This is a genomic window from Streptomyces coacervatus, assembly GCF_029223485.1.
Taxonomy (GTDB): Bacteria; Actinomycetota; Actinomycetes; order Streptomycetales; family Streptomycetaceae; genus Streptomyces; species Streptomyces coacervatus.
Genome location: NZ_JARHTP010000010.1, coordinates 114,921 through 228,586 on the forward strand (window position 1 = coordinate 114,921; position 113,666 = coordinate 228,586).

Below are 113,666 nucleotides of genomic sequence, written 5' to 3' on the forward strand. Positions count from 1 at the left end.
TCTCCTACACCCTGCACAACACCGGCAACGTCACGTTGACGGCGAGCGCGACGGGCACGCGGGAGTCGGCGAGCGCGTCCTTCTTCGCCCTGCCGTGGGTGGTGACGCTGATGCTGCTGGCGGCGGTGGTCGTGGGAGTGGTCCTGGGCGTCAGAGCGCGTCGGGGCCGCGCTCTCCCGTCCGTACCCGTACGACCGTCTCGACCGGCAGCGCCCACACCTTCCCGTCCCCGATCTTCCCCGTCTGCGCGGCCTTGACGATCGCGTCGATCACGGCGTCCGAGTCCGCGTCCTCGACGACGACCTCTATACGGACCTTGGGGACGAGGTCGACCTGGTACTCGGCGCCGCGGTACACCTCCGTGTGGCCGCGCTGCCGGCCGTACCCGCTGGCCTCGGTCACGGTCAGGCCGTGCACGCCGAGCTCCTGGAGGGCGGTCTTCACCTCGTCGAGGCGGTAGGGCTTGACGATGGCGGTGATGAGCTTCATGCCTGGCTCTTGACCTTCTGGGCGGAGGGGACGACGGACGAGCTGACCGGGGCGCCATGGCCCAGGACGCCGTGATCGTATGCGGTCTCGGCGTGCACCGTAAGGTCCAGGCCGGTGTGCTCCTGTTCCTCACTCGCACGGAAGCCCATCGCCCTGTCGATCAGTTTGCCGATGCCGTACGTGACGAGGAAGGCATACGCGGCCACGGCGATCACGGCCACCAGCTGTTTGCCGAGCTGGGCGAGCCCGCCGCCGTAGAGGAGGCCCTCGGGGCCGTCCGTCATCTCCTGTACGGCGAAGACGCCGATGAGGAGGGTGCCGATGATGCCGCCGACCAGGTGGACGCCGACGACGTCGAGCGAGTCGTCGTAGTCGAGCTTGAATTTCCAGCTCACGGCGTACGAGCAGACGACACCGGCGGCGAGGCCGACGACGAGGGCGCCGAGCAGGGAGACGGATCCGCAGGAGGGCGTGATCGCGACCAGACCCGCGACCGCGCCGGAGGCCGCGCCCAGGGTCGTCGGGTGGCCGTCGCGCTTCTGCTCGACGAAGAGCCAGCCGAGCAGGCCGGTGCAGCCGGCGGCGAGGGTGTTGAGGAAGGCGGCCGCGGCCAGCCCGTTGGCGCCCAGCGCCGAGCCCGCGTTGAACCCGAACCAGCCGAACCACAGCAGCCCCGCGCCCAGCATGACCATGGGCAGGTTGTGCGGACGCATCGCGTCCTTCTTGAAGCCGAGCCGCGGGCCGAGGACCAGGCACAGGGCCAGGCCCGAGGCGCCGGAGGTGATCTCCACCGGGAGCCCGCCCGCGAAGTCGAGGGCGCCGAGGCGGTTCGCGATCCAGCCGCCGGGGCCCCACACCCAGTGCGTGACGGGAACGTATACGAGCAGCGCCCAGACGGGCACGAAGACCAGCCAGGCCCCGAACTTCACGCGGTCCGCGATCGCGCCGCTGATCAGGGCCGCCGTGATGATCGCGAAGGTGAGCTGGAAGGTGGCGAAGAGGAGGGTGGGGACGGTGCCGTGGACGCTGTCCGGGCCGAGGCCCGCCATTCCGGCGTGGTCGAGGTCGCCGATCAGGCCCCCGCCGAGGTCGTCGCCGAAGGCCAGCGAGTACCCGGCGGCCAGCCACACCACCGTGACCAGGGCGATCGACACGAAGCTCATCATCAGCATGTTGAGGACGCTCTTCGTGCGGACCATGCCGCCGTAGAAGAGGGCGAGGCCCGGGGTCATCAGCAGGACGAGGGCGGTGGCGGCGAGCAGCCAGGCGGTGTCACCCGCGTTGATCTGCGCTGCGGCGAGGGTCACGGTCGTCTCCATCGGAATGTGGGCTCGTCAGAGGCTCACCGCCGTGCGTTTCCGGATGCGTACGGGTGTGTTTCCGTGAGGTTTCATTGCGTGTGGGTTACCGGAATCTCACGGCGTGGCCGGCGCTCGGGCGCTTGTACGGCAGGGGTCTGTGGATCAGGGAGAATGGGCGCCATGAGCGTTCGCAGTCAGTCATCCGAGCCGTCGGCGTCGTCCGCGGCACCCCACCGCGCCGGCTTCGCCTGCTTCGTGGGCCGTCCCAACGCGGGCAAGTCCACTCTTACGAACGCTCTGGTCGGCCAGAAGGTGGCGATCACCGCGGACCAGCCGCAGACGACGCGGCACACGGTGCGGGGGATCGTGCACCGGGAGGACGCCCAGCTGATCCTGGTCGACACCCCTGGGCTGCACAAGCCGCGCACGCTGCTGGGGGAGCGGCTCAACGACGTCGTACGGACGACGTGGGCCGAGGTCGACGTGATCGGGTTCTGTCTGCCGGCGAACGAGAAGCTCGGTCCCGGTGACCGGTTCATCGCGAAGGAACTGGCGTCGATCAAGAAGACGCCGAAGATCGCGATCGTCACGAAGACCGACCTGGTGGACAGCAAGACGCTCGCCGAGCAGCTCATCGCGATCGACCAGCTCGGCAAGGAGCTGGGCTTCGAGTGGGCGGAGATCGTGCCGGTGTCGGCGGTCGGCGACAAACAGGTGGACCTGCTGGCCGACCTGATCGTCCCGCTCCTGCCGGAGGGGCCCGCCCTCTACCCCGAGGGTGATCTCACCGACGAGCCCGAGCAGGTCATGATCGCGGAGCTCATCCGGGAGGCGGCGCTGGAGGGTGTGCGTGACGAGTTGCCGCACTCCATCGCGGTTGTGGTGGAGGAGATGCTTCCGCGGGAGGACCGGCCTGCCGACAAGCCGCTCCTCGACATCCATGCCTTCGTGTACATCGAGCGGCCGAGCCAGAAGGGCATCATCATCGGCCCGAAGGGTGCGCGACTGAAGCAGGTCGGGATCAAGTCGCGGAAGCAGATCGAGGCGCTGTTGGGTACGCCGGTGTTCCTGGACCTTCACGTCAAGGTCGCCAAGGACTGGCAGCGGGATCCTCGGCAGCTGCGGAAGCTGGGGTTCTGAGCTTTTCCTCGTCCTCAAACGCCGGACGGGCTGAAAGATCAAGCCCCGGCCGGCGAAATTCAGCCCCTCCGGCGTTTGAGGAGCGGGGGTCCGGGGGCTGGCCCCCGGGACGGGACGGGTAGGGGCGGCGGGGGCGAAAACCCCGTCAGGCGTCGCGGTCCGCCGCGGTCGGGGACATGTCCTGCAGGCCCACCACCCGCAGCAACTGCAGCCGCTCATGGGACTCCGTGCCCGGACGGGCCGTGTGGATGACGAGCTGGTGGTGGTCGTCCTCGTTCAGGAGGATCTCGCAGTCCAGCTCCAGGAGACCCACCAGAGGGTGCCGGAAGCGTTTCGTCGTCGCGCGGCGGACCGACACCTCGTGTTCGGCCCACAGTCGCGCGAACTCCTCGCTCCCCGCCCGTAGTTCGGCCACGAGCGCAGCCGGCTCCAGGTCGTCGGGACGCGCCGCCGCCACCGCCCGCAGGTTGGCCACATGGGAGCGGGCATGCTCCGCCACATCCTCCGGCGGGAACAGCTCCCGTGTCGCCGGGTCCAGGAAGAAGCGCCGGATCAGATTGCGCTCGCGCGGCGGGCGGGCGAACGCGTCGCCGCTGAGCGCCCTCGACATCGCGTTCTGGGCCAGCGCCTCGCCACAGTCGCTGACCACCATCGCCGGTGTGTCGTGCAGCCGGTCCAGGACCAGCAGCAGGCCTGGCCGTACATGCGCGGACGCCGTCCCGCGGCGCGGCGGCTCCTCGCCCGTCAGGTGGAACAGGTGGTCCCGTTCGTCGTCCGTCAGGCGCAGGGCGCGGGCCAGTGCCGTCAGCATCTGGCGGGACGGGTGCGGGCCCCGGGACTGTTCCAGCCGCGTGTAGTAGTCCACGGACATGCCGGCCAGCTGGGCCACCTCCTCGCGGCGCAGGCCGGGCGTACGGCGGCGCGCGCCGGGCGCGAGGCCCACGTCGGACGGGTCCAGGCGGGCGCGGCCGCGGCGCAGGAAGTCGGCGAGTTCGGCTCGGTTCACCTCTCCAGCCTGCGGGACGCCGTCCGGCTTATCCAGGGACTGTCGATCCCCTGATCGGGAGGTCTCTCCCGGATGCGAGAACCCCGTTGAAAGCTGGGCCGGGACGAGAGGAGCAGAACATGCTGACATTGGTGACCGGTACGACAGGACAGGTCGGAAGGCGTTTCGTGCCGAGGCTGATCGCCCAGAGCCGGGCCGGCGAGCGGGTGCGGGTTCTGGTGCGTGACGAGGCCCGCGGGGAGCCGTTCGCCGAGCTGGGCGCCGAGGTCGTCGTCGGCGACCTGCGGGACTCCGAGGCGCTCGGCAAGGCAGTGGCCGGCGTCGACGCGGTCGTGAACGTCGCCGCGTCCTTCCGCGGGGTGCCGGACGAGGAGGCCCGGGCCGTCAACCGGGACGCGGCAGTCGAGCTGGGCCGGGCCGCGCTCGCCTCCGGCGTACAGCGCTTTGTGCAGGTCAGCACGGGCCTGGTGTACGGCGTCGGGCGCGGCCGCCCGGTGACCGAGGAGGACGAGAGCCGGCCCGGCGGCGCGATGTGGGGCGCCTACCCCGAGTCGAAGGCCGCGGCAGAGCGGGAACTGCTCGCGTTGGACGGCATGGATGTGCGCGTCGCCCGCCTCCCCTTCGTCTACGGCGAGGGCGACCCGCATCTCGCCCAGTCCCTGATGTGGGCCGGGAACTGGGCGGCGACCCAGCGGCTGCACATGGGCCACCACGCGGACGTCGCCCAGGGCCTGCTGCGCATCCTGCACGCACCGGGAATCGCCGGCCGGATCTACAACATCGCCGACGACGCCCCCGTCACGGCGGTCGAGCTGCACCAGCTCAACGGCGTCGAGATCCCCGAGGAGCTCTACACCCGCACCGACCCCGACCCGTGGTTGGTGATCGTGTCCACCGACCGCATCCGCCGGGAACTCGGCTACCGCCCCCTGTACCCCAGCGTCTACGCGGCCCGGGCCGCCGGCGCCCTGTAGGCCCTCACCAGGCCGTCACTGCACGCCCCGGATCCGCTGCACCAGTACCGCCCCCGCCAACCCGATCACGGCCGACACCAGATACAGCACCCGGTATCCGCCGAGATACGTCACGATCGGTGCGGCGAGGGCGGGGGCGGCCACCTGGGGCAGGGCGTTGGCCACATTGATGACCCCCAGGTCCTTGCCGCGGTCCAGCGCCTTCGGCAGCACGTCCGTCATCAGCGCGAAGTCGACCGACGTGAACACGCCGAAGCCGACCCCGAGGACCGCCGCCGCCACGATCGCGCCCGGCCAGGTCTGCCAGCCCGCGAGCGCCGCCGTCGCCACCGCCATCAGCACACCCGACCAGATCACGAACGGCTTGCGGCGCCCCAGCCGGTCCGACCAGACGCCTCCGACCACGACCGTGGCGAGCAATGTCAGCCCGTTCACCGCCGTCAGGATCAGCACGCCCTGGTCGGGGTCGCCGTAGTGCAGGCGGTCCCGGAGGTAGTAGAGGAGGTACAGCAGCACCAGCGCGTTGCTGAGGTTGATCAGGAAGCGGGTCAGCCAGGCCCAGCCCAGGTCCGGATAGCGGCGCGGACTCAGCCAGAACCCGGCGGCGAAGGACCGCCACGACCACGCCGGCCGGTCCGCCGCCCCCAGCCGCAGGTCCTCGTACCGCAGGACGTACGGCAGCACGCCCACCACCGTGAACACCGCGCACGCCGCATACCCGGCCCCGACGCCCCCGGTCACCGTCGCAAGCCCCGTCCCGCCGACCACACCGAGGATCTGCGCGGCCCCCAACCAGCCGCCCACCGAGCCCCGTTGGAGCCGCGGCACCCGGTCCGGCACCGCCGCCGTCACCGCCGCGAACGCCGCGTTCAGCGTCAGCTGGACCAGGCACCAGCCCGCCGCCATCGTCCACACCCCGCCCGCGCCCGCGAGCAGCAGCAACGACAGTCCGCCGCCCGCCGCCCCGGCCACGATCCACGGCGTACGGCGGCCCCGACGCGAGGTCGTGCGGTCCGACAGCGCGCCGAACAACGGGTTGGCGAGCAGCGAGACCGCCGCACCGGCCCCCGTCACCCACGCCAGCATGGTCTCCTTGGACATGCCGGAACCCGGCGCGAAGTCCTTCGCCTGCGAGGCCAGCAGAATCTGCAGGGGGCCGTACCAGCCCACCCAGATCGCCCCGTTGGCGAGGGACAGGGCAGCCGTCCAGCCGCGGCCGACCCGTTCGACCGGCTCGGCGAGCGCCTGCGACGGCCGGGTGGCCGTCATCTCTGGGCCCGCAGCAGCTCCCGGTACCAGCCGTACGAGTCCTTGGGCGTCCGCTTCTGCGTGCGGAAGTCCACGTGCACCAGCCCGAACCGCTGCGCGTACCCCTCGGCCCACTCGAAGTTGTCCATCAGCGACCACACGAAGTACCCGCGTACGTCCACGCCCGCCTCGACCGCGTGGTGCAGCGCACGGATGTGACCGTCCAGGTAGGCGATCCTGGCCCGGTCGTGGATGCCTTCGTAGGAGCAGCCGTTCTCGGTGATGACGACGGGCGGGAGCCGGTCGCCGTAGCGCTCCCGGAAACCGGTGAGCAGCTCGGTCAGCGCCTCGGGGACCACCGGCCAGCCGAACCCCGTCACCGGGACGTCCTCGATCTCCCTTACGGAGAAGGGGAGTTCGGCCGGGATCGTGAGCCCGCCGAACTCGATGTCGGCGCCCAGGGGTGCGCCCACCCGGGTCGGGGCGTAGAAGTTGATGCCGTAGAAGTCCAGCGGCTCCCCGATGACCTTGAGATCCGCCGCGACGTCCCCGGGCATCAACTCGCCGATTCCCTCGGGGTATTCGCCCCGCAGGACGGGGTCGGCGAACAGCCGGTTCAGCAGCAGGTCGTAGAAGTCCGCCGCCTCCACGTCCGCCTGCTCCTGGGAGGCCGGCCAGGTCGGGCCGTGCGAGTTGGCGATCCCGATGTCGCCGGCGCCGGACGCGCGCAGGGCCTGGACGGCCAGACCGTGGGCGAGGAGCTGGTGGTGGGCGGCCGGCAGCGCGTCGAAGAGCAGCTGCTTGCCGGGCGCGTGCGCACCCAGCGCATGCCCCAACAACGTATGTTCCGCGGGCTCGTTGATGGTGATCCACTTCTGCACGCGGTCGCCGAGACGGTCCGCGACGACCGACACGTACTCGGCGAAGCGGGCAGCGGTGTCCCGCTCCAGCCAGTCCATTCCCAGGGGCAGATCCCAGTGGAAGAGGGTCGGCACCGGTCGTACGCCCGCCGCGCACAGCTCGTCGACGAGGCGGTCGTAGAAGTCGAGGCCGCCCGTGGAGCGCACCCTCGGCCAGGAGATGGAGAAGCGGTACGCGTCCACGCCGAGGCCGGCCAGCAGGGCCACGTCCTCGCGGTAGCGGTGGTAGTGGTCGCAGGCCACCGCCGCGGTCGAGCCGTCCTTCACCCGCCCCGGCCCGTCCGTGAAGGCGTCCCACACGGACGGCTCGCGCTCCTCGACCGCGCCCTCGATCTGGTGGGCCGAGGTCGACACGCCCCACAGGAAGCCGGCCGGGAAGCGGGGTATCGGGTTGCCTGCATCAGTCGCCATGGGCGGGATCATCCTTACCGGCGGTAACGGAAGTCAACGCCCAGGCGTGAACTGCCAGTTACGCCCCTTCCTTCAGCACCCTGGAGATCAGCTTCCGCTGCTCCTCCGTGAGCCGGGGATCGGCCGCGTACACCGTCTTCCCGTCCACCGTGATCTCGTAGTTGAACCCGTCCGGAACCCCGATCGACGGCCTGCCCCGGCCGGCGGTCACCGCCTGCTCGGCCAGGGCATGCCACTCGCCCGCGTCGGGCCGCCCCGAGGTGTCCACCTCGGCCTGCCGCTCGATGCCCGCGAATCCACCCGTGCGCCGTACTCGAATACGCATGGGTCCTGTCTAGTACGAAACCGCCGGTCCTACGAGCTGGTCGGCACCCCGACCTGCTCCCAGGCCTTCAGGACGGCCTGCAGTTCCTCGCCCTCGTTGAAGCGGGCCTTGGCCGCCGTGACCGTGAGCGCCGCGAAGTCCGCGAACAGGGCGTCCTTCTTGAGGGCGCCGCCGGTCAGGACGTCGTACCAGATCTGGCCGGCCTTCTCCCAGGCGTTGCCGCCGAGCGCGCTCGCGACCAGGTAGAAGGCATGGTTGGGGATGCCGGAGTTGATGTGCACACCGCCGTTGTCGCGGCCGGTGCGGACGAAGCCGTCCATGGTGGCCGGCTGCGGGTCCTTGCCCAGGACGTCGTCGTCGTACGCCGTGCCCGGCTCCTTCATGGAGCGCAGCGCCTTGCCGGTGACGCGCGGGGCGAGCAGCCCGGCGCCGATCAGCCAGTCGGCCTCGACGGCGGTCTGGCCGAGCGTGTACTGCTTGATCAGCGAGCCGAAGACGTCGGACAGGGACTCGTTGAGGGCGCCCGGCTGGCCGAAGTACGTGAGGTTGGCCGTGTACTGGGTGACGCCGTGGGTGAGTTCGTGGCCGATGACGTCGATCGGGATGGTGAAGTCGAGGAAGATCTCGCCGTCACCGTCGCCGAACACCATCTGCTCGCCGTTCCAGAAGGCGTTGTTGTAGTCCTTGTCGTAGTGGACGCTCGCGTTGAGCGGGAGGCCGTTGCCGTCGATCGAGTGGCGCTCGTAGGCCTTCAGATACAGCTCGAAGGTGGCGCCGAGGCCGGCGTAGGCGCGGTTGACGGTGGCGTCCTTGCCGGGGTCCGAGCCCTCGGCGCGGACCTTCTTTCCGGGCAGGTCCGTGTGGTGGCGGGCGTCGTAGATGGTCCGGTGCGGCTTGTCGGCGGCCGCCCCGGCGGGCGGGGCGACGGTCGGGGCGCCGATGACCGTGGTCAGCCGGCGGTGGGTGCGCTCGTAGGCGTCGCGCTCCAGGGTCTTGCGCGCCGGGTTGGCGAGTGCCGGGTCCTCGTGCTGGGCCAGCTTGTCGAGGATGTGCGGCGGGACGACGGTGCAGAAGACGGGCTCGAAGCCCCCGTTGGTCTTCGTCATGCCCGGAACCCTTGCACTGGGTTATTCCCTTGTCACTACCCGCAACCATGATTGGTGAAATATGGGGACAGGGAACTCCACGCTCCGTGACGAAGTGGTATGGCGCACGTTTTGTCCCGTATATCCCGCGGGTCCCGCATACTGATACGGCGCCCCGCATCCGAAGGGGCTCGGCTAGCATGCTTCGCATCATGCGTTTCGGGCTGCTTCTTCTTAGCTGCCGCGGCGAGGGCCTGTAGTCCAGGTCGACTCCCTCCCCGCGGAGCTTGGCGTTGCGTCGTCGGCCGTCCTTCCGGACATCCTGAGGAGCCCGAGTCATCATGGCAAACCGCCAGCAGCCCAGCACCATGCCGATCCACAAGTACGGCCAGTACGAGCAGGTCGGCATCCCCGACCGCAGCTGGCCCGAGCAGCGGATCACCACCGCTCCCCGGTGGCTCTCCACCGACCTGCGTGACGGCAACCAGGCCCTGATCGACCCGATGTCGCCCGAGCGCAAGCGCCGGATGTTCGACCAGCTGGTCAAGATGGGCTACAAGGAGATCGAGGTCGGCTTCCCGGCGTCGGGACAGACGGACTTCGACTTCGTGCGGTCGATCATCGAGGAGCCGGGGGCCATCCCCGACGACGTCACCATCTCCGTACTGACCCAGGCCCGCGAGGACCTGATCGAGCGGACCGTGGAGTCGCTGAAGGGTGCCAAGCGGGCCACCGTCCACCTGTACAACGCCACCGCTCCCGTGTTCCGCCGGGTCGTCTTCCGCGGTTCCAAGGACCAGATCAAGCAGATCGCCGTCGACGGCACGCGCCTGGTCATGGAGTACGCCGAGAAGCTGCTGGGCCCGGAGACGGAGTTCGGCTACCAGTACAGCCCCGAGATCTTCACCGACACCGAGCTGGACTTCGCGCTGGAGGTCTGCGAGGCGGTCATGGACGTCTGGCAGCCCGGCCCGGGCCGCGAGATCATCCTCAACCTGCCTGCCACGGTGGAGCGTTCGACCCCCTCGACCCACGCCGACCGCTTCGAGTGGATGGGCCGCAACCTGACCCGCCGCGAGCACGTCGTCCTGTCGATCCACCCGCACAACGACCGCGGCACCGCCGTCGCCGCCGCCGAGCTGGCGCTGATGGCCGGCGCCGACCGCGTCGAGGGCTGTCTGTTCGGACAGGGCGAGCGCACCGGCAACGTCGACCTGGTCACCCTGGGCATGAACCTGTTCTCCCAGGGCGTCGACCCGCAGATCGACTTCTCCGACATCGACGAGATCCGTCGTACGTGGGAGTACTGCAACCAGATGGAGGTCCACCCGCGCCACCCGTACGTGGGCGACCTGGTCTACACGTCCTTCTCCGGCTCCCACCAGGACGCCATCAAGAAGGGCTTCGACGCGATGGAGGCCGACGCGGCGGCCAAGGGCGTCACCGTCGACGACATCGAGTGGGCGGTCCCGTACCTGCCGATCGACCCGAAGGACGTCGGCCGCTCCTACGAGGCCGTCATCCGCGTCAACTCGCAGTCCGGCAAGGGCGGTATCGCCTACGTCCTGAAGAACGACCACAAGCTGGACCTGCCCCGCCGGATGCAGATCGAGTTCTCGAAGCTCATCCAGGCGAAGACGGACGCCGAGGGCGGCGAGGTCACCGGCGGCGACATCTGGGCGGTCTTCCAGGACGAGTACCTGCCGAACCCCGAGAACCCGTGGGGCCGTATTCAGGTCAAGAACGGCCAGTCGACGACCGACACCGACGGCGTGGACACGCTGCGGGTCGAGGCGACGGTCGACGGCGCGGACACCGTCCTGACCGGCACGGGCAACGGTCCGATCTCGGCCTTCTTCGACGCCCTGGCCGCCGTCGGCGTGGACGCCCGGCTGCTGGACTACCAGGAGCACACGATGAGCGAGGGCGCCTCCGCGCAGGCCGCCTCCTACATCGAATGCGCGATCGACGACAAGGTTCTCTGGGGAATCGGCATCGATGCGAACACGACTCGTGCGTCGCTGAAGGCGGTCGTCTCCGCGGTGAACCGGGCCACCCGCTAGACCAGGTCTTCAGGCCTCTGACCAGGCTCTGACCGGGTATTTCGGGGCCCGGACCGTCGTATACGACGGTCCGGGCCCCGTCATTTATCGGCCATCTGTTCATGGAGGTCACGGAAAGGTCTCGTCCAGGGTGCTGACTACGCCTCGCTGATGTGGCTAACATCACGGACACCGCGACGATGTTGCCGCGGTGTTAAGGAGGTGCGACGTGCTGCCAGTACGGGGACGAAACGGCCGAGCCGCCAGGCCTGCGCGCCTCCTGGGCACCCGCACCGCGTGGACGCCCGTCGGAGACGGCGAGTTCTTCTGCCCGGGCTGCGGGGGCGACCGCAACTACCAGCGCCTGACCGGCCACCGCCGATTCATCTTCCTCGGTCTGCCCGTGCTGCCGCGCGGCGAGACCGCGCCGGTCGTGGAGTGCGCCGCCTGCCGCCGGCACTTCGGCACCGACGTCCTCGACCACCCCACCACCACCCGCTTCTCCGCGATGCTCCGCGACGCCGTCCACACGGTGGCGCTGGCGGTGCTGGCCGCGGGCGGCACCTGTTCCCGTACGGCCCTGGAGGCCGCCACCGGCACGGTCCGCGCGGCCGGCTTCGACGACTGCACCGAGGAACAGCTCAGCGCCCTCGTCGAGGCGCTGGCCGCGGACACCGGCCGGGTCTACGGCCAGTCCTGCGGCGCCGGACTCGCCATAGAACTCCACGAGGCCCTCGACCCGCTGGCCCCGCACCTCGCCCCCGTCGGCCGCGAATCGATCCTGCTCCAGGGCGCCCGCATCGCCCTCGCCGACGGCCCGTACACCCCCGCCGAGCGCGATGTCCTGTCCACCGTCGGCGCGGCACTGACCATCTGCTCGGACGACGTGAGCCGGCTGCTGGCGGCGGCGCGTACGCCGTCATAGACCCGGACTTCTGCTGACACGGACGCATCGGCCCGGGCGCCGCGGTCTTCGTCGAACTGCGCGCCGCTCACGGCGACAAGCAGTACGGCGATGCCGATCAGCACCTGCAGGCAGGTACTGACGATGGCGCGGAGCCGGTACAGCAGCGCGGCGGTCAGCAGAATGACGCCGCCGGCGATGCCCACGTACAGCCAGTTGGGCGTGAGCGCGATGTCGGAGTTGTCCGCGCCGGGATCGAACGGCTTCCAGCCGCTGTAGTCGATGCCGATCAGGAAGGCCACGACCGCCCCGACGGCATCGAGGACGAGCAGCCCGACGGCCAGGGCGATGTCCCCGGCGACGGGCAGCCACCGGCGTCGGGCCCGCGGGGGCGGCACATTGTCACCGCGGAACTGCGGGAGGCCGAAGGGCCCGGAGGCGGGGTCGGTCATGGGGGCAAGCCTCCTTCGAAGGCATGGCCGGGTCCTGAGTACAGGTACTCAGGACCCGGCGTCGTGCGTACGTCAGCCGTGCACCAGCGGCGCACCCTGGAGGTCCTTGGTGGCCGCGCCCCTGCCGTCGCCTTCGATGTCGTAGACGATCGTCGAGTCCGTCGACCACCACAGCTCACCGTCGTAGACCGTGGGCGGCGCGACGCAGGTGTTCACGGGCTCCACCTGGAACCAGGTGTAGTTGTCGTTGACCAGCTTGGTCAGGTCGCACGTCTTCGAGGTGACGACGTGGTCCTCGGCGGTCTTGGTCAGGCGCTCCTCGATCCGTGTCGTGATCTTGAAGCTGGTGAACCGCTTGGAGTTGTCGACGACCTGGTCATCGAGGATCTGCCAGTTCACGACCGACTTGCCGGTCATGTTGCCGGACAGGGTCGCGGTGTTCTGGACGCTGTAAAGGGTCTGCGGCTTGTTGCCGGGGAAGACCACCTCGAACTGCGCGTCGGCGGTGGCGGCCGCGGCCGGCGCCGCGGCCAGGGCGACGAGTGCGAGGGCGGCGGCGCAGCCCGCGACGGTGGTGGACAGAAGCTTGCTCATCACGGTGTTCCTCTCGGTCGGGTGGGGCCCCGCCCGACGCGGGGCCCCAGCACGGCAGGGGGCTACAGGCCCATGCCGGTGAAGGTGCGCTCCAGGGAGTCGGCGTAGAGGCGGGCGCCGCCGATCTTCGGGTGGAACGACTGGGCGGACAGGCCGTAGTTGCTGAGAATCGGGTAGTCCAGGGCCGGCTGGTCCGAGTCCACGAGCGTCTTGACGATGCCGTGCACGGACTCGGGGTCGCCGCAGACGGCCTTGCCCGCGAAGTTCTGCTTCGGGTTGGAGAACCAGGCCTTGATGCCCTTGGCCTTGGCGTCGTCCGCGGCCCCCTGCATCGCGGTCGCCAGCGTGTCGGCCACGCTGCCCAGCCAGTCCGAGGACGACGCGGACAGACCGATCTGGCCGACGCCCGGGACCGTGATGCTCAGGCACTCGCCCCTGTTCTCGATCAGCGGCGGGTACCCCATCAGAACGATCTTGGCGTTGGGGGCGTTCTCGGCGATCTCCGCCAGGACCTTGGTGATGTCGGGCCGGACGATCTCGTTGATGATGCCGACCGCGGCCTTCTCCAGCGGCTGCCCGATGAACTTGCGGTCACGGCCGCCGACGGACTGGTCGACGTCGCCCTCTTCGAAGGTCTTGTCCTTGCAGTTGCCGCCGTTGACCGCGACCAGGCACTTCTGGATGACGTCGGCGAAGCGTGCGTCGTTGCCGCCGATGGAGAGGGTGAACCTGCGGAATTGAGCGTTCCCATTGCAAATGGAACGCACGGCGCAGTCAGCGAAGGAGAGGGCGATGGTCGCGCGGGCCGAGTGGGCGCGTGGTCACCGGCCGACCTGGTCAGGGCGCGGCTGTGCCGGGCACAAATGTGCAGCGGGCAGCAAGGTGACACGCAAGGCGTCGCGAGACATAGCGCAGCATTCCCCCGTGAAAAGCGCGCACTTGGAACCGATGTTCGGTTCGGGTGGTCACTCGGAACGTATCAGCCCGCCACGACGCGTGTCACTTACAATTTTCACAACGAACTCACACGTGACACACAACACGTCAGTTACGTCCGGTCGAAGGTCCACCGGTGGGTATGGTTTCACCGACCACTCAACCGCCACTGTGCAACTGCACATGTTCTGGCGGGACTTCAAGGCATTACTGGGGGAACCACCATGTCTCGTGCGCTCGTACGCAGCCTGGCCGCCGGCGCGGCGCTGCTCACCTCCGTGTTCGTGACTCCTGCAGCCACCGCTGCCACGCCCACCGCCGATGAACTGCGCCTGCCGGGGACCGCCGTGCAGTTCACGCCGACCGCGTCCGCGCAGACCAAGGCCCTTGCCGCGCAGCACAAGGCCGTCGTCAGGGCGGCGGCCACCGAGTGCGGCTCCGGCTACAAGCTGAACTTCGCCGAGCGCCTTCCCGACTCCCGCCGCTACGGCACCCTGTTCACCTACACCAAGACCAACAGCCAGGGCTTCTCGGGCGCTTGCGCCATCTTCGACAACAACATGCCCGGCGGCATGAAGATGAAGCTCAAGCTGTGTACGAACAGGGTCAACCCCACCTGCAAGGTCGACGAGGGCCTCTTCACCCAGTACGCGGGCCCGGTCAAGATCGAGGGCAGCCACTCCGACGTGTTCTGCTCGAAGGTGACGGCCATCATGTGGGACGGCATCGCAGGCCCGGCCATCATCGACGCCGTCCGCAGCGCCACCCCCTGCGACTGACCTTCGCCGACGCACGACGATGACGGTTGCTGCCGAGGAGACCCTCGGCAGCAACCGGTGCCTGCGCTTCGCGGCCGCGCCCGGAATACTCCCCGGGGAGTAACCGGCGCACTCCGCCACCCCCGGCAGTACGCCCCAACTCGCCCTCACGCCCGACGAAGCGGCCTTTTCCCGCCGGGAGTCTGGAACCGACCCAGACATCCCGACCGGAGGGAGGCCCGTTCATGGGGGCCGCAAGGACAGGAACTCGGGCACGGCGTGCCGTGCCCTGGGTGGTGCTCGGGCTGTGGCTGGCCGCGCTGGTGCTCGTCGGACCGTTCGCCGGGAAGTTCGGCGACATCCAGCAGAACCGGTCCGTCGACTATCTGCCCGACAGCGCCGACTCCACCCAAGTGGCCCGTATCCAGGACGAGTTGCCCGGCGGCCAGGCCACCGACCTGGTGCTCGTCTACCACCGTGACGGCGGGCTCACCGCGGCCGACAGGCAGCAGGCCGGAGCGCAGGTCGCCGAGATCGGGACCGAGTACAAGCTGACGTCCGAGCCCAGGGCGGTCGTGTCCCGCGACGGCACCACGCTCATGTACCCGGTCTCCAGCACCATGCCCGGCCAGGACGACAAGGCACGCGACGCGTTCGTCGACGGAGTGCGCGACCTCGCGAACGGCGGCGCGGGGCTCGGCGTCGAGGTCGGCGGACCCGGCGCCCTGAACACCGACATGAGCAAGGTGTTCGGCTCCATCGACGGCACCCTGCTCTACGCCACCCTCGGCGTCGTCACCGCGCTCCTCGTCCTCATCTACCGCAGCCCCTTCCTGTGGCTGGTGCCGCTCGCCACCGCCGGGGTCGCCGCGGGCATGGCGATGGCCGCCGCATACGGACTGCACGAGGCCTTCGGCGTCACCGTCACCGGCCAGAGCGGCGGTGTGATGACGGTTCTGGTGCTGGGCGCGGGCACCGACTACGCGCTGCTGCTCATCTCCCGCTACCGCGAGGAGCTACGACGTCACGAGCGGCCGTACGACGCCATGCGCGCGGCCCTGCGCGGCTGCGGACCGGCGATCCTCGCCTCCTCCGGCACCGTGGCCGCCGGTCTGCTCTGTCTGCTCGCCGCCGACCTCAACAGCAGCAGCGGCATGGGCCCGGTCGGCATGGTGGGCGTGCTGGCGGCGCTGGTCGCCATGACGACACTGCTGCCCGCGCTGCTCGTCCTGCTCGGCCGCCGGATCTTCTGGCCGCTGATCCCCGCCTTCGGCAGCGCACCCAAGGCGCGGCGGTCGCTGTTCTCGGCGATGGGCAGCTCGGCCACGCGCCGTCCCGTCACGGTCCTCGTCGGCGGAGCGGTCCTGCTCGGCGCGCTCGCCCTGGGCGCACTCGACCTCCCCGGCACCCTCAAGCAGGAGGACTCCTTCACCATGAAGCCCGAGTCGATCTCCGCCGGTCAGACCCTCGCCCGCGCCTTCCCCGGGCAGAGCAGCCAGCCCATCACGGTCATCGCACCCGCCGCGAAGGCCGATGCCGTCCTCGCCAGGGCCCGTACGACGAACGGGGTCGCCCGGGCGACGACCGGCCGCAGCGGCTCCGGCTGGACGGAGATCTCCGTCTACTCCACCGCCGCCCCCGAGACACCGGGGGAGACGAGGACCATCGGGGCCCTGCGCGCCGGACTCGACGACACCTACGGGACGTACGTCGGCGGCCCCAGTGCCCAGCAGCTCGACCTGGCCGACAGTCAGGCCCGGGACCGTGAGGTCGTCGTGCCGCTCGTCCTGGCCGCCGTGTTCGTGATCCTCGTAGGACTGCTGCGGAGCCTGGTCGCGCCGTTGATGCTGCTCGTCGCCGTGGTCGCGGTGTGGGGTGCGGCGCTCGGGATCGGCGGGCTGGTGTTCGGGCCGGTGCTGGGCTTCCAGGGCACGGACTCCGGGCTGGGGTTGCTGTCCTTCGTCTTCCTGGTGGCCCTCGGGGTCGACTACGGGATCTTCCTCATGCACCGCATGCGCGAGGAGTCCGTGGCCGGAGCCGACCCCGAGACCGCGGCGCTCACCGCGCTGCGCACCACCGGCGGGGTCATCGCCTCCGCGGGTGTCGTGCTCGCCGCGACCTTCGCCGTGCTGACCACGCTGCCGCTGGTGGGGCTGGTCGAGCTCGGGTTCGTGATCGCGGTGGGCGTGCTGCTGGACACCTTCCTCGTACGGACGTATCTGGTGACGACGGCGAGTGTGCTGCTGAAGCGGCGGGTGTGGTGGCCGGGGCGGTTGTCGAGGGCGCCGGAACCGGTACGGACCGAGCGGCAGCGGGAGCCCGTGTGAAGTGCGGAGAATGAACCCCGTGCAGCAGACGACGACAGTGGTGCGACCGCGGATCGGCGAGCGGGTCATGGCGGTGGTCAACCGCGACCCGCGCACTGCCCCGCACGGCACCCGCAACGACGCGATCCTCGCCGTGGTCCTCGCCGCGGCGGGCGCGGGCCTGGCCCTGACCGACCGGACCGGCCGCCCGGACGCACTCGGCTGGACACTGCTGCTGGCGGCTTACGTGCCGATCGTCTGGCGGCGCCGCCACCCGGTGCTGGTGCTGGCCGCGGTGGTGGCGCTCGTCGCGCCGTACCACGCGATGGACAACAACCACGCCGCGCCGGTCCCCGCCACCTGCGTCGCGCTGTACACGGTCGCCGTCACCGGCCGCCCGCTGCGGACCATCCTGACCGCCGTGGCCGTCCTCGGGGTCACCGTGGTCGCGATGCTCGCCGTCGACTACCACCAGGGCCTCGAACTCCTGCGGGTCTCGGGGTGGGTGATCGCCACGCTCTTCTGCGGCGTCGACGTCCGGTACTACCGCCAGTACGTCGCCGCGATCGTGGAACGGGCAGTGCGCGCCGAACGCACCCGCGAGGAGGAGGCCCGCCGCCGGGTCGCCGAGGAACGCCTGCGCATCGCCCGCGACCTGCACGACCTGCTCGCCCACAGCATCACCCTCATCGGCGTCCAGACCTCGGTCGCCGCACACGTCCTGGCCGCCGACCCCGAGCGGCTGGACAGGGAGGCGGTGGCGAAGTCGCTGGACGACATCGCGGAGACCTGCCGGACAGCGCGCGGAGAGCTGCGTACGACACTGGAGGTGCTGCGCGAGAACGACTCCGCACCGGGCCGCGGCCCGCTCCCCGGCCTCGGCGGCGTGCCCGACCTGGTGGAGGCCGCGCGCCTGGCCGGCGCCCGCGTGGAGCAGACCGTACGGGTGGGACAGGCCGCGCCCGCCGTGGGCGCCGCCGCCTACCGCATCGTCCAGGAGGCGCTGACCAACGCGGTACGGCACGCGGGCCCCGAACCGGCCGTACAGGTCGAGTTGTACGAGGAGGAGGGCGCCCTGCGCCTGTCCGTCACCGACGACGGCACCGGCCCCACTCCTGGCGGAACGCCCGGCTTCGGGCTCGTCGGGATGCGGGAGAGGGCGCGCAGCGTGGGTGGCACACTCGACGCCGGGCCGCGGACGGGAGGCGGCTTCGGGGTGACGGCCGTACTGCCGCTGACGACCACGGGGGAAGGGCACGCATGACCATCCGCGTACTGCTCGCCGACGACCAGACGCTCGTACGGGCGGCGTTCGCCATGCTCGTCGAGTCGGCACGGGACATGGAGGTCGTCGGGCAGGCGGGCACCGGCCGGGAGGCGGTGGAGCTGACCCGTGGGGAGCGGCCCGACCTCGTGGTGATGGACATCCGTATGCCGGACCTGGACGGCATCGAGGCCACCCGCCTGATCGCCGCCGACGAGGACCTGGCGGGGGTGCGGGTCCTGGTCCTCACCACCTACGACACCGACGAGAACATCGTCGAGGCGCTGCGGGCAGGCGCCTCCGGGTTCCTTGTCAAGGACACCCGTCCGGCTGAACTCCTCGACGCGATCCGCACGGTGGCCGCGGGGGAGGCGCTGCTCTCGCCGGGCCCCACCGCGCGGCTGATCGAGCGGTTCCTGCGCAGCCCGTCGGCGCCCGCGACGGGCGGGCCGGAATGCCTCTCCGACCGGGAGCGGGAGGTGCTGAGCCTGCTGGCACGCGGGCTCAACAACACCGAGATCGGCGAGGCGTTGGGGCTGAGTCCGCTGACCGCGAAGACCCATGTCAGCCGGATCATGGGGAAGCTGGGGGCGCGGGACCGGGCGCAGTTGGTCATAGTGGCCTACGAGTCGGGACTGGTGACTCCGGGAACCATCTGACGGTGACTTTCCTGAGCCGCACCCTCCTCGCAGCCACCGTGCTCCTCACCCCGCTCACGGCCATCGCACCGGCCCATGCGGCCACCGGCTGCACGTCCTCCGTCCCGTACGTCTCGGGCGAGGGCGGCTACGACACCTACCGCATCCCGGCCACGGTCACGACCGTCCGGGGCACCGTCCTCGCCTTCGCGGAGGGCCGCCTGGGCGGTGCCGGGGACACCGGGCACATCGACGTCGTCCTCAGACGCTCCGGCGACGGGGGCTGCACATGGGGGCCGCTGCGGGTCGTCGCCGCCGGGGACGGGAACACCCGGGGCAACCCGGCCCCCGTGGTCGACCCGCGCACCGGCGCGATCGTCCTCGTCACCTCCTACAACAGCGGGGCCGTCACCGAGACGCAGATAATGCGGGGCGAGGTCACACCGGAGCAGGGGCGCCGGGTGTTCGTGCAGCGCAGCTGGGACGACGGGCGGCACTTCACACGGCCGCGGGACATCACGGACGAGGTGAAGCCGACGGGCTGGCGCTGGTACGCCACGGGCCCTGGCCATGCGGTGGCGCTGACGCACGGTCCGCACGCGGGACGCCTGGTCGTCCCGGCCAACCACTCCGCGGCCCCGCCGGCCGGTTCTCCGGACACCGGCCAGGAGGCCAAGTACTACGGCGCCCACGCCATCTACAGCGACGACGGCGGACGAAGCTGGCGGCTGGGCTTCGTGGACGACTCCTACGACGGCGTCGACAACGCCAACGAGTCCACGGCCGCCCAACTCCCCGACGGCAGGCTGTACTTCAGCGCCCGCGACCAGAACGGAACGAGTGTCGGCAACCGGCTCGACACGTACTCCGGGGACGGGGGTGAGTCGCTCGACCGCCCGTACGCCGTGCAGCCCACCCTGAACGACGTCCCCGTGGTCCAGGGCAGCGTCCTCCAACTCGCCGGCCGCAAGGCGCCGTTGCTGTTCTCGGGTCCGTCCGTGCCCACTGGCCGCCGGGCGATGGCGATCTGGCGGAGTGATGACGGCGGGGAGAGCTTCGCGAAGGTGCTGACGGTCTCGGCGCGACCGGCCGCGTACTCCGACCTGGGGCAGGTCGATCGGGACACGGTGGGGCTGCTGTACGAGACGGGGGTGTCGGGGCCGTACGAGACGATCGAGTTCTGCCGGATGCAGGTGTCCGACCTGGGGTAGCGGTCAGCTGAAGGATGCTGACCGGTGGCCAGGAGCAACCGCTACAGCAACCCGGCCGCCGCGAGAAACTTCCCCACCCGCTCCACCTCCCCCGCCGACAACGGCACCTGAGGCTCCGCCGTCACCGCACAGTCGATCACCCCCCGCAGTTGCAGCGCCGCCTTGAACGCCCCCAACGCCGACGAACCGCCCCCCATCCGCGCCGGATCCCCGACCCGCACCATGCCGAACAGCGCGCACAACCGTTCCTGTTCGGCCCGAGCCCGCTCCCAGTCCCCGGCCCGGCAGAGCCGATCGAGGCGGACGTACCCGTGCGGGTCGACGTTGGCGAGACCCGGCACCGCCCCGTCCGCCCCCATTCCGAGCGCCGCATCGATGATCAGCTCCGACCCGGTCAGGACGCTGAAGCCGGTGATGTCGGACCGGTTGCGCGCCCCGGCGACGACCTCGCGGAAACCGGCCAGGTCACCGCTGGAGTCCTTCAGCCCGGCGATGACCCCCTCGCCCGCCAACTCCAGCACCACATCCGCCGGCAGCTTCGTGTGCACGGCCATCGGGATGTCGTACGCGATGACCGGCACCGCACTCCCCGCCGCGACCAGCCGGAAGTGGCGGGCGATCTCGGCGGGGTGGGTGCGCGTATAGAAGGGCGCGGTCACCACGACCGCCTGCGCGCCCGCCGACGTCACCGACTCGACGTGGTCCAGGACGCGGGCCGTGGCCATGTCGATCGCGCCCGCCAGGACGGGGAGCTGACCGCCGACATGGCCCACCACCGACTCCACCACCAGCCTCCGCTGCCGGTCCGTCAGGAAGGCCACCTCCGACGTCGAACCCAGCACGAACAGCGCGTCCACCCCGCCGCCGACCAGGTGGTCGACCAGCCTGAGCAGTGAGGGGACGTCCACCTCGCGGTCCGGTGTCAGGGGCGTGCAGACGGGCGGGACGACACCGGTCAGCGGGGCGGGAAAGGTCATCAAGGCTCCCTGGGATGACTCTGGTGGTTCTGTCGTACGAGGTCGCGGGTCGAGGCGTCCTCTTCAACAGGATGGTGGCAGCGGAAGCGGTGCCCCGGGGGCGACGCGGCCGAGAAGTCCGGCATCCGGTCCGCGCACACCCCGTCCGCCTTCCAGCACCGCGTACGGAACGGGCACCCGCTCGGCGGCCGCGTCGCCGACGGCACCGGGCCGGTCAGCGGAATCGGGTCGATGGGGTCGAGCAGGCCGGGCGTCGCCGAGAACAGGGCCCGGGTGTACGGGTGCCGGGCGCGGTCCGTGACGTCCGCCGCCGGGGACTCCTCGACGATCCGGCCCAGGTACATGGTGATCACACGGTCGCTCATCCGCCGTACCGTCTGGATGTCGTGCGAGACGAAGACGAGGGCCAGCCCCAGACGTTCCTTCAGGTCCAGGAGGAGATTGAGGATCTGGGCGCGGACCGACACGTCCAGCGCGCTGGTCGGTTCGTCCGCCACCACCAGGCCCGGGTCCAGGGCCAACGCCCTTGCGATGGCGACCCGTTGGCGCTGGCCGCCCGACAGCTGGCCCGGCAGGGCGTCGGCCAGCGCACGCGGAAGACCCACCAGCGACATCAACTCCCGTACTCGCTCCTCCCGTTGAGGCTTGGTCCCCCGGCCGTGCACGTCCAGCGGATCCCGCAGGATCTGCCGTACCGTCAGCCGGCGGTTCAATGCAGTCGACGGGTCCTGGAAGATCATGCCGGTGCTGCCGCCGACGGCCGCCCTGCGCTCCGCGGGCGGCATTGACCACAGGTCGCGGCCCTGGAAGGACACCGTGCCGGAGGTCGGCCGCACCACGCCCACCAGTACCTTCGCCAGCGTCGACTTGCCGCATCCGGACTCGCCGACCACGCCGACCGTCTCGCCGGGTGCGACGGTGAGATCGGCGCCGGTCAGGGCGTACACCCTGTCCCGCGTGAACAGGCCGCCGCTGCGGGCCTTGTGGACGACATGGGCGCCGGACAGTTCGACGATCGCGTTCACTGGACGGCCTCCGGCTCCGACGTCACGAGCTCGACCGCCGGGTGGTGGCAGGCCGCCGTGTGGGTCGGTGTGCCCAGCAGGTCGGGTGGGGTCGTACGGCAGATGTCGGTCGCGAGGGGGCAGCGGTCGGCGAAGCGGCAGCCAGCCGGGAAGTCCGCGGGGGAGGGGACGACGCCCCTGATCTGCGTCATCCGCTCCGCCGCCGACTCCAGGGACAGCACGCTGCCCAGCAGACCGCGCGTGTAGTGGTGGGCGGGTGCCTCCACCAGGTCGGCGGTCGAACCCGTCTCCACGATCTGCCCGCCGTACATCACCACCACCCGGTCGGTGACGTCCGCGATCAGCGCCAGGTCGTGCGAGACGAGGATCAGCGCGAAGCCCAACTCCTCGCGCAGCCGCAGCAGCAGCTGTATCACCTGCGCCTGCACCGTGACGTCGAGCGCCGTCGTCGGCTCGTCGGCGACGATCAGCTTCGGGTCGCGGGACAGCGCCATGGCGATCAGAACGCGCTGGCGCTGGCCGCCGGAGAGCTCGTGCGGATAACTGCGCAGCGTGCGGTCCGGGTCGAGGCCGACCATCGTCAGCAGCTCGGCGGGGCTACGACGGCCTCCACGCCGTACGACCTGCTTCAGCTGGGCGCGGATCGTCATCGCCGGGTTGAGGGACGACAGCGCGTCCTGGTAGATCATCGCCATTTCGTGGCCGAGGAGGCGACGCCGTACCTTCATCGGCTCGGCAAGCAACTCCCGCTGATTGAACCGCACTTGACCACGGATCCGGGCGCCCTTCGGCTCCAGCCCCATGATCGCCAGCGCCGTCAGCGACTTGCCGCACCCCGACTCACCGACCAGCCCCAGCACTTCACCGCCCCGCACCTCAAAGCTGATCCCGTCGACGATATCCACCCCGCCATGCCGCCCCTCGAACCCAATGGCAAGGTTCTCAACTGCTAGAACCGCCGGTCCGGCAGCGTCTTTTAGGGGCGCGGGGAACTGCGCGACCAGCCCCGATGGCGCGGTAGTCGCCCGACGACCTGTAGTGGCAACTGCTTCGGCGCGCCGACCCCGCAACCGCGCAGCAGCCGCCGCCAGCCCAGGCAACTGCACCACCTCCCCGCCACCGGGCTGCACAGCCTCCAGCCGATCGTCGCCCCCGCGTACATCGACCTCCCGCCCGGCCGGCGAGGCCCACGCATCCGACACCCCCTCGGAGAGAACGTTCAGCGACAGCACAGTCACCAGCATCAGCAGCCCCGGGAAGACAGTGGCCCACCACCCCCCGGTCAGCACCATGTCCTTCCCGTCGGCGATGACACTGCCCCAGGACGGGTCCGGAGGACGCACCCCCGCTCCGATGAAGGACAGCGACGCCTCGAAGACGATGGCCTCGGCGACCTGCACCGTGCAGAACACCAGCACCGGAGCGGCGCAGTTGATCGCCACGTGGCGCAGCACGATGTGCGGGGTCCGGGCGCCGATCACCCGTTCCGCCGTCACATAGTCCTCGCCGTACTGGTCGAGGACGTTCGCCCGTACGACCCTTGCCACCGGCGGCATGAACAGGAACGCGATCGCGCAGATGAGGACCGTGATCCCGCCGCCGAACACGGCCACCAGAACCGCCGCGAGCGCGATGCCGGGGAACGCCATCACCACGTCCAGGCAGCGCATCAGCGTCTCGTCGACCCCCTTGCGGGAGGTGGCCGCGACCGCGCCGATCAGCGCCCCCACCACCAGCGCCAGCCCCGTCGCGCCGAGGCCGATCGCGAGCGACCAGCGGGCGCCGTACATCAGCCGGCTGAGGATGTCCCGGCCGAGGCTGTCCTGGCCCATCCAGTGCCCGGCGGACGGGTGCCCGGTGCCGTCGACGGGTGCCTGCTGGTCGAGCGGGTCGTGCGGCGCGAGCAGGGGCGCGAACAGCGCCACCAGGACCACCACCGCCAGGAAGCAGACGGCGACCTTCGACAGCAGCGGCAGTCGGCGCCAGCCGCGCAGGCGGACGCCGGGCCGGGACAGCGCCTCGGTGAGGCCCTTGCGGGTGAACTGCGTGATCATGCGGTCGCATCCCTCAGTCGCGGGTTGACCAGCAGGTACAGGACGTCGATGACGAGGTTGACGACGACGAAGCCGGTCGCCGTCGTCAGGACGACGCCCTGGACGACGGCCGGGTCGCCGTTCTTCACGGCGTCGATCATCAGCTTGCCCATGCCGGGGAGGGAGAAGATCGTCTCGATGACGACCGCGCCGCCGAGCAGATAACCGACGCGCAAACCAAGGACGGTCAGTGGATTGATCAACGCGTTCCTGAGCACGTTCCGGCCCACCACCACCCGGGGCGGCAGACCGCTGCCGATCGCCGTACGGACGTAGTCCTTGTCCAGCTCCTCCACCACGGATGTCCGCACGATGCGGGTGAGCTGGGCCGCCACCGGGAGGGACAGCGCCAGCGCCGGGAGGGTCATCGTCTTCAGCCAGCCGGTGAAGGAGTCGGCCGGGTTGATGTAGCCGCCGGTCGGGAACCAGCCCAGGTCGACCGCCAGGTACTGGATCATCAGCAGCGCCAGCCAGAAGCCGGGGGCGGCCACACCGGTCAGGGAGACCACCCGGATGATCTGGTCCGGCAGCCGGTCCCGGTAGATGGCCGCCGTCACCCCGCCGGCCAGCGACAGCACCACCGCGATGCCCAGACCCAGGAAGGTGAGCTGGAGGGTCAGCGGCAGCGCGGTGGTGACCTGGTCGACGACGGGGGCGCGGGTCAGGGCGCTGGTGCCCATGTCACCGTGGAGCAGGTCGCCGATGAAGTGGAAGTAGCGCACGGGCAGCGGGTCGAGCAGGCCGTTCTGCTCCCGGAAGTCGTGCAGTTGCTGCGGGGTGGGGTTCGCGCCCTGGAAGAACGCGGACGCCGGGTCGACGTCCGAGAAGCGCATCACCAGGAACACGAACAGCACGATGCCCAGCATCAGCGGCACGAGCAGGGCGATACGGCGGAGCAGGATCCGGACGACGGCGATCACTGGGCGAACTCCCTTGCCGTTAGACCCACTTGGCCTGCAGCAGGTTGATCCCGGGATACGGCTGTGCCCTTATCCCCGTCAGCTTCTTCGGGTCCCAGGCGGTCATCAGCTCGTTGTGGACGACCGGGTAGAGGACCGCCTGTTCGGCGACGACGTCGATGTAGTCCTGGATGATCGCCTTCTTCTTGGCCGCGTCGGGCTCCTGGGTGGCCCGGTCCATGTCCTTGAAGAGCTGTTTGGCGATCGCGTTGTCCGCCCAACGCGCGTATCCCATCCACAGGTTGGTGGGCCCGTAGTTGTAGTGCATGATCAGGTCGGCGTCGAGGCCGAACTGGTTGGGGTTCGAGGCCGCGGCGACGACCTGGTAGTCCTGCTTCTGGTCCATCTTGGTGAAGACGGCGGTGGTCTCCTGCGGGGAGAGGGTCGTGCGGACCCCGATCGCGTCCCAGGAGGACTTGATGGTCGGCAGGCAGTCGACGATCCAACTCACGTTCACCGCAAGGATGTTGATGCTCAGGTCCTTGACCCCGGCCGCCTTCAGCAGTGCCTTCGCCTTCTCGGGGTCGTAGTCGTAGACGGTCTTCGCCCGCCGGTAGCTGGGGTTGCCCTCGTTGAGGAACGAGGACGACGGCTTCCCGTGCCCCTTCAGCGCCACCTCCACCATCTTCCCGGTGTCGATGGCGTAGTGCAGCGCCTGCCGCACGCGTACGTCGTCGAAGGGCTTGTGCTTGGTGTTGAACATCAGGAACAGGTTGTTCATCCCGGCCCCGCCCGCGACCGTCAGACCGCTGCTGCGGAGCTGCTGGATGTTGGCGTACGGGATGTTGTCGGAGATCTGCGCGCCCGCGCTGGAGCCGGAGATCCTGGCGACGCGCGGGGCGGCGTCCACGATCGTCAGCCAGTTCATCTTCTTGAAGGCCGCCGGGCGGGGGCCGTTGTAGTCGGCGAAGGCCTCGAAGGTGGTGTTCGACTTCGGGTGGTGCGCGGTCTGCTTGTACGGCCCCGAGCCGATCGCGAGACCCGTGATGGCCTTGTCCCAGGCGCCCGGCTTCGAGAAGACGTGCTTCGGCATGATCTTCGCGAGAGTGAGCCGCGCGAGCCCGTCCGGGAAGGGGAATTTGAGCACCAGCTCGACGTTCTGCGCGTCGATCTTCCGGACCTCCTTCAGCCAGCTGGCGAAGAAGCCCTTGGCGAGGGTCTGCGTCTTCGGATCGAGGATGCGGTCGAAGACGAAGACGACATCGTCGGCGGTGACCGGCTTTCCGTCGTGGAACTTGGCGCCCGCCCGCAGCGTGAACTTCCAGGACGTTGCGTTGAGGTCCTTCGGCACCTGCGTCGCGAGCGCGGGGTACGGCTTGCGGGAGATCGGGTCGGTGTCCAGCAGACCCTCGTAGATGTGGTTGTTGGCCGCCATGCAGAAGGCCGACGCGGTCTGTGTGGGATCCCAGGTGCCGTCGTTGCCGTAGCCGATGACCGCCGTCAGCGCGCGGTCCTTGCCGCCCCCGCTGCCGGTGTCGTTGGTGGACTGGGGCCCGGACGAACAGGCCGACAGCGACGCGGAGACGGCGCCGGCCGCACCCAGCGCGCCGGTGTACTTCAGGAAGGTCCGGCGATGCACGGTTCCTCCAACGAGTGAGGAGATACGACGTCCTACGTCCTGTCGTCAGGCGCGACCATAGGAGGGGCGCAGGGGGCGGTCAAGGGATCGCACACGAATGGCGTAGCTGCCAGAGGTCGAGCCAATGGCGGTATGAAATGGCGGGAGTTGACGCACGTCGGGGCGGGACATAGGACGTGGGACGTCCGGTGGGCGTACGATGCGGCGCATGTCCGCGGAGCCGAGGAACAGGGAGCCCGGGAACAGCCGGATACGGCGCGAGGTCGTGCAGCTCATCCTCGACCGCAGACTCGGGCCGGGCTCCCCGCTGCCCACCGAGGCCGAGCTGATGGAGGACCTCGGTGTCAGCCGCAACTCCGTGCGCGAGGCCCTCAAGGCGCTCCAGGCGCTGGACATCGTGGAGATCAGACACGGCTACGGCACATATGTCGGCCAGGCGTCACTGACGCCCCTCGTCGACGGCCTCACCTTCCGCACCCTCGCCCGCCACGACGACGACACCGGCGCCCTCGCCGAGATCCTCCAGGTGCGGGAGGTGCTGGAGGAGGGGCTGGTCAGGCGGATCGCGGAGACGGTCACCGAAGCGGAGCTGGACGCCCTGGAAGCGGTCGTGGCCCGGATGGAGGCGGCGGTCGGGGCCGAGCGTCCGTTCCCCGAACTCGACCGCGAGTTCCACGAGTTGCTCTACGCCTCCCTGGGCAACGCGCTCGTGCCCCAGCTGCTGGGCGCCTTCTGGACCGTCTTCCGCAGGGTCGCGGGCGCCCGCGGCTGGACGGACGACCCGGCCCCGGAACTGACGGTCCACCGCCACCGCGACATCGTCACGGCCCTGCGAGCGAGGGACGCCGAGGCCGCCCAGCAAGCGATGGCCCACCATTTCCGGGGCATCGAGGCACGTACGTTGACCCGGTGAAGCCCGCTACGGTTCGGCAGCGCCCTGAAGGGGCGCGGGGCTGTGTTCAATTCTGCGGCTCCGCCGCGTGGGCGCGACCAGCCACGACGACGCCGCAGACGAAAAACGGCCCAGCCCGCGGAGCGCCTAGCCGAGAACCTCCGCCAGCAGCGCCGCCGTATCGACGATGAGCGCGTGGTCCCACGCAGCGTCCCGCTCAGGCTTCGTCACCTGCACCGCCAGCACGATCGGCGTGCCGTCCGGGGTCCAGGCGATCCCCACGTTGTTGTTCGCGCCGTAGGAGCCCGCGCCGGTCTTGTCGGCGACCGTCCAGGTCGGGGGCAGGCCGGCGCGCAGGCGGTTGCCGCTGGTGGTGTTGGACAGCAGCCAGTGGGTGAGGAGTCCGCGGTCCGGGCGGTCGAGGACGTCGCCGAGGACCAGACGGGCGTACGAGCGTCCGATGGCGCGCGGGGTCGTCGTGTCCGTGACGCGCCAGGGCTCGGCCGAGTTGAGATCGGTCTCCCAGCGGTCGAGGCGGGTCACCGGGTCGCCGATCGAGCGGGCGAAACGGGTGATCGCGGTGGGGCCGCCCAGCTCGCGGAGCAGCAGGTTGCCGGCGGTGTTGTCGCTGTAGCGGATGGCCACGTCGGCGAGCTCGGCGACGGTCATGCCGTCCGTCAGGTGCTCCCTGGTCTTGTCGGAGCCGTCGACGAGGTCGGCCTCCGTGTAGTGGATGCGACGGGCGAGGACCTCGCCGTGCCGGTCCAGGTCGCGCAGGACGGCCGCGGTGGCGAGGGTCTTGAAGAGCGAGCAGATGGGGAAGAGTTCGTCGGCGCGGTGCTCGACGGTCTGCTTCGTACGGACGTTGTGTGCGAACACGCCCAGGCGGGCGCCGTGTTGCTGTTCCAGCTCGCGCAGGCGGTCGGCGACCGTCCCCCCGGCGGCGTGGGCGGGTGCGCCGGTGAGGAGCGCGGCGGCGGTGGCGGTGCCTGCGGTGAGCAGGGTGCGTCGGCCTAAGATCTCGGTCTCCTTCGTTCGGTCTCTTTCGGTACGGGGTGAGGATCTCCGGTCGTCCTCTGGTCGTCCCCCGGTCGTCTCTCCAATGATCGACGCCGTACGTCATCCCTTGGTTGCCGGGCCGTAGACCTTCGGCGGACGGCGGCGCGGGCCCGTCGTCGCCACAGTGAGGGGCATGGACAAGACGAAGGGGATCAGCAGGGCACAGTTCCTCGCGGGGGCGGCGGCCGTCGGGGTCGCCGTGGATGCCCGCCCGGCGGCGGCCACCGGACGCCACGGTCTGCGCCACCGCGGCGTCGTCTACACCGTCGGTGAGGGCGAGACCCCGGGGACCGCATGGAGCGCCGCCCGGATGCGCCGGGACATCCTCGCCATCCGCGACGAACTGCACGCCGACACCGTCGACGTCACCGGCGACGGCGTCGAACGCCTCACCGCCACCGCCGCCGAGGCCGCCGAGCGCGGACTGCACGTATGGCTCCAGCCGACCCTCGCGGACGCCTCGCAGCGGGACACGCTGGAGCACCTGGCGCAGTGCGGCCGCTTTGCGGAGCGGCTGCGGCGGCAGGGCGCGAGCGTCGACTTCAGCGTGGGCTGCGAGTTCTGGCTGTTCGTGCCCGGGATCGTGCCGGGGGAGACGGTCCTGGAGCGGGTGCAGAACATGCTGGACGGCAATTTCGACCCGGTGAGGATGCAGCGCCGCCTCGACCGCTTCACGGCGAAGGCGGCGGCGGTCGGCCGGTGCGTCTTCCACGGCAACCTCAGTTACGCCGCCGCCCAGGACGACAGGGTCGACTGGCGGCTCTTCGACATCGTCGGCGTCGACTACTACTCGTACTACCGCCAACACTCGGACTACATACGGGAGTTGAGGAAGTACCTGCGCTGGGGCAAGCCCCTCGCCATCACCGAGTTCGGAACGTGCACATACGTCGGCGCCCCCGAGGCGGGCGGCATGGGCTGGGACGTAGTCGACCACGACAAGGACCCGCAGGAGATCAAGGGCCACCTCGTGCGCAGCGAACACACCCAAGCCGCCTACCTGGTCGACCTGTTGGACGTCTTCGAGTCCATGGGCCTCTATGCGGCGATGGCCTTCGAGTTCGTCACCCCGGACGCCCCGCACCGCACCGACAACCCCCGCTACGACCTGGACATGGCGAGTTACAGCATCACGAAGACCATCAAGGACCGCCCCGACGACCCCCGTTCAGGCTGGCACTGGGAGCCGAAGGAGGCGTTCCACGCGCTGGCGCGCCGGTACGGCGGCTGCGCTCACCCGCGGTAGATCACTTGCAGTAGACGTCCCGCCCGGGCCGCTCACCCGTCGCCAGGAACCGGGAGACCGTCTCGTCGCCGCACGCGTTGCCGTTCTCCAGATAGGCCTCGTGCCCGGTGGAGTTCACGGTCACCATGACGGCACGGCGGCCGAGGGCCGCGCGGAGCTTCAGGGCGCCGCTCAGGGGCGTGGCCACGTCCCGCTCGTTCTGGATGAGCAGGACATTGGACGGGCCCCGGTCGGTGATCCGCACCGGAGTCTCCTTCGGCTGCCACGGCCAGGCGGCGCACACCATCGCGCTCCTCGGCAGGCCCGCGGTCAGCGGGTACTTGGCGCGGCTGGCGTCGACGCCCTTCTGGTACGTGGCGGCATCGCGCGGCCATGCGGCGTCGTTGCAGACGGTGGCGGCGCTGACCGCGACGACATTCTGCATGGCCGCGTCCGGCGGGGTGGCCGGCGCGGGCGGGACGGTGCCCTTCCTGGCAGCGGCGATCAGCCTGGCCAGGTCGGGGAAGTCTTCGGGGTCGTAGAAGCTGTCCAGCATGGTCTGGCGCAGTACGTTCCCGTTCAGCTCCTCCGGGTTGGCCCCGGGCCAGGGGATCGGCTCACGGTCCAGACGGGCGGCGAGGCGCAGGAAGAGCGGGCGGACCTCGGCGGGCGTGTCGGCCAGGCGGTACGGATTGCCGGGTGCGGAAGCCCACTTGGCGAAGTCGGGGAAGGTGTCCTCGACGCCCGCCTCGTACGCGGCGAGCCAGGCCCGCTCCGCCTTGACGGGGTCGGGGTTGTCGTTGCTGTCCAGCACGATGCGGTCGGTGTGCTGCGGGAACATCTCGTTGTAGGCGGCGCCGACATACGTGCCGTACGAGACGCCCCACGCAGACAGCTTGCGCTCGCCGAGCGCGGCGCGGATGCGGTCGATGTCCCGGGCGTTGTTCTTGGTGGTGAGGTGTCGCATCAGCTCGCCGCCGTTGCGGGCGCAGTCGCCGGACAGCCGCCGGGCGTTGCTCATGTTCTCGGTGACGGACCCGTCGGGGGCGGGCCAGGGGCGCAGCTTCGACGGGGCCAGATCAGCGTGGTCGAGCCCGCAACCGACCGCGGTGGAGGGCGCGTTGCCGCGCGGAGCCAAGCCGATCAGGTCGTAGGTGTCCCGTACGTCCTGCGGCAGCTTCCGGCCCTTGCCCGAAGGGTCGTCGAGGCTGGATCCGCCCGGCCCGCCCGGGATCAGCAGCAGGGCGCCCCGGCGGGCGGACGGCTTCTCGGCGGGGATGCGGGAGACGGCCAGGTCGATCTTCGGCCCGCCGGGGCGGGCGTAGTCCATGGGCACTTCGAGGGTGGCGCACTGCTGGCGGGGGTCGAGGCCGCTGCCCGCGCACTTCGTCCACTTCAGCGGCGCCTCGGCGGCGGACGCGGTCAGCGGCGTGACGGCACCGAAGACGATGCCGGAGGCGGCGGCGATCAGGGCTGCACTCTTCGTGATCTCCTTCATGGCTACGAGCCTCCCGGAACCGGCCCGCGCCTCACATCCGGTCAACTGCCTTGTTGCGACGGGGGTTTACCCCAGCCCGGCCCGCGGGTTTCTCATACGTCCCGCCGGTCCACGGCCACCACCGCCACGACGGCCGCCACCCCAGCCCACACCGCGAACACGACCCACCCGCCCGCGACGGTCGTCGGATATTTCTCGACCAGGGTGAAGGGCTCGTGCCCGTAGCCCACGTCCACGAGCCGCACCCAGGCGTTGAACGGAAGGGCGTTCCTGACGCACGCCGTCCAGTGGTAGCGCTCGGTGACGAACGACGGCAGGAGCAGCAGAACGCCCGTCGTCAGGACCATCGTCGTCGCGCTGTGCCGGATCAGCGCCCCCATGCCCATGCCGACCAGCGCACACACCGGGGCGAGCAGCGCCGACGCCGCGACCACGCGCCAGGCGCCGGGGTGGCTGATCGGTACGCCCAGGCCCCGGCCGTCGAGAATGGCCTGCGACACGGCGTAGGACGCACCGGCGACGATTGCGCCGAACGCCGTCATCACCGCCGTCAGTACGACCACCTTCGCCGCCATCAGGGCACGCCGGTCCGGCACGGCGGTGAACGTCGTACGGACCAGGCCCGTCGCGTACTCGCCGACGATCGTGATCGCGCCGATGCCCGCGCACGTCAGCACGAGGATCATGGCGGCGCCTTCGGTGAAGGCGTCCCGCAGCGCCCAGTACAGGAAGCTTTCGCGGATCGGCCCGCCGTAGTGCGGGAAGTTGACGTAGTCGGCGCGGGCCGCGTTGGCGTTGAAGCCGACGACGGCCAGGGCGCCGCAGCCGAAGGCCCAGTAAGTGGAGCGCAGGGAACGGAGTTTGATCCACTCGGCGGCGAGCAGATCGGTGAAGCGGGCGGCCGGGACGGCGAGGGTGGTCATCGGGGCTCTCCTGCGACGTACTCGACACTGTCGGCGGTCAGTTCCATGAACGCGGTCTCCAGCGAGGCCGTCCGCGTGGCCAACTCCCAGAGCGGAACCCGGTGTTGGTGCGCCAGCTCACCGACCCGGACGGCATCCAGCCCGTCGACCTTCAGGGCCACCTCGTCGTACGGCGTCACCACCGCACCCTCCGCTGCCAGTACGACGGCCAGCGCGCCCGCGTCCGGCGACCGCACCGTCACGGTCGGCGCCGTCCCGCGCGCGGCGAACTGGACAAGACTCTCGGCGGCGATGAGCTCCCCGCGCCCGATGACGATCAGCTCGTCGGCGGTGTTCTCCATCTCGGACATCAGATGGCTGGAGACGAAGACGGTACGGCCTTCGTAGGCGAGCCTCCGGAACAGTCCCCGCACCCACAACACCCCTTCCGGATCCAGCCCGTTGAGCGGCTCGTCGAACATCAGCACCGGCGGATCGCCGAGCAGCGCGACCGCGATGCCGAGCCGCTGCTTCATGCCGAGGGAGAAGGTGCGGACCCGCCGCCGGGCCGCGCTGCCGGTGAGCCCGACCTCGGCGAGCACCTCGTCCACCCGCCCCTTCGGGATGCGGTTGCTGCGGGCCAGCGCCTGCAGATGCGCCCGCGCACTGAGCCCGCCGTGCACGTCATGGGCGTCGAGGAGGGCGCCGACGTGCCGCAGGCCGCGCGGGTGGCGGCGGAAGGAGCGACCGCTGACCATGGCGGTGCCGCCGCTCGGTTCGACGAGCCCGAGCAGCATCCGCAGGGTCGTGGTCTTGCCCGCGCCGTTCGGGCCGAGGAAGCCCGTGACATGGCCGGGGCGGACGGTGAAGGACAGGTCGCGTACGGCGGTCGTGGACCCGTACCGCTTGGTGAGCTGCTCGACTTCGATCATGCGGACCACGGTCGCGCGGGCGGCGGGTGCCGGGCATCGGGCTGCGGCTGACACTCGTACGCGACGGCTGTCGACCTGGGTTGTACGTCCACGGGCCGATGACCGGGCCCGGCGCCCGGCCTACGATCGCGGCATGCCCGCCACTTCGCCTCCGCCGCCCCTGGTCAAACGCGTGTCGCCGGCCGGGTGGACGGCGATCGTGTGGTGCGCGAGCGTGCTGTTCACCCTGCTGACGACCTTCCGGCTGCCGGGCGAGATGATGCCGGCGCAGTGGCCGGCGGCCCAGTTGTACCGCTGGGACGGCCTCGTGTTCCTCCTTCTGTCGACCGCGATGGCGATCCAGGGCGGCAGGCTGCTGCACCGCAGACCGCTGCTCGCGACCGCGCTGACGATTCTCGCCGCGGTCTTCGAGACGATCACCCTCGGCGTCGCGGGGCTGCCGATGGCGCAGTACCTCGCGACCATGGTGGCCCTGTACTTCGTCGCGGCCACCCACCCGCGGCGCACGGCGCTCATCGCGCTGGCCATGGCGGTCGGCACCCTGATCGCGTACATAGCCATACGCATGCTGCACAACTGGATCGTCAGCACCTCCGCCGAACTGGCCGTCGCCCTGGTGACGGTGATCGTCTGGCTGCTCGGCAGCTCCGCGCACCAGTCCCGCGTACACGCCGAGCGCCTCAGCGCCGAGCACGCGGACCGGGCGGTCACCGCCGAACGCCTGCGCATAGCCCGCGAGATGCACGACACGGTCGCCCACAGCATCGGCATCATCGCCCTCCAGGCCGGCGCGGCCTCCCGGGTGGCGACCGCGCATCCCGAGGCGGCGATGACGGCGATGCGGGCGGTGGAGAACGAAGGCCGCCAGACCCTGGCCGGCCTGCGCCGCATGCTGGTCGCCCTGCGCGCGGCGGACGCTGGCCAGGACCCGGAGCTCGCCCCCGCGGGGCTGGCGGACGTCGACCGGATGGCGGCCACGACGACCGCTGCGGGCGTCCGGGTGGAGGTACGGCGGCTCGGCGAGGCGCGCCGACTCCCGCCCGACATCGACCTGTCGGCGTTCCGGATCATCCAGGAATCCGTCACCAACGTCGTACGGCACGCGGGTACGCGCGCGTGCCGGGTCACCCTGGACTACCGCGACGACGAGCTCGCTCTGGAGATCACGGACGACGGTCTGGGGCGCGGCAGTTCGAGCGACACCGGGTTCGGCCTGGCCGGGATGCGCGAGCGAGTGGCCCTCCTGCACGGTGAGTTCACGGCGGCCCCGCGCCCCGAGGGCGGCTTCCGCGTGACGGCCCGCCTGCCGCTCCCGGTGGCCGTCCGATGACCGAGGCCCCGACGGTCCGGGTCCTCCTCGTCGACGACCAGGAACTCATCCGCACCGCACTGAGCATGGTCATGGCCGACATCGAGGACGTGGAGGTCGTCGGCGAGGCGGCGACGGGGAAGGACGCGGTACGGCTGGCCGGTGCACTCGCCCCCGACGTGGTGGTGATGGACATCCGCATGCCGGGGATGGACGGCATCGAGGCGACGCGACGGATCACGGAGACGCAGACCGACGTGCGGGTGGTCGTGCTGACCACCTTCGACGACGACGCATACGTGTACGGGGCGCTGCGCGCGGGCGCGTCCGGTTTCCTGGTCAAGGACATGGCGCTGGACGACATCATCTCGGCGGTGCGGGTGGTGGCGGCGGGCGACGCGCTGATCGCCCCGAGCGTGACCCGCCGCCTGATCCACGACTTCGCCGCGCGGCCCCAACAGAAGGTCAGGGCCCGCGAGTTGAAGGCCATCACCGACCGCGAACGCGAGGTCCTCACCCTGGTGGGCAGCGGACTGTCCAACTCCGAGATCGCGGCCGAGCTGTGTATCAGCGTGGCGACGGCGAAGACATATCTGACCCGGCTGCTGACCAAGCTGGACGCGAGGGACCGGGTCCAGCTGGTGATCATGGCGTACGAGGCGGGGCTGGTGTCGCCCTGACCCCTGACCGACTCACAGCCCCAGCGTCATGATGAAACGATCCTCCCCGGGTCCGAAGTAGTCCTTGCGCACCCCTCCCTCGAACGAGAAGCCCAGTGACCGGTACAGCGTGATCGCGGCCGCGTTCGTCGGTTCCACCGTCAGGCGGACCTGGTGGACGTCCTCGGTGCGCAGCCGGCGCAGCACCTCCAGCATCAGCCGGCGGCCCAGCCCGCGTCCGTGCAGTTCGGGGGTGACGGCGAGGCTCTTGATCCAGTTCACGTAGCCGTCCGAGGTGGTGACGAACAGGACGTAGCCGTGCAGGCTCTCGCCGTCGTCGAGGACCAGGATGCGGTCGCCGTGGATGTCGAAGCTCTGGCGCAGCTCGAAGTAGTGGAACGGCTCCTCGGGGAAGGCCTCCCGGTCGACGCGCAGCAGTTCGGGCAGATCGGCCTCGACGACGCCCCTCATGGTCAGTCGGCTCGTCAGTCGGCGGTCGATGCGGTCGATGCGGTCGGCCGTGGAAGGAAAACGTTTCTCTGGAAGAGCCGTCATACCGCCCCCTGCGGGTTGGGAGTCAAGGGCACGTTGACACCCGTACGGGTGGTACGGGTGAGACGCCTGGTGTCTGCCTTTCTGGTGTGTTCGGCAGAGTTCCGACCATCTTGAGCGGGACAATCCGGCCGTTCAAGGCCGGATCAGGTCGCACGAATGCATTCGCGACGGTGCGCCCCCAGTGCGCCCCGTCCCCTCGCGGGGACATGACGTAATTCTCGGGACATTGACCTCAGGGGGATCCGGAGGGCCCCCGGTGTTGGTACCGTAGGTAAATGACCTTGAGATCGTCGGGGGACGCCCAGGTGAGGAATGCGGACGCACCCTGGAGCTCATTCGACCCGATCGCCTACGTTGATCACAACTACCGCGTCTTACAGGCAGAGGACGCGGAGATCCTGCATATCATCGGGGATCATTTCGGCGGTCATTTCCGGAAGCAGGGCGTCGGGCCGGTTTACGGCATCGACGTGGGCGCCGGGGCGAATCTCTATCCCGCACTCTCCATGATGCCGTGGTGCGACGAGATCACCCTCTTCGAGCACTCGTCCGCGAACGTGGAGTACCTCGAGGGTCAGGTCGGCTCCTACGGCGGCAATTGGGATCAGTTCTGGAACGCCCTGTGTGAGCACGAGGCGTACGGCTCCCTTGAGTTGGACCCCCGCGAGCGGTTCCGCGAGGTCGTCAAGGTCGAGCAGGGCAACATCTTCGGGCTGGAGCGCTTCGGCGGGCGCTGGTCCGTGGGGACCATGTTCTTCGTCGCCGAGTCGATGACCACCTCTCACCAGGAGTTTCGGCTGGGCGTCAAGCGCTTCATGCGCGCCCTGGCCCCCGGTGCCCCCTTCGCCGCCGCCTTCATGGAACATTCGAAGGGCTATCACGCCGGGGAACAGTTCTTCCCGGCCTGTGACGTGGAAGAATTCGAGGTCCGTACGAGTCTCGAACCATTCGCGGGCAACTTCGAGGTGCAGCGGCTCAAGTCCGCGGCAGGTGTGCGCGACGGGTATTCGGGAATGATCCTGGCCTACGGCTGGCGGCGGAATACGGACGCGGGCATTCCGGCCGTCTGACCAGTCGTTGTCCGATCAGTGGTTCTCCATCGCGAAAAATCTTCACAACAGAAGAGGGGCATTCCTCAAATGACGGCAGTGCGGCCTGTGTAGAGGGGCATGGGATGCAGATCAAGCCACGCCAGCATTTGCTGGACATCTGGCAGGCCATCGCCCGCCACTCCTTCGCTCGGGAGCAGTGGGACTGGGGCGAGTGGGGCGGGCAGAGCAGCGTCGCCGACGCCGAGCGGCTGCTCTGCCTGCTGTACCCGGCCACGGAGATCCCCGCGTTCCGGCTGGACGACCCGGACACCACGCAGGAGGACGTCCAGCAGGCCCTGAGGAAGGCCGGCGGGCGGCTCGACCTCCCGGCCAACCTCGTCAAGGCCGCTTCCGACTTCATGCGCACCCACACCGGCGAGGACAAGAGGCCCACCTTCGCGGGGGGTTACTACTTCGGATCCGGCGACAAGGTCCAGGGGGAGCCCACCGAGGAACAGCGCCAACTCGGCGTGGTCGACTCCTTCTCCATGTCGATCACCCTCTGCCTGGCCACGCTCGGCTTCCTCAAGATCTACGAGACCAGGACCAGACGAAGCGACATCCAGGAGACGATCGCCGAACTGCGTGCGGCCACCAGCAACCGGCTCACCGCCGCCATGGTGAGCCTGCTGCGCTCCTTCACCGTCAACGCCTTCGACACCGATTCCAACCAGGGCCGCAACCTCTGCGAACTCCTGGGCCAGGGGCGGCTGACGCAGCGTCAGGTGCTGACCATGTTCCAGAGCCGCTTCCGCGCGCTGCGCGCCGCGATCGTCGAGAGCGTGTCCCTCGGCTTCGACGTCCAGGAAGGCCTCAAGGACGAGAACCAGCTCTTCGAATGCGGCTGGGCGTGGACCATGGTGAAGAAGGCCCCCGAGGTCGAGACCGACGAACCCATCGGGCCGCAGCCCGAGGGCGTCGCCGACCCGGTGCCGTATCTCTACTTCACCGTGGTTGCCCTCGACGGTATCCAGGACCTGTTCTCCGACCGCACCCTCACCCTGGGCCTGCTCAACGTCGAACAGCAGAAGCTCGCCGAGGCGCTCCGGCTGCGCTGGGAGCTCACCCAGCAGTACTGGTCCGGCATCGCCCGCTTCGACCCCGACCGCTGGCCCTTGGAGGACATTCCCTGGCGTACGACGGGACAGGAGCTGGAGTCCGAGTACTTCTCCCTCTCCGTCGCCGCCATCCTCGTCCACGACCTGATGCGCCGCCGGGCCACCGACGACGACCTGTCCCGCACCGTCGCCGTCATGGAACGCCTCGCCGAACGCGGCAAGATCACCGCCCGGATGACACGCGACGACCGCACGGTGTTCGAACTGCACAACGCGGGCGTCAAACTGCCCTTGCAGGGCAGTGAGCGGCTGGGCCCGCCGCTGACATGGTCCCTGCACGACTTCTCGGCCCAGTTGCTGAAGCGGACCATCCAACTGCGCGCCCTCTCGCGCAACCTCGACTCGCACGACCGGCTGCTCAGCCTCGCCGAGGACGTCTTCGACCACATGTGGCGCCGCCGCATCCGGGAGGGCGAGGGCACCGGCCTGTGGGACTACGTCCACGCCGCCTATCCCGGGGCGGAGATCGTCACCCGCAAGGTGCCGGTGTCGTGGAACATCACCGAGCGGGTCACCGAGGTGATGGTCGCGGTCCACCAGATGTACCGGCAGTCACCGGTCCGCAGCCTCGAACTCACCGAGCTGGCAGGGGCGTTGCTCAGCGAGTCCGCCCATCTCCTGGGCAACGAACAGATGGAACCCGCGCCCTCCGACGACGGCCGGCACGGGATGCAGCTCAGGAACATCGAGGTCAAGCTGCGCCGCGCCCGCAGCCTTCTGGGCCAACAGCCGGGCACGGCCTACGCATTGGCGCTCGAAGTACTGGGACAGCTCGACGCACTCACCCGGGCCCGCGAGGCCGCGGCCCAGGGACGGTGACACCGTGCTGATCTTCGCCGCCTCCGACAAGGGGGGCACGGGCCGCTCCGTCACCAGCGCCAACCTCGCCTACCACCGTGCGCTGGCCGGGGACGACGTCTGCTACCTGGACTTCGACTTCGGCTCGCCCACCGCCTCGGCCGTCTTCGACGTGGCCGACGCCCGCGCGGCCGTCGAGGACCGCGGCCTGCACTCCTACCTCATAGGGGAGGTCGGTGAGCCGGAGCGCATCGACATCTGGGCCAAAACCGAGCACCAGGTGCTGCGCGACCCGCCGCCCGGCTGCGGCCGGCTGGTGCTGATGCCCGGCGACGTCAGCGGCGGCGAGTTCGCCACCACCGGCGACCATGTGCGGCTCTGCGTCGACCTGCTGATGAAGCTCTACTACGAGTTCGACCTGGTCGTCGTGGACCTCAGCGCCGGCCGCTCCTACGCCGTCGACATGGTCCTGGAGGCCACCGCACAGCCCGAGATGCGGGAGATCACGGCCCGCTGGCTGATCTTCCACCGCTGGACCCGCCAGCATGTGGCGGCCGCCGCGAGCCTGGTCTTCGGCGAGCGCGGCATCGTCGCAGGCGGTGTCGACCGCGGCCACGAGGAGGAGACGCTGCGCAGCGCCATCCGCTTCGTACGGGCCGCCGTACCCGATCCCGAGTCGCCGCTGTGGTCGCAGGTCTCGCCGACCCAGTCGGCGTGGATGCGCAAGACCGACAGCGACCTCAAGCAGCTTGCCTCCAACCACGGCATCGGCTACAGCCAGGTCCTCGGCTCCATTCCCCTCGAACCGGTCCTGCAGTGGCGGGAGCAGCTCATCACCGACGAGGACGTGCTCGACAGCCAGATCGCCAACATGGAGACCTGGCGGGCGCTCAGCCGGCTGGCCGCCCGGCTCACCGACGACAAGTACTGGGAGCAGGCGTGACCGAGGCCGTCTTCCGGGAGACCACGGCGGAGCTCCGCACCCAGTCCGTGCCGCTGTCCCACCTCTCCCTGGAGCTGGGCCACCTCTACATGGAGGACTTCGAGGCGGGCCCCGAGCGGCTGCGCGAGCACTTCGCCGAGGTGCGGCTGTGGGTGGACGCCGCCCGCGCCTCCGCCGCCCGCCGCACCGGCGGCAAGCGGCCCCGTATCAGCACGTGCTTCCTGATCGACGACTACTTCACCCGCTTCTCGACACCCGCCGAACTCGTCCCGCTGGTGCTGAAGGAGGCCGAGAAGGCGGGCCTGGTCATCGACTACCTGGCCCGTGAGTCGGGTTGCGCGGTCGCCGACCGGATCGAGCTCGCCGAGTCCGTCATGCACCGCCTGGTCGAGTCGCCGCCGCCGGGCAGCTACGGCTCCCGCCCCTCCGTCAGCCAGACCGGCTGGCTTGCCAACGGACAGCGCACGCCCACCACGAAGCGTGCCGCGCTGGGCGAGGTCAGGGGCTGGCAGCCGCCCCAGGAGACCGCGGCCCGCAACCACTCCGTCTTCATGGACGTCGAGCTGTGGTCGGAGAAGGACGGCAAGCGGCTGTGGTCCTGCCCGTTCCTGGCCGCCGTCTGGCAGCTGGCCCGCCTCGGACTGTTACGGCACCTCGGCGACCCGGTGCTGGTCCCGCGCCCCTGGACCGGCGAGGACTTCCCGCACGACTGGGACCGGCTGCCGCCCCTGCTCCAGCTCAACCCGCGGGCCACGGCCTTCAGCGCCTACCGCACCTGCACGCTGATGCCGAACCGTTTCCTGGCCGTCGAGGACGCCGTACGGCTCATCCTCGACCAGACGGAAGTCGACTCCGGGGCGCTGAGCCAGGTCGCCGAGCGCTCGGCCAAGGAGGGGCTCGCGGTCCCGGCGGCAGTCGCCCAGCGCGCGACGTATGTCTTCTACGAGGAGCCGGTCAACGCCCTTTCCAGTGCCAACTCCCTTTCCACTGAGGGGACTTGACATGACGACGGCCCTTCGACAGCCCGCCCGCCCGGTCCTCGCCTGTGGTGAGGTGCGCACCTGTCTGCTGCCGTCCTTCCAGGCGCTGGACGGCCGGGCCGCCGCCCAGCTGCTCAGGCTGCGCGTCGACGAACACGTCCGGATCTCCGAGCGGCCCAATATGTACGCCCTGTCCCCGGAGGTGCTGACCGGAGTGGACTGCCGGCTGCCCACCTCCAACGGCGCCAAGGTCCGGGCCGTCGGCACGGTCGCCACCCGCGCCGCGCTCACCGAGGGCCGTCTGCTCCAGTCCACCGCGTACTTCGGCGCACCCGCCGCGGGCCCCGACACCCGCCGCCCCTGGGGGCACTACCTCGTACGGCCCGGTGTGGTCGAGCCCTTCGGCAAGCTGCCCGAACAGGCCACCGCGGAAGGCGTGCTGCGCGGCGCCGGGCGCGGTGAACTCGACCTCGGAACGATCGCCGAGTCCCTGCTGACGAGACTGCTGCGCCACCCGCTCCTCGACCGCAAGGTCCCCTTCAAGTCCCGCCGTACGCACCTGCGTTGGGTCGCCCGCCGGATCCCGGAGGGCGAGCGGGCGGCACTGACGCGGTTCACGCTGGCCGAGGACGGGCTGCGGACCGTGGAGCTGAGGCTGCCGGAGGATACACCGGTCGCCTCGGCCGCGGGTCTGTGCGAGGACCTCGCGCTCCATGACTGGCTTTTGACGACCGTGGTGCACATGCTGGACAGCAGTCGGCTCGCCGCGGCGGACGGGCGCGCCGCGGTCCTGGCACTGCGCCCGGCCGTCGACCATCTGCTGCATCTGTGGATGCCGCATGCACAGGTGGACCGCTCGCTGGTCCATCTGTGGGAAGTACTGGAACGGGAACCGGGGTTCACGCGCCAGTGGCAGAACCTGGTCCAGCGCATCAGGGACCAACTGGCCGTCCAGGCCATACCGTTGCCGCACCAGGCGCTGAGCACGAGCTGAGGAGCGGCACCAACCACATACCCGACGGGGGAGACACATGAGCGGAGCGTCGTTAGGGGCAGGGCAGAACGGATCGGTCCGGCAGCGACTGGGCATACCCAAGCTGTTCCTGAAAATCGTGATCACGGCGTCGGCGGCGGGCGCAGGCTTCTTCGTGAGCATGCTGCTGCACGGGGACAACAACAACATCTGGCAGTGGGTGGCGTCCATCGTCTTCGGCAGCGCCACGCTGATCGTGCAGTACCTCGTTGACTTCGGGGAGCGGCTGGAGGTCGTCGAGAAGAGCCAGCGTCAGCACAACGACGACATGAAGCAGACTCTGAACAACCACCACTCGGAGATGCGCGAGGCGGTCGAGAAGAGCTTCGCCAAGATCAACGAGGCGACGGAGCTGTTCAGCAAGGTGGACGGTTCCGTCCTCCGCTCCGAGGAAGTGACCCGGCTGGTCAAGGCGTACACCCAGGTCGGCGACGAGTCGCCGGGGATCGTCAAGAGCTTCGCCGAGGAGGAGCTGAAGCGTCTCGCCGAGCTGATGGAGGACCTCATCAGCGGCAGAGCGGACTCCTCGTTCGAGAACCACGAGTGGCTGATCGACCTCGCCACGTGCGTCAAGAAGACCCTGTACGCCACGAGTACGACCGTGGACCGGGACTTCTGGTCCAGCGAGCCCGCGAAGCGGTATCTGAGCGCACAGGAGAAGGCCATCAAGACCCGGGGCGTGGAGGTCCGGCGCCTGTTTCTCGTGGACGAGCCGGAGCAGGTCACCGAAGCCCTCGAACAACTCTGCGTGCGGCAGCGCAGGTACGGCATCGACGCGCGTATCGGCGTGCAGTCGCAGCTGGATCCTGGCGGCACGGTGATGGACTTCATCATCTTCGACGGGGAACTCTGCTACGAGACCCGGCCGGACAATCATGTCAGGCCGGACATGACGATGCTCAGGATGAAACAGGAGCACGTCGAGGACCGCGTCAACCAGTTCAACGAACTGTGGGCGGCAACAGAGCCGGAGCATGAGCCCGAGCCGGAACAGGGGAGTGTGCGCCGCCGACTGCGTCGGGTTGCCGAATGAGGATGAGTTCTCGTCGAAGCCGCTCGAAAAAACCATCGGTTTGCGGAACATCGTCATTCCGCTAAATCCCTGGCCCCCACTTCCACCTGAGTGAACCTCGTTTCCTCCCTCGCCGCTTCAGCTCCGTCCCGAAGAACTCCCAGGCCGCCTGCGGCACTTGTAGAGCGCAGACTCCGGCCGAGTCTAGGCGGAACGGTCCACGCTGGAGAGGAAAAGCGTGAAACCCAAAAAGAAAGGGGAGCACGCTTGAGGCGCAACGAACCCGGCGCCCTGAATTGTGGGTCGTGTTCGTTACGGTCGTTAAGGAGAGGAAATGAAACCCCCCGTCGGCACTCATGTCGTGGACACGCGTACTGGAAAGGTGGGAATCGTCATGGGGCACGAAGGGCCGTACGTACAACTGAGACCGTACGGCGGAGGGAGGGAGTGGGACGCGGATCCCGGCGCCGTGCGCGGGGCCACCCAGGCGGAGCGGCTCAGCGCGGCGACCGCGTACGCCAATGCCCGCAGCCGGGGTGAGGTGCCTTGAGTAAGGTGCGGGCGCATGAGTCTGTCGAGCATGTGGAGATGGCGGCGGCCGCGGGCCGAGCGGCGGTACCCCGACCCGCTCACGGCGCACCAGCTCTGGATGGTGTCGCTGAGCGCGCCGGTGAGCCGGGACCGCAGCGCCTCGCGGACCACCCTGTACCCGTTCACGAGGATCGACGACGACAGCGCCCGCAGCTGGCTGGCGGAGCAGTGGGAGATCACCTCGCGGGAGGTGCTGGTCGGCCGGCTCGACGGGCTGTCCCGCAGCGGCTACCGGGCGCGTGCCCAGCAGCTCCTCGGCGTCTCGACGCTCGCGTGGGACGCCGCCCTGTACGTCGACATAGCCCGGCTCGGCTTCGGGTGCGGAATGATCACCGAGGCCGAGACCTGGACGGCACTGAAGAACATCGTGCCGTCGGTGGTGCGGACGTACGGCTCCTGGCGGGAGTACGCCGACCACTACCTGCTCGGGCGGACCGTGTGGCGGGACGGGCTGCGCGGCACCCAGGACGCGGCCGCCCCCGCCCCGCAGTCCGCCGCCGACGCGCATCTGAGCGCCCTGCTGGACCCGGCGAACCGGGCCAGCCCCTGGAACCTGGCCCCCTGGGACACCATCAGCCACCCCGACCGCGCCCGCTGAGTCCGGCCGTACGCGAGAATGGGTCCCATGAGTCTGTTCCGCGACGACGGCATCGTGCTGCGCACCCAGAAACTCGGTGAAGCGGACCGCATCATGCTGTGCTCTCCCGGGGGCCAACCCCCGGACCCCCGGCCGGAAGCCCGTGGCGGTGCGCGATGAGTCTGTTCCGCGACGACGGCATCGTGCTGCGCACCCAGAAACTCGGTGAAGCGGACCGCATCATCACGATCCTCACCCGCGGTCACGGCCGCGTACGCGCCGTGGCGCGCGGCGTCCGCCGTACGAAGTCCAAGTTCGGCGCCCGGCTCGAACCCTTTTCCCATGTCGACGTGCAGTTCTTCGCGCGCGGCAGCGAGCTCGTCGGCCGCGGCCTGCCCCTCTGTACGCAGAGCGAGACCATCGCGCCGTACGGCGGTGGGATCGTCGCCGACTACCCCCGCTACACCGCGGGGACCGCCATGCTGGAGACCGCCGAGCGGTTCACCGACCATGAGGGCGAGCCGGCGGTGCAGCAGTATCTGCTGCTGGTCGGGGCGCTACGGACGCTCGCCAACGGCGAGCACGCCCCGCACCTCGTCCTCGACGCCTTCCTCCTGCGCTCCCTCGCCGTCAACGGCTACGCCCCGACCTTCAGTGATTGTGCGAAGTGCGGAATGCCCGGTCCGAACCGCTTCTTCTCGGTCGCCTCCGGGGGCTCGGTCTGCGTCGACTGCCGGGTGGCCGGTAGCGTCGTACCGTCGCCGCAGACTCTGGAACTGCTCGGTGCGCTGCTTACGGGAGACTGGGAGACGGCGGACGCCTGCGAGTCGCGGCACGTGCGGGAGGGCAGTGGATTGGTCTCTGCCTACCTGCACTGGCATCTGGAACGCGGGCTGCGTTCGCTTCGGTACGTGGAAAAGTAAGGGAGACGAGAAACACATGGTCGTACGCGGGATCCTGGGACGCCGGCGCCGCGAGTACAAGGCGCCGGAGCCGCACCCGTCCGGCGCCCGCGCGCCGAAGCTGCCGGGCGAGCTGGTCCCGAACCATGTGGCGATCGTCATGGACGGGAACGGACGGTGGGCGAAGGAGCGGGGCCTGCCGCGCACGGAAGGGCACAAGGTCGGCGCCGAGCGGGTGCTGGACGTCCTCCAGGGCGCCATCGAGATGGGCGTCGGCAACATCTCCCTCTACGCCTTCTCCACCGAGAACTGGAAGCGCTCGCCCGACGAGGTCCGCTTCCTCATGAACTTCAACCGCGACTTCATCCGCAAGACCCGCGACACCCTCGACGAGCTGGGTATCCGGGTGCGCTGGGTGGGCCGTATGCCCAAGCTGTGGAAGTCGGTCGCCAAGGAGCTCCAGGTCGCTCAGGAGCAGACCAAGGGCAACGACAAGCTGACGCTGTACTTCTGCATGAACTATGGCGGGCGCGCGGAGATCGCCGACGCCGCGCAGGCCCTGGCGGAGGATGTGAAGGCGGGGCGCCTCGACCCCTCCAAGGTCACCGAGAAGACCCTCGCCAAGTACCTGTACTACCCGGACATGCCGGACGTGGACCTGTTCCTGCGGCCGAGCGGCGAGCAGCGCACCTCCAACTACCTGCTCTGGCAGAGCGCGTACGCCGAGATGGTCTTCCAGGATGTGCTGTGGCCGGACTTCGACCGGCGTGACCTGTGGCGGGCCTGCGTCGAGTTCGCCTCCCGAGACCGCCGCTTCGGCGGCGCCGTCCCGAACGAGGAACTGCTCGCCATGGAGCGGGACATGCAGGGCGGGCCGACCCCTTCGTAGGCGGCCCTTCGTGGTCGGTCCGGCCACCTCGTAGCCACCGGGGGTTCATGGAGATCGCCCACGATCCGTCCATGAGACGCGTCACCCCCGCCCTCGCCCTGTGCACCCTGCTGGTCGCGGCCCTGCCCGCGCAGGCCGCCGACCGGCACCGGCCCGCACACCGCGAGACATACGGCACCAAGGCGCCGTACGCCCCCGAGCAGAACCCCGGCACGTATGAGCAGCCCCCGGCCGGCTTCGCGCCCGTCTTCACGGAGAACGTCTCCCGGCACGGCTCCCGCGCCGCCACGGACAGCGACGACGGCGATCTGATCCTCGCCCTCTGGGACAAGGCGCAGACGGCGGGCCAACTCACCGGCAAGGGCGAGGAGTTCGGCCCGAAGGTGCGCGCCCTGCAGGCCGCCATGGCGAAGACCGGCTACGGCAGCCTGAGCGGCCGCGGCAAGCAGGAGATCCAGGACACGGCCGTACGCATGGCGAAGCGCCTGCCGTCCCTCTTCGCCGGGATCGCACGCGACGGCGAGAAGATCGACGTCGTCAGCTCCGGGCAGGGGCGCGCCGTCGACAGCGGCAACCTGTACGCGGCCGCCCTCGCGGACACCGACCCGGACCTGAAGCCTCTCATCGGCGCGACCCGCACCGACAAGGACCTGCTCTACTTCCACAAGTCGGCCGGCGGTGCGGCATACCGCGACTACATCGCGAACGACAAGCGCCTGGCGGCCACCCTGGAGTCGATCACCGACCAGCCGAAGACGCACCAGGCCGCCCGCAGCGTCCTGCGCAGGCTCTTCCAGGGCGCCTTCGTGGACGGGCTGAGCAGCGCCGACCAGGTCGCCGCCGCGCAGGCCGTCCACAACCTGTACGCGATCGCCCCGGCGATGAGCGAGGAGAGCCCGGACGGGACGGGCTGGGGGATGCAGCGGTACATCTCGCACTCCGATGCCGCCTGGTTCGGCTACCTCTCCGACGCCGAGGACTTCTACGAGAAGGGCCCCGGCTTCTCGGACAGCGACATCACGTACAAGATGGCCGATGTCCTGCTGGACGACTTCTTCAAGCAGATCGAGGCCAAACGCGCCGGCACCACCGACCTCGGCGCCGAACTCCGCTTCACCCACGCCGAGGAGATCATCCCGCTGGCCGCCCTGATGGGGCTGCCGGGCAGTACGGAACCGGCCACGCCCGGGGAGCCGTACACGTACGCCGGCAACCCGTGGCGCGGGGCGTCAGTGTCTCCGCTGGGTGCGAACATCCAGTGGGACGTCTTCGAGAAGGACGGCCGTTACCTGGTCCGCATGCTCTACAACGAGAAGGAGACGGCGTTCAAGGCCGGGTGCACTCCGATCTCGAAGGGCAGCAAGTTCTACGACCTGGACGAGCTGGAGAAGTGCTTCGGGCGCAACTGACGCGCACGTGGTCGAGTCGGCGTACTGCGCGGCGGTGACGGACGCCGGGGCGGCGCTCACCCAAACCTCGTCGAGGCGCGATTGGGCTGCGCTGCCACATCCCAGCCCGTCCGGCGTTTGAGGACGAGGCCCGTTCAGGGCCGAAACGGGGGTCTGGGGGCGGCAGCCCCCAGGGGCGGCAACCCAGCCCATCCGCACCACACAACGGCTCAACCGGCGGAGCAGTCCGCACAGGTGCCGAAGATCTCCACCGTGTGCGCCACACTCACATACCCGTGCTCGGCGGCAATCGCCTCCGCCCACTTCTCCACCGCGGGCCCCTCCACCTCGACCGCCTTGCCGCACACCCGGCAGACGAGATGGTGGTGGTGCTCACCGGTGGAGCAGCGGCGGTAGACGGACTCGCCGTCGGAGGTGCGCAGGACGTCGACCTCGCCGGCGTCGGCGAGGGACTGGAGGGTGCGGTAGACCGTCGTCAGGCCGACCGAGTCGCCCTTGTGCTTGAGCATGTCGTGGAGATCCTGCGCGCTGCGGAACTCGTCGACCTCGTCGAGCGCCGCCGCCACAGCGGCACGCTGCCGGGTGGCGCGGCCCTTCACGGGCGGTCCAGCGGTCGTCACCGGTTGCCTCCTCCTACGTCTGCGCTTGCGGGGCCATTGTGCCAGCCCGGCCTGTGCCCAGTCAGACGCCGACCGTCCCGTCCGCCTCCCTGCTGGCCGGAATCGCGCACTCTGCGGGGTCGCCGGCGGGCTGCCCGGCTGCCGCGGCGCGGGCGCGGCGGCGGGCCAGCGGGGCCGCCAGCGCGGTCAGCGCCATGAAGGCGGCGATGGTCAGGAGCACGATCGTCGCGCCGGGCGGCACGTCCTGGTAGTACGACGTGATCGTGCCGCCGATGGTCACGGAGACCCCGATCGCCACCGCGATCGCGAACGTCGCCGCAAAGCTGCGGCTCAACTGCTGCGCCGCCGCCACGGGTACGACCATGAGCGCGCTCACCAGCAGCAGGCCCACCACCCGCATCGCGACCGTCACCGTCACCGCCGCCGTGACCGCGGTGAGGAGGTTCAGGGCGCGCACCGGAAGGCCCGTCACCCGAGCGAACTCCTCGTCCTGGCTGACCGCGAACAGCTGGCGGCGCAGCCCGAGGGTGACCAGCACCACGAAGCCCGCGAGCAGACAGATCGCCGTGACGTCCGACTCCGACACCGTCGACAGCGAGCCGAAGAGATACGAGGTCAGATTGGCGTTGGAGCCGCCGGGCGCGAGGTTGATGAACATCACGCCGCCGGCCATACCGCCGTAGAAGAGCATCGCGAGGGCGATGTCGCCGCGGGTGCGGCCGTACCAGCGGATCAGCTCCATGAGGACCGCGCCGAGCACGGAGGTCAGGGTCGCCATCCACACCGGGGACGCGGAGAGCAGGAAGCCGAGGCCGACGCCCGTCATCGCCACATGGCCGATGCCGTCGCCCATCAGGGCCTGGCGGCGCTGGACGAGGTAGATGCCGATCGCCGGGGCGGTGATGCCGACGAGGACGGCGGCGAGCAGGGCCCGCTGCATGAAGGCGTAGTCGAGGAAGTCCATAACCGATCCGTCAGCTCAGCAGTCCTGTGCGCAGGGGCTCGTTCTCGTGGGGGTGGACGTGGTCGTGGCCGGGCAGGGCGTGCTGGCCGACCGCCTGCGGGGGCGGGCCGTCGTGCAGCACGCAGCCGTCGCGGAGGACGACCGCGCGGTCGATCAGGGGCTCCAGCGGCCCGAGTTCATGCAGGACGAGGAGCACGGTCGTGCCCTGCGCCACCTGCTCCCGCAGCGTCTGCGCGAGCACCTCCTGGCTGGCCAGGTCCACGCCCGCCATCGGCTCGTCCATGATCAGCAGTTGGGGTTCGGAGGCGAGCGCGCGGGCGATCAGCACGCGCTGGTGCTGGCCGCCGGAGAGGGCGTTCACCGAGTCCTTGGCCCTGTCCGCCATGCCGACCAGCTCCAGGGCCCGCCGTACGGCCGCGTGGTCCGCCTTGCGCAGCACGCCGAAGCGGGCCCGGGACAGCCGGCCGGACGACACGATCTCGGTGACGGTGGCCGGGACGCCGCCGGCGGCGGTCGTGCGCTGCGGGACGTACCCGACCCGCGCCCAGTCCCTGAAACGCCTGCGATCCGTACCGAACAGCTCGATGTCGCCCGCGCTCACCGGCACCTGGCCGATGATCGTGCGGATCGCGGTCGACTTGCCCGAGCCGTTGGCGCCGAGCAGCGCGACGACCTCACCACGTGCCACGGTGAGGTCGATTCCGCGCAGGACGGGGCGCGAGCCCAGCTCGGCGCGCACGCCGCGCAGCGATATGACGGGCTCGATGCCGGGCTCGTCCAGTGCGCCCACGCCCATGTCGTCCTCCGTAAACGTCATTTGGATCCCAGGGCCGTCTGCAGCGCCTTGAGGTTGGCCTCCTGGACCGCGAAGTAGTCCTTGCCGCGGGACTTGGCCGTGATGCCCTCGATCGGGTCGAGGACGTCGGTCTTCAGTCCGGCGTCGGCGGCGATGGTCTTCGCTGTCTTGTCGCTGACGAGCGTCTCGTAGAACACGGTGGTGACGCCGTCGGCCTTCGCCATCTTCTCAAGGTCCTTCACCCGGGCCGCGCTGGGCTCGGACTCGGGGTCGAGGCCGTTGATGGCCTCCTCGGTCAGGCCGTAGCGCTCGGCGAGGTAGCCGAAGGCGGCGTGCGTGGTGATGAAGACCTTGGACTTGGTGTTCGCCAGGCCGTTCTTGAACTGGGTGTTCAGGTCGTCGAGCCTCTTGAGCAGGGCCGCGGTGTTCTTCTTGTAGTCGGCCGCGTGGTCCGGGTCGGCCTTCTGGAAGGCCGCGCCGACTCCCTTGGCGACCTGGGCGTACCGCACCGGGTCGAGCCAGATGTGGGGGTCCTTGCCGCCCGCCTCCTCCTCGCCGTGCGAGTCGTCGTGCGAGGCGGCGTGGCCGCCGACCTCGTTGCCGTGCTTCTCCAGGGAGGTGAGGGAGCCGGCGTCGATCTTCGTCTTGACCTCGGACTGGGCCACCGCGTCGTCGACGGCGGGCTGGAGGTTCTTGAGGTAGAGCACCGCGTCGGACTCCTGGAGCTGCGCGGTCTGCCGGGCGCTGATCTCCAGGTCGTGCGGCTCCTGCCCGGGCTGGGTCAGGTTGGTGACGTGCACATGGCTCCCGCCGATCTGCTCGGCGAGGTACTCCAGCGGGTAGAACGACGCGACGACGTCGAACTTGCCGGTGTTGCCGGCGGCTGCGCTGTCGGTCGAGCAGGCGGAGAGGGTGCCGAGGCCGAGGGCGGTGACGGCCGCCACGGCCACCCCGGATATGTGCTGTCGTCGTACGTTCATGACAGTCATTTTCAACAAACATGGAAACCGTTGTCAACAAAGCTCGGTAAAGGCCGGTACAAGGCTTCTGCGAGGCCCGTAAGCCGAACCGATTTGATTGAGGGGGAGCCCCCGCCGGTACCCTGAAGCATTCGCTCTGAAGCGTCTCGCTTCGTCGCCCGTCGTCGTAATGAAGAGAGCACCGTGGCCGCCGACAAGATCGACACCATCGTCAGCCTGAGCAAGCGCCGAGGCTTCGTATTCCCGTGCAGTGAGATCTACGGCGGCCAGCGCGCCGCCTGGGACTACGGGCCGCTGGGTGTCGAGCTCAAGGAGAACCTGAAGCGCCAGTGGTGGCGCTACATGGTGACGTCGCGCGAGGACGTGGTCGGTATCGACTCGTCCGTGATCCTGGCCCCCGAGGTCTGGGTCGCCTCCGGCCACGTCGCCACCTTCACGGACCCGCTCACCGAGTGCACCTCCTGCCACAAGCGGTTCCGTGCGGACCACCTGGAGGAGGCCTACGAGGCCAAGCACAAGCGCCTGCCGGAGAACGGCCTGGCGGATGTGAACTGCCCGAACTGCGGCAACAAGGGCCAGTTCACCGAGCCCAAGCAGTTCTCGGGGCTCCTCTCCACCCACCTCGGCCCTACGCAGGACTCCGGCTCGATCGCGTACCTCCGGCCGGAGACCGCGCAGGGTATCTTCACCAACTTCGCCCAGGTGCAGACCACTTCGCGCAAGAAGCCCCCGTTCGGCATCGCGCAGATGGGCAAGTCCTTCCGCAACGAGATCACGCCCGGCAACTTCATCTTCCGCACCCGCGAGTTCGAGCAGATGGAGATGGAGTTCTTCGTCAAGCCGGGCGAGGACGAGAAGTGGCAGGAGTACTGGATGGAGCAGCGCTGGAACTGGTACACGGGCCTTGGTCTCCGTGAGGAGAACATGCGCTGGTACGACCACCCGGCCGAGAAGCTCTCCCACTACTCCAAGCGCACCGCCGACATCGAGTACCGCTTCCAGTTCGGCGGCAACGAGTGGGGCGAGCTGGAGGGTGTCGCCAACCGCACCGACTACGACCTCTCCTCGCACTCCAAGGCCTCCGGCCAGGACCTCTTCTACTTCGACCAGGAAGCCGGCGAGCGCTGGACGCCGTACGTCATCGAGCCGGCGGCCGGTGTCGGGCGCGCGATGCTCGCGTTCCTGCTCGACGCCTACGTCGAGGACGAGGCGCCGAACGCCAAGGGCAAGATGGAGAAGCGCACGGTGCTGCGCCTCGACCACCGCCTGGCGCCCGTGAAGGTCGCGGTGCTGCCGCTGTCCCGCAACCCGGAGCTGTCCCCGAAGGCCAAGGGCCTCGCCCAGGCGCTCCGCCAGAACTGGAACATCGAGTTCGACGACGCCGGTGCGATCGGGCGCCGTTACCGGCGCCAGGACGAGATCGGTACGCCGTACTGCGTGACGGTCGACTTCGACACGCTGGACGACAATGCGGTGACGGTTCGCGAGCGCGACTCGATGAAGCAGGAACGCGTGTCGCTGGACCAGATCGAGGGTTACCTGGCTGGGCGTCTCGTCGGCGCCTAGGTCCACTGGGGCGGGCGTCTCCGGGGGCTGCCGCCCCCAGGCCCCCGCTTCGGCCCTTGAGGGGCCTCGTCCTCAAACGCCGGACGGGCTGAAAAATACCCATGGTGGCCCCCGATACAGGCCTTGCATTGGTCCTGTATCGGGGGCCGCCCCATGGTCAGGCTGGGCCCATGAGCCTCGCCTTTCTCCTCACCACCCTCGTTGTCGTCGCCACCCCCGGCACCGGCGTCGTCTACACCCTCGCCGCCGGACTGTCCCGTGGCCGGCGCGCGAGTGTGGTTGCGGCCTTTGCCTGCACGCTCGGGATCGTGCCGCATGTGCTGGCCACCGTCACCGGGCTCGCCGCGCTGCTGAACGCGAGCGCGGCGGCCTTCCAGATCCTCAAGTACGCCGGTGTCGCCTATCTCCTCTATATGGCGTGGGCGACGGTGCGGGACAAGGACGCGATCCTCGTCGAGGAGGAGGGCGCCCCGGACTCGGCGGGGCGCGTGATCGTGCGGGGCGTGCTCGTCAACATCCTCAACCCCAAGCTGACGATCTTCTTCTTCGCGTTCCTGCCGCAGTTCGTGGACCCGGGCCAACCGCACGCGCTGCCAAGGATGTTGGAGCTGAGCGGCGTGTTCATGCTGGCGACCTTCGTCGTCTTCGCCGCGTACGGGATCCTCGCCGCCTCGGTCCGCAGCCACGTCACCTCACGACCGCGTGTGATGGCGTGGCTGCGGCGGAGCTTCGCGGGGTCGTTCGTGGCGCTGGGCGCGAAGCTGGCGCTGACCGCGCGTTAGCGGCCCTGGAGCGACTTCACGTTGTCGCCGAACGTCCAGTTCTTCGAGCCGTCCCAGTTGATCGACCAGGTCATCAGGCCCTTGAGGGATGTGCCGTAGTGGTTCCAGGCCTGGGAGACCAGGGAGGGTGACAGGTAGCCGCCGCCCGCGCCCGACTGCGCGGGCAGGCCCGGCACCTGTTTGTCGTACGGCACCTTGATCGTCGTACCCTGTACGACCAGCCCCTTGTTGAGGCAGTCCGTCTGGGCCGTGAAGCCCTGCACCGTGCCCGCCTGGTACGAGTCGCCCGAGCAGCCGTACATGCTGCCGTTGTAGTACTGCATGTTCAGCCACCACAGGCGGCCGTTGTCCGCGTACTTCTTGATGATCGGGAGGTACGCGCCCCAGATCGAGCCGTAGGTGACGCTGCCGCCGGTGACGTAGGCCGTCTCCGGGGCCATGGTGAGGCCGAAGTTCGACGGCATCTGCGCCAGGACTCCGTCGATGATGCGGATCAAGTTGGCCTGGGAGGTGGAGAGTTGGGTGATGCTGCCGCTGCCGACCAGGCCTGTCTCGATGTCTATGTCGATGCCGTCGAAGTTGTACTTCTTCAGGATCGGGACGATCGTCGAGATGAACTTGTCCGCCACTGCGGTCGAGTTGAGGTCGATGCCGGCCGTCGCGCCGCCGATCGACAGCAGGGTCGTCTGACCGGACGCCTTTGCCGCGCACATCTCCGCGGGTGTCGCCACCTTCACGCCCGCGTCCATGCCGTCCTCCCAGAGCGCTGTGCCGTCCGAACGGATCACCGGGAAGGCCGCGTTGATCACGTTGTAGCCGTGGGCTGCGATGCGGGAGTCGGTGATCGGGGTCCAGCCGAAGGGCGGGTGGACGCCGTTGGCGGAGCCGTCCCAGTTCTCCCAGTAGCCCTGGAGGACCTTGCCGGACGGCCGTGACTTCACGGCGCAGGTGTCGGCCGCGGACGCGGTGGCGGCGACGGGGAGCTGGGCGAGACAGGCGGTCGTCAGTGCGGCTGCGAGCAGGCGCAGGGTGCGGCGGGGCATACGGGCCTCCCGGTGGGGGTGCGGTGAGGTGTCGTAGGCATGACAGTGCTCTGGTCCAGACCTCTCGTCAATAGGTCTGGACCAGTAAGGAGCGTGCGTGGCGAAGTTGGAATGACAGCTGACAGATATTGAAATCTGTCAGTCGTCATGTCAGGGTGGGGTGCATGACGATGCGAACCCGAAACCTCGGAACCACCGGGCCTCAGGTCTCCGCCCTCGGCCTCGGCTGTATGAGCATGTCCCCCGCGTACGGCGAGTCGGACCGGACGGAGTCGATCGCCACCATCCACGCCGCCCTCGACGCGGGGGTGACGCTGCTCGACACCGGCGACTTCTACGGCATGGGCCACAACGAGATGCTGATCGGCGAGGCCCTGCGTTCGGCCCGCGCCGAGCTGCGCGAACGGGCCCTGCTCAGCGTCAAGTTCGGCGCCCTGCGCGGCCCGGACGGCGGATGGATCGGCCACGACGGCCGGCCGGCCGCGGTCAAGAACTTCGCCGCCTACTCCCTCCAGCGCCTCGGCGTGGACCACATCGACGTCTACCGGATCGCACGCGTCGACCCGGACGTGCCGATCGAGGAGACGGTCGGCGCCATCGCGGAGCTGGTCGAGAAGGGGTACGTGCGTCACATCGGCCTGAGCGAGGCCGGCGCGGCCAACATCCGGCGGGCGGCCGCCACGGCGCCCATCGTCGACCTGCAGATCGAGTACGCGATCATCACCCGCGACATCGAGCGGGAGATCCTGCCGACCACTCGTGAGCTGGGCATCGGCATCACGGCGTACGGCGTGCTCTCCCGCGGGCTGCTGTCGAACACCTTCACCCGGGACCGACAGCTCGCGCCGACCGACTTCCGTGCCCACTCGCCCCGCTTCCAGGGCGACAACCTCCAGCGCAACCTGGATCTGGTCGAGGCGCTGCGGAAGATCGCCGACGGCAAGGGAGTCTCCGTCGCGCAGATCGCCATCGCCTGGGCGCTCTCGCGCGGCGAGGACATCGTGCCGCTGGTCGGCGCCCATTCCCGCGAGCGGCTCACCGAGTCGCTGGGCGCGCTGGACGTGACGCTCGACGCGGCCGATCTGGCGGCGATCGAGGAGGCCGTGCCGGCGGACGCGGCGGCGGGGGCGCGCTACCCGGCAGCGCAGATGGCGAGTCTCGGCACCGAACAGTGATCCTGGCGCCGGGTACCGTCTAGGACATGGCAGCGACCTCCCCGACCCTGACCGCCGAGCGCATCCTCGAAGCGACCGAGGAGGTGCTGCGCCGCCATGGACCGGCCAAGGCCACCGTGGTCGACGTGGCCCGTGCGCTCGGCGTCAGCCATGGCAGCGTCTACCGCCACTTCCGTACGAAGACGGCGCTGCGGGAGGCGGTGACGAAGCGGTGGCTGGACCGTACGACCCAGGTGCTCGCCGATGTCGTCGCGGACGGGGAGCGGAACCCGGAGGCCCGGGTGCGCGAGTGGTTCGCGGTCCTGTTCGCCGCCAAGCGCCGCAAGGCGGGCCTCGACCCCGAGCTGTTCGCCACGTACACGGTGCTGGCCGGGGAGGCCGGCGAGGTGGTAGGCGGGCATGTCGCTGAGCTGACCGGCCAGTTGACCGAGATCGTGCGCGCCGGCGTCGAGGGGGGCACCTTCACCGTCGACGACCCGGAGATCGCCGCCCGCGCCCTCTTCCAGGCCACGGCCCGCTTCCACGACCCGGGTTACGCCAAGGAGTGGGAACAGCCGGGCGTGGAGGGGGAGTTCGAGGCGGTCGTGGATCTGCTGGTCCGGGGCCTGCGCGCGCACTGAAGGGGCGCGGGGAACTGCGCGACCAGCCACGATGGCGCCGCAGACGAAACACGGCACATCGTGGCACCCCCCCCGCGGAGCGCTCAGCAATGGCAGAGCACGTCGACGACGACGGCTTCGGCGGGAAGGCTGTCGAGACAGCCATTCGCCCGCTCCCAGTAGCCGGAGGCATCCGCGTCCATCCACGTACCGTCGAGCGTGAGCAGCGCGAACCCCGGCACCGCGCACCGGACCGCCGCCTCCCGGATCTCGTCGTGCTCCTGCGCGAAGTACGCGACCGGGTCGTTGAGAAGGAACGACATACCGAAGTAGGGGTCGTCGCCCGCGACGGCCCGTTGCGCCACCGCCTGCACCAGCGGCTGGAGCAGATGGTCCCTCTTGGCGTCCTCCATGGAGTAGCCGTCGGGATCGGACTCGTGGCGGGCGACGAATTCGGTCAGCGGGCGGGCCGGGGGATGCTGCGCGGTCAGTTCCTCCCAGGCGGCGCGCAGGGCGTCGTGCCGGTGTGCCTCCCGCTGTCGCATGGCGTCGAAGTCGAGCAGGCCTCGGGGCCCGCCGTAGCACTCCAGCGGTCCGAGGGGAGTGAGACCGGGGTCCCTGCCCGGGACGGTGGAGGCCCTGATGAGCTTGCGGTTGCGTGCGTGGGCCGGCAGGGCGAGGTAGGGGCTCTGCGTATTGGCGTCGGTGGCCCACCAGTCCCACTGGCCCACCGGGTTCCGGTCGTCGGTGAGGTTGTGGTCGTACGGCGCCATGGCGGCCACTATCGCCTGCCCGAGCTTGCGGAGCTTGGTCGGTGGCAGGCACACCGTGGCGATGAACTTGGTCATGCGCGGGATCGTAGAGCCGGCCCTCCGGAACCCACCCGCCGGGCCGGTCTAGCCGCCCGCCACGCACCGCCAGAAGTCCTGCATCACCGGCGTCGATGACGGGCTCGTGATCCCCGCCTGTGTCATCAGGATCGCCACCGTGCCGGTGGGCGGGGTGATGTGGGCCGTTGTGCCGGTGCCGCCGATCCAGCCGTAGCGGCCGGGGACGTTCCAGGGGTCGGCCGGGGTGACGTCGACCTGGCCGCCGTAGCCCCAGCCCTGGCCGTCCAGGAAGAGGGTGACGGCGCTTCGCTGCTCGGCGGTGAGGTGATTGGTGGTCATACGGCTGACCGAGGTGGCGGAGAGGAGACGGTGGCCGTCGGGGGCCGTGCCGGCGTTCAGGAGCAGGCGGGCGAAGGCGAGCCAGTCGTCGGCCGTGGAGACGAGGGCCCCGCCGCCCGAGGGGAAGCGCGGGACGCTGCTCCAGTCGCCGTCCGGAGTGTCCGTCAGGTGCAGGGTGCCGTCGGCGGCCGGGGCGTAGGACGACGTGAAGCGGTGCCGTTTCGACGACGGGACCTCGAACGCCGTGTCCTTCATGCCCAGCGGTTCGAAGATCCGCTCCGCGAGGAAGTCGGGGAGCGTACGGCCCGACGCGCGGGCGATCAGGATGCCCTGGAGGGCGGACGAGGTGCCGTAGAGCCAGGCCTCGCCCGGCTGGTGCAGCATCGGCACCTGGGCGAGCAGGCCCAGCCAGGTGTCCGGGTCCGGCCACTCGTGGAAGGGGCGGTCGTGCCGCTGCACCGAGAGCAGGGCCTGCATGGCGGGCACGGAGAAGTTCTCGGAGAGGCCCCAGCCGGTGCGGGAGCTGAGCAGGTCCTCGACGGTGATCGGGCGGGAGGCCGGCACCACGTCCTCCACGGGAGCCTCGGGCGTGCGCACGACCAGCGGCTTCGCCAGCTCCGGGAGCCATTCCTCGACCGGTGCGTCCAGGGTGAGCACCCCGTCCTCCACCAGCATCAGCACGGCCGCCGCCGTGATCGGCTTGGTGAGGGACGCGATACGGAAGATCGAGTCCCGCGCCATCGGGGCGGTGCCGTCGGTGTCCACCGAGCCGACGGTCACCACCTCGACGTCGTCGCCGCGGGCCACGAGGGCGACGGCGCCCGGGACGGTGCCCCGGTCGACGTGCTGTTGCAGGATGTCGTGCAGAGCGTTCATCGGTCGGCCTTCCGGTCTGGGCGGTCGTCCTGTGTACGACTCCCACGGCGACGGAAAGTCATCTCCCGCGGTGCGGGAAAGTCAGGCCTCCGCCGGATCGACGGTCGCCTGATGGGCCTCGGCCAGGTGCTCCTCCGCCTTCAGCCAGGGCATGAACTGGGCACCCTTGCGCCAGCCGCACGTGTCACATCTGATCGTGCGCTGCACTCCCGCGCGCTGCACCCGGACGACATGCTCGCGTCCGTGCTGGTCCCAGCGGCTCACCTTGCTCGTGTTGATCTCCAGCATGATGTCTCGCCTCCGGCAAGGAGTGTGCAGCAAGACCAACATCAACAGGGGGTCCGCCATCGCGAGTTGACCAAGCCGTAGCCGATCCCACACAGGATCGCGCCGGCTCGCGCGGATCCATGGGCTCTCAGCCGATGGTGCGCGGCAGACGCAGGCTCAGCAGGCCGGTCAGGACGATGCAGCCCAGCTGGGTGAGGAGTGTGATGACCAGGGCGTCCCGCATGCCCGTCCCTGGGACGAGGGAGAGGAAGAGCGTGCCCAGAGCGGCGACCCCGAGGGCGAGGGCCGACTGCTGGGTGGTCATCATCACACCGCTGCCGACGCCGGCCCGGACGGGCTCCACCTCGGAGAGGACGACCCGGTAGATGATGGGCAGTTGGAGCGCCTGGCCACCGCCGGCGAACACCGCTCCAGGGAGCAGTTCGACCAGGCCGAGGTCCGGCCAGGAACGCCAAGCCGCCAGCGCCATCAGGCCGATGCCGAGCCCCTGCAGCAGCGCGCCCGCGGTCACCACCCGGGTGCCGTACCTGGCCACCAGCCGCGGCCCGGCGAGCGAGACGAAGAAGAACACGACGGCCATGGGGGCGAGCGCCAGGCCCGCCTGTACCGGCCCGAGCCCCGCACCCCGCTGCAACGCCACCGCGATCACGAACATGAACCCGCTGAAGCCGATGGAGAAGGGCAGGATCATCACCAGTCCGCGGCGGAGCGACGTGAGCGCGAACAGGCTCGGCGGGACGAGGGGCGTACGGCCCTGTCGGTCCGCCCGGCGTTCGACCGCGTAGAAGGCCGCCGTCAGGAACGGGAACGCCGCCAGCGACAGCCACGTCCACAGCGGCCAGCCCGCCGAGCGGCCCTCGGTGAGCGGGGCCAGCAGGGCGAGGAGGGAGGCGGTGAGGAGGACTGTGCCGGGCCCGTCGACGGGTTCCGGGTGCTGCGAGCGGGTCTCCGGTACGGCACGGGCCGCCAGGACAAGTCCTACGACGACCACGGGGACGTTGACCAGGAACACGGACCGCCAGCCGGTGCCCGCAATGTCGGCGGCCACCAGCACCCCGCCGAGGATCTGCCCGGCCACCATGGACAGCCCGGCCGTGGCGCCGTACAGGCCCATGGCCTTCGCCCGGCGCTGCCCCGCGGTGGCCGCCTGGATGGTGGCGAGGATCTGCGGCAACATCGCGGCGGCCGACGCGCCCTGCGCGACCCGGGCCGCCACCAGCGTCCAGGCGGTGGGCGCCAGCCCGCATGCCAGCGAGGTCAGACCGAAGGCCGCCATCCCGCCGAGAAAGAAGCGACGGCGTCCGAACAGATCACCCAGCCGCCCTCCGAGGACGAGCAGCACGGCGTACGCCAACCCATAACCGGCGACGACGAGTTCGAGGACGGACTCGCTCGCGTGCAGGTCGTTGCCGATGGTCGGCAGGGCGACATTGACGATGAAGAAGTCGATGAGAGGGAGTGCCGCTGCGAGCAGCACGGTGAAGAGCCCGAGGCCGCCGAGCGAGGGTGTCCCGGCCGGCGATCGGACGGTGCGTGTAGCGATGGTTTCGGTCACGATTATGAGACTGCGCCCGCTCCCAGACGGGTACCAGAGTCTCCTTATCCTGGTAGAAGCAGTACCTGGAAACAGGTTCCGCCCGGCGGCAGGCTGGAGGCATGACCACCATGGCCCAGGAGACGGCCCAGGAAACGACGACTCTGCGCTCGCGCAACACGGGCGCCCAGGTGCGGCGCCACGAACTGGCGGCCTTCCTGCGCCACCGCCGCGAACACATCACCCCGGAGCAGGTCGGACTGCCCCGCGGCCGCCGGCGCCGCACGCCCGGCCTGCGCCGCGAGGAGGTCGCGCAGCTCGCCGCGGTCGGCGTCACCTGGTACACGTGGCTGGAACAGGCCCGCGACATCCAGGTCTCCGTCCAGGTCCTGGACGCCCTGGCCCGCACCCTGTTCCTCGACGCCACCGAGCGCGCCCACCTCTTCCAGCTGGCCGGAGCGGTCGACCCGACACCGGCCCTGACCTGCCCATCGGTGACACCCGCGCTGCGGGCCATGCTGGAGCAGCTGGAGCCGTACGCCGCGAGCATCCAGAACAGCAGGTACGACATCCTCGCCCACAACCGCACCCTCGGGCTGCTGCTGTGCGACCTGGAGGAGGTACCGCCCGAGGACCGCAACTGCATCCTGCTGTCCTACACCAACGAGGACTGGCGCAACTCGATCGTGCACCTGGAGGAGACCCGCCGCCTGATGGCCGCACGGCTGCGAGCCGCCATGGCCGGGCATCTGGGCGAGCCCGCCTGGAAGATGCTCCTCAAGCGACTGCGCGAATACCCGGAGTTCTGCGAGGCCTGGGAACGGCACGAGGTGGTCGTCCAGCACAGCAAGCGCAAGGAGTTCCTCAACCTCCTCGTCGGCCGCGTGGTCGTCGACCAGACCGAACTGTGGCTGGGTCCCGAGGTCGGCTCACGCATGGTGACGTACGTCCCGGCGGACGAGGAATCGAGGGTGCGGATGGAGAACCTGCACAAAATAGCGCTGGGCAGGTAAAGCGCCCTTTGCTTTTAAGGGGCGCGGGGAACTGCGCGACAAGCCCCCACCGACCCGCACCCGCCCAACTACGCACGGACCCCAGTGGGTTGGCGCACCTCGGCTGCCTGAAGCCTTTCAGCCGAGCGCTCAGCCGTACGCCGAGCCCAACGCCCACTCGTAAGGGCGCCCAAGGTCAGCACAGCGACCCCGCACCCCACAAGAATCCACCACCCCGGCACGGAAGCCGACACGAACACGTCCTTGTACGACGAGGCCCCCACGCCGGAGGCCAGCACCGCCCCCACCACCGCGACGCCGAGCGTCTGCCCCACCTGCCGGCTGGTGGACGCAACCGCGGCGGCAACCCCCGCCTGGGCGCGCGGCATCCCCGACACCGCCGTATTCGTGATCGGCGCGTTCACGAACCCGAACCCGACCCCGAACAGCACGTACGCAACGAACAACGTGACGTTCGACGTCTCCGCCTCGAACCCGGCGAGCAACACCGCGCTCGCCGTCATCGCGACGCCGGCGACAAGCAGCGGCAGCCGCGGCCCCCGGCTGCCGACCAGCCGCCCGGACAGCGGAGCGCACAGCAGCGTCGGCACCGCCATCGGCAGCATCCACAGGCCCGCGTGCAGGGCGTCGTACCCGCGCACGTTCTGCAGATACAGCGTCGACAGGAACAGGAACCCGCCCAGCGAGGCGAACGCGCTGATCGCGATCACCGTCGCCCCGCTGAACGGCACCGACCGGAAGAACCGCAGGTCGATCAGCGGTTCGGCGCGACGGGGCTCGTACCAGAGGAGTCCCGCCAGCGCGGCCACCGCGACCGCGACGAAGGGAACCACGTAGGCGGCGCCCGAGGCCGGGGCCTGGATGATGGCGTATGTCAGGGAGCCGAACAGGGCGATCACCAGGAGCTGCCCGACCGGGTCGGGGCGGCGGGCCTTGGGGGCGCGGGACTCGGGGACGTAGCGCAGGGTGAGCAGCAGGGCCGCGAGGCCCACCGGCAGGTTGACCCAGAAGATCGAGCGCCAGCCGACCGACTCCACCAGCAGCCCGCCGGCGATGGGGCCCGCGGACATCGAGATGCCGACGACGCCGCCCCAGACACCGATCGCGCGGGCGCGCTCGGCCGGGTCCGTGAAGGTGTTGGTGATGATCGACATGGCGACCGGGTTGAGCATCGAGCCGCCGACCGCCTGGATCATGCGGAAGGCGATGAGCGAGTCGAGGTTCGGGGCGAGGGAGCACAGCAGCGAGCCCGCCGCGAAGACGATCAGGCCCGCCATGAAGACACGCTTGCGGCCGATGCGGTCGGCTGTGGAGCCGGACAGCATCAGCAGCGAGGCCAGTACCAGCGTGTACGCGTCGATGGTCCACTGCAGGCCGGCCGTGCTCGCGTGCAGCTCCCGCTGCATCGACGGCAGGGCGACGTTCAGAGCGGTGACGTCGAGGCTCACGATCAGCAGGCTCATGCAGCAGATCGCGAGGACCAGGAAGCGTCGGCGTTGGCTGAGCTCGGGCATGTGTGGATAGTACGCCTAACTAATGAATTTCGCTGCACCTCGTCCGGTACGTGAGAATGGGGGAATGCCCACGACCGCGCCCACGAAGAACACGACCCTGCAGATCGGGCCGCACGCCGTCCAGCCGCCCGTCGTCCTGGCCCCGATGGCCGGGATCACCAACGCGCCCTTCCGCACTCTGTGCCGGGAGTTCAGTGGTGGCAAGGGGCTGTTCGTGAGCGAGATGATCACGACGCGGGCGCTGGTCGAGCGCAACGAGAAGACCATGCAGCTGATCCACTTCGACGAGAGTGAGAAGCCGCGGTCCATTCAGCTGTACGGCGTCGATCCGGCGACCGTCGGCAAGGCCGTCCGCATGATCGCGGAGGAGGGCCTCGCCGATCACATCGACCTGAACTTCGGCTGCCCGGTCCCGAAGGTGACGCGCAAGGGCGGCGGGTCCGCCCTTCCCTACAAGCGCAACCTGCTGCGGGCCATCCTGCGCGAGGCGGTCTCGGGCGCGGGCGACCTCCCGGTCACCATGAAGATGCGCAAAGGCATCGACGACGACCACATCACCTACCTCGACGCCGGGCGTATCGCCGTCGAGGAGGGCGTGACGGCCATCGCCCTGCACGGCCGCACCGCCGCCCAGCACTACGGCGGCACGGCGGACTGGGAAGCGATCGCGCGCCTCAAGGAGCATGTGCCGGAGATTCCGGTGCTGGGCAACGGTGACATCTGGTCGGCGGAGGACGCGCTGCGGATGGTGCGGGAGACGGGTTGCGACGGGGTGGTCGTGGGCCGCGGCTGTCTGGGCCGGCCGTGGCTGTTCGCGGACCTGGTGGCGGCGTTCGAGGGGCGTACGGAGGACATCGCGCGTCCTGCGCTCCGCGAGGTCGCCGACATCATGGTCCGGCACGCCACTCTCCTCGGCGAGTGGATCGGTGACGAGTCCAAGGGTGTCGTCGACTTCCGCAAGCACGTGGCCTGGTATCTGAAGGGCTTCGCGGTCGGCAGCGAGATGCGCAAGCGCCTCGCGATCACGTCGTCCTTGGCCGAACTCCGTTCCGGACTGGACGAGTTGGACCTCGACCAGGCGTGGCCGAGCGGTGCGGACGGGCCGCGCGGGCGTACGTCCGGCAACAACCGGGTGGTCCTGCCGGACGGTTGGCTGAAGGACCCGTACGACTGCGCGGGGATCGGCGAGGACGCGGAGCTGGACACGTCGGGGGGCTGAGTCGCCGGAGCCAAGCAGCGCTCAGCGGCCGTCAGCCCTTCTTCGGGTGCGGAGTCGAGCCGTACGCCGTCAGGAACTTGTCGCGGAAGGCGCTCATCTTCCACACCGGGGCGTTGTGGGCCGGGCGCAGACCGTCCGTCCACCCCCAGCTGTCGATCTTGTCCAGGACCTTCGGGTCCTTGGCGACGATCGAGATCGGGACGTCGCGGCTGGCGTGGTTGCCGCTGACGCGGGCGATGGGCTGGTGGTCGCCGAGGAAGACCAGGACGGTGTTGTCGTTGCCGTAGCGCTCCAGCCACTGGGTGAGGGCCGTCACCGAGTACTGGACCGACTTGCCGTACTCCGCCTGGGACTTGGGCGAGCTGGCGATGATGTCCGAGGGCTTGTTGCCGGCCTTCTGGATGGCTTTGAAGATCGAGCCGTCGCCCAGGTCGTTCCAGGGGACCATCTTGGGGATCGGGGCCCAGGGCTGGTGGCTGGAGGTCAGGATGACCAGTGACATGAGGGGCTTGTTGCGCTTCTTGCTGTGCTCCAGGTTCTGGAACTGCTGGAGTGCGTACTGGTCCGGCATCGTCGACCAGCTGAACTTCGGGCCCTTGTAACCCATTTGGAAGGCGTTGCGGTAGGAGTCCAGGCCGTAGAACTTCGACTCCGGCCAGCTCTTCTGCACACCCGGCATGATGCCGACCGTGTCCCAGGCGCCCGTCTTCTTGAAGGCCTCGGTGAGGCTCATGTGGTCGCTCGCCATGAGGGTGCGGTAACGCTGTTGGTTGCTGATCCACAGGCCCGACATGGTGGTTGAGTGGCCGAGCCAGCTGCTGCCGCCGTACGTCGCGGAGGTGAGCCAGCCGCTCTTCGCGTGGAAGCCGGCCTTCGCGAGGGCCTTGGTGCGGGCGTCGAGGGTCGCGTCGACGCCGGGCGCCTCCACCGGGTCCTCGATCGCGCTGCGGCCGTAACTCTCGATGAAGGTGAAGAGCATGTCCTTGCCGCGCAGGTCGGGCAGCAGCTGGCTGCCCGGCGTGTTCCCGAACTCGTCGACCTTGGCCACCTTCTGGAAGGCTGCCTCGTCCCGGAGGGTGTCCCGCACCCGGACCGCCTGGACGGCGAGTGCCCCGGCCGTACGGTCGGACGCGAGCGGGACCCCGGCGATCTGCAGCCCCAGGGCGGAGCAGGTGACCCAGACGACGGTGGCGGCCAGGGTTCCCCGGGTGGCGATCTGCTTGTTCCGCGCGAGCAGGTTGCTGAGCCGCACCATCGCCAGCGCCATGACGCCGAGGACCACAAAGATGAGCACGAAGACCCCGATGGTGGCCGCGACCTCCACCGCCTTGCCCATCGAGTCCGCGATGTACGACTGCGCGTCGGGCAGCAGCTCCCAGTCCAGTACGACGTTGAAGGGCCGCCCCAGGTACTGCACGAACTCCATGTCCAGGATGTTCAGGATCACCATCGCCCCGAGCGCCGCCCCCGACAGCGCCGCCACCACCAGCCGGGGCCGACGCGGCAACACCAGCGCGACGGCCGCCCCGATGATGGCCTCCACGGGTATCCGCGTGAACCACCGGTCGGCCTGCAGCGTGGTCAGACGGTTCGGCAGCAGCAGCGCACCGAGGACGAGGACGGCAGCGAGAACCGTGATCGTCCACTGGGCGTTACGGACGGCCGTGGGGTGCCGGTCGAGCCGGCTCGTGAGGCGGGAGCGGAGACCGCCCTCGGGTGACGTGCCCTCCGTGCCGGTGTCGGTCGTATCCGACTGCTGACGAACGCGCATGAAGACAGGCACCCGAAGGTCCTTCCGTACGAGACCCGTGGAAAGGCGGCGGGCCAACGCTGGGGAGGCTGGGGGCCCGCCGACATGACGTACGGCGGGCCCACGGGACCTGTTCACGGCGTGAGGCAAACACCGGGCAAACGCCTGGCCAACGGTGCCGATTGTGCTTTTAGGGGCGCAGGGAACCGCCGGTCTCCCAGGGGCGCAGGGAACCGCCGGTCTTCAAGGGGCGCCGGGAACTGCGCGATCAACCACAACGAACCCGCACCCGCCACACAACCGCCCCGCCCGAGCTCTTACGCGCCCCCCACCGCCGTCAGCAAAGCAAGAGGCGCCGCCGCAGACCGAGACTCCCGAACACACGCGTGCGGATACGGCACCGGCTCCGCATGCGTATCCCGCCCATACCCCGCAATAACCTCCGGCAGCCGATGCCCGGCTGCCGTCGCCGCATCCACCAGCGCATGCGCCACCGTGCGGGCTTCGTCATGCAGCCCGTACCGCGCCAGCCCCAACGTGATCAGCGCGTTGTCGTGCGGCCACACCGAACCCCGGTGGTACGACAGCGGGTGATACGCCGCCTGCCCGGCCGCCAGCGTCCGTACGCCCCAGCCGGAGAAGAAGTCCGGCTCCAGCAGCCGCCGGCCCACGACCTCCCCGTACTCCTTGTCCAGCAGGCCGGACCAGAGCAGATGCCCGGCGTCGGAGGCCAGCGCGTTGACCTGGTTGCCCTCGCCGTCCAGTGCCAGCGCCGGGAAGCTGCGGTCCCGCATCCAGAAGTCCCGCTGGAAACGGTCCCGCAGATCAGCGGCCGCCTGCTCCAGCAGCGCCGCATACGTCTCGTCCTCCCAGACCGTGCGCGCCACCCACGCCGTGCGGCGCAGCGCGTCGTACGCGTAACCCTGGGCCCCCGCCGCCATGACCGCTCCGGTTGCGCGGGTGCCGTCCGCGGAGCAGATGGCGCCGGGGGAGTCCTTCCAGTTCTGGTTGGCGAGGCCGCCCTGGTCGGCGCGGTAGACCAGGTAGCCGCGTGAGGTCAGTCCGCCGTGGTCCAGCATCCAGCCGATCGCCGCGCGGGCGTGGGGTTCGAGGCGGCGGGCGAGGGTCGCGTCGCCGGTCTGCTCGACGTAGGCGCCGAGGAGGACGAGGAAGAGTGGGGTCGCGTCCACCGAGCCGTAGTAACGCCCGAACGGGACCTGGCCGAAGTGCGCCAGCTCGCCGTGCCGTACCTCGTGCACGATCTTTCCCGGCTGGGACACCGAGTCCGTGCCGGTCTCGGTCGCCTGGGTGGCGGCGAGGGCGGGGAGCGTGGCGGCCGCGAGCTGCGGGCGGTAGGGGAGGGTGAAGAGGGAGGTGAGCAGTGCGTCGCGGCCCAGCAGGGTCAGGAACCAGGGGGCTCCGGCGGCCGGGACGCGCAGTTGCTCGCCGTCGGGGCCGGTTGCCGGCACCTGGAGCGATGCCAGGTCCGCGAGGCCGCGGGCGCAGGCCGCCGCCAGCTCCGGCCAGCCGGTGGGGAAGGGTACGCCCTCCACGAACTCGCCCTCCAGGGCGAGGAGTTGCTCATTGGCGGCCGCGGGTGAGGCGGGAACCTGGGGGGCCTGAGTCATGCCGTGCGGACGGGCCGCCACCCGCAGTGCCAGCTCGGCCGTGCCGTGCGGCTCCAGCTCCAGGGTCCATACGAGGCGGCGCGCGCCCGTGCCCGTCTCCTCGACGCCGTCGGGGGCGGGCTCGGCCGTCACCGTCGTACCGGAACGCCATTCACCGCGCTGGTAGCTGAACTCCACGCCGTCGTCGAGGACCTTGCGGGAGCGGGTGGCGCCGATCTTGGTGTAGGTGCGGTGGTCGGAGCGCAGCTCGAACTGGTCGGTGAAGTCGGCGTCCGCGGTGACCGCGAGGCGGATCGTCGTCGGCACCGGGCGGTTGCTGGTGACCTTGAGGGACTCGATGAACGCACCGTCGGCGACGGCCTGTTCACGGAAGATCGTGTGCGCGGGCGGCTCCTGGCGGCCGCCGCGCGGCACGAGGACACAGCGAGCGGTGTCCCCGTCCGCGACCGGTGTGAGGGACTCCGGGACCGCGCCGTCGACCGTCAGCTGCCAACGGCTCAGATGCCGGGCGTCCCGCACGAACAACCCGTCCGGGGAGCCCGAGCCCCGGACGCCGCTGATGTCGCCGCCGTCGCCGACGGCCGCGAACGTACCGCCGTGCACGAGCAGATGATGCCGGTCCGTCATGCCCGGTCGCCTCCCCTGACTCCCTTGTCGCTCCTGCCGAAGTCACTTCTGTCGAACGTGCGGATGCCCGTGGGGGACACGCCGTGTCCGGGGCGCTCATGGAGCAGATCCAGCGCAAGCGCGGCGGTCCAACTGAACCCGGTTGCGCCGCATGCCTCACCGGTGAACGGGTCCACGTACTCCGCGAACCCGGAGCTGCCGGCGATGTCGAGGACGGCCTCCCGCAGCGCGTCGGCCCGCGTCTGCTCGCCGTGCGTGCGCAGCCCGCGCTCCAGCAGCCAACTCGTGTTGAACCAGGCCGGACCCCGCCAGTAGCGGTGCGGGTCGAAGGCCTCGCCGAGGAGGTCGTAGGAGGGAGCCAGGCGGGTCGCGCCGCCGAGGCCGAAGTGCGGACCGCAGGCCGTGCGGACCAGGGCGGCGGCCGTCTCGCGCGGGAGCGTGGGCAGGAGAAGGGGGACGAGGCCCGAGACGCTGCGCTCCGGGATCAGTTGCCCGTCACGCACGTCCCGGCAGAAGAACATCCCCTCCGCCGGGTCCCAGAGCCGGTCGAGCATCGCGTTCGTCAGCCGCTCCGCACGGGCGCGGCGGGCCGTGCCCGTCGCGCCCAGCTCGTGCGCGATCCGGGCCAGGGCGTGCTCGGAGGCGATGAGCAGGGCGTTGAAGGCCGGGTCCTCGACGGCGAATTCGGACGCGCCGTCGGCGTATCCGCCGTCCCGGTAGTCCGTCGCCAGCCGTACGTACCGCCCGTAGTCCAGATCCGTCGGCCGGTCCTCGGCCGCCCCGTGGTCCAGGTCGGCGCGGCGGAAGGAGCGGGCCGGGGCGGGGACGATCCGGCTCAACGGGGCGTCCCAGCAAGGGCTGTTGTCCATACCCTGTTCCCAGGGGTGGACGACCGAGGCGAGCCCGCCGCCGCCCAGGTCCCGCCGGTGCAGAAGGTAGCGGTGCCAGGCGGCCAGCCGGGGATACACGCGGGTGAGGAAGCCGCGCGCGCGTGACAGCCCCGGGTCCGCGCAGTGCACCAGCCAAGCCGCCAGCGCGTGCACCGGTGGCTGCACGATGCCGGAGGTCTGTACGGTGCGCGGGGCGCCCGCAGCGCGCCCCGCGGTCGAGGAGCGCCAGAAGTCGGGGCTCGGGAAGTACGCGTCGAGCGGTACGGAGGGGTTGAAGACGATGTGCGGGATGCGCCCGTCCCCCCACTGGGCGGACAGCAGCGTCTCCAGCTCCGTCTGCGCCCGTAACGGCGACAGATGCCGCAGGCCGATGGCGATGAACGCCGAGTCCCAGGACCACTGGTGCGGGTACAGGCCGTGCGAGGGCACCGTCGACATGCCGGTCCAGTTGCCCTCCAGCACCTGCGCGGCTCTGACGTGCAGCGAATGTGTCGGGGGTGGCGGATCGTATGCAACGCCCTCCGGGCCCGTGACCTCACCATGGCCGGAACGAGGGGGTGAGGAAATGGTGCGTACGGGTTCGAAGTGACCCGTGTTGCGGGCGGTGAGCTGGGTTGTGCGATCCACTCAGGGCTCCCCGAAGACGTCCTGCCGACCAGTTCGGCTGTGGCTACCGTAGGGTTACGTCTATTTAACACGCAAAACTCAATATGTAATGCAGGCTTGAGAAACACAAGGGGGTGCGCATGACCGGACGGAGCCAGGCCAGTGCCGGAGATCTGCTCGAACTGGTGCGAAGCGGGCGGGCGACCACGCGCGGCGCGCTCCAGCAGGCCACCGGACTCTCCCGGGCCACCGTCGGCCAGCGCCTCGACCGGCTCTTCCGTGCGGGCTGGCTGCGCGAGGGCGCCGGCGGCCCGGTCGACTCGCCGCTGGGCGGCCGCCCCTCCATCACCCTGGAGTTCGACGACGAGCACGCCGTCGTCCTCGCCGCCGACCTCGACACCCGCCACGCCCGCGCCGCCGTCCTCAAACTGACCGGCGAGATCCTCGCCGAACACGGCGGCACGCTCGTCGTCGAGGACGGCCCGGACGCCGTACTCGGCGAACTCGGCCGCTGGTTCGCCGAGTTGCTGGAGAAGGCGGGGCAGCGGGCGGAGACGGTCTGCGGCATCGGGCTCGCGGTGCCGGGCCCCGTCGACAGCGAGACCGGCCGGGTCGTGCAGCCGCCGATGATGCCGGGCTGGGACGGCTATGACATAAGAGGCCGCCTGGCCAGAGCCTTCACCGAGCACACGGGCGCCGGGTCGGTGCCGGTGCTGGTCGACAACGACGCGAACCTCATGGCGTACGGCGAACAGCGCACGGGATACGCCGACTGTTCGGCGTTCGTGCTGGTCAAGGTGTCGACCGGTATTGGTGCGGGGGTCGTGGTCGACGGCTCGATCTACCGGGGCATCGACGGGGGCGCGGGCGACATCGGGCATATCCGGGTGGGCGCGGAGGCGCTGTGCCGGTGCGGCTCCTACGGCTGTCTGGCCGCCGTCGCGAGCGGTGGCGCCGTGGCGCGGCGGCTGGCGGAGGCCGGGGTGCCGGCCGCGTCCGGCTCGGATGTGCGGGATCTGCTGGCGGCCGGGCATCCGGAGGCGGTCGGGCTTGCGCGGGAGGCGGGACGGCAGGTCGGGGACGTACTGGCGACCGTCGTCACGCTGCTCAACCCCGGGGTTCTGATGATCGCGGGAGATCTGGCCGGAACCGCATTCCTCACCGGCGTACGGGAGCTGCTGTACCAGCGGGCGCTGCCCCGCTCCACGGCCCATCTGGACGTCGTCACCTCGCGGCTCGGTGAGCGGGCCGGGCTGGTGGGGGCCGGTGCGCTGGTCGTGGAGTACCTGTATGCGCCGGAGCGGGTGGAGGAACGGCTGCTGGCGATGGGTATGTGACGTCCGCGTTTCTGTCCGGATACCGGTCCGCATGGTGAAATCCGGCCCCCTGTGGCAGCGTGATTCTTGCCACCCTTGATAAGGGTTGCGCTCAGATGAGCGGATCTTGGCTGGCTGCACTTCTCCAAGGGGTGGCACTCGGTGCCACCCCTTGATCGTTCATCGATCGAAAACAGATGTGCTGGCAGGCTGCTCATCTGAGCGTAAATCTGCACTGACGGGCGGCCTTGCGTTCAAGAAGTGAAAACATCCGCCTGTCTCTGCTTGCCAAGCTTTGACTTTCGATCCGGTGGCGGACGAGTGGTTACAGGCGCATGACGCGTGAGTGGACGTACCCAGACGCCTTTGATCTGGGTATGTTCCTCGCCGTCAGGGCAGCCACCGCGTCCTCGAGGGAGTCGAGACCGTGTCGGAAAACAAAGAACCCCACGTAGCGAAGTTCGTTTACGACTTCACCGAGGGAAACAAGGACCTCAAGGACCTCCTGGGTGGCAAGGGCGCGAACCTCGCCGAGATGACCAACCTGGGACTCCCCGTTCCCCCTGGCTTCACGATCACGACGGAAGCCTGCAAGGTCTACCTCGACAGTGGCGAGGAGCCGGCGGCACTGCGTGACGAGGTGAGTGCGCACCTCGACGCCCTTGAGGCTCGGATGAGCAAGAAGCTCGGCCAGGCCGACAACCCTCTGCTTGTCTCGGTCCGTTCCGGCGCGAAGTTCTCGATGCCCGGAATGATGGACACGGTCCTCAACATCGGGCTCTCCGACAAGTCCGTGAAGGGCCTCGCCGAGCAGGCCGGCGACGAGCGGTTCGCCTGGGACTCCTACCGGCGCCTCATCCAGATGTTCGGCAAGACCGTCCTCGGCGTCGAGGGCGACCTCTTCGAGGAGGCGCTGGACGCGGCGAAGGCGGCCAAGAAGGTCACCGTCGACACCGAGCTGGAGGCGGCCGACCTCAAGAAGCTCGTCACCAAGTTCAAGCGGATCGTCAAGACCGAGGCCGGCCGGGACTTCCCGCAGGACCCGCGCGAGCAGATGGACCTCGCCATCCACGCGGTCTTCGACTCCTGGAACACCGACCGCGCCAAGCTGTACCGCCGCCAGGAGCGCATCCCGCACGACCTCGGCACGGCCGTCAACGTCTGCTCGATGGTCTTCGGCAACCTCGGCCCGGACTCCGGCACGGGCGTCGCCTTCACCCGCGACCCCGCCTCCGGCCACCAGGGCGTCTACGGCGACTACCTGCAGAACGCGCAGGGCGAGGACGTGGTCGCGGGCATCCGCAACACGGTCCCGCTCGCGGAGCTGGAGCAGATCGACAAGAAGTCGTACGACCAGCTGATGCAGATCATGGAGACCCTGGAGAACCACTACAAGGATCTCTGCGACATCGAGTTCACCATCGAGCGCGGGCAGTTGTGGATGCTGCAGACCCGCGTCGGCAAGCGGACGGCCGGTGCAGCCTTCCGTATCGCCACGCAGCTGGTGGACCAGGGACTGATCGACGAGACCGAGGCCCTGCAGCGGGTCACCGGCGCCCAGCTCGCCCAGCTGATGTTCCCGAAGTTCGACGAAGAGGCCAAGGTCGAGCAGGTCGGCCGGGGTATCGCGGCCTCGCCGGGTGCGGCGGTCGGCAAGGCGGTCTTCGACTCGTACACCGCGGTGAAGTGGTCGCGTTCCGGCGAGAAGGTCATCCTGGTCCGCCGCGAGACCAACCCCGACGACCTCGACGGCATGATCGCGGCCGAGGGCATCCTGACCTCGCGCGGCGGCAAGACGTCCCACGCGGCCGTCGTCGCGCGCGGCATGGGCAAGACCTGTGTGTGCGGCGCCGAGGAGCTGGAGGTCGACACCAAGCGGCGCCGGATGACCGTGTCCGGCGGGCATGTGGTGGAGGAGGGCGACCTCATCTCCATCGACGGCTCCAGCGGCAAGGTCTACCTGGGCGAGGTGCCGGTGGTCCCGTCCCCCGTCGTGGAGTACTTCGAGGGCCGGATGCACGCGGGCGCCAACGACGCCGACGAACTCGTCGAGGCCGTGCACCGGATCATGGCGTTCGCCGACCGCAAGCGCCGCCTGCGGGTGCGCGCCAACGCGGACAACGCCGAGGACGCGCTGCGCGCCCGTCGCTTCGGCGCGCAGGGCATCGGCCTCTGCCGTACGGAGCACATGTTCCTCGGCGACCGCCGTGAGCTGGTGGAACGCCTGATCCTGGCGGACACGGACGCCGAGCGCGAGGAGTCCCTGAAGGAGCTGCTCCCGCTCCAGAAGCAGGACTTCGTGGAGCTGTTCTCGGCGATGGACGGCCTGCCGGTGACGGTCCGTCTGCTGGACCCGCCGCTGCACGAGTTCCTGCCGGACATCACCGAGCTGTCGGTGCGCGTCGCCCTCGCCGAGTCCCGCAAGGACCCGCACGAGAACGAGCTGCGCCTGCTGCAGGCGGTGCACCGCCTGCACGAGCAGAACCCGATGCTGGGCCTGCGCGGCGTACGCCTCGGCCTGGTCATCCCCGGCCTGTTCACCATGCAGGTACGGGCGATCGCCGAAGCGGCCGCCGAGCGCAAGAACGCCAAGGGCGACCCGCGCGCCGAGATCATGATCCCGCTCGTCGGCACGGTCCAGGAGCTGGAGATCGTCCGCGAGGAGGCCGACCAGGTCATCGCGGAGGTCGAGGCGGCGACGGGCACCCAGCTCAAGCTGGCCATCGGCACGATGATCGAGCTCCCGCGGGCGGCCCTCACGGCCGGCCAGATCGCGGAGGCGGCGGAGTTCTTCTCCTTCGGCACCAATGACCTCACCCAGACGGTGTGGGGCTTCAGCCGGGACGACGTGGAGGCCTCGTTCTTCACGGCCTACCTGGAGAAGGGCATCTTCGGAGTGTCGCCCTTCGAGACGATCGACAAGGACGGCGTCGGCTCGCTGGTCAGGTCGGCTGTGACGGCAGGCCGCGAGACCCGCCCCGACCTGAAGCTCGGCGTCTGCGGCGAGCACGGCGGCGACCCGGAGTCGGTCCACTTCTTCCACGAGGTCGGTCTGGACTACGTCTCCTGCTCGCCGTTCCGGATCCCGGTGGCCCGCCTGGAGGCGGGGCGCGCGGCCACGCAGTCGGCGGGCAGCGACCACCGGTAGGCAGTACGGCTTCAGGCCCTACGGCCACTGCTGGGCCGTAGGGCCCCTGAACCCCGGAGCCGTCGCCCGTCCCCGACCCTCAACACCGATGGGCGACGGTTCCGGACCACGAAAAAGGGCGGCACCCCTGTGCGGGGGGTGCCGCCCCTTCGTGCTGCTCAGAGGGCGCCCTGGGTGTTGACCGGCCCGACCTGGAACAGGTGGGAGCAGATCGTCCAGTGCGCCGGGACGAGGACTGCCTTGAACGACGCCGGCGGATAGACCCGCAGGTAGGTGCCGGTGCGCAGGCAGGGGCCGCCGATGGGGCCGTTGGTGGTGCGGATGACCGCGGAGACGGAGTGGGCGGGGGCCAGGGTGACGGTGGAGAACGGGCGGCCGCTGTGGGTGGCCGCCGGGCCGATCTGGCGGTGTGCGGTGTCCAGGACGCTGACGCCCGGGTAGCCGCGCAGGGTGCAAGCGGTGGCGCTGGTGTTGGTGAACCGGATCGGCCAGTAGAGCGAGCCCGCCGCACCTTCCTTGCGGCCCATGGAGAGGTAGAGGTCGCTCACCGTGCAGGTGTGCAGGCTGCTCGAAGCCGTCGCTGTCGGTGTCGTCGCCGCCGCGCCCCACGAGATTCCCGCGGTCGCGAGCGTGGTGAGGGCGGCGGTCAGGAGGGCGGCTCTGCCGCGCCGGGAGAGGTGCCGAGAGTGGAGAAACATGGCGCATCCGCCTCCATCGGGCGAATGGGTGGATGTGGGTTGTTCTGTTAGATGAGTTCCCAGCGGAAAAAGTTGTACCTGGTTGTAACAGCTTGTGCCTGGCCCTGCGAGGAGCCGCCGCAGGCCGTCTCGTACGTACGCTGGGAATTCACCCGCTGGGAATTCACCCGCTCACGGAGGGAGCCCGTCGATGTCCGGCTGGAACGAGAAGGCCGTCCCCGACCAGAGCGGCCGTATCGCCGTCGTCACCGGGGCCAACAGCGGGCTCGGGTATGTCGTCGCGCGGGAGCTGGCGCGCAAGGGGGCGCGGGTGGTGCTGGCGTGTCGGAGCGAGGTGCGGGGGAGTGCGGCGGCGGACCGGATCGTGGCTGAAGTGCCGGGGGCGATCGCGGAGTTCGCCCGCCTCGACCTCGGGGACCTGGGTTCCGTACGGGAGTTCGCGGCGTCGTATCGCTATGACTATCTCGACGTGCTCGTGAACAACGCCGGGGTGATGGCGTTGCCGTACGGGACGACGGCGGACGGGTTCGAGACGCAGTTCGGGGTCAATCATCTGGGGCACTTCGCCCTCACCGGACTGTTGCTGCCCACGTTGCTCGCCACGCGCGGCAGTCGTGTCGTGAGCGTCTCCAGTGGGATGCATGCGGTGGCCAACGTCGACATCGACGACCTCAACAGCGAGCGCCGGTACCGGCGTTGGATTGCGTACGCCCGGTCCAAGACCGCCAATCTGCTCTTCGTCCACGAGCTGGCGCGCAGGCTCGCGGAGCACGGCGCGGACGTGGTGGTTGCCGCGGCCCATCCCGGGTACGCGGCCACCAATCTGCAGGGTGCCGCACCCCGGATGGAGGGGCGCAGGCTCCGCGGGCGGCTGATGGACATCGGCAACCGGGTTGTCGCGCAGTCCGCGGAAGCCGGTGCGTTGCCCATTCTGTACGCCGCGACGGCACCGGGTGTGCGGCCCGACTCCTTCACCGGACCGTCGTTCATGATGTGGCGCGGGGCGCCTGCGGCGTCTTGGCGGGCGCCGTGGACGATCGACGATGCGGTGGGGGAGCGGCTCTGGGCCGCATCTGAACGGCTTACCGGGGTGGCGTACGACCAGTTGAAGGTGTGAGCGTAGTGATGAACCCGCAGGCCGGTGGGGGCTGGTCGCGCAGTTCCCCGCGCCCCTTATAGGGGCGCGGGCACCGCACCGGACTCCCCAAGCCGCCTAGCCCGCGAAGGACGTCGTGTACGGCGACAGCGCCGGCGAGAGCTGCACCCCCGGGGCCAGGCCCAGGGCGACCAGGGCGTCCGGCAGGCCGCGGCCTGTGCGGGCGGCCTCCAGGGTTCCCGGGGCGGCCAGTTGGCGGCAGCTGGCGGCGATGATCTCGAACAGGTGCTGCACGCGTCCGGGGCCGCGGGGCAGCAACTGGCCGTGGAAGTCCTCGTGGTGGGCGAGGACGAGCGCGGCGAGCCCGGCGATATGCGCGGAGGCCATGCCGGTGCCGTCGAGGGCCGTATAGCCGCCTCGCGGGGCGCACGACAGGACCGCCACGCCGGGGGCGGCCGCGTCCACTCCGAGGCCGTAGCAGCTGAAGGGCGCGACGAAGAGACCCTCCGGGCTCAACGGCGGCGCCGTATGGGTGGCTTGGGAGGTGTCGGGCGGGTACGAGCCGAGGACTCCCAGCGCGCCGACGGCGAACACCGTGGGCAGGGAGCCGGGGAAGGAGACCGGTCCGCCGGTGTCGCCCGCCGGGGCGACGCAGGCGATGCCCGCCGCGTTGGCGTCGGCGAGTTTCCGGGAGACCAAGGCCGAGGGGTAGGGGGTCGCCAACGCGATGTGGGCGATGTCGACCTCACGGTCGATGCAGTGGTCCAGCGCGGCGATCAGGTCGCTGAAGTGGCCGTCGGGCAGCACCTGGCAGACCTCGATCTCGGCGTCGACGGCGATGCCGATGACGCCCCTGCCGGTGTCCGCTCCGGCGATCACGCCCGCCATATGGGTGCCGCTGCCCACCGTGTCGTGCGCCCAGCCCTCGTCCGTGCCGCGTACCAGATCGACACCCGAGCGCACCCGTTCCTTCAGATCGGGGTGCTCGGCGCTGACACCCGTACCGATGACGGCGATCCGGACCCCGAACGCGCGGAACGTCGGCGGCAGCCGGTCCAGCCGCATCGCCTGCTGGCCCCAGCCGTACTGCTGCCGCTTCTCCAGTTCCGGGTACACCTTTGCCAGCGGGGCGAGGGTGACGAGGTTCTCCTGGGTCGCCGACAGGTCGGGGCGGTGGATCCAGCGGTCCGCGTATCCGCCCGCCGGCCGGACGTACAGGGACTGGACGGACTGTTCGGTCTCGGTCGCCAGGGTGACGGTGACGGTGCCGTCGGCGCCCGTGATGCCCTGGCCGGGCCAGGTCGCCCCGATCAGGAACACCCCCGCGCCGGCCAGCGGTTCGCCGTCCGGCCCGCAGACGCGGAGCGTGATCTCCACGGGCTGCTCCAGGGGCATGACCAGCCCCGGATCGCCGAGCGGCGGCATGCCCGCGGTCAGCGCGGCGGACGGCGCGGTCACGGACAGCGGCAGGTCCGGTTCGATGTGCACGTACAGTGAGCGCATCCCGGGCACCTGGGCCTCGGCCGCCTCGACGACCGCGACCTCCGGGCAGGCGGGGGACCCGCCCGCCGGCTGCAGCTTCTCCGACGGCCGGAGTCTGCGGATCACTCTGACTTCCGGCATCTGATCGAGCCGGTCGCACACCGTGTCCATGCCGAGTTCCGGAACTCCCGGGGGCAGGAGATTCTGCGGCAGCGGAGTCACCATGTACCGCGACCGGCGCGGCTGCACCGTGATCGGCGACGGCGCACCCTTGCTGCGAGGCCTCGCGTCCTTGCCCCCGGGCGCCGGCCCGCCGCCCCCTGCACCCTCGGCCCCGCTCTCGCGGCTGTTTCCAGGCCTTTCCTTGACCATTACGTCCACCTTCACCACGCCTACGTCGCCTACGTCGTCCTTGTGCTCCCGATCCGGTGCCGGGCTGCTCGCGCTTCCACGGTGATCTCGCGCTTCCACGGGGATGCGGTGTGCCCGGGAACCAGGTCCTGGGCACACCGCATCGCGCATCGCCGTGTGTCAGCCCATGCCGAAGGGCTGGCCGCCCATCTGACCGAAGCCGAAGCCGGGCTGCTGGTACTGCTGGAACTGCGGGAACGACTGGCCGAACGACTGCGGCCCGTACCCACCGCCCCACGGCTGCTGACCCGGCTGACCCTGGCCCTGGACGCCCTGCTGACCCTGCTGGCTGTGCTGGAGCAGCGTCACGATCGCGGTCGGCAGCGCCTGCTGCACGGACTGCTCCACCGCGTTACGGACGCCTTCGCGCAGCGTGTGGTGCAGCGCGACGGCGAGGTAGGGGTGCGCCTGGTGGGGGGCCAGACCCTGCTGCTGCAGCTGCTGCTGCACCTGCTGGATCTGCTGCAGCGTGTTCTGCATGCGCTGCGCGATCTGCACGCTCGCCTGCTGACACGCCTGCTGGATCGCCTGCTGGACCACCTGAGCGATCTGCTGCTGGCCGCCCGCCTGTTGGCCGTACTGCTGCAGGGGTTGGGTGGGGGACATCACCGACATGAAAACTCCGTTCGATGTCATGTCATGGGAAAGCCGACATAGATGTGATGTGGGCTTTATCGGGAGAATTCCGACGCCTTGAACCTAAGTAGATGCCGTCCCGGCCCGCAAACGGATGGTCCCTCCGGTGAGCCCCGCCCCCGTCCGGGGATCGCGCTGCCAACCGGTCACGCAAACTCGGGAATCAGCTCCCCCACGCGCCGCATGCTCTCCAGCACCCGCTCGTGTGGAATCGCTCCCACCTGCTGGAAGCACATCAACCGGTCGATGCCCGCGTCCGCGTACGCCCGCAGCTTCTTGCGGCAGGTGTCGGGGCTGCCGACGATCAGGGAGTCCTGTGCCATCAGGGCTTCGAAGAGTTCGTCCTCGGGGACCGTCTCGCCCTGGAAGAAGGTGAGAGCCCGGGCCGTGTGCCAGGCCGCCGCGGCCGCCGCACCCGAGCGCAGCGCCTCCTCGTCCGTCTCCGCGCAGTGGACGAAGGTGAAGAAGGCGATCTGGTCGTTGACGAAGGCACCGACGGGTTCCTCGCAGGCCGCCACCGCCTCCCGGTACAGCTCCACCAGCCGGGCGACGCGGGTCAGCGGCTCCCATAGCGTGGTGCCCAGGACGCCCACCCCGCGCCGGCCCGCCTCCTCGAAGGACGCCGGGGACGACGCCGCCTGCCAGAGGGGAGGGTGCGGGCGCTGCAACGGGCCGGGGATCAGGGGCTGTTCGGCGCCACCCGTCCACAGCCTGGGGACCTCCTCGAAGGCCCGCTGGGTCTGGGCCCGTGCGCCCGCCGGGTCCACGCCGAACATGCGCCACTCGGGGGCCGTCGAGCGGGTCAGGCCCAGGTCCCCCCCGGCCGCCGACGTCCCGGATACGGCTCGGACACGCGGCGGTGCTGGCACCGGCCGAGATCAACCATCCCAGGCGGGTCGCGGAACGCGCCGCCTGGCTGGACCAGTTGAGCGCACCCCCACGTCAGTTCGCCCGTACCTCGTACGTCGCCACCCGCACCGACTCGTCGTCAAGGCACTGCCCGGAGCGCAGGTCGAAACGCTGCTTGAGCAGCGGCGACGCGACGAACGGGCGGCTCTGGTGGGTGCCGGTCAGGCCGCGGGAGAGGACCGCCGCGCCGCCGAAGGGGTCGCGGTTGTCGATGGCGTACAGCTCTCCCGCGCGGTCGCGGAACAGGGCCACCTGGCGGCCGTCCGGCAGCAGGGCAGCCACGCCGCGGCCCGGCACCAGCGCGCTCAGCTCGCAGACCGTGAACCAGCCGTCGTCGAGCTGGAGTTGGACCTTCAGGTCGGTCGTTTCGGGTGCCAGGGTCATCGCTGGGCGCTCCCTTCCAGGGGACGGTGGCCGATGGTCAGCAGCGGCAGGTCGGGCTTGATCTGGTCGCGCTCGGGCACGAAGCCGACGACCGGGTCGGGGGTGTCGGGGGCGTTCACGAAGGAGACGAAGCGGGCGAGCTTCTCCGGGTTGTTGATGGTCGTCGCCCACTCGTCGGCGTAGTTCGCCACGTGGTCGGCCATCAGGGACTCCAGTTCCTCGCAGATGCCGAGGGAGTCCTCCACCACCACGTCGCGTACATGGTCCAGGCCGCCGGGGATGCGCTCCAGCCAGGTCGAGGTGCGCTCCAGACGGTCGGCCGTGCGGATGTAGAACATCAGGAAACGGTCGATCAGGCGGATCAGCTCGGCGTCCGTGAGGTCCTGGGCCAGGAGGTCCGCGTGGCGCGGGGTCGCGCCGCCGTTGCCGCCGACGTAGAGGTTCCAGCCGTTCGACGTCGCGATGATGCCGAAGTCCTTCGACTGGGCCTCGGCGCATTCGCGGGCGCAGCCGGAGACGGCGGACTTGAGCTTGTGGGGGGACCTGAGCCCCCGGTAGCGCAGTTCCAGGTCGATCGCCATGCGGACGGAGTCCTGGACGCCGTAGCGGCACCAGGTCTGGCCCACGCAGGACTTGACGGTGCGCAGGGCCTTTCCGTAGGCGTGGCCGGACTCGAAGCCCGCGTCCACCAACCGCGCCCAGATCAGCGGGAGTTGCTCCACCCGCGCGCCGAACATGTCGATCCGCTGGCCGCCCGTGATCTTTGTGTAGAGGCCGAAGTCGCGGGCGATCTCGCCGATCACGATGAGGCCCTCGGGGGTGATCTCACCGCCGGGGATGCGCGGGACGACCGAGTACGAGCCGTTCTTCTGCAGGTTGGCGAGGAAGTGGTCGTTGCTGTCCTGCAGGGCCGCCTGCTCGCCGTCCAGGACATAGCCGCTCGCGCCGATCGTCGGGGCCAGGGACGCGATGATCGACGCGACCGCCGGCTTGCAGATCTCGCAGCCGTCGCCGCCCCGGGCGTCCTCGCGGCCGTAGCGGTCGAGCAGGTCCTGGTAGGTGTTGATGCGCAGGGCGAGGACGATCTCGTAGAGCTCCTCGCGGGTCTGCCCGAAGCAGCCGCACAGGCCCTTGTCGACCTCGACGCCGCTGGCCTCCAGTTCGGCGGTGACCAGCTGGCCGAGGACCTTGACGCAACTGCCGCAGGTCGTACCGGCCTTGGTGCACTTCTTCACCTCGGGCACGGTGGTGCAGTTGTGCTCGGTGACGGCGCCGCGGATCGTGCCCTTGCGGACGTTGTTGCAGGAGCAGATGATCGCGTCGTCCGGCAGCGCGGTCGGACCGAGCTGGGCCGACTCGCCCGCGCCCGCGGGCAGCACCAGGGACTCGGGCGAGACCGGCGGGACCGAACCGGTGAACGCCTTCAGCGTGCTGTACGCCTCCGCGTCGCCGACCAGGATGCCGCCGAGCAGCGTGCCGTCACGGCCGATGACCAGCTTCTTGTACAGGCCCGCGCGGGAGTCGGAGTAGACGACGTCCAGGCAGTCCTCGGTGGCGCCGTGCGCATCGCCGAAGGAGGCGACGTCAACTCCGAGCAGCTTCAGCTTCGTCGAGAGGTCGGCGCCCGTGAAGGACGCCTCGTCCGCGGCGATCGTCGCGGCGGCGGTCTCCGCCTGCTCGTAACCGGGCGCCACCAGGCCGTACACCCGGCCGTCGGAAGCCAGCGCGCACTCGCCGATCGCGAAGACATGCGGGTCGGCGACCGTACGGCACTGCTCGTCGACGGTGATGCCGCCGCGCTCGCCGACGGTGAGGCCGCAGTCGCGGGCCAGCTGGTCGCGGGGGCGGACACCGGCGCTGAACACCACCAGGTCGGTGGCGAGTTCGGAGCCGTCGGAGAGCTTCATGCCGGTGACCGCGCCGTCCTCGCCGACGACGATCTCCTGTGTGCCGACGCCCGTGTGGACGGACAGGCCCATCTCCTCGATGGTGCGCAGGAGCGCCGCGCCACCGCCCTCGTCGACCTGCACCGGCATCAGACGCGGCGCGAACTCCACGATGTGGGAGGTGAGTCCGAGACCCTTCAGGGCACCGGCCGCCTCAAGGCCCAGCAGACCGCCGCCGACCACGGCACCGGTCGTCGCCTTCGTCTTCGCGTACTCCTCGATCGCGAGCAGGTCCTCGATCGTGCGGTAGACGAAGCAGCCCTCGGCGTCCTTGTTCGGGACCGGCGGCACGAAGGGGAAGGAGCCGGTGGCGAGGACGAGGGTGTCGTACTCGAAGACCTGACCGGACTTGGCAGTCACCTTCCGGGCCTCGCGGTCGACGGAGACCGCCGGGTCGCCGACGTACAGCTCGATGCCGTGGTCGTTGATGAACTCCATGTCGGTCATGGAGAGTTCCTCGGGCGTCTTGCCCGAGAAGTACGAGGTGAGGGCGACGCGGTCGTACGCGGGACGCGGCTCCTCGCACAGCACGACCACGCGGTGCGTGGCGGTCAGGCCGCGCTCGGCGAGCGCTTCGAGGAAGCGCTGGCCGACCATGCCGTGGCCGACGAGCACGATCGTGGGGGTGCCGGTGGACATCAGGAGCCTCCATCGTTGGTGAGCAGGTGGAGCAGTGGGGCACCGTCGGCGGGGAGCGGCTCTGCCCCCTCCCAGGCGCGGGCGAGTGCGCCGACGGTGCCGAGTTCGCCGACGAGGACCCCGCCGACCAGGCGGTCGTCGCGGACGACGACCTTGCGGTAGGTGCCGCGGGTGGCGTCGGCGAGTTGCACGACGTCGTCGCCGGGGCGGGCCTCCGTCTCGCCGAAGGCGGCGAGGTCGAAGGGGGAGTCGTGCCCGACGAGCGTGAGCCGGGTGAGCGCGCGGGTGCCGGTGTAGCGGGCGTTCGTACGGCTCTGTGACAGCAACTCGGCCAGGACTTCGGCCTGTTCGAGCGCCGGGGTGGCGAGCCCGTACACCGTGCCGTCGTGCTGGACGCAGTCACCGATCGCCCGGATGTGCGGGTCGGAGGTACGGAGCTCGTCGTCCACGACGATCCCCTTGCGCACGTCCAGGCCCGCGATCTGGGCCAGGCCCACACGCGGGTGCACCCCGCACGCCAGCACCACCAGATCCGCGTCGAGGGCGTACCCGTCGGACATCTCGACCGACCGCACCGCACCGCCGACGCAGCGCACGTCGCGCACCCGGCACTCGGTGTGGATCTCGACGCCGAGGTCCTTGAGGTGCCGCTTGACCAGCTTCGACGCGCTCGGGTCGAGCTGGCGCTCCATGAGCCGCTCGCCCTGCTGGGCCAGCACCACCTGTGCGCCGCGCTGGGCGAGCGCACGGGCCGCGGAGACCCCGAGGAGTCCGCCGCCGATGACGACCGCCCGCACGCCCGGCCGTACGGCCTTGGAAAGCCCCAGGCAGTCGTCCATCGTCCGGAACGCGTGCACACCCTCGGGCAGCACATGGTCCGGGGAGAACAGCCCGCGCAGGGGCGGGAGTACGGGGTTCGAACCGGTCGCCAGGACCAGCGTGTCGTATGCGATCTTCGAGCCGTCCGCGAGGTGTACGGCTCGCACCTCGCGGTCGATGCCCGTGACCCGGCCGCGCGTGAGCTCCGCGGGAGCGGGCAGCGCGATCACGTCGGGGCTGTAGCGCCCGGCCAGCACCTCGGCGAGCAGTACCCGGTTGTACGGGCGGTGCTCCTCCTCGCCGATCAGCGTCACGGGCGTGCCGAGCTCGCCGAGCCGCCGGGCGAGACGGACGCCCGCGAGCCCGGCGCCGATCACCACCACACGCGTATTCGAGGTCATGCCTAGGAGCCTGCGTTGCCGGTGTTACCCGGCCGCATCACGTCTGTTTCCCGCGAGGAACGCTGCCCTCAGCAGGGCCTCGCCGAGGGTGTGAGGGTTCGGCGTGCACGGCGGGGGTGCGGTGTGAGGTGGGGTGGGGACGGGCCCGGTCGGGCCGACCGGCCCCAGGGTTCCGTACCGGCACGATCGTCTACGACGTGCGTTCCGATTCCTTTACGGTGATCCGATGGCGACCCAGGTGATCGTGCTCAACGGCGGCTCCAGCTCCGGCAAGTCGGGGATCGTGCGGTGTCTGCAGACGGTGCTGCCGGAGCCGTGGCTGGCCTTTGCGATCGATACGTTCGTCGAGTCGATGCCCGCGTCGATGCAGGCCGCGCTCGTCTCACCGGACGGCGGGGTGACCGTGGGGCCCGAGTTCCGCAGGCTGGAGGACGCCTGGCGGAAGGGGGTCGCGGCGACGGCGCGGGCGGGCGCCCGGATCGTCGTCGACGATGTCTTCCTCGGCGGGCCGCACTCCCAGGAGGGCTGGCGCAAGACACTGTCCGGCCTGGACGTGCTCTGGGTCGGCGTGCGGTGCGAGGCCGCGGTGGCCTCGGGCCGGGAGATCGGCCGGGGTGACCGGGTGCGGGGCATGGCCGAGCAGCAGGCGGAACTGGTCCACAAGGGCGTGACCTACGACCTTGAGGTGGACACCACACACACCGAGTCCCTGGAGTGTGCGCGGACCATCGCGAAGGCGGTTGTCACCGATGTCACCGACTCCCCGTGAGATGCGCGAACACCACCACGTTCCCCTGATAGCCGGTCGACCGTGAATACCCTCCGCCGCAGGTGATCACCCGCAGCTCGGGCCGGTCCGCCGGGCCGTACACCTTCTCGTCGGGGAAGTGCTCGGCGTCGTACACCGAGACCGCGTCCACCGTGAACACGGCCACGCTGCCGTCCCGCCGGTCCACCTCGATACGGCTGCCCTTCTTCAGGGCGCCGAGGTCGTAGAAGACGGCGGGGCCGTCGGCGTTGTCGACATGGCCCGCGACGACGGCTGTCCCCTTCTCCCCCGGGGTGGTGCCGGCCTCGTACCACCCTGCCAGGTTCTTCTTCGCGGCGGGCGGCACGTCGAGGCTGCCGGACGGGGTGAGGGCGAGGCCCATGAGGGGGGCGTTCACACGGATCGAAGGGATGCGGATCCGGTCGGGCGGCGAGGGCGGCAGCGCGGGCGCGCCGCGCGGTTCGCCGCCCCGGCCGGTGCGGGCCGCCTGTGCGGCGGACGGCTGCGGCGGGGTGTGCGTCCCGGCGCCGCCGCCGAGCAGCCAGGCGCCCGAGCACAGGGCGACCACGGTGACGGTGCCTATCGCGGCGTTGCTGACTCTGTGCACGCGAGCCTCCTGCCTGGTTCAGCGGGTGGACTCCGGTGGAGCGGGTCGACCCGTGCCCCCTCCGGGCCGCGAGGGGCGTCGGACCCGGAGGGGGAGGGACATGCGGTACCGGCGGACGGACAGCGGAGGGTGTCCGTCAGATCCCGTCGCCTCTCGCCCGGCGATGCAGGAGCCAGGTACCGCCCGCGGCGGCGACGGCGAGAGCCGCCACGCCTGCCGCGGTCTGCACGGGATCGGGGCCCAGGGCGCCGCCGACCCCCGTCTTCACACTTCCCCGGGGCTCCTGCCCGCGTGCCGCGGACAGCGTCACCACCAGGTCGCCCGAGACCTGCCGGCCGCCGTCGGCGCAGTTCGCGACGATCTCGTACGTCCCCGGCTGCGCGCTCGGCGGCACCCGGAACTGCCCGATCGCCTCGCCCTCGTGCGTACTCGGCGCCAGCGTGAAGGTACCGGCCCCCACCGCGCCGGCGTCGCCCTTCGCCGTGCCCTCCGGGCCGCACACGGCGGTGTTCACCGTGATCTGGGTGCCCGGAACGGCCTGGGAGGGGAACACCTCCAGGCTGCCGTCGCCCTCGTCGGCGTACGCGGGCGCGGCCACGAAGCCCGCGGCTGCGACGGCGAGCGCGGTACCGGTCAGCAGACGGGCAGTACGTCGCATCGGTGCTCCTTCGAGCTCTGTTCGGTGTGCCCTGCCCTTCCGAGGTAAGTGGCAGCGGGCCGAGCCCGCTTCCTGAAGGTGCGTCAGAAATACGGTGAATGGGTGTCAGATCCGGGCGCCGCACGGCGGCTCGGGCGGACTTTCAGCAGGTCACCGGCGTAGAACGGGGCCTGCACGGAACAGCACCCGAAGGGCGCAGGGCGCGCGTGTGAACGGGTGACCCGGCGATCGCGGCGCAGGCTTGACCTCAAGGAAGGTCGAGGTATCGGGCTGTGACGCATGGAGATCACAGAGACACAGGCCCCACTTGCCATCACCCTCATCGTCGGCAGCAACCGCCACGGCCGCTTCGGCCCCGTCGTCGCCGACTGGCTCCTGGACCGTATGCGCGACCGCGACGACCTGCTCCCCGACGTCGTCGACGTGGCCGACGCGGACCTGCCCACGACCTTCGCCCCGACCGCCGAGGCGACCGCGGCGCGCTCCTCGATCACCCCGAACCTGGCGGCCGCGGACGCCTTCGTGGTCCTCACCCCCGAGTACAACCACTCCTACCCGGCCGGCCTCAAGAACCTCATCGACTGGCACTTCACCGAATGGCAGGCCAAACCGGTCGGCCTCGTCTCCTACGGCGGCCTCTCGGGCGGCCTGCGCGCGGTCGAACACCTCCGCCAGGTCTTCGCCGAACTCCACGCCGTCACCCTGCGCGACACCGTGTCCTTCCACAACGCGGGAGCCTCCTTCGACGAGGGCTGGCTCAAGGACCCGACAGCACCTGACGCGGCGGCGAAGGTGATGCTGGACCAACTCGTATGGTGGGGAAGGGGGTTGAGAGAGGCGCGGGAGCGGCGACCGTACGGGGCATGAGACGCATGCAGCCTGCGGGCAGTCGTGAACATGAGTCCGCACAAGAGTCCTGGAGCGGCGAAGTGCCCCTTCGGCCTTCGGCTATGCTGCCCGCCGAAGATCAGGGAAATGAGGGGGACATGGCGAAAATGACCGTTCGTCGCAGAGCCGCTCTGGTTGTCGCGGCCGGCATCGTCGGCGCACTGTCCGGCACCGGCAACGCAGCCGCCCGGTCGGCGGCCGCCTCGACGGCCGTGTACGACTGCAGGTACGACGCGGTGTCGGTGTCCGATGCCGCAGGCTCGGTGGTTCCCACCGCGCGCAAGACCGGCGTACCGCTCCACGCCCACCTGCGAGTCCACAACACCGAGGCCGTGACCCTGACCAAGGCCACCTACGTCTACGCCATCGGTAACCTCACGAGGAACCGCGGGCCCGCCCCCATCGTCCAGTGGCGCATCGGCAAGGGGCACTGGCACAAGATGGGTCTGCACTGGAACAACAGGACCAACGGCTCACTGCCGCTGTGGAACTCGGGCACCCTGTCGCTGGGGAGCATTCCCGCACGGGGCACCGTCACCACCGAGATCTCCGTGACGTTTCCCAAGAGGTCGGTCAAGGCCGTCTACGACGACTTCCTCGACATCCACAGCGGCAGCTGCGGCAAGACCCGCCTGGACTGGTACGAGGGCAACGGCTTCGAGTACTGGCCCTGGTGACCGGAACGGCCGGACGGCCGCCCCGGTCGATCACCGAGGCGGCCGTCCGCGCGCTCACCGCACCGTCGATCAGTTGACGTTGACCGCGCTCCAGGCCGCCCCCACCGCGTTGTACTCCGCGCTCCCCGCCCCGTACAGATCCTTCGCCGCGTTCAGCGTCGCCGTACGCGCCCCCGCATAGTTCGTCGAAGACGTCATATACACCGTCAACGCCCGGTACCAGATCTGGCCGAGCTTCTCCCGCCCGATCCCGGTGACCGTAGACCCGTTGTACGTGGGCGAGTTGTAGCTGACGCCGTTGATGGTCTTCGCGCCGCTGCCCTCCGCCAGGAGGTACGCGAAGTGGTTGGCGACGCCCGACGAGTAGTGGACGTCGAGATTTCCGACCGACGAGCTCCAGTAGTCCGCCGAGTTGCCGTCCTTGGAGGGCTTGTCCATGTAGCGCAGGGCGTCGTGGCCGAAGCCGGAGCGGACGATCTTCTCGCCGATCAGGTAGTCGCCTGGGTCGGAGGGGTTGTTGGCGTACCACTCCACCAGCGTGCCGAGGATGTCGGACGTCGCCTCGTTCAGGCCGCCGGACTCGCCCGAGTACGTCAGCGCCGCCGTCTTGGAGGTGACGCCGTGCGTCATCTCGTGGCCGGCCACGTCCAGGCCGACCAGTGGGCCGAGCGACGTACCGTCACCGTCGCCGTACGTCATGCAGAAGCAACTGTCGTCCCAGAAGGCGTTGTTGTACTTGTTGCCGTAGTGGACGCGGTTGTAGGAGCCCTTGCCGTCGTTCGCGATGCCGTTGCGGCCGAAGGAGTTCTTGTAGAAGTCCCAGGTCATGTTGGTGCCGTACTGGGCGTCCACCGCGGCGGAGGCGCGGTCGGCGTCCGTCCCCGTTCCCCAGTGGTTGTCCGCGTCCGTGAACACCGTCGACGGGGCGCGGCTGATGCAGATGCTGGTCAGGAAGCACAGGTCCGACTGGTTCGCCGCGTCGCCCGTGTAAGTGCCGCCGCGGGTGGGGTCCTTGAGCGAATACGTCGACCCCGACTGCGTCGTCTCCAGCGGCACCGTCCCGCTGTACAGCGACTTGCCGTCGCCCGTCGCCGTCTCGATGTCGTCCCAGGCGTCGATCTGCGAGCCGGTGCGGGCGTCGGTGATGACGGTGCGGGAGACCGGGTTGCCGAGGGAGTCCTTGGCCGCGACGCTCGTCCGCCACGCCAGCTTCGGCGTTCCGTGCAGGGCGTCGACGACCAGTTCCGGCCTGGCCGTCAGCTTCTTCAGCGTCTCGCCGAGGTTGACCGCACGCAGGGCGTTCGCCGCGAGATCGGCGGCCTTCGGGGCCGATATGGAGGGGACGATCGAGGCGAGGGATATCTTGCTCCGCGTCGCGCGGTTCGCGCTGCGGTACGCCCCGTCCGAGGCCAGATGGACCACGAAGTCGCCACCGAGCACCGGGAGTTGACGGTACGTCCGGTCGTAGCGCACATGCTGCGTGCCGTCCTTGTCGACGATCACGTCCCGCACCTTCGTGCCCTCTTGCGAGGTGAGCCCGAGGCTTGCGGCGTGCGCCAGGAGCGCCGACGCCGCGTTCGCGATCGCGCCGGCCCTGGTCGGCTGTTCGTCCGCCACGGCGGCGGGGGAGAGCGCCGCGGCCAGCAGGGTGGCGGTGGTGGTGGCGGCCACGCCGAGAGCGGCGAGACGACGGGAACCTCGGACGTCGATACGTATCCGGCTCATCGATCTCCTCGAGAAGGCGCGCCAAAGGGCACGCGGGTCGGCGCAGGTGTTGACCAAGATTTAAGGGGCCATGACACGGCGAGGTCCATGGCGAGTACGAGGAGGTATGTGAGGGGAGAGAATCGTTTTTGTGAGACTCCCGTTCTTCGTCTACGGCACCCTCCTCCCCGGCGAGATCAACCACGACCTGTTCCTGCGCGGTCGCACAGAGCATGAGGAGCCGGCGCGGCTCAACGGCGCGGTGCTGTACGACGGTCCCGGCTATCCCTATGCGGTGGAGGAGCGGGGCGGGGTGGTCCACGGCGAGCTCGTGACCGCACTGCCGGAGGAGTACGGGGAGTTGCTCGTCGCCCTCGACCGGCTGGAGGAGTACGCCCCCGGGGATCCGTGCAGCCTCTACGAGCGCGTCGAGCGTGCTGTCGTCCGCGACGGCGCGGACACGGCCGTACGCGCCTGGGTGTACGTGGCCGGCCCCGCAGTCGCCGCCCGACTGCGTGCCCGCGGCAAGCTGATCGGGAGTGGGGACTGGCGGGTCAGGTGAGTCCGCCTGCCGTCAGCTCTGCCGTCCGTCGCAGACCGCGGTTCCGTCCACCGTGTGCGGGACCCGTGACCCGCAGGCGACTATCTTCCAGTCGAGCCGCAGCGTGTACGGGTCTCCGTGCACGTGGTAGTCGATCCACGCGGTGTCGATGTAGCCGCCCTCTCTGCCCACGTCCAGGACGAACAGCAACTCCGTGAAGCCTGTTCCCTCTTTGTCCTGGTCGGCGCAGCTCTGGGTGATACGGCTGCCAGCCCGGGCGTCCTTGTAATCGCCGGGTGCCTTGCGCTGCCGGAAGTGCGGCGGCGTCCCCAGGGCGGCGCCGATCTGGCCGGCATCGACGGTCGCCTTCCACAGCTGCGGGGTGACGGTCCGCAGCTTCAGGGAGACCGCCTTCGGCTTCACCGGGGTGCGGTAACGGATACCGTCGATGGTGATCGGGTCCCCGTCGGTCGAGCAGAGCAGATAGCTGCCGAACGTCACCGCCCACGGGGTCTCCTTGGGCGCGTAGACCGAGGTGGTGCCCGTGTCGGTGTGGGACTGCAGCGGGCCGTCCCCACTGACGTGCTCCACGCGGTCGTCACCGAACGGCCAACCGGTCAGCAGGGACACCGCCACCACCGTGGCCGCGGCCGCGGCCAGGATCAGTACGGTCTTTCGCGTGGAGCCGCTGGTCACAGTTCCTCTTGGATGCGGTTGTAGTACTGCTGCACCTTGGGGGCGTAGCCCGGCTTGTCCGTGTTGCCGCACAGAGAGTCGTGTCCGGCGTCCATCTTGTAGCTCAGTGTGGAGCCCGTGGTGTAGTTCCGCGAGGTGCTCAGGTCGATTCCGATCACCGAACTGATCTTGACGCCGCCGGAGTTGGAGTATGTCTTGCCGGTGGTCTTCGTCCACGTGCCGGCCGGCATGTCGAAGGTGCAGTTCGCACGGGAGAGCCAGTGCGGCGGGTTGGCGTCCACGTGGATGGTCTTGACGCCGCCGGTCTCCGAGACGGCCTTCAGCCTGCGGTTGATGATCACGCCGCCGCAGTCGTACGTGTACTTGAAGTAGCGCACCTCGGTCCGGTACGCGATGTTCGGATTGGTGTCGGGGTCCCACTGGAAGTCGAAGCCCTTGGTGTTGGCGACCGAGGCGCTTCCGGACGCGGACCACTTCGTGCCGTCCGTGGTGATCGCCGCGCCGAAGGTGACCTCGGAGCCGTTCCTGTGGGTCATCCAGGCCGTGCCGCGCTTGGTGCCGAAGCCCGGAGCGGCCGGGAAGCTCTCGCCGATGGTGGCCCAGGCGTCGTTCTGGCCGGTTTTCGTGATCGTGCAGGTGTCGGTGCGGGGCAGGAGGGCGGCCTTCAACCCCTTCGGCGCCTTGCCCAGGTGCACCTTGACCTCGGGCGCCCGGCTTGCGGCGGAGCGGGCGGTCGGGGTCCGGCCGGAGGCGAGCGGGTCGGTCCAACTGCGGGCCGTGGCGAACCGGGTGGCCGCCGGCTCGCCGCCGACGAGACGCACGGACTGGGTCGTCCACGCGTAGCTGTCGGTCTGCGGGTCGTAGATCTCCAGCTCCAGTGACACCAGGCCGTTCGAGCCGACGTAGCGGTCCGGTACGTCGGCCGGAGCGACCGCGACGGTGAAGGAGTTGCCAGTGGTGCTGATCCCCGTCGTAGGCAGCTTCAGCATGTCGACCTTTGCGCCGTCGGTGAGATCGGCTGTCTCCGTGGCGGGCAGGTCGGCGCGGAGCGTGAACCGGGCCCGATCCAGCGGTATCTGTGTGTCGACCGTCCCCGTGAAGGCCACCGGGTCTCCGGTCGCCGCCTGGGATACCGGCACATTGACGAGGCCGGCAACGGCAACGGTGCCCAGTGCGAGCGCGGCGAGTTTCCTCGCGGGCATGCGAATTCCCCCTCAGGGCGCACATTCAGAAGACGTCCGCCGGAAAAGTGCAGCAAGTGCTGGGAAGAGCCGGAAGGGTGGTCAGCCCTTCCGGTCATGTGGTCGGCGTGAACATATCAGGCCACTGTGGCCAGAATCTGTGCCCTCGATCACGCTCGTCCCGTCCGGCCCGCGCCCGCGTCTACGACTGCACGGTCTCCACCCGCACCGCACAAGCCTTGAACTCCGGCATCCGTGAGGTGGGGTCCAGTGCCGGGTTGGTGAGGGTGTTGGCGCGGCCCTCGCCCGCCCAGTGGAAGGGCATGAAGACCGTGTCCGGGCGGATCGACGTGGTGATGCGGGCGGGCGCGACGGCCCGTCCCCGGCGGGACACCACCGCCAGCGGGTCGCCCTCCGCCGCCCCGAGCCGCGCCGCCAGCCGCGGGTGCAGCTCCACGAACGGGCCCGGTGCCGCGGCGTTCAGCTCGTCCACGCGGCGGGTCTGGGCGCCGGACTGGTACTGGGCGACGACCCGGCCGGTCGTCAGCAGCACCGGGTACTCGTCGTCCGGCTCCTCGGCCGACGCCCGGTGCGAGACGGGGGCGAAGCGGGCCCGGCCGTCCGGGGTGGCGAAACGGTCGAGGAAGAGACGGGGGGTGCCGGGGTGTCCCACGTCCGCATCGGCGTCGGCAGTGGGACACGGCCAGAAGACCCCGTTCTCCTGCGCCAGCCTCCGATACGTGATCCCGGAGTAGTCCGCCGGCCCGCCCGCGCTCGCCCGCCGCAGCTCCTCGAAGACCTCCTCCGGGTCGGTCGGGAAGCCCTTCTCCACGCCGAGCCGGTCGGCCAGTTCGTGCATGACGTCGAGGTCGCTCCGGATGCCTTCGGGAGCCGTGATCGCGCGCCGCCGCAGCAGCACACGCCCCTCCAGGTTGGTCGTCGTACCGGTCTCCTCCGCCCACTGCGTCACCGGCAGCACGACGTCCGCGAGGGCCGCCGTCTCCGACAGCACGACGTCACAAACGGCAAGGAAATCAAGGGACTTGACGCGTTCCTCGATATGCGCGGCACGTGGCGCCGACACCACCGGGTTGGAGCCCATCAGCAGCAGGGACTTGATGTCCCCACCGAGGGCGTCGAGGAGTTCGTACGCACTCCTTCCAGGCCCCGGCAGGCTGTCCGGGTCGACACCCCACACCTCGGCCACATGCCGTCGCGCCGCCGGATCGTCCAGCTTGCGGTAGCCGGGCAACTGGTCGGCCTTCTGGCCGTGTTCGCGCCCGCCCTGTCCGTTGCCCTGCCCGGTCAGACAGCCGTAGCCACTGAGGGGCCGTCCCGCGCGCCCCGTCGCCAGGCACAGGTTGATCCATGCGCCGACCGTGTCCGTGCCCTTGGACTGCTGTTCGGGCCCGCGGGCCGTGAGCACCATGGCGGCCTCCGGCTCGCAGAACAGCCGTACGGCTTCCCGGAGTTGGGGAACGGACACCCCCGTGATCCGTTCCACGTACTCCGGCCAGTGCGCCATCGCCGCGGCGCGCGCTTCCTCCCAGCCGGTCGTCCGTTCCTCGATGTACGCCTCGTCGACCCGCCCCTCGGCCACGACCAGGTGCAGCAGACCGAGTGCCAGCGCGAGATCCGTACCGGGCCTCGGCGCCAGATGCAGATCGGCCTGCTCGGCGGTCTTCGTGCGGCGCGGGTCCACGACGATCAGCGTGCCGCCGTTCTCCTTCAGCTCGTTGAAGAACCGGAGCGACGGCGGCATGGTCTCCGCGAGGTTCGACCCCACCAGGATCACGCAGCCCGTCTTCGGGATGTCCTCCAGCGGGAAGGGCAGCCCCCGGTCGAGCCCGAAGGCCTTGATCCCGGCCGCGGCCGCCGACGACATGCAGAAGCGCCCGTTGTAGTCGATCTGCGAGGTGCCGAGCACCACGCGCGCGAACTTGCCGAGCGTGTACGCCTTCTCGTTCGTGAGGCCGCCTCCGCCGAAGACGCCGACCGCGTCCGGGCCATGTTCCGTACGCGTCCGGCGCAGCTCTTCGGCGATCCGGTTCAGCGCCTCTTCCCAGGTGGCGGGGGTCAGCTCGCCCCCGGAGCGTACCAACGGGGAGGTCAGCCGCACCCGCGACGAGAGCACGGCCGGCGCGGTACGGCCCTTGCCGCACAGCGCACCCCGGTTCACCGGGAAGTCCGCGCGCTCGCTCACCTCGACCGTGCCGTCCGGCGCGGGCGTCAGATTCATCCCGCACTGCAGGGCGCAGTACGGGCAGTGGGTGGGCGTCGCGGAGATCTGCATGCCACTCAGCGTGCTTCGGGCGTGTTACATGCGGGGCGGCCCCTTGTTACACGGGCGGGACGGCGACCTCCCCTCCGGTTGCCGATCGCCGTGAGGCGTACAGCGACCCGCCCTGGAGTCGCCGCCGGCCGTGACGGAAGTTGCCTCTGTGGCGAAAGTCGCCGCATGTGGCTCATTCCGTCCCGTGGATGGCCGATCACGCATCGTTGAGGGTTAAAGGGCTCCGTAGCACCCTGGCTGACTGCGCGCACGACTCCGCACGGCGTTCGACATACCGGGCATGCCCGCCGCTCAACCCGGCCGCAAACCGTCACTCGAAACAGCCGGCCAGGAGGTCTCCCCACCATCGCCGCATACGGCCGTACCGCCGTCCGGGCCGCCCGCGAGTGCGTGGACCGAGCCCTGGAAACCGGCCTGCGCGACGGCATCCGCTACGAACGCCGCGTCTTCCACGCCCTGTTCGCGACCCACGACCAGAAGGAGGGCATGACCGCCTTCCTGGAGAAACGCACCCCGCGCTTCACCGGTCGCTAGCCAGAGCCCTGCTCACCCCCGGTTCCTTAGGCCCGAGGAACTGGGGGTCCGGGTGGAACACGGCGTCCAGGGCCGCCTTTCCCGCCGCGAAGATCTCGCGTGTGCCGCCGTAATACCAGGTCACGTCGTGCTTCGCGTCGACCCCGATGCCGTACGACTGGACACCCGCCGCCTGGCAGAGGGCGACCGCCCGCCGGATGTGGAAGCCCTGGCTGATCAGCACAGCCCGGTCCACGCCGAAGATCTTCTTGGCGCGGACGCAGGAGTCCCAGGTGTCGAAACCGGCGTAGTCGCTGACGATCCGCCCGTCCGGAACGCCGTGCTTCTTCAGATACAGGCGCATGGCGTCGGGCTCGTCGTAGTCCTTGCGGCTGTTGTCGCCGGTGACGAGGACGACCTTGATGCGGCCCTCCTGGTAGAGCTCGGCCGCCGCCTTCAGACGGTTCGCGAGATACGGGGACGGCTCGCCGTTCCACAGGCCGGCACCGAAGACTACGGCGACCTCGGTGCGGGGCGCGTCGGCCGTCGTACGCAGCCGGTCGGCCGTGGAGACGTACAGCCATGTGACCGGAAGCAGGGCCAGCACGCACCCGGCCATCACGGCCTGCACCAGCCGCCGCCACCCGGCACGCGTGCGTGGCAGGCGCGGTCTGCGCAGCATGGGTCGGCGCATCGGACGGTCCCCTCCCCCTCGGCTCCTCAGCCCGTATTTCGACAGTCAGAGACGTCCTGTCAGGCCGTACGGTTCGCCACACGATACGTGACCAGGTTCACTCCGAACGACGAAACCGCAGGTCACGACAGCTCACAAACCCCACCCACCCCACCGTGAACCGCCGGAAAACACCCGTCATTCTCGTGCAACGGGGCGGCAACCTCCCGCCGCCACCATCGGTCCATGACGCCGTCGAACCCTCCTCGCGACGAGTCCACGACCGCCCACCTCGACAGTACGGCGCACCTCATGAACCGGATCAGCAGCCAGCTCGCCAGCCAGCTCAGCCTCGTCTCCCTCAACGGCAGACGGCGCCCCGGCCCGCCCGCGCTGGTCGTCGTGGCGCACGGCAGCCGCGATCCGCGCGCACTGAGCACCGTGCGCACGCTCCTGGACCGCATCCGCGAGCAGCGCCCCGGTCTGCCGGTCCACCTGGGCCACATCGAGCTCAACGCCCCCCTGCTGCCCGACACCCTGGCCACCCTCGCCACCCGCGAGGCGGTCCTGGTGCCGCTCCTCCTCAGCCGCGGCTACCACATCAAGCGGGACATCCCCGAGATGGCCGCCGAATCGCAGGTACGCGCGCGCGTGTCCGGCGCCCTCGGCCCGCACCCGCTGCTCGTGGATGCCCTCTACGACCGCCTCGTGGAGGCCGGCTGGCGCACCCGCATGGGCGAGGCCACCCGTCGCAGGAGCGCCGTCGTCCTCGCCGCCGCGGGCTCCCGCGACCCGGAGTCCAAGGTCGACACCAACCGCACGGCCCAACTACTGGCGGAACGCCTCGGCGTCCCCGTGGTCCCCGCCTACGCCACCACAGCCGCCCCCACGGTCCCGGACGCCATCTGCGCCCTGACCGCAAGAGGCCACGACCGAGTAGCCGTAGCCTCATATTTCACAGCCCCCGGCCGCTTCGCCACGGAGTGCGCGGAGGCGGCCCCCTGGATCGCATCGGCCCCATTGGGCACACACCCGGCGATGGCAAGGTTGGTCCTCCACCGCTACGACCAGTCACTGGCAACTCCGGCTGCGACAGCCACCCCCAGGGGCGCGGGGAACTGCGCGATCAGCCACACACGACCCGCACTCGCGATATAACCGCACCCGGCAGACGGACAGGCGCACCCCAATTGTCACTGCCTGCGCTTACTGTCGAGACATGTCGTACGACGCGCAGTCAACCGAACGCTGGGCCCCCGAACCCGACAAGCGCCCTGGCCGCACGGCCTTCCAACGCGACCGCGCACGCGTACTCCATTCGTCAGCCCTACGTCGCCTCGCCGGTAAAACCCAGGTAGTCACGCCCGGTGAGCGCAGCGCCAGTGCATGGGACGCCAGCCCCCGCACCCGCCTGACCCACTCCCTGGAGTGCGCCCAGGTCGGCCGGGAGCTGGGCGCAGCCCTCGGCTGCGACCCCGACCTGGTGGAAGCCGCCTGCCTCTCCCACGACCTGGGCCACCCCCCCTTCGGCCACAACGGCGAACAGGCCCTGAACGAGTTCGCCCACGACTGCGGCGGCTTCGAGGGCAACGCCCAGTCCCTGAGACTCCTCACCCGCATCGAACCCAAACGCTTCACCCCGGAGGGCTCGGTGGGCCTCAACCTCACCCGGGCCGCCCTGGACGCCGCCACCAAGTACCCCTGGCCCCGAGGCGCCCACCCCACCGCCCCGGCCTCCCCCAAGTTCGGCGTCTACGAGGACGACCGTCCCGTCTTCGACTGGGTCCGCAAGGAGGCCCCGGGCAACCGCACCACCTTCGAGGCCCAGGTCATGGACTGGTCCGACGACGTGGCGTACTCGGTGCACGACGTCGAGGACGGCCTGCACGCGGGCCACATCGACCCCAACTGCCTGCACGCGGAGCCGGAACGGCAGGCGGTGTTCGCGGTCGCCGTCGGACGGTACGTCGCCGCGGACACCGACCCCGCCGAACTCGCCGCCGCCCTGGACCGCCTCCAGGACCAGGAGTGGTGGCCGCACGGCTATGACGGCTCGGCGGTCGCCCAGGCCCGCCTGAAGGACGCCACCAGCCAGCTGATCGGCCGCTTCTGCCTCGCCGCCGAGACCGCCACGCGCGCGGCGTACGGCACCGGTCGCCTCACCCGCTACGACGCCGAACTCGTCGTACCGCACGAGACCCGGCTGGAGTGCGCGGTCCTCAAGGCCGTCGCGGACCGGTACGTCATGCAGCGCGCCGAGCAGGAGCTGCTGCGGGCCGACCAGCGGATCGTGGTCGCCGAGCTGGCGGGGGCGCTCACCGTCCGCGCGCCGGACGGTCTGGACCCGCAGTTCCGCGCGCTGTTCGACCAGGCGGGCGACGACCGCGCCCGCAAGCGGGTGATCGTCGACCAGATCGCCTCCCTCACCGACGCCTCGGCCCGTTCGCTGCATGCGCGCCTGACGGGACACCTGAGAGACTGACGGGACGCGGATGACGCCGAACGAGCCCGAATGTGACCCTCCGTGGCCTGATCGGGCCACTCCCTCTTCCCCCATCACGCTCCGTGCGGGACGCTCGCATGTGGCGGCACCCTTACGAGGAGGCATCAAGTGGTCGACGCGGATCAGACATTCGTCATCGTCGGAGGCGGTCTCGCCGGCGCGAAAGCGGCCGAGACGCTCCGAGCGGAGGGCTTCACCGGCCGCGTGATACTGATCTGCGACGAACGCGACCACCCGTACGAGCGCCCTCCCCTCTCCAAGGGCTATCTGCTGGGCAAGGAGGAGCGCGACAGCGTCTTCGTCCACGAGCCCGCCTGGTACGCACAGAACGACATCGAGCTGCACCTCGGCGAGACCGTCGATGCCATCGACCGTACGGCGAAGACGGTCCGCTTCGGCGAGGACGGCACGCTCGTCCGTTACGACAAGCTCCTGCTGGCGACGGGCGCGGAGCCGCGCCGCCTCGACATCCCGGGGACCGACCTCGCCGGCGTCCACCACCTGCGCCGCCTCGCGCACGCCGAGCGGCTCAAGCACGTGCTGGCCGCCCTCGGCCGGGACAACGGGCACATCGTGATCGCCGGGGCCGGCTGGATCGGCCTGGAGGTCGCGGCGGCGGCCCGCGAGTACGGCGCCGAGGTCACCGTCGTCGAACCCTCGGCGACCCCGCTGCACGCGGTCCTCGGCCCCGAACTCGGCAACCTCTTCGCCGAACTGCACCGCGAGCACGGCGTCCGCTTCCACTTCGGCGCGAGGCTGACCGAGATCGTCGGCCAGGACGGCATGGTGCTGGCCGCGCGCACGGACGACGGCGAGGAGCACCCCGCGCACGACGTCCTCGCCGCGATCGGTGCGGCCCCCCGCATCGGCCTCGCGGAGGCGGCCGGCCTGGAGATCGCCGACCGCGCACACGGCGCCGGCGTCGTGGTCGACGACCGGCTGCGCACCTCCGACCCCGACATCTTCGCGGCCGGCGACGTGGCCTCCTTCCCGCACGCCCTCTTCGACACCCGCCTGCGCGTCGAGCACTGGGCCAACGCCCTCAACGGCGGTCCGGCGGCGGCGCGCGCGATGCTGGGCCGCGATGCCACCTACGACCGTGTGCCCTACTTCTTCTCCGACCAGTACGACTTGGGGATGGAGTACAGCGGTTGGGCGCCCCCGGGGACGTACGACGAAGTGGTGATCCGAGGGGACGCCGGAAAGCGTGAGTTCATTGCGTTCTGGGTGAAGCAGGGCCGGGTGCTGGCCGGGATGAACGTGAACGTGTGGGACGTCACAGAGCCGATCCAGAAACTGATCCGTTCCAAGGCACAGGTGGACACCGAGGCGCTCGCGGACCCGCACGTTCCGCTGGACGGTCTGGCCTCGTGACCTGACGAGGGCGATCCACTGTCACACCACCCCCGTAGAATTCACGCGTGGCAGGACGGATCAACGACGAGGACGTGAAGGCGGTTCGGGACGCGGTCCCGATCGACGCCGTGGTGTCCGAGTACCTCCAGCTGCGCAACGCGGGCGGGGGCAACCTCAAGGGCCTCTGCCCGTTCCACGACGAGAAGTCGCCGTCGTTCCAGGTCAGCCCGAGCAAGGGACTCTTCCACTGCTTCGGCTGCCAGGAGGGCGGCGACACCATCACCTTCGTGATGAAGGTCGACCACCTCACCTTCTCCGAGTCGGTCGAGCGGCTCGCGGCCCGGGCCGGCATCACACTGCGCTACGAGGAGGGCGGCTACAACCCCTCCCATCAGCGCGGTGAGCGCATCCGCCTGGTCGAGGCCCACAAGATCGCCGCCGACTGGTACATCGAGCAGCTGGCGAACAGCCCGGAGGCCGACACCGGCCGCAAGTTCCTGGCGGAGCGCGGCTTCGACCAGGCCGCCGCCCAGCACTTCTCCGTCGGCTACAGCCCCCAGGGCTGGGACCACCTCACCCGCTTCCTGCGCGGCAAGGGCTTCACCGACAAGGAGCTGGTCCTCTCCGGCCTCGCCCAGGAGGGCCGCCGGGGCCCCATCGACCGCTTCCGCGGCCGTCTGATGTGGCCCATCCGCGACATCGCCGGGGATGTCGTCGGCTTCGGCGCCCGCAAGCTGTACGAGGCGGACAACGGCCCGAAGTACCTCAACACCCCCGACACGCCGATCTACAAGAAGTCCCAGGTCCTCTACGGCATCGACCTCGCGAAACCGCACATCGCCAAGTCCAGCCGAGCGGTCGTCGTCGAGGGCTACACGGACGTCATGGCCTGCCACCTCGCAGGGGTGACGACCGCCATCGCGACCTGCGGCACGGCCTTCGGCGGCGACCACATCAAGATCCTCCGCCGGCTGCTGATGGACAACGGCTCGGCCCGCGTGATCTTCACCTTCGACGGCGACGCGGCCGGCCAGAAAGCGGCCCTGCGCGCCTTCGAGGACGACCAGAAATTCGCCGCCGAGACCTACATCGCCATCGCCCCGGACGGCATGGACCCCTGCGAACTGCGCCTGGCGAAGGGCGACGAGGCGGTCTCGGACCTGGTCGAACCCCGCACGCCGCTCTTCGAGTTCGCCCTCCGCCAGATCGTCGTCCGCTACGACCTCGACACCCCGGCCGGTCGCGCGGCGGCCCTGGACGAGTCGGCCCCGATCGTCGCCCGCATCAAGAACAGCGGCGCCCAGCACGAGGTCGCCGTCCAGCTCGCCGGCATGCTCGGCATCCTCGACACCCAGTTCGTGGTCAAGCGGGTGGCCCAGCTGGCCCGTTGGGCCCGCGACCGCGGCGGCAAGGGCCCGGCCCCGGCCCGCGGCCCGCAGTCGTACGACGCCGCCCCCCGCCCGGCCGGTCCGTCCGGCCCGGCCCTCAACCTCCGCAACCCCGTCTACGCCACCGAACGCGAACTCCTCAAACTCGCCCTCCAGCGCCCCGAGTTGGTCTCCCCGGCCTTCGACGCATACGGCGCCGACGAGTTCACCGCCGCGCCCTACGCCGCCGTACGCGAGGCGATCATGGAGGCGGGCGGCTCGGAGTACGGCGTCCAGGACGCGCAGGACTACCTGGTCCGCGTCCGCGAGGCCGCACCCGACGACGCGGTCCGCGCGATGGTCACGGAGCTGGCCGTGGAGGCGATCATGCGCCGCACGGTCGACGAGAACTACGCGGGCGAACAGCTGGTGACCGTCCGCCGCCGCGCCGTGGAGCGCCGCGTCCGCGACGTCCAGAGCACCTTCACCCGCCTCGGAACTCAAGGAGATCCGGCGCAGCTGGCTGCAGTACAGAACGAATTGTGGGTACTCCAGCAGTACGACCAGGCGCTACGGGAACACGGAGCCGGAGCGCTCTGAGCAATCGCGTACGGCAGGGTAACCACCCGGTCACAGCCCGATTGCAAAAAGTCACCGCACGCCCCTCGTGGCGGCGATGTGTCGTACTCCACACTGGGTTCCGGTGCCTGAGTCCTCGGAGCGCGGCCGATCCGTCCAACACGGGTCGCACAACCCCGCGGTTCCGCTCATCGCGTACGGGACGGACAGCGGCGAGGCCGTCGACTCCGCTCCCGAAGCAGCGCTGCCGCACACCTCAGCAGCGATCATCCTGGAGGTCGCCCCCGTGCAGACCCAGACCCTCACCCAGACCGACACCGGTACGGACGGCACGGAGCCGGACGCCGAGACCGACGTTCTCGTCGCGGTGCCCCCGCAGAACCGTGTCGTGCACCACCCGGAGGCGGACCCGGAGGGCCCGCCCGAGCCGGCTGAACCGCCCACGGAGGCGCTGGAGGCCGCGGAGGCCCCCGAGCCGCCGGAGCCGCCGCGCGCCCGCGCCTCAGACAGCGGCCCGTCCTCGGACCTGTTCCGCCAGTATCTGCGCGAGATCGGCCGCATCCCCCTGCTGACCGCGGCCGAGGAGGTCGACCTCGCCCGCCGCGTCGAGGCCGGACTGTTCGCCGAGGAGAAGCTCAGCACCGCACCCTCCCTCGACGGCCAGCTCGCCCTCGACCTGGACCGCCTCGTCGTCATGGGCCGTATGGCCAAGCGCCGCCTCATCGAGGCGAATCTGCGGCTCGTCGTGTCCGTGGCCAAGCGGTACGTCGGCCGCGGGCTGACCATGCTCGACCTCGTCCAGGAGGGAAACCTGGGGCTGATCAGGGCAGTTGAGAAGTTCGACTACGCCCGCGGCTACAAGTTCTCCACGTACGCCACGTGGTGGATCCGCCAGGCCATGTCCCGGGCCCTCGCCGACCAGGCCCGGACCATCCGGGTCCCGGTCCACGTCGTCGAGCTGATCAACCGCGTGGTCCGCGTCCAGCGCCGCATGCTGCAGGAGCGCGGCTACGAGCCCACGCCGGAAGAAGTGGCCGACCACCTCGACCTGCCCCCCGAGCGGGTCAGCGAGGTCCTCCGCCTGGCCCAGGAACCCGTCTCCCTCCACGCGCCGGTCGGCGAGGAGGACGACGTGGCCCTCGGCGACCTGATCGAGGACGGCGATGCCACGTCCCCCGTGGAGTCGGCGGCGTTCCTGCTCCTGCGTGAACACCTGGAGGCGGTGCTTTCGACGCTCGGCGAGCGTGAGCGGAAGGTTGTGCAGCTGCGCTACGGCTTGGTCGACGGGCGGCCGCGCACGCTGGAGGAGATAGGCCGCATCTTCGGCGTCACCCGCGAACGGATAAGGCAGATCGAGTCGAAGACCCTCAACAAGCTGCGGGACCACGCATTTGCGGACCAGCTGAGGGGCTACCTGGACTGACGCCGTCTGCGGCCCGGCGGGGGCTGGTCGCGCAGTTCCCCGCGCCCCTTCAGGGCGCGCGGCTGAGCGCAGGGTGCCGCTGCAGCCCGCGTAGCTGCGGGCAGTCGTGCCGCTGGGGCGGCACGGGTGGGCGCAGCGGCACCCCGACGCCGGGCAACCCGCTCAGTCCACCTCAGCCACCGCCTGCGCGAACTGCGCCTTGTACAGCCGCGCATAAGCCCCGTCGGCGGCGAGCAGATCCGCATGCGCCCCCTGCTCGACGATCGCCCCGTTCTCCATCACCAGAATCGTGTCCGCATCCCGAATCGTCGACAGCCGATGCGCGATCACGAACGACGTACGCCCATGAGCGAGCTTCGCCATCGCCTTCTGGATCAGCACCTCGGTCCGGGTGTCGACCGACGACGTCGCCTCGTCCAGCACCAGAATCGTCGGATCGGACAGGAACGCCCGCGCAATGGTGATGAGCTGCTTCTCACCGGCGCTGACGCCCGTGCCCTCGTCGTCGATCACGGTGTCGTACCCGTCGGGCAGCGTCCGCACGAACCGGTCGGCGTGCGCGGCCCGCGCCGCCTCCTCGATCTCGCCGCGGGTGACCTCCCGGGACGCCCCGTACGCGATGTTCTCCGCGATCGTGCCGCCGAACAGCCAGGTGTCCTGCAGCACCATGCCGATCCCGGACCGGAGTTCGTCCCGGGACATCGTCGCGATGTCGACGCCGTCGAGGGTGATCCGCCCGCCGGAGACCTCGTAGAACCGCATGAGCAGGTTGACCAGAGTGGTCTTCCCCGCCCCCGTCGGTCCGACGATCGCGACCGTGTGCCCCGGTTCGGCCTTCAGGGACAGGCTCTCGATCAGCGGCTTCTCGGGGTCGTAGCGGAAGGAGATGTTCTCCAGCTCCACCCGCCCGCGCACCTTCTCCAGCTCCACGCGCCCCGACAGCCCGTCGGGCTTCGCGGTCGGCAGCGGGTCCGCCTCCTGCTCCTCCGCGTCCAGGAGTTCGAAGATCCGCTCGGCCGAGGCGACACCCGACTGCACCAGGTTCGCCATCGACGCGACCTGCGTCAGCGGCATCGAGAACTGCCGCGAGTACTGGATGAAGGCCTGTACGTCACCGATGGACAGGGCGCCGGACGCGACCCGCAGCCCGCCGACCACCGCCACCAGCACATAGTTGAGGTTCGACACGAACATCATCAGCGGCTGCATGACCCCGCTGTTGAACTGCGCCTTGAACCCGGCCTCGTACAGCGCGTCGTTCTGCTCGGCGAACTGCTTCGCCGACTCGTCCTGCCGCCCGAACACCTTCACCAGGGTGTGGCCGGTGTACATCTCCTCGATGTGGGCGTTCAGCTTGCCGGTGGTGCGCCACTGCTGCACGAAGTGCGGCTGTGACCGCTTGCCGACGCGCGTGGCGATGACGAACGACAACGGCACGGTGACCAGCGCCACCAGCGCGAGCAGCCACGACACCCAGAACATCATCGCGAGCACACCGATGATGGTGAGCACCGAGTTGATGAGCTGGCCCATCGACTGCTGCAGCGTCTGCCCGATGTTGTCGATGTCGTTGGTCGCCCGGGACAGCACCTCACCGCGCTGCCGTTTGTCGAAGTACGACAGCGGCAGCCGCGACAGCTTCGCCTGCACGTCCTCGCGCAGCCGGTACATGGTCCGGTTGACGGCCCGGTTGACCATCCGGGTCGCCACGGCCATCAGCAGACCGGCGACGAGGAACGTACCCACCGCCAGCAGCAGTACGTTCCCCACCGCGCCGAAGTCGATGCCCTTGCCCGGCGTGAAGTCGGTGCTGCGGAGCATGTCGGCGATCTGGCCCCGCCCCCGCGCCCGCATGGAGTCGAGGACCTGCTCCTTGGTCGCCCCGGCCGGCATCTGCCGGCCGATGATGCCGGCGAAGACCAGGTCGGTGGCCTTGCCGAGGATCTTCGGCCCGACCACGTTCAGACCGACGCTCACGACCACACAGAACAGCAGCAGACAGATGGTGAGACGTTCCGGCTTGAACTGGGCGATCAGGCGTTTGCCCGACACCTTGAAGTCCATCGAGCGCTGGTCGGGGCCGCCCCCGGCCATCATCCGCCCCATAGGCCCGGCCATCAGGCAGCCTCCGCTTCCGTCAGCTGGGAGAGCACGATCTCCCGATAGGTCTCGTTGTCCGCCATCAGCTCGTGATGGCGGCCGGTCCCGACGACCCGTCCCTCGTCGAGTACGACGATCCGGTCCGCGTCGCGGATGGTCGCCACCCGCTGGGCGACGATCACGACGGTCGCCTCGGCGGTCTCCTCGGCCAGCGCCGCACGCAGCGCCGCGTCGGTCGCGTAGTCGAGGGCGGAGAAGGAGTCGTCGAAGAGGTAGATCTCCGGGCGCTGCACCAGCGTCCGCGCGATCGCGAGCCGCTGCCGCTGACCACCGGAGACGTTCGTACCGCCCTGCGCGATGGGGGAGTCGAGGCCGTTCTCCAGCCGCTCGACGAAGTCCTTGGCCTGCGCCACCTCCAGCGCGTGCCACAACTCCTCGTCCGTGGCGTCCGGATTGCCGTAGCGCAGATTGGTCGCCACCGTCCCCGCGAACAGGTACGGCTTCTGCGGCACCAGCCCGACCGTCCTGGCGAGCAGCTTCGGTTCGAGGGTCGCGACGTCCGTCCCGTCGACGAGGACCTCGCCGTCGGTCGCGTCGAACAGGCGCGGAACCAGCCCGAGCAGCGTGGACTTGCCACTGCCGGTCGAGCCGATGACAGCGGTCACCTCACCGGGCCGCGCCACCACGTCGATGGCCTTGAGCACCGGCTCCTCGGCGCCCGGATAGCGGAACCCGGCCCCCCGGATCTCCAGATGCCCGTGCCGCCGCAGTTCCGTGACGGGCGCCACCGGCGGAACGACACTCGACGAGGTCCCGAGGACCTCCTCGATCCGCTCGGCGCACACCTCCGCGCGCGGCACCATCATGAACATGAAGGTGGCCATCATCACGGACATGACGATCTGCATCAGATAGGCGAGGAACGCGGTCAGGTCGCCGATCGCCATGCCGCCGCTGTCGATGCGGTGCGCGCCGAACCACACCACCGCGATCGACGACAGGTTCACCGTGGTCATGACCACCGGGAACATCAGGGCGAGCAGGTTGCCGGTCTTCAGCTGCATCTCGGTGAGGTCGGCGTTGGCCTTGCGGAAACGGTCCTTCTCGTACTCGTCCCGCACGAAGGCCCGAATCACACGGTTACCGGTGATCTGCTCCCGCAGCACCCGGTTCACCGTGTCCAGCCGCACCTGCATGGCCCGGAACAGCGGCCGCAGCCGCCGCACGATCAGCGTCACGCAGATACCCAGCGTCGGCACCACGGCGACCAGCACCCCGGACAGCGGTACGTCGAGGCCGAGCGCCAGCACGATGCCGCCCACGCACATGATGGGTGCCGACACCATCAGCGTGAACGTCATCAGGGCCAGCATCTGGACCTGCTGTACGTCGTTGGTCGTACGCGTGATCAGCGAGGGCGCCCCGAACTGCCCGAGCTCCCGCGCCGAGAAGGACTGCACCCGGTCGAACACGGACGCCCGCAGGTCCCGGCCGAGCGCGGAGGCGGTCCGGGCGCCGTAGTACACGGCACCGATGTTGCAGACGACCTGCACCAGCGAGATGCCGATCATCAGGGCGCCGAAGGAGAGGATGTAGCCGGTATCACCCTTCACGACGCCGTTGTCGATGATGTGCGCGTTCAGCGTGGGCAGGTAGAGGGTGGCGCAGGTCTGCAGGAACTGCAGCAGCACCAGCAGGGCTATGGGTTTCTTGTAGGGCCTGAGGTAGGTCCGCAGAAGTCGTATGAGCACGCTACGTCTCTCGGAGTCGGCGGCGGGGCGGGCTTGATGCCCCAGGCTCCTATCGTCGGACACTCCACCCGTGTTACCTCAACCGATTAAGCCGACAGCAGTGCGCTTTATTCGGGTTCGCCTCGCGATGTCCGCGCCGGTCACCCCTGCTGACCTGCTTTTCTGCTGGGGGTCCGGGGGTTATCCCCCGGAATGATGCAGTACCGCCTTACGGGCGGAACGCGCCCGGATGTGTCTGCTCCCGCACCGAAACGAACTGCTGCCGCACCGCCTGCCCCACCGCCAGCTCGTCGCCGGGCTCCAGCACCTGCCCGGTCGCCCCCTGCCAGGCCGGCGGGTTGCGCGGGTCGAGGGTGCCCTGCGAGACGCCGAGCGCCCAGGCGGCCTGCCGGGCGGCACCGATCGCCGCGTAGTCCGCGGGCTGCGGTACGACGACCTGCGCCCCGAAGAGCATCGGTGCCGCCGCCTGCACGGCGGGCAGCTCGGCGGCCGCCCCCAGCAGGAAGATCCGCCGCACCTCGACACCCCGGCCGCGCAGCACGTCCAGCGCGTCCGCGAGCCCGCACAGCATGCCCTCGAACGCCGCCCGCGCCAGATGCTCGGCCTTCATCGACTCCCGCCGTAGCCCGGCCAGCGACCCCGCCGTGTGCGGCAGACTCGGCGTCCGCTCACCCTCCAGATAAGGCAGGAGTACGAGCCCGTGGGCGCCCGGAGTCGACTTCATCGCCAGCTCGGACAGACTCTCCAGATCGGGCTGCCCGAGCAGCTCGGCGGTCCCGCGCAGGGTCCGTACGGCGTTCAGCGTGGTGACGACCGGCAGGTGCATGCCCGTCGCGTCGGCCAGCGACGTGATCATCCCGGTGCTGTCGACCAGAGCCTCGGGGTGTACGGCCATCACGGACCCGGAGGCGCCGAGCGACACCACCGCATCACCGAGCCCGATGCCGAGCCCGAAGGCGGCGGCCATGGTCTCCCCGGTCCCGGCCGAGATCAGCAGCCCCTCGGGGGTCGTACCGGCAGCCTCCGCCGGCCCGATCACATCGGGCAGCATCGCCTGGTGACCGAGCGCCAGCTCGACCAGATCGGACCGGTAGTTGCCGGTCGCCGCCGACCAGTACCCGGTGCCGGAGGCGCCGCCCCGGTCGGTGGTCCTTCTGACCGGCCGCCCCAGCAACTGCCACACCAGCCAGTCGTGTGCCTGCATCAGGATCGCGGTGCGCAGGGCGGCATCGGGTTCGTTCTTGGCCAGCCACCGCAGCTTGGTCACCGGCTGCGCGGCCTGCGGCACACACCCCACCGCCTGCGCCCACGCCTCACGCCCGCCGAGCGCGTCGATCAGATCGGCCGCCGCGACCTGCGCACGCTTGTCGCCGCCGACCATCGCCGGGCGCACGGTGCCGCCCTGCGCGTCCAGCGGCACCACCGCGTTCTGCTGCGCCGACACGCCGATGGCCTGCACGCCTTCGAGGAGTCCGCCGCCGGCCGCCTCACCGAGAGACAGCAGCCAGGCCTGCGGGTCGACGTCGGCGGGCCGATCGCCGTCCACCGGATGCGGGGCATACCCCTGCCTGAGCACGGCACCCGTGTCCGTGTCGCAGACGACGATGCGAGTGAAATCGGGCGCACTGTCCAACCCGGCGACTATCCCCATGGCCAAAATTCTGCCGTACCGCGGCGCTTGCTCGCGTACCGCTACGTGTTGCTCGTGCCCCAGTCGTCCTCCGCTGCGCCGTTCGTGTTGCGCTCGCGCAGGGACCGGACCCGCTGGGCCACCGAGTCGGGGACATGGTCGCCGACCTTGTCGCTCACCGCGTGGTACGCCTTGCCCGCGAACTGGCGGCCCTGCTGGGCGGCCGACTCCGCGGTGTTGCGGACCGCGGGGTTCTGCGCGACCTGACGTGCGGACTTCTTCAGCTGCTCGTAGCGCTCGCGACCGGCACGCGTGCCCAGTACGTAACCCAGTGCCAGCCCGACGACGAACGTCAGCTTGTAGCGCATGGCCGAGTCACCCTTCCGTCCGTGGGGAGTACCGATTGGCGGAGCACCCCCCTGCTTGCGCTAATGTATGTGTCGCAGCGAGCGCCCGCCCCCTGGCGAATACCCAGGTAGGTACGTTCGATGCAAACGAGGCATTCCTCCGTAGCTCAATTGGCAGAGCAGCCGGCTGTTAACCGGCAGGTTACTGGTTCGAGTCCAGTCGGGGGAGCTCGGTCCTCCGTAGCTCAATTGGCAGAGCAGCCGGCTGTTAACCGGCAGGTTACTGGTTCGAGTCCAGTCGGGGGAGCACACGAAGAGGACCCCCTTGGGGTCCTTTTTCATGTCGGCGGGAACCGCGCAGGCGGCGGCGCAGTCTCCATGGGCGTGCGAAGTCGACCATCCGAAGCAGGAGATCGTATGAGCGGCTATGCTGCGGCAGACGGCGCGCACAAATGTGCGCGACACGCCGCTATGGGGCGGTAGCTCAGCCGGTTAGAGCAGCGGACTCATAATCCGTCGGCCGTGGGTTCGAGTCCCACCCGCCCCACCACTCGCTACGCGGGCAGAACCGTTTCTACCTGCGGGAACGTCAGAGCGGGGGCTGTCACTCGGAGGTGGCGGCCCCCGCTCGGTCGTTCAGATCAGGATCCAGGGGACGCACAGGGGACGCGGCGATGGATGCCGTCGGGGGCGGAGCGGGGGTGCAGTTGCCCTCGGGGCCGCATGCCCGAGTTGCTGACGGCCTGTCATGCGGGGGCGGCCGGGCCGGGTGTGGCGGCGGTTGTGATCGCGGGTCGCTGGTCCAGGCTCGGCGGTATGTCGATCCGACGTCCCGTCAGCTTTGAACTGAACTCCGAGCTGAAGAAATAGGGGCGGGATTTTTGTTCTCCTGGCCCACATAAATGGGCGTCGGCGCTCGGAGTGTGTGATCGCGACGCCGTTCCCCGGGGCAGGAGGGAAGGTCCCGAAATGCGTCGGCTCTACAGTCCATGGATACCGCAGGTTATCTATTTCTGGCGGGGACGGAGCATATGGTGTCGGACGCGGACGCCAGGGACGTCCGCGGGGCGCTGGGCGTCCTGGTCTGGGAGAACCTGTGGTCCGACCTGGACGACGGAACCGACGAGCGGCTGGCGGGGCCCGCAGGGGGCGGCTGCCTGGATCGGTCCGGGGGCGATCCCCTGCGACGGCATCGCGTTCGCTCCGGACGCCGGCGAGGTCTGCTGTCTGCCTCAGGACGGAGATATCCACCTGCTGAACAATATGACTGGGAATCCCACGGAAAGGAAGAACTCGCGGCCGTGCGGCTGCATATTCGGGAAGCGATGAGTTCCGTGGTTCCGGCCGCTCTGAAGAATCCGGAATTCTGTTGGTTCGATGCCCTCACGTCCAGTGTGGACCCTGAACATCACTTCTAACGGGGAGCGCGGTCGCGCAGTCCGTCGCGCAGCCGGCGCAGGTCGTCGGCGTGCCGGCCCAGGCCGTTGAGGCGCAGGCGGGCAGCCTCGGTACGGGGGTTGCGGTGGATCGTGAAGGCCAGGTTGAGGGACTCGCGCAGCATCCAGAGGTCGTAGGCCAGCAGTCGTGCCGCTTGGGCCTGGGCCTGGAGCAGGTCCGGGTCGGTGAGTTCGAGGTCCTGCAGTCGGGTGCGCAGGCGGTGCAGGGCGATGCTCTGCCGGCTGCACACACGCGCCGCATTGCGGGGGACAGGACCCGGTTCGCCGCAGGCGGCCACCGCCGCGTCGGCCGGTGTCTGCGCGGCCACGGCCTCGTCCAGAACGGCGACCAGCGCAAGCAACTGGGCCGTGCGCGAAGGACGGACGGGCGCCGGGTGGTGGTGGAGGCGGGCGAGCGTTCGTACGGCACGGTGCCACCGGACGGTGCCCGGGGGTGTGCGTATGCGCATGGCCCCAGTGTGCGCCGTGAATGTCGGCGGTCGTAGGGGGCGGCCGTCCGGAGGCGGCGGGCGGTGTCACGTCGTTGAACGGTCCAGGTGTTACGCAGAGCGAGAAATGAGCCCTGGGAGGACGATGAGACAAGGACAGAAGGAGGCGGGCCATGGCCAACGACCGATCTGTGACGGCGACGAGGACTCCTCCCTCCCTCACCTTCGGCAAGACCGAACGGGAGGACCATCCCTGGGAGATACAGCTCGTCAAGCACCCTGAACGCACCGAGTCCGCGCAGTTCCGCGCCGCGAAGGAGGCTGTGAACAAGATCCTTCAGGAGCTGGGGAGGACCGACCGGCCGTACGGGCCGGGTCCCTACGAGATGCACCACGGTGGCAGTCTCTGGGTGAAGACGGACGGCGGCTGGCGGATGTACCGGGCCCGGGTCGGCATCGAGTGGAGCATGCAGTTCTGCGCCGACCCCGCGAAGGTCGACCGGCTGCGGCAGGAGGCCGCCGACCTCGTCGCCGCCTTCCCCGAGACGCTCCCCGCGCTGGATGCCCTCGGCTACAAGCGGGCCCGCAAGCTGCTGGACACCCCGATCACGGACGCCGACGGCGTCGCGGCCTGGACCGACTCGCTGTTCAACGCGTGCGTGCCGCTGACCCGCGGGAACCACCAGGGGATCCTGCCCAAGGCGGCCGGCGAGCACCACTACCCCTGGCCGATCAAGGGCGCCGACTACATCCGGTACGACGACTTCAACCTGTGGGTGACCCTGCCCGACGGCACCCACGCCGGCGTCGCCCCGGTGGCCGCCCGCGGCTCCGGTGACGGACGCCTGCGTATCGTCCACGCCCGGCACGGCACACCGGCCGGAGACGTCCTGGCCAAGGCGCAGCGGCGCAAGGTGATGGCCGTACTCCCGCCGGACAGCCCCATGGCGCTGGAGGCGTTCCAGCAGCAGATAGCGCCCGGGGCGCGCACCGCGTCGAGCCGGCCGCGGTCCCGTGTCACGCGCGGCGGCACCCGGCGGGCCGGTTAGGCGGGCCGTGGTCATGCCGCGCAGGATCGTCGTCTGCCTGGACGGCACGGGCAACCAGGTCGGCGCCCGCAACCCCACCAACGTGGTCAGGCTCTACGAGATGCTGGAGACCGGCGACCCGTCGAGGCAGCTGCTCTACTACGACCCCGGGGTCGGCACCATGTCGTCGGCCAGTGCGCGCGGGCCGCTGGGCCGGGGGCTCTCCCGGCTCGGCGGCCTCGCGTTCGGGACGGGGCTGAGGACCAACCTCGCCGAGGCGTACACGTACCTCATGCAGCACTGGCAGCCGGGGGACGCGGTGTACGTCTTCGGGTTCAGCCGCGGCGCCTACACGGCCCGCGCGCTGGTCGGGATGCTCAACAAGCCGGGGCTGATGCGGCCGGGTGCGGAGAACCTCGTGGCGTACGCCGTGTCGAAGTACGCCTTCAACCAGGACATCGACAAGAGCGAGGAGGAAGTCGCTCGCTTCTCGCACGCCTTCTGTGTGCGCACCGAGGACGAGCCGCTGTGGGCGCAGGTGAAGCGCAACGACCCCCGGCAGGTCTCGCACCACGCCCTCCCGGTCGCCTACCTGGGCGTCTGGGACACCGTGAAGGCGGCCGGCCTCCTGCGCCCGGGCGCGCTGCGCTGGCCGTACACCCACTCGCTGCCCAATGCCGCGCGCATCCGGCACGCCGTGTCCCTCGACGAGACGCGGCGCCCCTACCGCGAGTTCCTCGTCAGGCCGCGCACCCCCGGTCCCGACACGGACACGAGCACGGCGGAGGAGGTGTGGTTCGCCGGGGTGCACTGCGATGTCGGAGGGACCTTCGACCACGCCCCGGACGCACCCCTGCTCTCCACGATCACCCTCAAGTGGATCACCGACGGCGTCTGCGACGACCTGGATTTCCGCCCGGGTGCCTATGCCGCGGAGACTGCGGTGACCGAGGCCTTCGCGGACGCCCCCGTCCACCACAACGGCCCGCTGTGGATCCTCGTGGGCAGGCGTACGCGCCCCGTACCTCCCCAGGCGGTACTCCACTGGAGCGTCCGGCTGCGCAGGGAACGGGACCCCGGCTACCGGCCGGACCTGGCCGGACGCGACCGCTGGGCGGATCCCGACTGGTTCAAACCGGCCCGGGACTGACGGACTCGGGGGTTTCTCGAGGGTGTCCTCCTTCCCGGGGAGTAGCGAGTCCTGCCCGGAGTCGTCTCACGGAGGCATGACATATGCCTCCGTGGGAACGATGTGCCCAAGTGGCGCGCGGACCAGGCTGGTTCACGTCAGCCAGCCGGTCCGAGGAGGGCGTCATGAACCGTCAGATCCGCGTCCGTGTAAGCCGCCGGCCCGCCACGCCCCGCGACACCACCATCGACCGCAGGACGCCCTCGGGACGGATCCTGCCGTACTGATGCCGTACCAGGACTGCGCTCCGGCACCGTCGTAGCGTTGAAGGTATGCGCGTGCTGGTCGTCGAGGACGAGGAGCGGTTCGCGGCCGGGCTCAGGGACGGGCTGGAGGCCGAGGGCTTTGCGGTGGACGTCGCGCCCGACGGGGTGGACGGGCTGTGGCTCGCGCGGGAGAACGCGTACGACGCGATCGTCCTCGACATCATGCTGCCCCGCCTCAACGGCTACCGGGTCTGCCGGACGCTGCGCGGCGAGGGCGACTGGACGCCGATCCTCATGCTCACCGCCAAGGAGGGCGAGTGGGACGAGATCGAGGGCCTCGACACCGGCGCCGACGACTATCTGACCAAACCGGTCTCGTACGGAGTGCTCCTCGCCCGGCTGCGGGCGCTGCTGCGCCGCAAGGCACGGGAGCGGCCCGCCGTCCTCGCCGCCGGTGACCTGCAACTCGACCCCGCGACCCGCACCGTGAGCCGGGCCGGGCGCGGCATCGAGGTCACCGCGCGCGAGTTCGCGGTCCTGGAGTTCCTGCTGCGGCGGGCCGGCGAGGCGGTGTCCAAGCGGACCATCCTCGACCACGTCTGGGGCGACGACTTCGAGGGCGATCCGAACATCGTCGAGGTGTATGTACGACGGCTGCGCAACAAGGTCGACCGGCCCTTCGGGCGGCGGTCGCTGCTGACGATGCGGGGGCACGGGTATCGGCTGGTGCCCGATGACGGGTGAGCGGCGGCAGCAGCGGCGCCTGCGGGCCGTGCGCGTGCGGGCCACGCTCATCGCCGCGCTGGCCGTGGCGCTCGCCCTGGTCGCGGGCGGTACGGCGCTGGTGCTCGGGCTGCGCTCCGAGCTCTCGGGCGACGTACGGGACGCGGCGCGGGCCCGGGCGCAGCAGGTGGCCAGGGTGATCGACGCGGGACGCGGGGTGCCCGCGCCGACCGTGACCGATCCCGCCGAGGAGTTCCTGCAGGTCGTGGACGCGTCGGGCAAGGTGGTCGCCGCCAGCAGCAACGTCAGGGGACAGCCGGCGCTGGCCCGGCTGAGCCCGGGGCACAGCGCGTCCGTGCGCACCCCGCTCGACGAGGACCCCTTCCTGGTCGTCGCCGCCGGCGCACAGGACGGCGACCGGAAGCTCGTCGTCCTGGACGGCCGGGCGCCCGCCGGAGTCGCGGAGGCCTCCTCGACCGTGACCCGGCTGCTGCTCATCGGCCTGCCCGTGCTGCTGGTGCTCGCGGCCGCCGCGACCTGGGCCGCCGTGGGCCTGGCACTGCGCCGGGTGGCCCGCGCGGAGGCGGCACAGCGCCGCTTCGTCTCCGACGCCTCGCACGAACTGCGCTCACCCGTCGCCGCCGTACGCCAGCACGCCGAGGTCGCCCTCGCCCACCCCGGACGCACCGACGCGGGCGCGCTCGCCACCACCGTGCACGACGAGGCCGTACGCATGCAGCGCCTCGTCGACGACCTGCTGCTGCTCGCCCGCGCCGACGAGGGTGCACCGGCCGCCCCGCGACGGCCCGTGGACCTCGACGACCTCGTCCTGGAGGAGCTGCGGCGGCTGCGCTCGACCACCGAACTGCGCATCGACGGCACCGCGGTGGGCGCGGCCCGGGTGCGGGGCGACGAGGACGCGCTGCGCCGCCTGGTGCGCAACCTCGGGGAGAACGCGGCACGTCACGCACGCACGCGCGTGGCGTTCACGCTGGCCGACACGGGCGACGGGCGGGTGCGGCTGGTCGTCGAGGACGACGGCCCCGGGATTCCGGCCGCGGACCGCAAGCGGGTCTTCGAACGGTTCGTACGGCTCGACGAGTCCCGTTCGCGTGAAGCGGGCGGCGCCGGGCTGGGCCTCGCGATCGTCGCCGAGGTGGCGGCGGCGCACGGCGGCAGTGTGCGGGTGGGGGACGGGGCGCGGTTCGTGGTGACCCTGCCGTCCGGGGAGCGGAACTGAACGCTCCGTCAGGTGTGTTCAGCCTCCGTTCAGCGGTGCGGCGGGACGCTGGCCGGCATGAGGAACAAGACCATCTGGCCCGTTCTGGGAGCCGCCGTACTGCTGTCCGGCGCCTGCTCCGGGAACCAGGCGCACCACTCCGACTGCGTCCACGTCGTCGACGAGACCACCGGAAGGACGGGCGCGTCCTGTCTGCCGCTCGCACCGAAGAGCGACCGCGTCGACCTCTCGTCACCACGCTTCACCCACCCCGGCCGCATCACCAACCCCCTCCACCCCACCGCACAGGTCGCCCAGACCGTCTACGGCGGCCAGGAGTCCGGCAAACCCTTCCGCACCGAGGTCACCCTCCTCCCCGGCACCAAGACCATCACCTGGGGCAACCGCACCATCCACGCCGTGACCTCGCAGTACGTCGCCTTCTCCGCGGGCCGCGTGGTAGAGGTCGCCGACGACTACTACGCCCAGGCCGATGACGGCTCCGTCTGGTATCTCGGCGAGACGGTCTTCAACTACGACAACGGCGTCGTCGCCGACACCGAGGGCACCTGGCAGGCGGGCCACAAGCACGCCCCCGGCGCGATGATCATGCCCGCGCACCCGC

Annotated in this window: 99 protein-coding genes, 3 tRNA genes and 3 pseudogenes (2 of these 105 cut by a window edge); 53 read left to right on the plus strand and 52 right to left on the minus strand. The window is 70.0% G+C overall.

Annotated elements, in window-relative coordinates; all coding sequences use genetic code 11:
- Positions 1-257 (plus strand): annotated as a pseudogene (locus tag P2Q00_RS24870) (DUF916 domain-containing protein) (its annotated part extends 301 nt beyond the left edge of the window); the annotation flags it as partial.
- Here the strand turns inward: P2Q00_RS24870 and P2Q00_RS24875 are convergent.
- Positions 151-489 (minus strand): P-II family nitrogen regulator, encoded by a 339-nt coding sequence (locus tag P2Q00_RS24875; RefSeq protein ID WP_133926381.1) that lies wholly within the window; start codon positions 487-489, stop codon positions 151-153. The pseudogene P2Q00_RS24870 and the gene P2Q00_RS24875 overlap by 107 nt on opposite strands.
- Positions 486-1,808: an ammonium transporter gene (locus P2Q00_RS24880; protein WP_275774913.1), complete on the minus strand. Its 1,323-nt coding sequence runs from the start codon at positions 1,806-1,808 to the stop codon at positions 486-488. The genes P2Q00_RS24875 and P2Q00_RS24880 overlap by 4 nt, the downstream gene beginning before the upstream one ends.
- Positions 1,809-1,961: 153 nt before the next feature.
- Between P2Q00_RS24880 and era the strand changes: the two genes are divergently transcribed.
- A complete protein-coding gene (gene era / locus P2Q00_RS24885; protein WP_275774915.1) occupies positions 1,962-2,930 on the plus strand; it encodes a GTPase Era in 969 nt (322 codons plus the stop codon).
- Between the two features lie 145 nt (positions 2,931-3,075).
- On the opposite strand, the gene P2Q00_RS24890 is transcribed toward era, so the two are convergent.
- On the minus strand, positions 3,076-3,936 hold the full coding sequence (locus tag P2Q00_RS24890; protein ID WP_275774917.1) for a helix-turn-helix transcriptional regulator: 861 nt from the start codon (positions 3,934-3,936) through the stop codon (positions 3,076-3,078).
- A 119-nt stretch (positions 3,937-4,055) separates the two neighbouring features.
- On the opposite strand from P2Q00_RS24890, the gene P2Q00_RS24895 reads away from it, so the two are divergent.
- Entirely contained in the window at positions 4,056-4,910 is an 855-nt protein-coding gene (locus P2Q00_RS24895) for an NAD-dependent epimerase/dehydratase family protein (RefSeq protein WP_275774919.1), read from the plus strand.
- A gap of 15 nt (positions 4,911-4,925) precedes the next feature.
- Here the strand turns inward: P2Q00_RS24895 and P2Q00_RS24900 are convergent, their stop codons facing one another.
- The 4 genes from P2Q00_RS24900 to P2Q00_RS24915 are packed head-to-tail and all read right to left on the minus strand — an operon-like array spanning position 4,926 to position 8,920.
- Positions 4,926-6,179: an MFS transporter gene (locus P2Q00_RS24900; RefSeq protein WP_275774921.1), complete on the minus strand. Its 1,254-nt coding sequence runs from the start codon at positions 6,177-6,179 to the stop codon at positions 4,926-4,928.
- Positions 6,176-7,501 (minus strand): GH1 family beta-glucosidase, encoded by a 1,326-nt coding sequence (locus P2Q00_RS24905; RefSeq protein ID WP_425579612.1) that lies wholly within the window; start codon positions 7,499-7,501, stop codon positions 6,176-6,178. The genes P2Q00_RS24900 and P2Q00_RS24905 overlap by 4 nt, the downstream gene beginning before the upstream one ends.
- A gap of 46 nt (positions 7,502-7,547) precedes the next feature.
- Complete coding sequence (locus tag P2Q00_RS24910; protein WP_275774924.1) at positions 7,548-7,814, minus strand: protealysin inhibitor emfourin; 267 nt, start codon at positions 7,812-7,814, stop codon at positions 7,548-7,550.
- A 29-nt stretch (positions 7,815-7,843) separates the two neighbouring features.
- On the minus strand, positions 7,844-8,920 hold the full coding sequence (locus P2Q00_RS24915; RefSeq protein ID WP_275774925.1) for a M4 family metallopeptidase: 1,077 nt from the start codon (positions 8,918-8,920) through the stop codon (positions 7,844-7,846).
- Positions 8,921-9,240: 320 nt separating this feature from the next.
- On the opposite strand from P2Q00_RS24915, the gene leuA reads away from it, so the two are divergent.
- Both leuA and P2Q00_RS24925 read left to right on the plus strand, forming a co-directional pair.
- Positions 9,241-10,962, plus strand: a complete 1,722-nt coding sequence (gene leuA / locus P2Q00_RS24920) for a 2-isopropylmalate synthase (protein ID WP_275774926.1) — start codon at positions 9,241-9,243, stop codon at positions 10,960-10,962.
- A 208-nt stretch (positions 10,963-11,170) separates the two neighbouring features.
- A complete protein-coding gene (locus tag P2Q00_RS24925) occupies positions 11,171-11,866 on the plus strand; it encodes a TerB family tellurite resistance protein (protein ID WP_275774927.1) in 696 nt (231 codons plus the stop codon).
- 92 nt (positions 11,867-11,958) lie between these two features.
- Here the strand turns inward: P2Q00_RS24925 and P2Q00_RS50965 are convergent.
- The 3 genes and pseudogenes from P2Q00_RS50965 to P2Q00_RS24940 all read right to left on the minus strand — a co-directional run.
- Positions 11,959-12,297 (minus strand): annotated as a pseudogene (locus P2Q00_RS50965) (DUF6234 family protein); the annotation flags it as partial.
- A 72-nt stretch (positions 12,298-12,369) separates the two neighbouring features.
- Positions 12,370-12,891, minus strand: a complete 522-nt coding sequence (locus P2Q00_RS24935) for a hypothetical protein (RefSeq protein ID WP_275774929.1) — start codon at positions 12,889-12,891, stop codon at positions 12,370-12,372.
- A gap of 62 nt (positions 12,892-12,953) precedes the next feature.
- On the minus strand, positions 12,954-13,658 hold the full coding sequence (locus P2Q00_RS24940) for an SGNH/GDSL hydrolase family protein (protein WP_275774930.1): 705 nt from the start codon (positions 13,656-13,658) through the stop codon (positions 12,954-12,956).
- Positions 13,659-14,051: 393 nt separating this feature from the next.
- Between P2Q00_RS24940 and P2Q00_RS24945 the strand changes: the two genes are divergently transcribed.
- The 5 genes from P2Q00_RS24945 (at position 14,052) to P2Q00_RS24965 (ending at position 20,004) form a co-directional block, all read left to right on the plus strand.
- The gene (locus P2Q00_RS24945) at positions 14,052-14,606 is read left to right on the plus strand and encodes a hypothetical protein (protein ID WP_275774931.1); all 555 of its coding nucleotides are present in this window, start codon (positions 14,052-14,054) and stop codon (positions 14,604-14,606) included.
- 224 nt (positions 14,607-14,830) lie between these two features.
- Positions 14,831-16,912 carry an MMPL family transporter gene (locus P2Q00_RS24950; RefSeq protein WP_275774932.1) on the plus strand — a complete coding sequence of 694 codons (2,082 nt, stop codon included), beginning with the start codon at positions 14,831-14,833 and terminating at the stop codon, positions 16,910-16,912.
- Positions 16,913-16,922: 10 nt separating this feature from the next.
- Positions 16,923-18,155 carry a sensor histidine kinase gene (locus P2Q00_RS24955; RefSeq protein WP_275774933.1) on the plus strand — a complete coding sequence of 411 codons (1,233 nt, stop codon included), beginning with the start codon at positions 16,923-16,925 and terminating at the stop codon, positions 18,153-18,155.
- The gene (locus P2Q00_RS24960) at positions 18,152-18,814 is read left to right on the plus strand and encodes a response regulator (RefSeq protein ID WP_275774934.1); all 663 of its coding nucleotides are present in this window, start codon (positions 18,152-18,154) and stop codon (positions 18,812-18,814) included. Before P2Q00_RS24955 ends, P2Q00_RS24960 begins: the two co-directional genes overlap by 4 nt.
- A gap of 2 nt (positions 18,815-18,816) precedes the next feature.
- Positions 18,817-20,004: a sialidase family protein gene (locus P2Q00_RS24965; protein ID WP_275774935.1), complete on the plus strand. Its 1,188-nt coding sequence runs from the start codon at positions 18,817-18,819 to the stop codon at positions 20,002-20,004.
- A 41-nt stretch (positions 20,005-20,045) separates the two neighbouring features.
- Here P2Q00_RS24965 and P2Q00_RS24970 read toward each other — a convergent pair whose 3' ends face one another.
- The 5 genes from P2Q00_RS24970 to P2Q00_RS24990 are packed head-to-tail and all read right to left on the minus strand — an operon-like array spanning position 20,046 to position 26,637.
- Positions 20,046-20,981: a dihydrodipicolinate synthase family protein gene (locus P2Q00_RS24970; RefSeq protein ID WP_275774937.1), complete on the minus strand. Its 936-nt coding sequence runs from the start codon at positions 20,979-20,981 to the stop codon at positions 20,046-20,048.
- On the minus strand, positions 20,981-22,006 hold the full coding sequence (locus tag P2Q00_RS24975; RefSeq protein WP_275774938.1) for an oligopeptide/dipeptide ABC transporter ATP-binding protein: 1,026 nt from the start codon (positions 22,004-22,006) through the stop codon (positions 20,981-20,983). The genes P2Q00_RS24970 and P2Q00_RS24975 overlap by 1 nt, the downstream gene beginning before the upstream one ends.
- Positions 22,003-24,060, minus strand: a complete 2,058-nt coding sequence (locus P2Q00_RS24980; protein WP_275774939.1) for a dipeptide/oligopeptide/nickel ABC transporter permease/ATP-binding protein — start codon at positions 24,058-24,060, stop codon at positions 22,003-22,005. The genes P2Q00_RS24975 and P2Q00_RS24980 overlap by 4 nt, the downstream gene beginning before the upstream one ends.
- Positions 24,057-25,019, minus strand: a complete 963-nt coding sequence (locus P2Q00_RS24985; protein ID WP_275774940.1) for an ABC transporter permease — start codon at positions 25,017-25,019, stop codon at positions 24,057-24,059. The genes P2Q00_RS24980 and P2Q00_RS24985 overlap by 4 nt, the downstream gene beginning before the upstream one ends.
- A gap of 19 nt (positions 25,020-25,038) precedes the next feature.
- A complete protein-coding gene (locus P2Q00_RS24990) occupies positions 25,039-26,637 on the minus strand; it encodes an ABC transporter substrate-binding protein (RefSeq protein WP_275774941.1) in 1,599 nt (532 codons plus the stop codon).
- 199 nt (positions 26,638-26,836) lie between these two features.
- Between P2Q00_RS24990 and P2Q00_RS24995 the strand changes: the two genes are divergently transcribed.
- Positions 26,837-27,550: a FadR/GntR family transcriptional regulator gene (locus P2Q00_RS24995; protein ID WP_275774943.1), complete on the plus strand. Its 714-nt coding sequence runs from the start codon at positions 26,837-26,839 to the stop codon at positions 27,548-27,550.
- Between the two features lie 126 nt (positions 27,551-27,676).
- On the opposite strand, the gene bla is transcribed toward P2Q00_RS24995, so the two are convergent.
- Positions 27,677-28,549: a class A beta-lactamase gene (gene bla / locus P2Q00_RS25000; protein ID WP_275775190.1), complete on the minus strand. Its 873-nt coding sequence runs from the start codon at positions 28,547-28,549 to the stop codon at positions 27,677-27,679.
- A gap of 172 nt (positions 28,550-28,721) precedes the next feature.
- On the opposite strand from bla, the gene P2Q00_RS25005 reads away from it, so the two are divergent.
- Positions 28,722-29,834, plus strand: a complete 1,113-nt coding sequence (locus P2Q00_RS25005) for a glycoside hydrolase family 113 protein (RefSeq protein ID WP_275774944.1) — start codon at positions 28,722-28,724, stop codon at positions 29,832-29,834.
- A 1-nt stretch (position 29,835) separates the two neighbouring features.
- Here P2Q00_RS25005 and P2Q00_RS25010 read toward each other — a convergent pair whose 3' ends face one another.
- The 3 genes from P2Q00_RS25010 to P2Q00_RS25020 form a co-directional block, all read right to left on the minus strand.
- Complete coding sequence (locus P2Q00_RS25010) at positions 29,836-31,311, minus strand: alpha/beta hydrolase (RefSeq protein ID WP_275774945.1); 1,476 nt, start codon at positions 31,309-31,311, stop codon at positions 29,836-29,838.
- Between the two features lie 92 nt (positions 31,312-31,403).
- The gene (locus P2Q00_RS25015) at positions 31,404-32,234 is read right to left on the minus strand and encodes an ABC transporter permease (RefSeq protein WP_275774946.1); all 831 of its coding nucleotides are present in this window, start codon (positions 32,232-32,234) and stop codon (positions 31,404-31,406) included.
- Positions 32,231-33,145, minus strand: a complete 915-nt coding sequence (locus P2Q00_RS25020) for an ABC transporter ATP-binding protein (RefSeq protein WP_275774947.1) — start codon at positions 33,143-33,145, stop codon at positions 32,231-32,233. Before P2Q00_RS25020 ends, P2Q00_RS25015 begins: the two co-directional genes overlap by 4 nt.
- Before the next feature lie 133 nt (positions 33,146-33,278).
- Here P2Q00_RS25020 and P2Q00_RS25025 point away from each other — a divergent pair, with 133 nt between their 5' ends.
- A complete protein-coding gene (locus tag P2Q00_RS25025) occupies positions 33,279-34,475 on the plus strand; it encodes a sensor histidine kinase (protein ID WP_275774948.1) in 1,197 nt (398 codons plus the stop codon).
- On the plus strand, positions 34,472-35,134 hold the full coding sequence (locus P2Q00_RS25030; protein WP_275774949.1) for a response regulator: 663 nt from the start codon (positions 34,472-34,474) through the stop codon (positions 35,132-35,134). The genes P2Q00_RS25025 and P2Q00_RS25030 overlap by 4 nt, the downstream gene beginning before the upstream one ends.
- A 12-nt stretch (positions 35,135-35,146) precedes the next feature.
- On the opposite strand, the gene P2Q00_RS25035 is transcribed toward P2Q00_RS25030, so the two are convergent.
- Complete coding sequence (locus P2Q00_RS25035) at positions 35,147-35,668, minus strand: GNAT family N-acetyltransferase (protein WP_275774950.1); 522 nt, start codon at positions 35,666-35,668, stop codon at positions 35,147-35,149.
- Positions 35,669-35,943: 275 nt separating this feature from the next.
- On the opposite strand from P2Q00_RS25035, the gene P2Q00_RS25040 reads away from it, so the two are divergent.
- From P2Q00_RS25040 to P2Q00_RS25095, 12 genes are all read left to right on the plus strand, one after another.
- Positions 35,944-36,738: an SCO2525 family SAM-dependent methyltransferase gene (locus tag P2Q00_RS25040; protein WP_275774951.1), complete on the plus strand. Its 795-nt coding sequence runs from the start codon at positions 35,944-35,946 to the stop codon at positions 36,736-36,738.
- A 104-nt stretch (positions 36,739-36,842) separates the two neighbouring features.
- Positions 36,843-38,696 (plus strand): SCO2524 family protein, encoded by a 1,854-nt coding sequence (locus P2Q00_RS25045; RefSeq protein ID WP_275774952.1) that lies wholly within the window; start codon positions 36,843-36,845, stop codon positions 38,694-38,696.
- Between the two features lie 4 nt (positions 38,697-38,700).
- Positions 38,701-39,618: an SCO2523 family variant P-loop protein gene (locus P2Q00_RS25050; RefSeq protein WP_275774953.1), complete on the plus strand. Its 918-nt coding sequence runs from the start codon at positions 38,701-38,703 to the stop codon at positions 39,616-39,618.
- On the plus strand, positions 39,615-40,619 hold the full coding sequence (locus tag P2Q00_RS25055; protein ID WP_275774954.1) for an SCO2522 family protein: 1,005 nt from the start codon (positions 39,615-39,617) through the stop codon (positions 40,617-40,619). The genes P2Q00_RS25050 and P2Q00_RS25055 overlap by 4 nt, the downstream gene beginning before the upstream one ends.
- A 1-nt stretch (position 40,620) precedes the next feature.
- Positions 40,621-41,592, plus strand: coding sequence for an SCO2521 family protein (locus tag P2Q00_RS25060; protein WP_275774955.1), 972 nt, complete (start codon positions 40,621-40,623; stop codon positions 41,590-41,592).
- A 37-nt stretch (positions 41,593-41,629) separates the two neighbouring features.
- Positions 41,630-42,664 carry a DUF6879 family protein gene (locus tag P2Q00_RS25065; protein ID WP_275774956.1) on the plus strand — a complete coding sequence of 345 codons (1,035 nt, stop codon included), beginning with the start codon at positions 41,630-41,632 and terminating at the stop codon, positions 42,662-42,664.
- A gap of 313 nt (positions 42,665-42,977) precedes the next feature.
- Positions 42,978-43,193, plus strand: a complete 216-nt coding sequence (locus tag P2Q00_RS25070; RefSeq protein WP_275774958.1) for a hypothetical protein — start codon at positions 42,978-42,980, stop codon at positions 43,191-43,193.
- Between the two features lie 15 nt (positions 43,194-43,208).
- Positions 43,209-43,832: a DUF1266 domain-containing protein gene (locus tag P2Q00_RS25075; RefSeq protein ID WP_275774960.1), complete on the plus strand. Its 624-nt coding sequence runs from the start codon at positions 43,209-43,211 to the stop codon at positions 43,830-43,832.
- 27 nt (positions 43,833-43,859) lie between these two features.
- On the plus strand, positions 43,860-43,991 hold the full coding sequence (locus P2Q00_RS25080) for a recombination protein O N-terminal domain-containing protein (protein WP_275774961.1): 132 nt from the start codon (positions 43,860-43,862) through the stop codon (positions 43,989-43,991).
- Positions 43,988-44,734, plus strand: coding sequence for a DNA repair protein RecO (recO, locus tag P2Q00_RS25085; RefSeq protein WP_275774962.1), 747 nt, complete (start codon positions 43,988-43,990; stop codon positions 44,732-44,734). Before P2Q00_RS25080 ends, recO begins: the two co-directional genes overlap by 4 nt.
- A 16-nt stretch (positions 44,735-44,750) precedes the next feature.
- On the plus strand, positions 44,751-45,602 hold the full coding sequence (locus P2Q00_RS25090; protein ID WP_275774963.1) for an isoprenyl transferase: 852 nt from the start codon (positions 44,751-44,753) through the stop codon (positions 45,600-45,602).
- 71 nt (positions 45,603-45,673) lie between these two features.
- Positions 45,674-47,011, plus strand: a complete 1,338-nt coding sequence (locus P2Q00_RS25095; protein WP_275774964.1) for a histidine-type phosphatase — start codon at positions 45,674-45,676, stop codon at positions 47,009-47,011.
- A 209-nt stretch (positions 47,012-47,220) separates the two neighbouring features.
- Here the strand turns inward: P2Q00_RS25095 and P2Q00_RS25100 are convergent, their stop codons facing one another.
- From P2Q00_RS25100 to P2Q00_RS25115, 4 genes are all read right to left on the minus strand, one after another.
- On the minus strand, positions 47,221-47,631 hold the full coding sequence (locus tag P2Q00_RS25100) for a Fur family transcriptional regulator (RefSeq protein ID WP_275774965.1): 411 nt from the start codon (positions 47,629-47,631) through the stop codon (positions 47,221-47,223).
- Positions 47,632-47,692: 61 nt separating this feature from the next.
- Positions 47,693-48,595, minus strand: a complete 903-nt coding sequence (locus P2Q00_RS25105) for a metal ABC transporter permease (RefSeq protein WP_275774966.1) — start codon at positions 48,593-48,595, stop codon at positions 47,693-47,695.
- 10 nt (positions 48,596-48,605) lie between these two features.
- Positions 48,606-49,412: a metal ABC transporter ATP-binding protein gene (locus P2Q00_RS25110; RefSeq protein ID WP_275774967.1), complete on the minus strand. Its 807-nt coding sequence runs from the start codon at positions 49,410-49,412 to the stop codon at positions 48,606-48,608.
- The gene (locus P2Q00_RS25115; RefSeq protein WP_275774968.1) at positions 49,409-50,371 is read right to left on the minus strand and encodes a metal ABC transporter substrate-binding protein; all 963 of its coding nucleotides are present in this window, start codon (positions 50,369-50,371) and stop codon (positions 49,409-49,411) included. The genes P2Q00_RS25110 and P2Q00_RS25115 overlap by 4 nt, the downstream gene beginning before the upstream one ends.
- 183 nt (positions 50,372-50,554) lie before the next feature.
- Here P2Q00_RS25115 and P2Q00_RS25120 point away from each other — a divergent pair, with 183 nt between their 5' ends.
- Positions 50,555-51,937: a glycine--tRNA ligase gene (locus P2Q00_RS25120; RefSeq protein WP_275774969.1), complete on the plus strand. Its 1,383-nt coding sequence runs from the start codon at positions 50,555-50,557 to the stop codon at positions 51,935-51,937.
- A 170-nt stretch (positions 51,938-52,107) separates the two neighbouring features.
- On the plus strand, positions 52,108-52,719 hold the full coding sequence (locus P2Q00_RS25125) for a LysE family translocator (protein ID WP_275774970.1): 612 nt from the start codon (positions 52,108-52,110) through the stop codon (positions 52,717-52,719).
- Here the strand turns inward: P2Q00_RS25125 and P2Q00_RS25130 are convergent.
- Positions 52,716-53,762, minus strand: a complete 1,047-nt coding sequence (locus tag P2Q00_RS25130) for a chitinase (RefSeq protein ID WP_275774971.1) — start codon at positions 53,760-53,762, stop codon at positions 52,716-52,718. The two genes, P2Q00_RS25125 and P2Q00_RS25130, sit on opposite strands and share 4 nt — an antisense overlap.
- 164 nt (positions 53,763-53,926) lie before the next feature.
- Between P2Q00_RS25130 and P2Q00_RS25135 the strand changes: the two genes are divergently transcribed.
- Both P2Q00_RS25135 and P2Q00_RS25140 read left to right on the plus strand, forming a co-directional pair.
- Positions 53,927-54,937: an aldo/keto reductase gene (locus tag P2Q00_RS25135; RefSeq protein ID WP_275774972.1), complete on the plus strand. Its 1,011-nt coding sequence runs from the start codon at positions 53,927-53,929 to the stop codon at positions 54,935-54,937.
- Positions 54,938-54,963: 26 nt separating this feature from the next.
- Entirely contained in the window at positions 54,964-55,557 is a 594-nt protein-coding gene (locus tag P2Q00_RS25140) for a TetR/AcrR family transcriptional regulator (protein WP_275774973.1), read from the plus strand.
- 83 nt (positions 55,558-55,640) lie between these two features.
- On the opposite strand, the gene P2Q00_RS25145 is transcribed toward P2Q00_RS25140, so the two are convergent.
- The 4 genes from P2Q00_RS25145 to P2Q00_RS25160 form a co-directional block, all read right to left on the minus strand.
- Entirely contained in the window at positions 55,641-56,384 is a 744-nt protein-coding gene (locus P2Q00_RS25145; RefSeq protein WP_275774974.1) for a hypothetical protein, read from the minus strand.
- A gap of 48 nt (positions 56,385-56,432) precedes the next feature.
- Complete coding sequence (locus tag P2Q00_RS25150; protein ID WP_275774975.1) at positions 56,433-57,581, minus strand: serine hydrolase domain-containing protein; 1,149 nt, start codon at positions 57,579-57,581, stop codon at positions 56,433-56,435.
- Between the two features lie 81 nt (positions 57,582-57,662).
- A complete protein-coding gene (locus P2Q00_RS25155; RefSeq protein WP_275774976.1) occupies positions 57,663-57,869 on the minus strand; it encodes a hypothetical protein in 207 nt (68 codons plus the stop codon).
- Positions 57,870-57,996: 127 nt separating this feature from the next.
- A complete protein-coding gene (locus P2Q00_RS25160; RefSeq protein WP_275774977.1) occupies positions 57,997-59,424 on the minus strand; it encodes an MFS transporter in 1,428 nt (475 codons plus the stop codon).
- A gap of 101 nt (positions 59,425-59,525) precedes the next feature.
- Here P2Q00_RS25160 and P2Q00_RS25165 point away from each other — a divergent pair, with 101 nt between their 5' ends.
- Positions 59,526-60,416, plus strand: coding sequence for a helix-turn-helix transcriptional regulator (locus P2Q00_RS25165; RefSeq protein WP_425579611.1), 891 nt, complete (start codon positions 59,526-59,528; stop codon positions 60,414-60,416).
- Between the two features lie 68 nt (positions 60,417-60,484).
- Here the strand turns inward: P2Q00_RS25165 and P2Q00_RS25170 are convergent, their stop codons facing one another.
- Entirely contained in the window at positions 60,485-61,930 is a 1,446-nt protein-coding gene (locus P2Q00_RS25170) for an MFS transporter (protein ID WP_275774978.1), read from the minus strand.
- 64 nt (positions 61,931-61,994) lie between these two features.
- Here P2Q00_RS25170 and dusB point away from each other — a divergent pair, with 64 nt between their 5' ends.
- Positions 61,995-63,149: a tRNA dihydrouridine synthase DusB gene (gene dusB, locus P2Q00_RS25175; RefSeq protein WP_275774979.1), complete on the plus strand. Its 1,155-nt coding sequence runs from the start codon at positions 61,995-61,997 to the stop codon at positions 63,147-63,149.
- A 31-nt stretch (positions 63,150-63,180) separates the two neighbouring features.
- Here the strand turns inward: dusB and P2Q00_RS25180 are convergent, their stop codons facing one another.
- From P2Q00_RS25180 to P2Q00_RS25190, 3 genes are all read right to left on the minus strand, one after another.
- Complete coding sequence (locus P2Q00_RS25180; protein WP_275774980.1) at positions 63,181-64,920, minus strand: LTA synthase family protein; 1,740 nt, start codon at positions 64,918-64,920, stop codon at positions 63,181-63,183.
- Positions 64,921-65,216: 296 nt separating this feature from the next.
- The gene (locus P2Q00_RS25185; protein ID WP_275774981.1) at positions 65,217-67,154 is read right to left on the minus strand and encodes an amylo-alpha-1,6-glucosidase; all 1,938 of its coding nucleotides are present in this window, start codon (positions 67,152-67,154) and stop codon (positions 65,217-65,219) included.
- Positions 67,151-68,671 (minus strand): MGH1-like glycoside hydrolase domain-containing protein, encoded by a 1,521-nt coding sequence (locus P2Q00_RS25190; protein WP_425579610.1) that lies wholly within the window; start codon positions 68,669-68,671, stop codon positions 67,151-67,153. Before P2Q00_RS25190 ends, P2Q00_RS25185 begins: the two co-directional genes overlap by 4 nt.
- 119 nt (positions 68,672-68,790) lie before the next feature.
- On the opposite strand from P2Q00_RS25190, the gene P2Q00_RS25195 reads away from it, so the two are divergent.
- Both P2Q00_RS25195 and ppdK read left to right on the plus strand, forming a co-directional pair.
- Positions 68,791-69,987 (plus strand): ROK family protein, encoded by a 1,197-nt coding sequence (locus tag P2Q00_RS25195; protein WP_275774982.1) that lies wholly within the window; start codon positions 68,791-68,793, stop codon positions 69,985-69,987.
- 406 nt (positions 69,988-70,393) lie between these two features.
- Positions 70,394-73,114, plus strand: a complete 2,721-nt coding sequence (gene ppdK, locus P2Q00_RS25200; RefSeq protein WP_275774983.1) for a pyruvate, phosphate dikinase — start codon at positions 70,394-70,396, stop codon at positions 73,112-73,114.
- 158 nt (positions 73,115-73,272) lie between these two features.
- Here the strand turns inward: ppdK and P2Q00_RS25205 are convergent, their stop codons facing one another.
- Complete coding sequence (locus tag P2Q00_RS25205; protein ID WP_275774984.1) at positions 73,273-73,812, minus strand: DUF4232 domain-containing protein; 540 nt, start codon at positions 73,810-73,812, stop codon at positions 73,273-73,275.
- Positions 73,813-74,002: 190 nt separating this feature from the next.
- Between P2Q00_RS25205 and P2Q00_RS25210 the strand changes: the two genes are divergently transcribed.
- A complete protein-coding gene (locus tag P2Q00_RS25210; protein ID WP_275774985.1) occupies positions 74,003-74,929 on the plus strand; it encodes an oxidoreductase in 927 nt (308 codons plus the stop codon).
- 96 nt (positions 74,930-75,025) lie between these two features.
- On the opposite strand, the gene P2Q00_RS25215 is transcribed toward P2Q00_RS25210, so the two are convergent.
- The 6 genes from P2Q00_RS25215 to P2Q00_RS25240 all read right to left on the minus strand — a co-directional run bounded on the left by P2Q00_RS25215 (position 75,026) and on the right by P2Q00_RS25240 (position 82,535).
- Positions 75,026-76,516, minus strand: a complete 1,491-nt coding sequence (locus P2Q00_RS25215) for a S8 family serine peptidase (protein ID WP_275774986.1) — start codon at positions 76,514-76,516, stop codon at positions 75,026-75,028.
- Positions 76,517-76,921: 405 nt separating this feature from the next.
- Positions 76,922-77,416 carry a hypothetical protein gene (locus tag P2Q00_RS25220; protein WP_275774988.1) on the minus strand — a complete coding sequence of 165 codons (495 nt, stop codon included), beginning with the start codon at positions 77,414-77,416 and terminating at the stop codon, positions 76,922-76,924.
- Between the two features lie 167 nt (positions 77,417-77,583).
- Positions 77,584-78,306 carry an LLM class flavin-dependent oxidoreductase gene (locus P2Q00_RS25225; protein ID WP_275774989.1) on the minus strand — a complete coding sequence of 241 codons (723 nt, stop codon included), beginning with the start codon at positions 78,304-78,306 and terminating at the stop codon, positions 77,584-77,586.
- A gap of 73 nt (positions 78,307-78,379) precedes the next feature.
- Positions 78,380-78,730: a nitrite reductase small subunit NirD gene (gene nirD / locus P2Q00_RS25230; RefSeq protein ID WP_275774990.1), complete on the minus strand. Its 351-nt coding sequence runs from the start codon at positions 78,728-78,730 to the stop codon at positions 78,380-78,382.
- Entirely contained in the window at positions 78,727-81,315 is a 2,589-nt protein-coding gene (nirB, locus tag P2Q00_RS25235; RefSeq protein WP_275774991.1) for a nitrite reductase large subunit NirB, read from the minus strand. The genes nirD and nirB overlap by 4 nt, the downstream gene beginning before the upstream one ends.
- Positions 81,315-82,535, minus strand: coding sequence for an NAD(P)/FAD-dependent oxidoreductase (locus P2Q00_RS25240; RefSeq protein WP_275774992.1), 1,221 nt, complete (start codon positions 82,533-82,535; stop codon positions 81,315-81,317). Before P2Q00_RS25240 ends, nirB begins: the two co-directional genes overlap by 1 nt.
- Positions 82,536-82,761: 226 nt before the next feature.
- Here P2Q00_RS25240 and cpt point away from each other — a divergent pair, with 226 nt between their 5' ends.
- Positions 82,762-83,304, plus strand: a complete 543-nt coding sequence (gene cpt / locus P2Q00_RS25245; protein WP_275774993.1) for a chloramphenicol phosphotransferase CPT — start codon at positions 82,762-82,764, stop codon at positions 83,302-83,304.
- On the opposite strand, the gene P2Q00_RS25250 is transcribed toward cpt, so the two are convergent.
- Both P2Q00_RS25250 and P2Q00_RS25255 read right to left on the minus strand, forming a co-directional pair.
- Positions 83,288-83,911, minus strand: a complete 624-nt coding sequence (locus P2Q00_RS25250; RefSeq protein ID WP_275774994.1) for a class F sortase — start codon at positions 83,909-83,911, stop codon at positions 83,288-83,290. The genes cpt and P2Q00_RS25250 overlap by 17 nt on opposite strands.
- Positions 83,912-84,047: 136 nt before the next feature.
- On the minus strand, positions 84,048-84,569 hold the full coding sequence (locus tag P2Q00_RS25255) for a GVDTG sorting domain-containing protein (protein WP_275774995.1): 522 nt from the start codon (positions 84,567-84,569) through the stop codon (positions 84,048-84,050).
- 279 nt (positions 84,570-84,848) lie between these two features.
- Between P2Q00_RS25255 and P2Q00_RS25260 the strand changes: the two genes are divergently transcribed.
- Both P2Q00_RS25260 and P2Q00_RS25265 read left to right on the plus strand, forming a co-directional pair.
- Complete coding sequence (locus tag P2Q00_RS25260) at positions 84,849-85,436, plus strand: NADPH-dependent FMN reductase (RefSeq protein WP_275774996.1); 588 nt, start codon at positions 84,849-84,851, stop codon at positions 85,434-85,436.
- 119 nt (positions 85,437-85,555) lie between these two features.
- Positions 85,556-86,134 (plus strand): hypothetical protein, encoded by a 579-nt coding sequence (locus P2Q00_RS25265; RefSeq protein WP_275774997.1) that lies wholly within the window; start codon positions 85,556-85,558, stop codon positions 86,132-86,134.
- A 69-nt stretch (positions 86,135-86,203) separates the two neighbouring features.
- On the opposite strand, the gene P2Q00_RS25270 is transcribed toward P2Q00_RS25265, so the two are convergent.
- Positions 86,204-87,859 carry a M4 family metallopeptidase gene (locus tag P2Q00_RS25270; protein ID WP_275774998.1) on the minus strand — a complete coding sequence of 552 codons (1,656 nt, stop codon included), beginning with the start codon at positions 87,857-87,859 and terminating at the stop codon, positions 86,204-86,206.
- Positions 87,860-87,989: 130 nt separating this feature from the next.
- On the opposite strand from P2Q00_RS25270, the gene P2Q00_RS25275 reads away from it, so the two are divergent.
- The gene (locus P2Q00_RS25275; RefSeq protein ID WP_275774999.1) at positions 87,990-88,400 is read left to right on the plus strand and encodes a gamma-glutamylcyclotransferase family protein; all 411 of its coding nucleotides are present in this window, start codon (positions 87,990-87,992) and stop codon (positions 88,398-88,400) included.
- 12 nt (positions 88,401-88,412) lie between these two features.
- On the opposite strand, the gene P2Q00_RS25280 is transcribed toward P2Q00_RS25275, so the two are convergent.
- The 3 genes from P2Q00_RS25280 to P2Q00_RS25290 all read right to left on the minus strand — a co-directional run bounded on the left by P2Q00_RS25280 (position 88,413) and on the right by P2Q00_RS25290 (position 92,549).
- Entirely contained in the window at positions 88,413-89,075 is a 663-nt protein-coding gene (locus P2Q00_RS25280) for a hypothetical protein (protein ID WP_275775000.1), read from the minus strand.
- The gene (locus P2Q00_RS25285; protein ID WP_275775001.1) at positions 89,072-90,277 is read right to left on the minus strand and encodes a hypothetical protein; all 1,206 of its coding nucleotides are present in this window, start codon (positions 90,275-90,277) and stop codon (positions 89,072-89,074) included. Before P2Q00_RS25285 ends, P2Q00_RS25280 begins: the two co-directional genes overlap by 4 nt.
- A 181-nt stretch (positions 90,278-90,458) precedes the next feature.
- Entirely contained in the window at positions 90,459-92,549 is a 2,091-nt protein-coding gene (locus P2Q00_RS25290; RefSeq protein ID WP_275775002.1) for a molybdopterin oxidoreductase family protein, read from the minus strand.
- 342 nt (positions 92,550-92,891) lie between these two features.
- On the opposite strand from P2Q00_RS25290, the pseudogene P2Q00_RS25295 reads away from it, so the two are divergent.
- Positions 92,892-93,083, plus strand: a pseudogene (locus tag P2Q00_RS25295) (enoyl-CoA hydratase-related protein); the annotation flags it as partial.
- Here P2Q00_RS25295 and P2Q00_RS25300 read toward each other — a convergent pair.
- A complete protein-coding gene (locus tag P2Q00_RS25300; protein ID WP_275775003.1) occupies positions 93,070-93,756 on the minus strand; it encodes a SanA/YdcF family protein in 687 nt (228 codons plus the stop codon). The pseudogene P2Q00_RS25295 and the gene P2Q00_RS25300 sit on opposite strands and share 14 nt — an antisense overlap.
- Before the next feature lie 225 nt (positions 93,757-93,981).
- Here P2Q00_RS25300 and P2Q00_RS25305 point away from each other — a divergent pair, with 225 nt between their 5' ends.
- From P2Q00_RS25305 to P2Q00_RS25325, 5 genes are all read left to right on the plus strand, one after another.
- Positions 93,982-94,893, plus strand: coding sequence for a sirohydrochlorin chelatase (locus P2Q00_RS25305; RefSeq protein WP_275775004.1), 912 nt, complete (start codon positions 93,982-93,984; stop codon positions 94,891-94,893).
- 61 nt (positions 94,894-94,954) lie between these two features.
- A complete protein-coding gene (locus P2Q00_RS25310; RefSeq protein ID WP_275775005.1) occupies positions 94,955-96,217 on the plus strand; it encodes a deoxyguanosinetriphosphate triphosphohydrolase in 1,263 nt (420 codons plus the stop codon).
- Positions 96,218-96,346: 129 nt separating this feature from the next.
- Positions 96,347-97,612 (plus strand): NAD(P)/FAD-dependent oxidoreductase, encoded by a 1,266-nt coding sequence (locus P2Q00_RS25315; RefSeq protein ID WP_275775006.1) that lies wholly within the window; start codon positions 96,347-96,349, stop codon positions 97,610-97,612.
- Between the two features lie 47 nt (positions 97,613-97,659).
- The gene (dnaG, locus tag P2Q00_RS25320) at positions 97,660-99,561 is read left to right on the plus strand and encodes a DNA primase (protein WP_275775007.1); all 1,902 of its coding nucleotides are present in this window, start codon (positions 97,660-97,662) and stop codon (positions 99,559-99,561) included.
- A gap of 103 nt (positions 99,562-99,664) precedes the next feature.
- Entirely contained in the window at positions 99,665-100,963 is a 1,299-nt protein-coding gene (locus P2Q00_RS25325; protein WP_275775008.1) for an RNA polymerase sigma factor, read from the plus strand.
- Between the two features lie 162 nt (positions 100,964-101,125).
- On the opposite strand, the gene P2Q00_RS25330 is transcribed toward P2Q00_RS25325, so the two are convergent.
- The 4 genes from P2Q00_RS25330 to P2Q00_RS25345 all read right to left on the minus strand — a co-directional run bounded on the left by P2Q00_RS25330 (position 101,126) and on the right by P2Q00_RS25345 (position 106,812).
- On the minus strand, positions 101,126-103,081 hold the full coding sequence (locus tag P2Q00_RS25330; protein ID WP_275775009.1) for an ABC transporter ATP-binding protein: 1,956 nt from the start codon (positions 103,079-103,081) through the stop codon (positions 101,126-101,128).
- Positions 103,081-104,814 carry an ABC transporter ATP-binding protein gene (locus tag P2Q00_RS25335; protein WP_275775010.1) on the minus strand — a complete coding sequence of 578 codons (1,734 nt, stop codon included), beginning with the start codon at positions 104,812-104,814 and terminating at the stop codon, positions 103,081-103,083. Before P2Q00_RS25335 ends, P2Q00_RS25330 begins: the two co-directional genes overlap by 1 nt.
- 208 nt (positions 104,815-105,022) lie before the next feature.
- On the minus strand, positions 105,023-106,465 hold the full coding sequence (locus P2Q00_RS25340; RefSeq protein ID WP_275775011.1) for an FGGY family carbohydrate kinase: 1,443 nt from the start codon (positions 106,463-106,465) through the stop codon (positions 105,023-105,025).
- 41 nt (positions 106,466-106,506) lie between these two features.
- On the minus strand, positions 106,507-106,812 hold the full coding sequence (locus tag P2Q00_RS25345; protein ID WP_275775012.1) for a YtxH domain-containing protein: 306 nt from the start codon (positions 106,810-106,812) through the stop codon (positions 106,507-106,509).
- Between the two features lie 135 nt (positions 106,813-106,947).
- Between P2Q00_RS25345 and P2Q00_RS25350 the strand changes: the two genes are divergently transcribed.
- The 3 genes from P2Q00_RS25350 to P2Q00_RS25360 all read left to right on the plus strand — a co-directional run bounded on the left by P2Q00_RS25350 (position 106,948) and on the right by P2Q00_RS25360 (position 107,341).
- A tRNA-Asn gene (locus P2Q00_RS25350) sits at positions 106,948-107,020 on the plus strand.
- Positions 107,021-107,025: 5 nt separating this feature from the next.
- Positions 107,026-107,098, plus strand: a tRNA-Asn gene (locus P2Q00_RS25355).
- Positions 107,099-107,264: 166 nt separating this feature from the next.
- A tRNA-Ile gene (locus P2Q00_RS25360) sits at positions 107,265-107,341 on the plus strand.
- 864 nt (positions 107,342-108,205) lie between these two features.
- On the opposite strand, the gene P2Q00_RS25365 is transcribed toward P2Q00_RS25360, so the two are convergent.
- Complete coding sequence (locus P2Q00_RS25365; protein WP_275775013.1) at positions 108,206-108,697, minus strand: hypothetical protein; 492 nt, start codon at positions 108,695-108,697, stop codon at positions 108,206-108,208.
- Between the two features lie 152 nt (positions 108,698-108,849).
- Between P2Q00_RS25365 and P2Q00_RS25370 the strand changes: the two genes are divergently transcribed.
- The 5 genes from P2Q00_RS25370 to P2Q00_RS25390 all read left to right on the plus strand — a co-directional run.
- Positions 108,850-109,725, plus strand: a complete 876-nt coding sequence (locus P2Q00_RS25370; protein WP_275775014.1) for a DUF6424 family protein — start codon at positions 108,850-108,852, stop codon at positions 109,723-109,725.
- A gap of 13 nt (positions 109,726-109,738) precedes the next feature.
- Positions 109,739-110,854, plus strand: a complete 1,116-nt coding sequence (locus P2Q00_RS25375; protein WP_275775015.1) for a T6SS phospholipase effector Tle1-like catalytic domain-containing protein — start codon at positions 109,739-109,741, stop codon at positions 110,852-110,854.
- 311 nt (positions 110,855-111,165) lie between these two features.
- Positions 111,166-111,843 (plus strand): response regulator transcription factor, encoded by a 678-nt coding sequence (locus tag P2Q00_RS25380; protein WP_275775016.1) that lies wholly within the window; start codon positions 111,166-111,168, stop codon positions 111,841-111,843.
- Complete coding sequence (locus tag P2Q00_RS25385; protein ID WP_275775017.1) at positions 111,833-113,062, plus strand: sensor histidine kinase; 1,230 nt, start codon at positions 111,833-111,835, stop codon at positions 113,060-113,062. Before P2Q00_RS25380 ends, P2Q00_RS25385 begins: the two co-directional genes overlap by 11 nt.
- A 57-nt stretch (positions 113,063-113,119) precedes the next feature.
- Positions 113,120-113,666, plus strand: the 5' portion of a protein-coding gene (locus P2Q00_RS25390) for a hypothetical protein (protein WP_275775018.1). 755 nt of this gene lie beyond the right edge of the window; 547 of the gene's 1,302 nt are visible here — the first part of the coding sequence; its start codon is at positions 113,120-113,122; its stop codon lies beyond the right edge, outside the window.

Bases quoted from the DNA above. Each gene is read 5' to 3' on its own strand.
- P2Q00_RS25145 (WP_275774974.1), bottom strand. From the start codon at position 56,384: ATGACCAAGTTCATCGCCACGGTGTGCCTGCCACCGACCAAGCTCCGC.
- P2Q00_RS25285 (WP_275775001.1), bottom strand. From the start codon at position 90,277: ATGCCCGCGAGGAAACTCGCCGCGCTCGCACTGGGCACCGTTGCCGTT.
- P2Q00_RS24960 (WP_275774934.1), top strand. From the start codon at position 18,152: ATGACCATCCGCGTACTGCTCGCCGACGACCAGACGCTCGTACGGGCG.
- P2Q00_RS25270 (WP_275774998.1), bottom strand. From the start codon at position 87,859: ATGAGCCGGATACGTATCGACGTCCGAGGTTCCCGTCGTCTCGCCGCT.
- P2Q00_RS25365 (WP_275775013.1), bottom strand. From the start codon at position 108,697: ATGCGCATACGCACACCCCCGGGCACCGTCCGGTGGCACCGTGCCGTA.
- P2Q00_RS25080 (WP_275774961.1), top strand. From the start codon at position 43,860: ATGAGTCTGTTCCGCGACGACGGCATCGTGCTGCGCACCCAGAAACTC.
- P2Q00_RS25380 (WP_275775016.1), top strand. From the start codon at position 111,166: ATGCGCGTGCTGGTCGTCGAGGACGAGGAGCGGTTCGCGGCCGGGCTC.
- P2Q00_RS25125 (WP_275774970.1), top strand. From the start codon at position 52,108: ATGAGCCTCGCCTTTCTCCTCACCACCCTCGTTGTCGTCGCCACCCCC.
- P2Q00_RS25220 (WP_275774988.1), bottom strand. From the start codon at position 77,416: ATGTCGGTGATGTCCCCCACCCAACCCCTGCAGCAGTACGGCCAACAG.
- P2Q00_RS25330 (WP_275775009.1), bottom strand. From the start codon at position 103,081: ATGGCCGGGCCTATGGGGCGGATGATGGCCGGGGGCGGCCCCGACCAG.
- recO (WP_275774962.1), top strand. From the start codon at position 43,988: ATGAGTCTGTTCCGCGACGACGGCATCGTGCTGCGCACCCAGAAACTC.
- P2Q00_RS24875 (WP_133926381.1), bottom strand. From the start codon at position 489: ATGAAGCTCATCACCGCCATCGTCAAGCCCTACCGCCTCGACGAGGTG.
- P2Q00_RS25070 (WP_275774958.1), top strand. From the start codon at position 42,978: ATGAAACCCCCCGTCGGCACTCATGTCGTGGACACGCGTACTGGAAAG.
- P2Q00_RS25010 (WP_275774945.1), bottom strand. From the start codon at position 31,311: ATGAAGGAGATCACGAAGAGTGCAGCCCTGATCGCCGCCGCCTCCGGC.
- P2Q00_RS25240 (WP_275774992.1), bottom strand. From the start codon at position 82,535: ATGACCTCGAATACGCGTGTGGTGGTGATCGGCGCCGGGCTCGCGGGC.
- P2Q00_RS25065 (WP_275774956.1), top strand. From the start codon at position 41,630: ATGAGCGGAGCGTCGTTAGGGGCAGGGCAGAACGGATCGGTCCGGCAG.
- P2Q00_RS25300 (WP_275775003.1), bottom strand. From the start codon at position 93,756: ATGCGCCGACCCATGCTGCGCAGACCGCGCCTGCCACGCACGCGTGCC.
- era (WP_275774915.1), top strand. From the start codon at position 1,962: ATGGGCGCCATGAGCGTTCGCAGTCAGTCATCCGAGCCGTCGGCGTCG.
- P2Q00_RS24915 (WP_275774925.1), bottom strand. From the start codon at position 8,920: ATGACGAAGACCAACGGGGGCTTCGAGCCCGTCTTCTGCACCGTCGTC.
- P2Q00_RS24935 (WP_275774929.1), bottom strand. From the start codon at position 12,891: ATGAGCAAGCTTCTGTCCACCACCGTCGCGGGCTGCGCCGCCGCCCTC.
- P2Q00_RS25075 (WP_275774960.1), top strand. From the start codon at position 43,209: ATGAGTCTGTCGAGCATGTGGAGATGGCGGCGGCCGCGGGCCGAGCGG.
- nirB (WP_275774991.1), bottom strand. From the start codon at position 81,315: ATGTCCACCGGCACCCCCACGATCGTGCTCGTCGGCCACGGCATGGTC.
- cpt (WP_275774993.1), top strand. From the start codon at position 82,762: ATGGCGACCCAGGTGATCGTGCTCAACGGCGGCTCCAGCTCCGGCAAG.
- P2Q00_RS24945 (WP_275774931.1), top strand. From the start codon at position 14,052: ATGTCTCGTGCGCTCGTACGCAGCCTGGCCGCCGGCGCGGCGCTGCTC.
- P2Q00_RS25025 (WP_275774948.1), top strand. From the start codon at position 33,279: ATGCCCGCCACTTCGCCTCCGCCGCCCCTGGTCAAACGCGTGTCGCCG.
- P2Q00_RS25205 (WP_275774984.1), bottom strand. From the start codon at position 73,812: ATGTTTCTCCACTCTCGGCACCTCTCCCGGCGCGGCAGAGCCGCCCTC.
- P2Q00_RS24995 (WP_275774943.1), top strand. From the start codon at position 26,837: ATGCGGCGCATGTCCGCGGAGCCGAGGAACAGGGAGCCCGGGAACAGC.
- P2Q00_RS25090 (WP_275774963.1), top strand. From the start codon at position 44,751: ATGGTCGTACGCGGGATCCTGGGACGCCGGCGCCGCGAGTACAAGGCG.
- P2Q00_RS24970 (WP_275774937.1), bottom strand. From the start codon at position 20,981: ATGACCTTTCCCGCCCCGCTGACCGGTGTCGTCCCGCCCGTCTGCACG.
- P2Q00_RS25370 (WP_275775014.1), top strand. From the start codon at position 108,850: ATGGCCAACGACCGATCTGTGACGGCGACGAGGACTCCTCCCTCCCTC.
- P2Q00_RS25165 (WP_425579611.1), top strand. From the start codon at position 59,526: ATGACCACCATGGCCCAGGAGACGGCCCAGGAAACGACGACTCTGCGC.
- P2Q00_RS25290 (WP_275775002.1), bottom strand. From the start codon at position 92,549: ATGCAGATCTCCGCGACGCCCACCCACTGCCCGTACTGCGCCCTGCAG.
- P2Q00_RS24900 (WP_275774921.1), bottom strand. From the start codon at position 6,179: ATGACGGCCACCCGGCCGTCGCAGGCGCTCGCCGAGCCGGTCGAACGG.
- P2Q00_RS25035 (WP_275774950.1), bottom strand. From the start codon at position 35,668: ATGACGGCTCTTCCAGAGAAACGTTTTCCTTCCACGGCCGACCGCATC.
- P2Q00_RS24980 (WP_275774939.1), bottom strand. From the start codon at position 24,060: ATGATCACGCAGTTCACCCGCAAGGGCCTCACCGAGGCGCTGTCCCGG.
- P2Q00_RS25180 (WP_275774980.1), bottom strand. From the start codon at position 64,920: ATGCGCGTTCGTCAGCAGTCGGATACGACCGACACCGGCACGGAGGGC.
- P2Q00_RS25170 (WP_275774978.1), bottom strand. From the start codon at position 61,930: ATGCCCGAGCTCAGCCAACGCCGACGCTTCCTGGTCCTCGCGATCTGC.
- P2Q00_RS25260 (WP_275774996.1), top strand. From the start codon at position 84,849: ATGGAGATCACAGAGACACAGGCCCCACTTGCCATCACCCTCATCGTC.
- dusB (WP_275774979.1), top strand. From the start codon at position 61,995: ATGCCCACGACCGCGCCCACGAAGAACACGACCCTGCAGATCGGGCCG.
- P2Q00_RS25255 (WP_275774995.1), bottom strand. From the start codon at position 84,569: ATGCGACGTACTGCCCGTCTGCTGACCGGTACCGCGCTCGCCGTCGCA.
- P2Q00_RS25385 (WP_275775017.1), top strand. From the start codon at position 111,833: ATGACGGGTGAGCGGCGGCAGCAGCGGCGCCTGCGGGCCGTGCGCGTG.
- P2Q00_RS25110 (WP_275774967.1), bottom strand. From the start codon at position 49,412: ATGACGTTTACGGAGGACGACATGGGCGTGGGCGCACTGGACGAGCCC.
- P2Q00_RS25095 (WP_275774964.1), top strand. From the start codon at position 45,674: ATGAGACGCGTCACCCCCGCCCTCGCCCTGTGCACCCTGCTGGTCGCG.
- P2Q00_RS25150 (WP_275774975.1), bottom strand. From the start codon at position 57,581: ATGAACGCTCTGCACGACATCCTGCAACAGCACGTCGACCGGGGCACC.
- P2Q00_RS25210 (WP_275774985.1), top strand. From the start codon at position 74,003: ATGTCCGGCTGGAACGAGAAGGCCGTCCCCGACCAGAGCGGCCGTATC.
- P2Q00_RS24910 (WP_275774924.1), bottom strand. From the start codon at position 7,814: ATGCGTATTCGAGTACGGCGCACGGGTGGATTCGCGGGCATCGAGCGG.
- P2Q00_RS25375 (WP_275775015.1), top strand. From the start codon at position 109,739: ATGCCGCGCAGGATCGTCGTCTGCCTGGACGGCACGGGCAACCAGGTC.
- P2Q00_RS24950 (WP_275774932.1), top strand. From the start codon at position 14,831: ATGGGGGCCGCAAGGACAGGAACTCGGGCACGGCGTGCCGTGCCCTGG.
- P2Q00_RS25310 (WP_275775005.1), top strand. From the start codon at position 94,955: ATGTCGTACGACGCGCAGTCAACCGAACGCTGGGCCCCCGAACCCGAC.
- P2Q00_RS25305 (WP_275775004.1), top strand. From the start codon at position 93,982: ATGACGCCGTCGAACCCTCCTCGCGACGAGTCCACGACCGCCCACCTC.
- P2Q00_RS25045 (WP_275774952.1), top strand. From the start codon at position 36,843: ATGCAGATCAAGCCACGCCAGCATTTGCTGGACATCTGGCAGGCCATC.
- P2Q00_RS24955 (WP_275774933.1), top strand. From the start codon at position 16,923: ATGAACCCCGTGCAGCAGACGACGACAGTGGTGCGACCGCGGATCGGC.
- leuA (WP_275774926.1), top strand. From the start codon at position 9,241: ATGGCAAACCGCCAGCAGCCCAGCACCATGCCGATCCACAAGTACGGC.
- nirD (WP_275774990.1), bottom strand. From the start codon at position 78,730: ATGACCCTGGCACCCGAAACGACCGACCTGAAGGTCCAACTCCAGCTC.
- P2Q00_RS25105 (WP_275774966.1), bottom strand. From the start codon at position 48,595: ATGGACTTCCTCGACTACGCCTTCATGCAGCGGGCCCTGCTCGCCGCC.
- P2Q00_RS25015 (WP_275774946.1), bottom strand. From the start codon at position 32,234: ATGACCACCCTCGCCGTCCCGGCCGCCCGCTTCACCGATCTGCTCGCC.
- P2Q00_RS24880 (WP_275774913.1), bottom strand. From the start codon at position 1,808: ATGGAGACGACCGTGACCCTCGCCGCAGCGCAGATCAACGCGGGTGAC.
- P2Q00_RS25135 (WP_275774972.1), top strand. From the start codon at position 53,927: ATGACGATGCGAACCCGAAACCTCGGAACCACCGGGCCTCAGGTCTCC.
- P2Q00_RS25030 (WP_275774949.1), top strand. From the start codon at position 34,472: ATGACCGAGGCCCCGACGGTCCGGGTCCTCCTCGTCGACGACCAGGAA.
- P2Q00_RS25340 (WP_275775011.1), bottom strand. From the start codon at position 106,465: ATGGGGATAGTCGCCGGGTTGGACAGTGCGCCCGATTTCACTCGCATC.
- P2Q00_RS25130 (WP_275774971.1), bottom strand. From the start codon at position 53,762: ATGCCCCGCCGCACCCTGCGCCTGCTCGCAGCCGCACTGACGACCGCC.
- P2Q00_RS25005 (WP_275774944.1), top strand. From the start codon at position 28,722: ATGGACAAGACGAAGGGGATCAGCAGGGCACAGTTCCTCGCGGGGGCG.
- P2Q00_RS24905 (WP_425579612.1), bottom strand. From the start codon at position 7,501: ATGATCCCGCCCATGGCGACTGATGCAGGCAACCCGATACCCCGCTTC.
- P2Q00_RS25195 (WP_275774982.1), top strand. From the start codon at position 68,791: ATGACCGGACGGAGCCAGGCCAGTGCCGGAGATCTGCTCGAACTGGTG.
- P2Q00_RS25185 (WP_275774981.1), bottom strand. From the start codon at position 67,154: ATGACGGACCGGCATCATCTGCTCGTGCACGGCGGTACGTTCGCGGCC.
- P2Q00_RS25020 (WP_275774947.1), bottom strand. From the start codon at position 33,145: ATGATCGAAGTCGAGCAGCTCACCAAGCGGTACGGGTCCACGACCGCC.
- P2Q00_RS25115 (WP_275774968.1), bottom strand. From the start codon at position 50,371: ATGAACGTACGACGACAGCACATATCCGGGGTGGCCGTGGCGGCCGTC.
- P2Q00_RS25040 (WP_275774951.1), top strand. From the start codon at position 35,944: ATGACCTTGAGATCGTCGGGGGACGCCCAGGTGAGGAATGCGGACGCA.
- P2Q00_RS25060 (WP_275774955.1), top strand. From the start codon at position 40,621: ATGACGACGGCCCTTCGACAGCCCGCCCGCCCGGTCCTCGCCTGTGGT.
- P2Q00_RS25155 (WP_275774976.1), bottom strand. From the start codon at position 57,869: ATGCTGGAGATCAACACGAGCAAGGTGAGCCGCTGGGACCAGCACGGA.
- P2Q00_RS25140 (WP_275774973.1), top strand. From the start codon at position 54,964: ATGGCAGCGACCTCCCCGACCCTGACCGCCGAGCGCATCCTCGAAGCG.
- P2Q00_RS24895 (WP_275774919.1), top strand. From the start codon at position 4,056: ATGCTGACATTGGTGACCGGTACGACAGGACAGGTCGGAAGGCGTTTC.
- P2Q00_RS25265 (WP_275774997.1), top strand. From the start codon at position 85,556: ATGGCGAAAATGACCGTTCGTCGCAGAGCCGCTCTGGTTGTCGCGGCC.
- P2Q00_RS25345 (WP_275775012.1), bottom strand. From the start codon at position 106,812: ATGCGCTACAAGCTGACGTTCGTCGTCGGGCTGGCACTGGGTTACGTA.